At 35.3% G+C, this 115,343-nt stretch carries 77 protein-coding genes and 1 tRNA gene (2 of these 78 cut by a window edge); 34 read left to right on the forward strand and 44 right to left on the reverse strand.

Going from position 1 to position 115,343, the window contains the following annotated elements:
• From MY04_RS09575 to MY04_RS09615, 9 genes are all read right to left on the reverse strand, one after another.
• Window positions 1-1,152, reverse strand: the 5' portion of a protein-coding gene (locus tag MY04_RS09575) for a family 16 glycosylhydrolase (RefSeq protein WP_066209016.1). It extends 654 nt beyond the left edge of the window; the window shows 1,152 of its 1,806 coding nt (coding positions 1-1,152); its start codon is at window positions 1,150-1,152; the stop codon falls past the left edge of the window.
• A 66-nt stretch (window positions 1,153-1,218) separates the two neighbouring features.
• A complete protein-coding gene (locus tag MY04_RS09580) occupies window positions 1,219-3,591 on the reverse strand; it encodes a glycoside hydrolase family 3 N-terminal domain-containing protein (RefSeq protein ID WP_066209018.1) in 2,373 nt (790 codons plus the stop codon).
• 118 nt (window positions 3,592-3,709) lie between these two features.
• Window positions 3,710-5,170: a hypothetical protein gene (locus MY04_RS09585; protein ID WP_158297636.1), complete on the reverse strand. Its 1,461-nt coding sequence runs from the start codon at window positions 5,168-5,170 to the stop codon at window positions 3,710-3,712.
• 18 nt (window positions 5,171-5,188) lie between these two features.
• Window positions 5,189-6,832, reverse strand: a complete 1,644-nt coding sequence (locus MY04_RS09590; RefSeq protein ID WP_066209022.1) for a RagB/SusD family nutrient uptake outer membrane protein — start codon at window positions 6,830-6,832, stop codon at window positions 5,189-5,191.
• Between the two features lie 13 nt (window positions 6,833-6,845).
• The gene (locus MY04_RS09595) at window positions 6,846-9,956 is read right to left on the reverse strand and encodes a SusC/RagA family TonB-linked outer membrane protein (protein WP_084005821.1); all 3,111 of its coding nucleotides are present in this window, start codon (window positions 9,954-9,956) and stop codon (window positions 6,846-6,848) included.
• Window positions 9,957-10,260: 304 nt separating this feature from the next.
• A complete protein-coding gene (locus MY04_RS09600) occupies window positions 10,261-12,168 on the reverse strand; it encodes a 7TM diverse intracellular signaling domain-containing protein (protein ID WP_084005822.1) in 1,908 nt (635 codons plus the stop codon).
• Window positions 12,169-12,446: 278 nt separating this feature from the next.
• Window positions 12,447-12,773: a HesB/IscA family protein gene (locus tag MY04_RS09605; RefSeq protein ID WP_066209026.1), complete on the reverse strand. Its 327-nt coding sequence runs from the start codon at window positions 12,771-12,773 to the stop codon at window positions 12,447-12,449.
• A gap of 89 nt (window positions 12,774-12,862) precedes the next feature.
• The gene (locus MY04_RS09610; RefSeq protein WP_066209028.1) at window positions 12,863-14,902 is read right to left on the reverse strand and encodes a M3 family metallopeptidase; all 2,040 of its coding nucleotides are present in this window, start codon (window positions 14,900-14,902) and stop codon (window positions 12,863-12,865) included.
• Between the two features lie 90 nt (window positions 14,903-14,992).
• Complete coding sequence (locus MY04_RS09615; RefSeq protein WP_066209030.1) at window positions 14,993-15,565, reverse strand: YqgE/AlgH family protein; 573 nt, start codon at window positions 15,563-15,565, stop codon at window positions 14,993-14,995.
• 638 nt (window positions 15,566-16,203) lie between these two features.
• Between MY04_RS09615 and MY04_RS09620 the strand changes: the two genes are divergently transcribed.
• The 4 genes from MY04_RS09620 to MY04_RS09635 all read left to right on the forward strand — a co-directional run bounded on the left by MY04_RS09620 (window position 16,204) and on the right by MY04_RS09635 (window position 21,364).
• Window positions 16,204-18,447 (forward strand): ATP-dependent helicase, encoded by a 2,244-nt coding sequence (locus MY04_RS09620; RefSeq protein WP_066209032.1) that lies wholly within the window; start codon window positions 16,204-16,206, stop codon window positions 18,445-18,447.
• Window positions 18,448-18,562: 115 nt separating this feature from the next.
• The gene (locus tag MY04_RS09625; protein ID WP_066209034.1) at window positions 18,563-19,666 is read left to right on the forward strand and encodes a hypothetical protein; all 1,104 of its coding nucleotides are present in this window, start codon (window positions 18,563-18,565) and stop codon (window positions 19,664-19,666) included.
• A 1-nt stretch (window position 19,667) separates the two neighbouring features.
• Window positions 19,668-20,651 carry a YpdA family putative bacillithiol disulfide reductase gene (locus tag MY04_RS09630; protein ID WP_066209036.1) on the forward strand — a complete coding sequence of 328 codons (984 nt, stop codon included), beginning with the start codon at window positions 19,668-19,670 and terminating at the stop codon, window positions 20,649-20,651.
• A complete protein-coding gene (locus MY04_RS09635; RefSeq protein ID WP_066209037.1) occupies window positions 20,651-21,364 on the forward strand; it encodes an SDR family NAD(P)-dependent oxidoreductase in 714 nt (237 codons plus the stop codon). The genes MY04_RS09630 and MY04_RS09635 overlap by 1 nt, the downstream gene beginning before the upstream one ends.
• A 139-nt stretch (window positions 21,365-21,503) precedes the next feature.
• Here MY04_RS09635 and MY04_RS09640 read toward each other — a convergent pair.
• Window positions 21,504-21,579 (reverse strand) — tRNA-OTHER (locus MY04_RS09640).
• Between the two features lie 549 nt (window positions 21,580-22,128).
• Here MY04_RS09640 and MY04_RS09645 point away from each other — a divergent pair.
• From MY04_RS09645 to MY04_RS09675, 7 genes are all read left to right on the forward strand, one after another.
• The gene (locus tag MY04_RS09645) at window positions 22,129-23,772 is read left to right on the forward strand and encodes a sensor histidine kinase (RefSeq protein ID WP_084005823.1); all 1,644 of its coding nucleotides are present in this window, start codon (window positions 22,129-22,131) and stop codon (window positions 23,770-23,772) included.
• A complete protein-coding gene (locus tag MY04_RS09650; RefSeq protein WP_066209041.1) occupies window positions 23,765-24,472 on the forward strand; it encodes a response regulator transcription factor in 708 nt (235 codons plus the stop codon). The genes MY04_RS09645 and MY04_RS09650 overlap by 8 nt, the downstream gene beginning before the upstream one ends.
• A 243-nt stretch (window positions 24,473-24,715) precedes the next feature.
• Window positions 24,716-25,651, forward strand: a complete 936-nt coding sequence (locus tag MY04_RS09655; protein ID WP_084005824.1) for a bifunctional methionine sulfoxide reductase B/A protein — start codon at window positions 24,716-24,718, stop codon at window positions 25,649-25,651.
• A gap of 210 nt (window positions 25,652-25,861) precedes the next feature.
• Window positions 25,862-28,090, forward strand: coding sequence for a hypothetical protein (locus MY04_RS09660; RefSeq protein ID WP_066209042.1), 2,229 nt, complete (start codon window positions 25,862-25,864; stop codon window positions 28,088-28,090).
• Window positions 28,091-28,222: 132 nt separating this feature from the next.
• On the forward strand, window positions 28,223-28,792 hold the full coding sequence (locus MY04_RS09665) for a glutamine amidotransferase-related protein (RefSeq protein ID WP_066209044.1): 570 nt from the start codon (window positions 28,223-28,225) through the stop codon (window positions 28,790-28,792).
• An 87-nt stretch (window positions 28,793-28,879) separates the two neighbouring features.
• Entirely contained in the window at window positions 28,880-31,084 is a 2,205-nt protein-coding gene (locus tag MY04_RS09670) for a SpoIIE family protein phosphatase (RefSeq protein WP_066209046.1), read from the forward strand.
• A gap of 98 nt (window positions 31,085-31,182) precedes the next feature.
• Window positions 31,183-31,740: a hypothetical protein gene (locus MY04_RS09675; protein ID WP_066209048.1), complete on the forward strand. Its 558-nt coding sequence runs from the start codon at window positions 31,183-31,185 to the stop codon at window positions 31,738-31,740.
• A 53-nt stretch (window positions 31,741-31,793) separates the two neighbouring features.
• On the opposite strand, the gene trhA is transcribed toward MY04_RS09675, so the two are convergent.
• The 3 genes from trhA to nqrF form a co-directional block, all read right to left on the reverse strand.
• Window positions 31,794-32,411 (reverse strand): PAQR family membrane homeostasis protein TrhA, encoded by a 618-nt coding sequence (trhA, locus tag MY04_RS09680; protein WP_066209050.1) that lies wholly within the window; start codon window positions 32,409-32,411, stop codon window positions 31,794-31,796.
• A 112-nt stretch (window positions 32,412-32,523) separates the two neighbouring features.
• On the reverse strand, window positions 32,524-35,958 hold the full coding sequence (locus MY04_RS09685; protein ID WP_066209052.1) for a CHAT domain-containing protein: 3,435 nt from the start codon (window positions 35,956-35,958) through the stop codon (window positions 32,524-32,526).
• Window positions 35,959-36,161: 203 nt separating this feature from the next.
• Complete coding sequence (gene nqrF / locus MY04_RS09690) at window positions 36,162-37,472, reverse strand: NADH:ubiquinone reductase (Na(+)-transporting) subunit F (RefSeq protein ID WP_066209054.1); 1,311 nt, start codon at window positions 37,470-37,472, stop codon at window positions 36,162-36,164.
• Between the two features lie 609 nt (window positions 37,473-38,081).
• On the opposite strand from nqrF, the gene MY04_RS09695 reads away from it, so the two are divergent.
• Window positions 38,082-40,913 (forward strand): PKD domain-containing protein, encoded by a 2,832-nt coding sequence (locus MY04_RS09695; protein ID WP_084005825.1) that lies wholly within the window; start codon window positions 38,082-38,084, stop codon window positions 40,911-40,913.
• 77 nt (window positions 40,914-40,990) lie between these two features.
• On the opposite strand, the gene MY04_RS09700 is transcribed toward MY04_RS09695, so the two are convergent.
• Both MY04_RS09700 and MY04_RS09705 read right to left on the reverse strand, forming a co-directional pair.
• Window positions 40,991-42,223, reverse strand: a complete 1,233-nt coding sequence (locus MY04_RS09700; protein WP_158297637.1) for an ABC transporter permease — start codon at window positions 42,221-42,223, stop codon at window positions 40,991-40,993.
• 61 nt (window positions 42,224-42,284) lie between these two features.
• Window positions 42,285-43,217 (reverse strand): ABC transporter ATP-binding protein, encoded by a 933-nt coding sequence (locus MY04_RS09705; RefSeq protein WP_066209064.1) that lies wholly within the window; start codon window positions 43,215-43,217, stop codon window positions 42,285-42,287.
• A 237-nt stretch (window positions 43,218-43,454) separates the two neighbouring features.
• Between MY04_RS09705 and MY04_RS09710 the strand changes: the two genes are divergently transcribed.
• Together MY04_RS09710 and MY04_RS09715 are read left to right on the forward strand one after the other, a co-directional pair.
• Window positions 43,455-43,664 (forward strand): hypothetical protein, encoded by a 210-nt coding sequence (locus MY04_RS09710; protein WP_066209067.1) that lies wholly within the window; start codon window positions 43,455-43,457, stop codon window positions 43,662-43,664.
• A gap of 252 nt (window positions 43,665-43,916) precedes the next feature.
• Window positions 43,917-44,510, forward strand: coding sequence for a YtfJ family protein (locus MY04_RS09715; RefSeq protein WP_066209070.1), 594 nt, complete (start codon window positions 43,917-43,919; stop codon window positions 44,508-44,510).
• Window positions 44,511-44,610: 100 nt separating this feature from the next.
• On the opposite strand, the gene MY04_RS09720 is transcribed toward MY04_RS09715, so the two are convergent.
• The 3 genes from MY04_RS09720 to MY04_RS09730 all read right to left on the reverse strand — a co-directional run bounded on the left by MY04_RS09720 (window position 44,611) and on the right by MY04_RS09730 (window position 47,788).
• A complete protein-coding gene (locus tag MY04_RS09720) occupies window positions 44,611-45,789 on the reverse strand; it encodes an RluA family pseudouridine synthase (RefSeq protein WP_236941108.1) in 1,179 nt (392 codons plus the stop codon).
• A gap of 250 nt (window positions 45,790-46,039) precedes the next feature.
• Complete coding sequence (locus MY04_RS09725; protein ID WP_066209073.1) at window positions 46,040-46,798, reverse strand: tetratricopeptide repeat protein; 759 nt, start codon at window positions 46,796-46,798, stop codon at window positions 46,040-46,042.
• Between the two features lie 114 nt (window positions 46,799-46,912).
• On the reverse strand, window positions 46,913-47,788 hold the full coding sequence (locus MY04_RS09730) for a prephenate dehydrogenase/arogenate dehydrogenase family protein (RefSeq protein ID WP_066209076.1): 876 nt from the start codon (window positions 47,786-47,788) through the stop codon (window positions 46,913-46,915).
• Window positions 47,789-48,051: 263 nt separating this feature from the next.
• Between MY04_RS09730 and MY04_RS09735 the strand changes: the two genes are divergently transcribed.
• Both MY04_RS09735 and MY04_RS09740 read left to right on the forward strand, forming a co-directional pair.
• Window positions 48,052-49,350, forward strand: a complete 1,299-nt coding sequence (locus MY04_RS09735) for a hypothetical protein (protein ID WP_169055527.1) — start codon at window positions 48,052-48,054, stop codon at window positions 49,348-49,350.
• A gap of 28 nt (window positions 49,351-49,378) precedes the next feature.
• Complete coding sequence (locus MY04_RS09740) at window positions 49,379-51,388, forward strand: M13 family metallopeptidase (protein ID WP_066209083.1); 2,010 nt, start codon at window positions 49,379-49,381, stop codon at window positions 51,386-51,388.
• Here MY04_RS09740 and MY04_RS09745 read toward each other — a convergent pair whose 3' ends face one another.
• Window positions 51,389-51,877: a regulatory protein RecX gene (locus MY04_RS09745; RefSeq protein WP_066209088.1), complete on the reverse strand. Its 489-nt coding sequence runs from the start codon at window positions 51,875-51,877 to the stop codon at window positions 51,389-51,391.
• A gap of 181 nt (window positions 51,878-52,058) precedes the next feature.
• On the reverse strand, window positions 52,059-54,179 hold the full coding sequence (ppk1, locus tag MY04_RS09750) for a polyphosphate kinase 1 (protein WP_066209091.1): 2,121 nt from the start codon (window positions 54,177-54,179) through the stop codon (window positions 52,059-52,061).
• A 407-nt stretch (window positions 54,180-54,586) separates the two neighbouring features.
• Here ppk1 and MY04_RS09755 point away from each other — a divergent pair, with 407 nt between their 5' ends.
• Window positions 54,587-55,891 carry a pyridoxal phosphate-dependent aminotransferase gene (locus MY04_RS09755; protein WP_066209093.1) on the forward strand — a complete coding sequence of 435 codons (1,305 nt, stop codon included), beginning with the start codon at window positions 54,587-54,589 and terminating at the stop codon, window positions 55,889-55,891.
• A 429-nt stretch (window positions 55,892-56,320) separates the two neighbouring features.
• On the opposite strand, the gene MY04_RS09760 is transcribed toward MY04_RS09755, so the two are convergent.
• Together MY04_RS09760 and MY04_RS09765 are read right to left on the reverse strand one after the other, a co-directional pair.
• Window positions 56,321-57,718 (reverse strand): DUF5723 family protein, encoded by a 1,398-nt coding sequence (locus tag MY04_RS09760; protein WP_158297638.1) that lies wholly within the window; start codon window positions 57,716-57,718, stop codon window positions 56,321-56,323.
• A 35-nt stretch (window positions 57,719-57,753) separates the two neighbouring features.
• Entirely contained in the window at window positions 57,754-59,460 is a 1,707-nt protein-coding gene (locus tag MY04_RS09765) for a hypothetical protein (protein WP_066209099.1), read from the reverse strand.
• Between the two features lie 292 nt (window positions 59,461-59,752).
• Between MY04_RS09765 and MY04_RS09770 the strand changes: the two genes are divergently transcribed.
• The 3 genes from MY04_RS09770 to MY04_RS09780 are packed head-to-tail and all read left to right on the forward strand — an operon-like array spanning window position 59,753 to window position 64,088.
• Window positions 59,753-63,178, forward strand: coding sequence for an AAA domain-containing protein (locus MY04_RS09770; RefSeq protein WP_066209100.1), 3,426 nt, complete (start codon window positions 59,753-59,755; stop codon window positions 63,176-63,178).
• A 39-nt stretch (window positions 63,179-63,217) separates the two neighbouring features.
• On the forward strand, window positions 63,218-63,793 hold the full coding sequence (locus MY04_RS09775; protein WP_066209102.1) for a hypothetical protein: 576 nt from the start codon (window positions 63,218-63,220) through the stop codon (window positions 63,791-63,793).
• A gap of 43 nt (window positions 63,794-63,836) precedes the next feature.
• Window positions 63,837-64,088 (forward strand): hypothetical protein, encoded by a 252-nt coding sequence (locus tag MY04_RS09780; RefSeq protein WP_066209104.1) that lies wholly within the window; start codon window positions 63,837-63,839, stop codon window positions 64,086-64,088.
• 60 nt (window positions 64,089-64,148) lie between these two features.
• Here MY04_RS09780 and MY04_RS09785 read toward each other — a convergent pair whose 3' ends face one another.
• Window positions 64,149-64,931, reverse strand: a complete 783-nt coding sequence (locus tag MY04_RS09785) for a nuclear transport factor 2 family protein (protein ID WP_066209107.1) — start codon at window positions 64,929-64,931, stop codon at window positions 64,149-64,151.
• Window positions 64,932-65,218: 287 nt separating this feature from the next.
• Between MY04_RS09785 and MY04_RS09790 the strand changes: the two genes are divergently transcribed.
• The 3 genes from MY04_RS09790 to MY04_RS09800 all read left to right on the forward strand — a co-directional run bounded on the left by MY04_RS09790 (window position 65,219) and on the right by MY04_RS09800 (window position 72,801).
• Window positions 65,219-65,842, forward strand: coding sequence for a DUF4251 domain-containing protein (locus tag MY04_RS09790; protein ID WP_084005827.1), 624 nt, complete (start codon window positions 65,219-65,221; stop codon window positions 65,840-65,842).
• Window positions 65,843-66,018: 176 nt separating this feature from the next.
• Window positions 66,019-67,095 carry a PorP/SprF family type IX secretion system membrane protein gene (locus MY04_RS09795; protein ID WP_066209110.1) on the forward strand — a complete coding sequence of 359 codons (1,077 nt, stop codon included), beginning with the start codon at window positions 66,019-66,021 and terminating at the stop codon, window positions 67,093-67,095.
• An 18-nt stretch (window positions 67,096-67,113) separates the two neighbouring features.
• Window positions 67,114-72,801: a PKD domain-containing protein gene (locus tag MY04_RS09800; protein WP_066209113.1), complete on the forward strand. Its 5,688-nt coding sequence runs from the start codon at window positions 67,114-67,116 to the stop codon at window positions 72,799-72,801.
• A 72-nt stretch (window positions 72,802-72,873) separates the two neighbouring features.
• On the opposite strand, the gene hemF is transcribed toward MY04_RS09800, so the two are convergent.
• From hemF to MY04_RS09820, 4 genes are all read right to left on the reverse strand, one after another.
• A complete protein-coding gene (gene hemF / locus MY04_RS09805) occupies window positions 72,874-73,785 on the reverse strand; it encodes an oxygen-dependent coproporphyrinogen oxidase (RefSeq protein WP_066209116.1) in 912 nt (303 codons plus the stop codon).
• Window positions 73,766-78,334 carry a translocation/assembly module TamB domain-containing protein gene (locus tag MY04_RS09810; protein ID WP_066209119.1) on the reverse strand — a complete coding sequence of 1,523 codons (4,569 nt, stop codon included), beginning with the start codon at window positions 78,332-78,334 and terminating at the stop codon, window positions 73,766-73,768. The genes hemF and MY04_RS09810 overlap by 20 nt, the downstream gene beginning before the upstream one ends.
• A 273-nt stretch (window positions 78,335-78,607) precedes the next feature.
• The gene (locus MY04_RS09815; protein ID WP_066209122.1) at window positions 78,608-79,147 is read right to left on the reverse strand and encodes a 5-formyltetrahydrofolate cyclo-ligase; all 540 of its coding nucleotides are present in this window, start codon (window positions 79,145-79,147) and stop codon (window positions 78,608-78,610) included.
• The gene (locus MY04_RS09820; RefSeq protein ID WP_066209124.1) at window positions 79,140-80,513 is read right to left on the reverse strand and encodes an MATE family efflux transporter; all 1,374 of its coding nucleotides are present in this window, start codon (window positions 80,511-80,513) and stop codon (window positions 79,140-79,142) included. Before MY04_RS09820 ends, MY04_RS09815 begins: the two co-directional genes overlap by 8 nt.
• 198 nt (window positions 80,514-80,711) lie before the next feature.
• On the opposite strand from MY04_RS09820, the gene MY04_RS09825 reads away from it, so the two are divergent.
• The 3 genes from MY04_RS09825 (at window position 80,712) to MY04_RS09835 (ending at window position 83,858) form a co-directional block, all read left to right on the forward strand.
• Window positions 80,712-81,008 carry a type II toxin-antitoxin system RelE/ParE family toxin gene (locus MY04_RS09825; protein ID WP_066209130.1) on the forward strand — a complete coding sequence of 99 codons (297 nt, stop codon included), beginning with the start codon at window positions 80,712-80,714 and terminating at the stop codon, window positions 81,006-81,008.
• Between the two features lie 2 nt (window positions 81,009-81,010).
• Window positions 81,011-81,325: an addiction module antidote protein gene (locus MY04_RS09830; RefSeq protein ID WP_084005829.1), complete on the forward strand. Its 315-nt coding sequence runs from the start codon at window positions 81,011-81,013 to the stop codon at window positions 81,323-81,325.
• Window positions 81,326-81,419: 94 nt separating this feature from the next.
• Window positions 81,420-83,858, forward strand: a complete 2,439-nt coding sequence (locus tag MY04_RS09835) for a bifunctional UDP-N-acetylmuramoyl-tripeptide:D-alanyl-D-alanine ligase/alanine racemase (protein ID WP_066209134.1) — start codon at window positions 81,420-81,422, stop codon at window positions 83,856-83,858.
• Window positions 83,859-83,893: 35 nt separating this feature from the next.
• On the opposite strand, the gene MY04_RS09840 is transcribed toward MY04_RS09835, so the two are convergent.
• The 4 genes from MY04_RS09840 to ribD all read right to left on the reverse strand — a co-directional run bounded on the left by MY04_RS09840 (window position 83,894) and on the right by ribD (window position 87,783).
• On the reverse strand, window positions 83,894-84,352 hold the full coding sequence (locus MY04_RS09840; protein ID WP_066209138.1) for a hypothetical protein: 459 nt from the start codon (window positions 84,350-84,352) through the stop codon (window positions 83,894-83,896).
• A gap of 138 nt (window positions 84,353-84,490) precedes the next feature.
• Window positions 84,491-85,759: a bifunctional folylpolyglutamate synthase/dihydrofolate synthase gene (locus tag MY04_RS09845; RefSeq protein ID WP_066209141.1), complete on the reverse strand. Its 1,269-nt coding sequence runs from the start codon at window positions 85,757-85,759 to the stop codon at window positions 84,491-84,493.
• 274 nt (window positions 85,760-86,033) lie between these two features.
• Window positions 86,034-86,741: a DNA alkylation repair protein gene (locus MY04_RS09850; protein WP_066209144.1), complete on the reverse strand. Its 708-nt coding sequence runs from the start codon at window positions 86,739-86,741 to the stop codon at window positions 86,034-86,036.
• Window positions 86,728-87,783: a bifunctional diaminohydroxyphosphoribosylaminopyrimidine deaminase/5-amino-6-(5-phosphoribosylamino)uracil reductase RibD gene (gene ribD, locus MY04_RS09855; protein ID WP_066209147.1), complete on the reverse strand. Its 1,056-nt coding sequence runs from the start codon at window positions 87,781-87,783 to the stop codon at window positions 86,728-86,730. Before ribD ends, MY04_RS09850 begins: the two co-directional genes overlap by 14 nt.
• A gap of 139 nt (window positions 87,784-87,922) precedes the next feature.
• Between ribD and MY04_RS09860 the strand changes: the two genes are divergently transcribed.
• Window positions 87,923-88,816 (forward strand): RluA family pseudouridine synthase, encoded by an 894-nt coding sequence (locus tag MY04_RS09860; RefSeq protein WP_066209150.1) that lies wholly within the window; start codon window positions 87,923-87,925, stop codon window positions 88,814-88,816.
• Here MY04_RS09860 and MY04_RS09865 read toward each other — a convergent pair.
• From MY04_RS09865 to MY04_RS09875, 3 genes are all read right to left on the reverse strand, one after another.
• Window positions 88,813-89,475 (reverse strand): alpha/beta hydrolase, encoded by a 663-nt coding sequence (locus MY04_RS09865; protein WP_066209153.1) that lies wholly within the window; start codon window positions 89,473-89,475, stop codon window positions 88,813-88,815. The two genes, MY04_RS09860 and MY04_RS09865, sit on opposite strands and share 4 nt — an antisense overlap.
• Window positions 89,476-89,479: 4 nt before the next feature.
• Window positions 89,480-90,043, reverse strand: coding sequence for a hypothetical protein (locus tag MY04_RS09870; protein WP_066209155.1), 564 nt, complete (start codon window positions 90,041-90,043; stop codon window positions 89,480-89,482).
• 69 nt (window positions 90,044-90,112) lie between these two features.
• The gene (locus tag MY04_RS09875) at window positions 90,113-91,810 is read right to left on the reverse strand and encodes an AMP-binding protein (protein ID WP_066209158.1); all 1,698 of its coding nucleotides are present in this window, start codon (window positions 91,808-91,810) and stop codon (window positions 90,113-90,115) included.
• Between the two features lie 650 nt (window positions 91,811-92,460).
• Between MY04_RS09875 and MY04_RS09880 the strand changes: the two genes are divergently transcribed.
• The 3 genes from MY04_RS09880 (at window position 92,461) to MY04_RS09890 (ending at window position 94,407) form a co-directional block, all read left to right on the forward strand.
• A complete protein-coding gene (locus tag MY04_RS09880) occupies window positions 92,461-92,892 on the forward strand; it encodes a J domain-containing protein (protein WP_066209161.1) in 432 nt (143 codons plus the stop codon).
• A 6-nt stretch (window positions 92,893-92,898) separates the two neighbouring features.
• Window positions 92,899-93,639 carry a PspA/IM30 family protein gene (locus MY04_RS09885; protein WP_066209164.1) on the forward strand — a complete coding sequence of 247 codons (741 nt, stop codon included), beginning with the start codon at window positions 92,899-92,901 and terminating at the stop codon, window positions 93,637-93,639.
• Window positions 93,640-93,879: 240 nt separating this feature from the next.
• The gene (locus MY04_RS09890; RefSeq protein ID WP_066209167.1) at window positions 93,880-94,407 is read left to right on the forward strand and encodes a hypothetical protein; all 528 of its coding nucleotides are present in this window, start codon (window positions 93,880-93,882) and stop codon (window positions 94,405-94,407) included.
• 162 nt (window positions 94,408-94,569) lie between these two features.
• Here the strand turns inward: MY04_RS09890 and epsC are convergent, their stop codons facing one another.
• The 6 genes from epsC to MY04_RS09920 form a co-directional block, all read right to left on the reverse strand.
• A complete protein-coding gene (epsC, locus tag MY04_RS09895; protein WP_066209169.1) occupies window positions 94,570-95,385 on the reverse strand; it encodes a serine O-acetyltransferase EpsC in 816 nt (271 codons plus the stop codon).
• Window positions 95,386-95,473: 88 nt separating this feature from the next.
• Window positions 95,474-96,067, reverse strand: coding sequence for a 1-acyl-sn-glycerol-3-phosphate acyltransferase (locus MY04_RS09900; RefSeq protein WP_066209172.1), 594 nt, complete (start codon window positions 96,065-96,067; stop codon window positions 95,474-95,476).
• Window positions 96,068-96,217: 150 nt separating this feature from the next.
• Window positions 96,218-96,937 carry a tRNA threonylcarbamoyladenosine dehydratase gene (locus tag MY04_RS09905; RefSeq protein ID WP_066209175.1) on the reverse strand — a complete coding sequence of 240 codons (720 nt, stop codon included), beginning with the start codon at window positions 96,935-96,937 and terminating at the stop codon, window positions 96,218-96,220.
• Window positions 96,938-96,971: 34 nt separating this feature from the next.
• Window positions 96,972-97,637, reverse strand: a complete 666-nt coding sequence (locus MY04_RS09910; RefSeq protein WP_066209177.1) for a TatD family hydrolase — start codon at window positions 97,635-97,637, stop codon at window positions 96,972-96,974.
• A 53-nt stretch (window positions 97,638-97,690) separates the two neighbouring features.
• A complete protein-coding gene (locus MY04_RS09915) occupies window positions 97,691-98,599 on the reverse strand; it encodes a PfkB family carbohydrate kinase (RefSeq protein ID WP_066209179.1) in 909 nt (302 codons plus the stop codon).
• A 158-nt stretch (window positions 98,600-98,757) separates the two neighbouring features.
• Entirely contained in the window at window positions 98,758-99,123 is a 366-nt protein-coding gene (locus MY04_RS09920) for a hypothetical protein (protein ID WP_066209182.1), read from the reverse strand.
• Window positions 99,124-99,514: 391 nt separating this feature from the next.
• Here MY04_RS09920 and MY04_RS09925 point away from each other — a divergent pair, with 391 nt between their 5' ends.
• Together MY04_RS09925 and MY04_RS09930 are read left to right on the forward strand one after the other, a co-directional pair.
• A complete protein-coding gene (locus MY04_RS09925; RefSeq protein ID WP_158297639.1) occupies window positions 99,515-100,504 on the forward strand; it encodes an META domain-containing protein in 990 nt (329 codons plus the stop codon).
• Window positions 100,505-100,826: 322 nt separating this feature from the next.
• Entirely contained in the window at window positions 100,827-104,114 is a 3,288-nt protein-coding gene (locus MY04_RS09930; RefSeq protein ID WP_066209188.1) for a CHAT domain-containing protein, read from the forward strand.
• Here MY04_RS09930 and MY04_RS09935 read toward each other — a convergent pair whose 3' ends face one another.
• The 4 genes from MY04_RS09935 to MY04_RS09950 form a co-directional block, all read right to left on the reverse strand.
• Window positions 104,115-106,589, reverse strand: coding sequence for an OmpA family protein (locus MY04_RS09935; RefSeq protein ID WP_084005830.1), 2,475 nt, complete (start codon window positions 106,587-106,589; stop codon window positions 104,115-104,117).
• Between the two features lie 6 nt (window positions 106,590-106,595).
• Window positions 106,596-107,510, reverse strand: a complete 915-nt coding sequence (locus MY04_RS09940) for a PorP/SprF family type IX secretion system membrane protein (protein ID WP_158297640.1) — start codon at window positions 107,508-107,510, stop codon at window positions 106,596-106,598.
• A gap of 16 nt (window positions 107,511-107,526) precedes the next feature.
• A complete protein-coding gene (locus MY04_RS09945) occupies window positions 107,527-113,013 on the reverse strand; it encodes an Ig-like domain-containing protein (protein WP_066209196.1) in 5,487 nt (1,828 codons plus the stop codon).
• Between the two features lie 171 nt (window positions 113,014-113,184).
• Window positions 113,185-114,246 carry a lactonase family protein gene (locus MY04_RS09950; protein WP_066209204.1) on the reverse strand — a complete coding sequence of 354 codons (1,062 nt, stop codon included), beginning with the start codon at window positions 114,244-114,246 and terminating at the stop codon, window positions 113,185-113,187.
• A gap of 202 nt (window positions 114,247-114,448) precedes the next feature.
• On the opposite strand from MY04_RS09950, the gene MY04_RS09955 reads away from it, so the two are divergent.
• Both MY04_RS09955 and gldA read left to right on the forward strand, forming a co-directional pair.
• On the forward strand, window positions 114,449-114,721 hold the full coding sequence (locus tag MY04_RS09955; RefSeq protein WP_066213189.1) for a SelT/SelW/SelH family protein: 273 nt from the start codon (window positions 114,449-114,451) through the stop codon (window positions 114,719-114,721).
• A gap of 146 nt (window positions 114,722-114,867) precedes the next feature.
• On the forward strand, window positions 114,868-115,343 hold the 5' portion of the coding sequence (gldA, locus tag MY04_RS09960; RefSeq protein ID WP_066209207.1) for a gliding motility-associated ABC transporter ATP-binding subunit GldA. It continues 433 nt past the right edge of the window; only the first 476 of its 909 coding nucleotides appear in the window; its start codon is at window positions 114,868-114,870; its stop codon lies off the right edge, out of view.

Below are 115,343 nucleotides of genomic sequence, written 5' to 3' on the forward strand. Positions count from 1 at the left end.
CACCAATACATCTTCATTATCTTTTTCTAATGTAAACGTGGAAGCAAATGATTCAGAAACAGACCACTTAATGGTATTATCAATGGTTGCGGGGAAACTAATCTGTTCCCCTTGGGGCTTTCCCACAACTACCTTCACTTCATTCTTTACATTGTATGTCGAACAGTTACCTACGATTTCTGCATTTACATCACCTCCTTTCGCATCATCAGTAACTTCAACCTCAATTGTAGATGTGCCTTGACCACTTACAATATTCATCCCTTCCGGTACCGTCCAAGTCACATTACCTTCCATACCTTTTACAAAATAGGTATATGTATTGTTTTTCTCTAGAATAACATCTCCTTCAACAGTGATGTCTCCTACTGTTTTTTGATACACCCTTACATATTCAATTTCCATTTTAGCAGGCAAAGCCGAATCGTCTGTTGGTCCGCCAACACCGCCCCATGAACCACCCATGGCAATGTTTAATAGTAAATGGAATCGTTTATCAAAAGGCCATTCTTGATAAGTAGCTCCCTTTGTAAAATTGAAATAAAAAGTATCATCATAACCTACTTTTATTGAGTTTTCATCCCATTCCAAAACATAATCGTGATAAGCTGAAGTAGCGGTAGCAATTGTTACTTTCTCTCCTTTTTGGGTATTGTTCATGTGATTGTACGCTTCAGTATGTACTGTACCGTGAACTACATTTGGATCGTATCCCACATGTTCCATTATATCAATTTCACCACTTGCAGGCCATCCACCGTATTCCCAATCGGTAGAAAGCATCCAAATTGCTGGCCAAGTGCCTTGTCCCGTAGGTATTTTCGCTCTTACGACAACTTTACCATACAACCAGTCTCCTTTATCTTTAGAAACTAAACGAGCCGATGTATAGGCTTTTCCACCAAAATTTTCTTTTCGTGCAGTGATCACTAATTTTCCATCGATCACTTGAACGTTCGTAAGTTTGTCTGTGTAGTATTGGTCTTCGTTGTTACCCCAACCACTACCACCAATATCATATCCCCATTTGTTAGCATCTGGAGCCCCGTTTACTTCAAATTCGTCTGCCCAAACCAATTCATAACAATCATTTTGTGCAAATGATGTTTGATAGATTAAAAAGCTTAATAGCAAAAAGTAATATTTTTTCATCGCCTGTAATTTAAGAAAAGGGAACCCCAAAAATGGAGCCCCCTTATGATCTATTTGACTATAATGTTAGTTTGATGCTTGATCAAACTTTTTTGTTTTTGTTACATTCACTGATGTAGTTTTATCACCTACCATCAGTTTAAATTCGCCTTCTTCTACAGTCCATTTTAAGTCTGCATCTACAAAAGCAAGATCGCGAGCTGATAAAGTGAAAGAAACAGTTTTTGTTTCACCTGGCTTCAAGTTCACTTTTTCGAATCTTCTAAGACGTTTGTTATCAGGAGTGATAGAAGCATAGACATCTTTAGTGAAAAGTTGAACTACCTCTTTACCTTCTACTTTACCTGTGTTCTTCACATCTACAGAAATCTTGATAGAATCATCAGGACCAAAATCAGTATTTGATACTTTCAAGTTGGCATACTCAAATGTAGTGTAGCTTAATCCAAAACCGAATGCATATTGGAATGGTAATGAAGAGTTATAATCATACATACCTTCCATTTTTTCTGATGCTTCAGATGGTTTGTGATCATAAGTACCTAAAGCATTAGGGTACATTGGATAGCTATATGGAAGCTTACCACTAGGGTTCACATCACCTACTAAGATATCCGCTAAAGCATCTCCACCGAAGTTACCTGGTAAATACGTATGTACAACTGCTTGCATGTCCGATTCAAATTGTGAGATCAAACGAGGTCTACCTTCATTTAAAATCAATACTACTGGCTTACCTGTTGCTGCTAAAGCTTCCGCCAATTTTCTTTGATTTTGAGAAATGTATAAATCGTGAAGGTTACCTGGAGTTTCTGTATAAGTGTTCTCACCTAGGCAAAGTAGAACCACATCTGCATTACCTGCCGCTTTCACTGCTGCTTGAATATCGATGTTTTTCTCTTCGTAATACTGACCTTCGTGATTGTATTCAACACCTTGTACAAGGTTTACATTTTCTTTTCCAAAAGTATTTTGAACCGCTTCAAAAATCGTATTGTAATCTTGAGCAAATTCTTCTACTTTCTCTCCTTGCCAAGAGTACGTCCATCCACCGTTTAAGGTACGCATAGAGTTGGCATTTGGACCAGCTACTAAGATTTTTGTTCCTTTTTTAAGAGGAAGAATATCTTTATCGTTCTTTAAAAGAGTAATTGACTCTGATGCTGCATTGTAAGCGATTTGCTCATGCTCTTTGCTACCAAATTTAGGATAATCCTTCACCTTTGGCGCTGGAGTCTCGAACAAACCTAACTTTACTTTTACAGTAAGGATTCTTCTTACCGCATCGTCGATTCTTTCCATTGGCACCTCACCTTCGTTCACCAATTCGATAAGGTAACCACAGAAGTTGAAGTTGTAAGGCACCATCGACATATCGATACCCGCATTGATCGATTGCTTCACCGCTTCTTTGTGCGTCGCTGCCACCTTATCACGGTTATGCAAGTTTTCGATATCCGCCCAGTCAGTGACTACCAAACCTTCGAAACCTAATTCATTCTTCAGAAGATCTGTCAATAACTTGTAGCTCGCATGTACAGGTGTACCGTTAATGATACCCGAGTTGATCATGATGGTATGTGCACCTGCATCAATAGCTGCTTTGTATGAAGGCAAATAATGCTCTCTTAACTCAATTTCAGGAAGGTAAGAAGGTGTTCTATCTTTACCAGATCTTTCACTTCCGTAACCTAAGAAGTGCTTGATACAAGACGCTACTTTAGTGTTATCAGAAAGATCGTTGTTTTCTCCTTCGTAACCATTAATTGCTGCAATACCCATTTGAGAAGTAAGGTAAACATCCTCACCATATGTTTCCCAAATTCTTGGCCATGCTGGATTTCTACCCATATCCAATACCGGAGAGAAATCCCAAGGAATAGAACTTGCTCTAGTTTCGTAGGCAGTCACTTCGCAACCCTGACGGTTTAGTTCAGGATTCCAAGTGGCCGCCATACCAATTTGTTGGGGGAAGAATGTTGCACCTGCTGTATATGTTGTACCGTGGATTGCATCTACTCCATACAATACCGGCACACCAATTTCTTTCATTGCTACCTTTTGGATTTGAGTAATTACTTCATTCCATTTTTCGGTAGATCTAGCTCTGTTGTTTGCTGTATTTAATACAGAACCAATTTTATATTTTTTGATGGCCTCTTCCAGTAGTTTCTTATCTACAGTAAGGGGTTCATCGCTTACAAATACATTCTCACCTTTGGTAATGACATCCAAAGTAATTTGTGTCATCTGACCAACTTTCTCCTCTAATGTTAGTTGTTGTAAGATCTTTTCTACTTTATCTTCTACAGACAAGTTACTTTTGATGATAATTTCAATATTTTCTTGTTGAGTTGGGTCTACATTAGGCGTGTTGAACCCTAAAGTTACTGAGCATAATGCTGCTGCCAGAACTCCTCTAATCCAGTTCTTTTTCATCGTTGGTTCTTTGTAGTTTTACTGTATATCTCACCCTATCCGTGAAACATGTTCATTTAATTATTATCTCACAGGAGGTAGTAACATGACTACCTCCCATAAGATTTAGACACATTATTTATTGTAATTCAAAGTCTGAAAGGTAGAATGTACCTGGTCTTGTATGACCTTCGCCTCCAATCTGAATGATTACTTTATCAAAATCTGTTCTATCGCTTACTCCTGAGAAGTCGAATGTTAACTCTACCCAAGTACCCATTTGATCTTCAGTAATAGTATTTGATACTTCTGCTCTTGTTTGCCAAGCGTTACCGCCTTGTTTAGTATCTTCTAAACGAATTGCTACTGTCGGAGTCATTGCTACTTCAGGCAACCATGCAGGAGTTTCCTCTGCAGGAGTTGCAGTTGTGAAATCGTTAGAAGATAACAATAAAACTTTCATCGTAAACACATTTCTTGTAGATAAATCCAATCTAAAAGGAAGCTCTGCCTGATAGTTTTGCCACCATCCAGCATCTCCTGCTGCATCTGTTCTAACATATCTACCAATTTGTGCTGCAGGGTTACCCATTTGATCAAAATTATCAACCCCAACTGTGAATTCTAGCTCACCATCAGCTACGAAAGATAAAGTTGAGTTACCTGCAAAATCATCAGCAATATCGTTTGACTCAACTGGTTTTTCTACTGGAGGAACTACTGGTCTTTCAAAACCTTCTCTGATGAAACCATAGTACCAAGCATTACCATCCCCTCCAATTGTTTTCAAATACAATTCATCTTCATTTAGAGTCATAATCTCATACTCTTGGTTACCACCTGTATGCCATGACATGAATGCATCTCCTGATAATACTAAGAAACTTTTACCATCTCTTTCAGAAATAGACCAATTCCAGTTTGATTGATCATCAAATGTAATTGAATATGTATGATCGTCAGCATCTTGAACTAAAGTACCACCCCTAGAAGTAAACCAATCGGCCATATAATCCTTAGCATAAGAATCACCATTGTTTGTCAAATTAAATTTGAAACCATTCAAGTTAAAGTTCACAAGATCATCATATGCACCTAGACCGTCTTTTTGCAATGGTTCTGCTGCCCACCATTCTGGAGTGTCACCATCGCCAGGGCCAATACCCATGTGACCTCTAGTCATTTTATCAAATTTCCAGCTTTTACCGTCGATTGAATCAGCTCCACCTGTTAAGAAGTTGTAATCTTCTCTATCTAATAATGAGAAGTCTGTTTGATCGATAGTAATTGTTTTTGTAGCAGTCGCCTGACCACCTGAAGTGATCACTGTTAATTCAGCTTCATAATCACCTTGCACTGCAAATTCTGCGGTTACTTTCTCTCCTTTATCTGAAGCACCAGTACTAAACTTCCAGAATGCGATAGATTCAGGAGTAGTATTTGTAAACTCTACAATATTTGGATTTTCTGCAGTTGGAGTTACTGTAAAAGTCACATCATCTGCTGTTGGAGCTGGTCCAACTGATGGTTTATCTTCGGTACAGCTTGTCATGGCTAATACCATGACAAAGCTTAAGAATGAATAAATATATTTTTTCATGATCATTGATTCTTTTGATTAGTAACCTGCGTTTTGTTTTAATAAAGGATGCAAGTCGATTTCTACTTGTGGGATCGGTAAGAAACCTTTTTTCGACACATCAAATGAAATTTCGAAAATGGTAGGGTCTGCAGCGATATCGCCAGTTAAGTTCTCCCCTTGATCATTGATATATTGAGGATCTGTATGCGTTGGAGGTGTTAATGTATAATTAGTTACATCTAACTCTTGCTTTGCTTCATTTAAACCTCTTCTAAGAACATCGAAATAACGGTGTCCTTCGAACGCTAGCTCTACTCTTCTTTCTTGTTGAATATCAGCAAGTGTTACTAATGTTTTGTCAGCTAAACCTGCTCTGCTACGCACCACATTTACATATTGTGTTGCTTTTGCAGGATTACCCGATAAGTTTAATTCAGCTGCCATTAAATACACATCTGCTAAACGGATATAGTGGTAGTTTTGTGCCCAGTTCAATTCCACATTCACATCTGCTCTATTCCAAGCATGTGTTGTGTATTTGTTAGAGTGCATACCAGTATAGTTGTAGTGTGCTTCGTGGACACTTCCTACTTCATCAATTAGGTCTTTCGCATACATAATTGTTGCTGGAAGACGTGTATCACCTGCCTCAAAAGATTGTTCTAATTCTCTTGACGGAGCAATGAAACCCCATCCTTGAGCAAATGTAGGACCGTTATGTGCTCTTGGACCTGCCATCTGACACATGATGTTACCATAAGACCAATCACCCCAATCACCTGAACCTGTATTCGCAAAAGCGATTTCGAAAATCACCTCTGGGTTATAGTTACCGCTTTCGTTAAACAGGTCAGCATAATTAGCAGCTAATGTAAAACGACCACTGTTGATCACATCATCAGCCATTTGAATCATATCTGCTTGTGTAAGTGCTGCCCCACCTTCTACGGGTAATTCAGTAGTACCATACACACCAGTATAGAATAAATATACTTTTACCAACTCAGACATTGCCGCATATTTTGTCAAACGACCAGCTTCAGAAGCGTCTATTTCTTCTGCCATTAGATCAATAGCATCTGTCATATCCTTAGCGATCTGTGCATATACTTTAGCTGGCTCTTCTTGAGTTACTTCTGTCCAAGATTCCCCTTCTAAAATATTAGTGATTAGAGGAATATTTTCAAAGTATCTTACCAATTCAAAGTAGAAGTGTGCTCTTAAATAAGTTGCTTCGCCTTTGTAATTGTTTTTAAGATCTTCTTCATTCGACTTGAATGTAATTTTATCGTAGTTAGCTAACAAAGTATTGGCTCTTTGGATAGCTCCATAACATTTGTTCCAAGTCTGTAAAGCCGATTCTGAGTTTGTCAATGCTTGGAAACGCATCATTTGCTGTAACCATAACATATCTGTACCAGAGGCTGCTCCACCAACATAAGCGTCGTCTCCTAAAGTAACTTCTATTAAAGCGTTGTTATTAGGAATTGTTCCATTGTAATCAGAACGAAGCTTTTCGTAAACACCGTTTAAGGCTTGTCTTGCTTCTACAGATGTTCTGAAGAATGTGTCTGATGTCTGTGCATCAGTAGGGTTTATATCGAGGAAGTTTGAACAGGATGTTGCTCCTAAAGTGGAAACTGCAATGGCTCCTGCTACTAATATATTTTTAAGTTTCATTTTCGTCAGATTCTTAGAATGATACATTTAAACCAAGTAAGTATGATCTAGCTTGAGGATATGAACCAAAGTCAAATCCATAACCAAGAGCGCCACCGTGTCCTACTTCTGGATCCATTCCTGAGTAGTTTGTGAAAGTGAACAAGTTATTACCTGATACATACACTCTTAAGTTGCTCATACCTGCTTTCTTGGAAATGTGTTGAGGCAATGTGTAACCTACTTGTAAATTTCTCAAACGTAAGTAAGATGCATCCTCTACGTGAACCATATCGTTGATTCTTGTGAAGTTTTGATTTTGGTCATCGTAAGTAAATCTTGGGAAGTCATTAGTAGAACCTTCTCCTGTCCATCTGTTTAAATAACGTGCTGGATAGTTTTGATCTTGTTGTAAATCTGGACGAAGTGTACCGTTGATCAATTTACCACCTGCTTGACCTTGCCAGAACATTGTCATGTCGAAGCCTTTGTAAGCCAATCTCATATTCAAACCGTATGACCAAGAGTGAACTGGAGAACCAATGTCTGTTCTGTCATCATTGTCGATTACACCATCACCGTTGATATCTACATAACGAATATCACCTGGCTGAGCACTTTCTCCATATTTCTCATTATATGCAGTGGCTTCGTCCGCATTTTGAAGGATACCGTCTGTTTTCCAACCCCAGAAGTAAGGTAATGCATGTCCCACTTCCATCATTGTCTGACCTTGTGTTTGGAACATTCCGTTACCATAAATCCTACCATCTCCATTATCTACTGCTGTTACTTCGTTATCGTTATAACCTCCTATAGCTGTAATACCGATTTCTAAGTCTCTTACTTTTGTATTGTAAGTTAAAGACATCTCAATACCTTTATTACTTACTGTACCTAGGTTAGAAAGAGGACCACCTACACCTGTAAAACCTGGAACAGGACGTGTACCTAATAAATCTACACGTTGTCTGTCATAAACATCTACAGTAGCAGTCAACACATCATTAAAAAATCCTGCATCAATACCGATGTTTAATTCTTGTGCCGCTTCCCATTTCAAGTCTGGGTTAGCCATTCTTGTAATACCAAAACCTGGCTGCATTCCTTGAGCTGTACCGAATGGATAAGAAGGTGTTTGACCGAATAATTCTAAGTATCCGAAGTCACCAATGTTTTCGTTACCTACTTGACCCCAACCAGCTCTTAATTTCAAGAAGTTGAACGTTTCGTTACCTTTTAAGAATTCTTCATTAGAGATTACCCAACCTGCTTGTACTGAAGGGAAGAAACCAAATTGATTATTAGATCCAAATCTTGATGAACCATCATATCTAGCAATTACATTTAACATGTACTTATCTTCATAGTTGTAATTTACTGAACCGAAGAATGACATTAATCTATGTTGCCAATACCAACCGCTACCTTTTTGAGTTTCATCATCAGCACCGTTGTTTACATAAGCATATTCCCAACCTGGTAATTGTAAGTTGTTTCTAGAAGAACCTAAACCTCCACCGTAAGATTGTCTTAAAGTAGTACCCAATAAGAAATTCAATTTATGCTTACCAAATTGTTTTTGATAGTTAGCTGTGTTTTCCCACTGTAAAACAGTTGCATTTTCAGCTCCTTGATTCACTCCTGAAACAGGAACTTGATTTACAGAATTGTAATACGCTTCAGGATTGTAACCTCTATTCACTCTACCCCAAATATCTACACCAAAATCTGTTTTAAAAGTTAAACCTTCAACACCTGGAGTTAATTCTAAATAAGCATTACCTACAAACTTGTTATCAGCAAGCTCTCCATAAGTATTCTCAATTCTTGCCATTGGGTTGACAACCTCTCTCAACGTTTGATCTGAGATCGCATAGTAACGACCGTTTTGGTTTGCTGGTTTAACAGGATAAGCATCATATGCTTCAATAACGTCTTGTCTATCTTCCCAAACGGTTGTTAAAGGATCGTGCAATAAAGCGTTTTGCAAAACACCACCAAATTGGTTTTGTTCATTAATACCTTTTGATTCTTCTCTAGAGAAAGTAAAGTTAGTACCAGCTTTAAAGTATTTTGAAATCTTATGTGATGAATTCAATCTAATCGTGTAACGATCGAAGTTAGATTTTTCTGGAGCGACGATACCTTGTTGTCCAAAGTAAGAAACTGATGTCATGAAAGTTGATGTTTCAGTACCACCTGACATTTGAATCGTATGCGATTGAATCGGTGCTTGTGAGAACATCTCATCTTGCCAGTTGGTGTCCGTAGTGTTAGCAGCCATTTGATCTGGCGAAAACTTAATTGACTGACCAGCGTTTAGCGCGCCTTCATTATGGAACATCATGTACTCTTGAGCATTCATTAATGGAGTTTTTCTCCAAGCTTCCTGAACTCCATAGTAACCATCGTAAGTAACTACTGTTCTACCTGCTTTACCTTTCTTTGTGGATACTAATACTACACCGTTTGCACCACGTGAACCATAAATAGCGGCAGATGCAGCATCTTTAAGTACTTCAATCGACTCAATATCACCAGGGTTAAGGAAGTTAATGTTACTCATTTGGATTCCATCAACAACGTATAACGGAGTGTTGTCACCGTTAGAACCAGTACCACGAACACGGATATCAATACCTGAACCAGGCTGACCTGATACTGGTGTTACTAAAACACCTGCTGTTTTACCTTGTAATGCTTGAGCAGCGTTTTGTACTGGAACTTGAGTAATGTCTTCAGATTTTACTGAAGCAATAGCACCTGTTACCACACTTTTCTTTTGCACTTGGTAACCTACAACAACTACTTCTTCCAGTTGTTCGATATCTTGGTTTAATTGGATATCGATAACTGTTCTTTGTCCAATTTCTATAGTTTCTGGTAAGTAGCCGATATAAGAAAATAGAATTTCTTTGTGGCTGTCGTTGATACTTAATTTAAAAGCACCATTCAAATCTGTAATGGTACCAATGTTAGTATCTACTAACTTCACGTTTACACCCGGTAGAGGACTTCCATCTTGGGAGTCTGTAACTGTACCGCTGATCACTCTATCTTGTGCAAATGTACTCACGGACATTAGAGTCATCATTCCTAAGAATAGAGCGAGACATTTACTTGCTTGTAAAAATAATCTCATTTCAAGTTTAAATTCGATGAATAAATTTTTTTTAAAAAGAGTAGTTTATTAAACTCTCGTTAGTTGATAAAAAACAGGGACGTCTTCTGTTGTTTGCCATTACAAAGGTTGAAGGTTAATATTTCTTTACCAAATATGTTTTTTTCGGTGAAAAAAAATTTATCATTTAAAAAAAAGTTGCTTCATGTATTGATTATCAGCTATTTACGGAATAAGTGTATGTTTTACTACTTATTACATTATCATTTAAAAAAAATCAATTTTAACACATTTTTCTGTCTATGCAACTGATATCGGAACCGGTTTAAGTAATAATTAAAGCTTCCCAACCTTGTTTCCTTAATGCTTCTTCAGAACCTAATTCCTCTTTTTTACGTAGCATGCTTTCATTAATCTTCTTAGAAAACTTCCAACAGGTATTCTGTCTCATTTCTAAAACCTCTGCTAACTTCGTAGAAGAGATCTCTCCCTTCTTAGCATAAACAATAAAAACCATATAAAACGCTTTCTTAATTGGAAAGTGTAAACGGTGGAATAAAGTTCCTGAAGTCACAGATTCGTTATAGTTACATTTTTTACAACGTCGTGCATTGTGTCCTGTTCCTGTAGCGTAATCATCATGACCACACTTCTTACATTGGAAGCCTTCTTTCCATTTAATTTCTTCCAAATAATTATAGCAACTCTCGTCTGTTGGAAACATACCTTCAAATTCTTCAAAGGTAACTTCCTGCATTAAGACACGTGCAGTTTCTAAGTGTTCCACATCTTCATGTAATTTTTCGTTTTCAATTTTTAGCTGTTTATTTAATTCTTGAATTTTTAGTCTTTGCTGATTGAGTTCATCGTTCACCCATTCCAATTCTTTATTCTTATTTTCGATAATTAAATTCTGTGATTTAATTTTTTCTGTTCTTTCTTCAACCTTATCCTCAATTACCTTTTCTCTAATCTTTAAATCTTTAATGAGTTCTTGTTGTGCCTTGTCTTTTTCCTCTTTTAAGATTTTGTATCGTTCTGTTTGTGATAGTGTCATAAATAGACCTGTTAATAATAGACCTATGTTATAAGAATACACAATTAAGATATTGGCTGATACAAAAATACCGTAACTTCTAAGCACCTGAAATACCAATCCCGTAAGGATAATCAAATACCCCAATAGGAAGTATTTCACCTGTTGTTTCTTTTGATTTCTTTCAGTAAAAATGTATCCTAGAATAATCAAAAAGGGGATTAAGAAAGTCGGCAACTTCCAAATACTATCGTTTAATGTTTTAAAGGTGAGGAAATAAAATGCATTCAATAAACTGATACCAATAATAGCCGAATACACTTTAAGGTTTTCTTTTCTTATTTCTAGGAATTGAGTTGCCATCAAAACAATTGAAATCATACTAATTGTGGCAGAAAACTTTAATAGTATGTAATTGAAACCGGGGTAATTATTAAAAAGATATTCGGAAGCTAAATTATCTTCTGACAAGCCTATACATATACTACCCAATAAAAATAAGATTAAGAAGAGTAAAAATTTGTCCTTGATGGTAAGGAATAACAATATGCTTGTCACAATAAGACATATTAATATCCCATAGTTTAACCCCAACATTAAATATTCAGTATTTGAGTATCGAATAAATGCTTTGGCTTTTGATATTTTGTAAAAAAGCACATTTTGAAATGGTGTATCATACCTTAAATACACTTCTACTTTATCCCCTTTCCTTAAATTCACTTGATCCAAGGGAAAAATGATATTCTTGTGCTTATAATTTCTGGTATGAAAACGATGTTGATAACCCGCTTTTTCAACCTTTAATAAAGTATCGCCAACTATATGTATATAGGCTTGTACTTCACCTATGTGAGAATCTGGGATTTCAAAAATCCAACGATCATGTGTAAATACATTACCATTTAATTGAATTTTCACCCAAAACTCTTTAATCGATTGATCGGTAATAAATATACTCTCCGATTTTAAGGGTTGAAATTGTATAGTTGAATCTTTCAAAATTTCATGAATATCAACTTCGTTATTCCCTTTTTCAACGAATACTTTTACTTGAGAGGAACGAATAAAGAACACATCTTCGTTTTGGGGATTATCAATCACAATTTCATCTAATGTATTTGCTTGAAGCATACTACTCCAAAACAATTGAATTAGAATGAATATATATATTCTAAGAAGTAAAGATAATTTCATTTTAGTTTAACAGATTTAAGCCAGAATTTAAAGCAGGCAAAACAGGCGAAGTCCCTTATTTATCAATTTAGAAGTTGAATCGAAAATACTCTATTCTATCTGAGCTGTCCACGCTCAGCATTTTATTTACTCATCGACCTATGATAAAAAAATGTTCCTTGAAAAAAAAGTTTTTAAACTAAATTTATAAAAAAAAGAGCTGATCTCAGATATTATTAAGATCAGCTCTTTTTATATTTTTTCTTCTAGTCGTTGTAAATACGACTAAAATGGTTTAGTTAGATAGAGAAGCTTTCGCCACATCCACAAGTTCTACTTGCATTCGGGTTCACAAATTGGAAACCTTTACCATTTAAACCATCAGAAAAGTCTAACGTTGTTCCTACTAAATAAAGAAGGCTCTTCTTATCAACAAAGATCTTTACGCCTTTGTCTTCGAAAACGTCGTCTGTATCTTTAATTTCGGCATCAAAAGCCAAGTCGTACATAAGACCTGAGCAACCTCCACCTTTTACAGAAACACGAACGTTTTGATCTTCCGCTCTGTTCTCCTGTTCTCTAAGTTCGATTATTCGCTTTGCAGCGGCATCAGATACTTCAATCATATTTCTTTATAATTTAGATAAAAGCTATAATCACTTTTATTTGTTTAAACAATTTTTGTAATAAGTACAAAGGTAATACTTTTTTATTACTACTTCAAAAGACCTGCTCTTCTTAATAATGCATCTACCTTTGGTTCTTGTCCTCTGAAGCGTTTATACAACACCATAGGATCTTCTATTCCTCCTCTAGATAACACATTTTCTTTAAAACTGTTTGCCGTTTCTTTATCAAATATTCCTTTTTGTTTGAATAATTCGAAAGCATCTGCATCTAAAACCTCAGCCCATTTGTAAGAATAGTACCCTGCCGCATATCCTCCTTGGAAAATATGAGAGAAGGCCACTGACATATTTGTTCCTTCTACTTTTCCTAATTGATCAATTGAAGTTGGCTTCATTGCTTCCTTTTCAAAAGTAGCAACATCCACCACTTTCCCATCTGCCAATTGATGATATTTCATATCGAGCAATCCAAAACTCACCTGACGTAGTGTTTGATACCCTTCTAAGAAAGTGGATGAGGCTTTAATTTTATCGATAAATTCTTGAGGGATAGCCTCTCCTGTTTCATAATGCTTGGCAAAAAGATCTAATGTTTCTCTTTCGTAGCACCAGTTTTCCAACACTTGAGAGGGTAATTCTACAAAGTCCCAATACACTGATGTACCCGTAAGGCTTTCGTATTTACCTTCAGCCAACATACCGTGTAATGCATGTCCAAATTCGTGGAATAGCGTTGTCACCTCATTGAAAGTCAACAAAGAAGGTTTTGTTTCTGTAGGTTTAGTGAAGTTACAGACAATAGAAACATGAGGTCTTTTTTCAGAATCACCAGTTATGCTTTGACCTCTAAAAGAAGTCATCCATGCACCACCTCTTTTACCCACTCTTGGGAAGAAATCCGCATAGAAAATGGATATATGTCTTCCATTATAATCGGTAACCTCATACGTCATTACATCCTTATGGTATTTATCAATATCATTTCTAGGTGTAAAGTTTAGATCATATAATCTATTGGCGACTTCGAATACTCCATTTAGAACATTTTCTAGTTTGAAATAAGGTTTTAGCGCTTCATCATCGATCGCAAATTTTTCCTTCTTCAGTTTTTCTGACCAAAATGCCCAATCCCAACGGTTGACAGTAGTTGCTCCGTTCGCTTTAGCATAAGCAATTACATCTTCAACCTCTGCTTCCGCTGCCGGTCTAGCTTTTTCCTGAAGGTCGTTTAAGAATTCTACGACTGCATTAGGAGAAGTTGCCATTCTTTTCTCTAAGATGTAATCGGCATAATTATCAAAGCCTAATAATTTTGCTTTCTTATTTCTAAATGACACCAATTGCTTTACAATCTCTTGGTTGTCGTTATCGTGACCATCGAAACATCTGCTACCAAAGGCAAAGAACAATTCCTTTCTTAACTTTTCGTTCTCAGCGTATGTCATAAATGGAATATAGGAAGGATACTGAAGTGTAAATACCCACTTGCCTTCCATTCCTTTTTCTTTAGCTGACATCGCTGCGGCTTCTTTTACGGCATCAGGTAGTCCGGCTAATTCTTCTTCTTTTTCAACGATCATTGCATAAGCATTTGTCGCTGCCAATACATTCTCGCCGAATGTAAGCGATAACTTAGAAAGTTCAAGATCAACTTCTCTTAATTGACCTTTTAGTTCTTCGTTTAATTCTGCTCCATTGAGTGCAAAATCACTATAGGTCTTCTCTAACAGTTTTGCATCTTCAATATCAAGACCTAAGGTATCTTTTTGATTATAAATTGATTTTACTTTCTCAAAAATCCCTTGGTTTAGTAATATATCGTTTCTTAGTCCACTTAATTTAGGTGATACTTCCTGTGCTATTTTTTGAATTTCATCATTCGTTTCTGCTGAATTCAAATTAAAAAATATGCTGCTTATCTGACCCAATAAATCTGAACAATGCTCTAAATCTACTATAACATTTTTAAATGAAGGTTCTTCAGAAGACGTTTCAATCTTCTTGATATTTTCCTTGGCTAATGAGATTGCATGATCAAATGCAGGGATAAAATGTTCTTCTTTGATTAATGAAAACGGTGCTGTTCCATCAACAGTTTTAAAAGGTGCTAATAAAGGATTTTGCATCTTTGGTATATATATTATTTGCTTATAAACACGTATAGCCTTCCACACATGGCGAAAGGCTATACAATATCGTAATCTTAATCTTATTTTCTAATTCATTCGAATATTCTTTGCTGCATTTGCGAAAACTTTATATTTCCCTCCCATTTCTGTGAGTACATGTTTCCACAAATCGTCTACAGGGTAATCTAAAATCTCAGAAAGTCTCATGTTAGAAACCATCCAACTGTCCTCTTTCAATTCCGAACGCAGTTGAAACTCATCCCAACCTGCATATCCCATAAAGAATCTACAGTTATTGTTGTTCAATAGTCCTTTATTGTTAAGTACTTGAATCTCGTTGTAATTACCTCCCCAATACAGACCGTCTTTTAATGGAATGGCATTGGTGACATCTTTAAACTTGTGTATGTAATGTAATGTATCCTGTTCAACAGGTCCTCCTACATATATTGGTGTATCTATGGACAAACGGTTTTCTACTTCTTCGATAGTCACTAAAGATGGTTTATTTAAAATCAGGCCGAATGAACCCGTATTTTCATTATGTTCACACATGATGATTACCGATCGCGAAAAATTACGATCTTTCATAAAGGGCTCTGATATTAATAAGTCACCACTTTCTATAGGGCGGGTTCCAAAGTTGATAGTAAAATCCATAGCAGAAGGGAATTAAATACATTTTCAATGCATGTTCAAGTTATTTGAATTGATATGATGCTAATTACTTAATAGATCATGCTCAAAATTACTGGTTGTATATCACTATAAATTACCAATTGATACTTTTGTTTACAAAAATCTAAAAAGTCTTAAAATTTCATGATTTTAATTTCTAAAATTCATTCAGAAATGCAAAAAGAAACAGTAGTAATTTCTAAATTTTACAGACAATTCTTAGAATATTGCAATAATTATGCGTTTTCATTGGGTTGTGGGCTTTATTAAAAAAACACATCAAATTTGTTGAAGCAACTACTTACTATGCTCTTTATGCAAATTATTTTTTCCGATCTATTTACAGCATTTACTTCTTTCTTCCCGGAGAGGAATATCATTCCTCCCTTAAGAGGACGGATTGTTCACCCTTAAGAGGAATAGAGCTCCTCCCTTAAGAGGAAACATTGTCCTCCCTTATCTAATTGATAAACAACACTACAACTGAGTTTTTATCATCTATCCTTCTTTACTTCCGCTTGCATTATGCGTAAAAATTTATCGACAATAATTCAAAATGTATAAAAAAGTAACAAAATTGATTGTAAATTAGCAGATCAATTGCAGGATAGATTTATATAATGGATTATTTAGAAGGATTAAACCCACCTCAGCGTGAAGCTGTAGTGACTATGGATGGCCCTATGATGATCATTGCCGGTGCAGGATCAGGAAAAACTAGGGTATTAACCTATAAAATTGCTCACTTGATTGCCAACGGAGTAGAACCGTTCAATATTCTTTCTCTAACCTTTACCAATAAGGCATCAAGAGAAATGAAGGAACGTATTGTCGATGCTGTAGGCGATGATGCTAAGAATTTATGGATGGGTACTTTCCACTCCGTGTTTGCGAGAATTCTTCGTTTTGAAGCGGAGAAAATCGGTTATCAATCCAACTTTACTATTTATGATTCTGAAGATGCTAAATCAGTGATCAAAGGAGTAGTAAAAGATTTCCGTCTAGACGATAAATTATATAAACCAAGTGTTGTTTTATCTAGAATCTCCTCGGCAAAAAACAATTTGATATCTTGGAGGGCTTATGAACAAAATAACGACTTACGTTTAGAAGACGAAGCTTCTGGTAGAGCTAAAATTGCGGAGATTTATAAAGAATATGCTATTCGTTGTTTCAGAGCAAATGCGATGGATTTCGACGACCTCCTTTTTAATACATCCGTTTTATTCCAACAACATTTAGATGTCTTAAACAAGTATCAAAGTAAATTTAAATATGTACTTATTGATGAGTTTCAAGACACCAACGTCACCCAATATTTTATCACCAGAAAATTAGCGGCAAGAAACCGTAACATCTGTGTGGTAGGCGATGACGCACAATCTATCTATGCATTTAGAGGGGCAAACATCCAAAACATCCTCAACTTTAAGACCGATTACCCCGAATTAAAGGTGATCAAATTGGAGCAGAATTACCGTTCTACTCAAACCATTGTAGAAGCGGCCAACTCTGTGATTGCTCATAACAAGAATCAGTTAGAAAAAAATACATTTACTCAAAATGCTATTGGCGAACGTATCGAAGTATTCCGAACGCCGACAGATTTAGAGGAAGCCCGAGGCGTAGCACAAAGTATTCAGCAAGCAATGATCAAAGATCATATTCCTGCTTCTGATATTGCCATTCTTTATCGAACGAACTCTCAGTCAAGAGCTCTAGAGGAAGCTTTGGTAAAGTTATCTATTAAAGCTCAAATCTTTGGTGGACTTTCTTTCTATCAGAGAAAGGAAATTAAGGATATGATCGCTTACTTGAAGTTTGTGACCAACCCAAAAGACGAAGAAGCTTTTAAAAGGATAATCAACTACCCTAAAAGAGGAATTGGACCGACAACGGTAAACAACCTTTTTGTAAAAGCGGCAGAGAACAAAATGGGCATTTGGGATATCGTTGCCAATGTCAGAAAGTTCTTTGGAGGTCGTGTGGCGACACAAGTGGAGAACTTTGCCAATATGATTAAGGTCTTCCAAATGCAATCAGAACAAAAGAATGCTTTCGAGACCGCATCATTTATTGCCAAAAACTCTGGTATTCTTAGAGAGTTATACGACGACAAAACGCCTGAAGGTAAAAACCGATACGACAACTTACAGGAACTTCTAAACGGTATACAAGGATTTACTGATGATCCCGAAAAAGAAGATAAGAGTCTAACAACTTATTTAGAAGAAATCTCTTTGATCACCACTCAAGATAAAGAAGATGTTTCAGATGCCATCACTTTAATGACCATCCACATGTCGAAAGGTTTGGAGTTTGATTACGTCTACCTTGTTGGTATGGAAGAGAATCTTTTCCCTTCTCAAATGATGTTGGAAACAAGAGAAGACCTGGAAGAAGAAAGACGTTTATTCTATGTAGCAATTACTCGTGCCAAGCAGCGTCTGTACATGTCTTATGCCTTGCAACGTTACCGTTTTGGTAAAACCATTATGTGTGACCCAAGTAGATTTATAGACGAAATTGCTCCTCAATACATTAGTATGAGAAGAAGCAGTATTTCGGAAGACTTAGGTCCTGGTAGCACACCTGGCTTTTCTAACTTTAGATCTTTAAGACAACAACCTTCCAACTTTATCAGAAAGGCGGTGAAGCCAAAGGATGATCGTCCTTTCCACCCATCAAATACTGATAATCTTACTATTGGACAAACAGTAAGACATACAAAGTTTGGTGATGGTAAAGTAGAAAAAATCTCGGATGAAGGTTTAGACAGAAGAGCGATCATCAATTTCGAAGAGGTGGGTAAAAAGACCTTAATCCTTACTTTCGCTAAGTTGATGATCCTAGAAGATGAATAATCATTTATTTCATATAGTATATTACTTGATTTAAATAATTGTATATTTATGTCAAGACAAGGTCCCACACTTTGATGTGGGATTTTTGTACTATAAAACTACCGAACATAAATACATGAAAGCCTTTATATATATATTCCTCTTACAAGGAATCACTTTTTCCCTTTTTGGTCAAGACATCAAACCCCCTCCCTATTTTTTAGAATTTATAGAGGAAAACCCTACTAAGTTTCACCTTACTTATAACGATAATTCTGGTAAAGTAATAAAATGGCGTGATAACGAACTGTCTACTGTTGGAGGATTAGTCTATTGGCTTTATGTTCTTGAATATACAAGACAGGTAAGCAATGGTACTGTAAAACCAAATGAAAGAGTTCCTTTGTCTGAAATTCAAAAATTCGATGCTAGCTCGAATAAAATGAAATTCTTTCATGACTATCTGCATTACAAAAATAAATTACTTAGAGAAAAGGTTAGGCTAAGTGAAATAGCCAGTGGTTTAATTCATTTCACCACAGATGCCAATGGAGATTATTTGATGAGTCGCCTAGGTATGGATTCGGTGCAAAGAGCCGTTGGTACCTTCCATATGCACAATACCACTACTCTATTTCCTATATCAAGTGCTATGATTCATGTTCACAATCCTTTCCAAGAAGATGAAAAGGAATTTATCCATAGAATCAAGAACGAAAACTTGGGTGAATTTAGAGAGCAAGTATATCAACTCTATGATAGTTTAAATAATGATTCCCTAGGCGTCCTCAAAGACTCTTTTGTTTTTGATTCAGAAAAACACAAGACTTACGCTGCTTTATTAACCGGTCATATGCCTATGGGTATAGTATCCGATTTTAATATCTTGATACAAAATATCAATAACCGTTCGAACGAAGTTTTCTGGAAAGAGAAAATGAAAGAGGAATGGATTAAAGTTGTAGAGAAACCATTAATGGAAGACCCTACTATGGCAAAGCATTATAAACATTGCGGTAGATTGGTATACTCAACAGTAAACTCTGTATCCATTTCATTGTACGGTACTTTTAAAAATGGTAGAACAGCACAACTCACTGCTACATTCGAAGATTTAACTGAAACAGAACATATAGACTTGGCTTTATCAATAAACGACTTTGGTTTCTCTATGATTGAAAATAGAGAATATCTACAGAAAGTAATTGATAAAATCAGCCTTATTCGTCTAAAGAAATAATATGATCTACGACAACATTATTGTAGGTGGCGGTCCTATTGGATTAGCCTGTGGTATTGAAGCAGAAAAAAAAGGATTGTCCTACCTTATTTTAGAAAAGGGGTGTTTGGTCAACTCCTTGTATCACTACCCTGTGAATATGACTTTTTTCTCGACATCCGAAAAATTAGAAATTGGTAATGCTCCTTTCGTTTCCCATAATCACAGACCAGTAAGAAGAGAAGCCCTAGAGTACTACAGAAGAGTACAAACCACTTGGAATCTCAATATTCACCTTTTTGAAAAAGTATTGAATGTTGATAAGTCATTTAACGAAGAAGAGGTCTATAAAATAAAAACATCAAAAGGCGAATATCTAGCGAAAACGGTCACAATCGCTACCGGATTTTATGATATCCCCAACCTAATGCATGTTCCTGGCGAAGATCTACCTAAAGTAAAACATTATTACGACGATCCTCACCTCTACTCTTTTACAGATGTTGCGGTTATTGGTGGTGCGAATTCGGCCATTGATGCAGCCCTTGAAACGTATCGAAAGGGAGCAAATGTCACTTTAATTATAAGAGAAGAGGAAATTAACGATAGAGTAAAATATTGGGTAAAACCCGATATAGAAAACAGAATCAAAGAAGGGAGTATAAAAGTTTTCTTCCAACATGAGGTAAAAGAGGTTACTCCTACTGAGATTATCATAGAAGATATGAACTCAAAGGAATTGACTCGTCTATCGAATGATTTTGTTTTGGCCATGACAGGTTATCAGCCTGATTTTGACTTTTTACAGCGCATCGGGATTACCTTATCAGATGACCATATCAAAGCCCCAGAATACAATACCAATACACACGAGAGCAATCAAGAAGGCATTTACCTTGCAGGAGTAGTCTGCGGAGGAATGAAAACAAATTCTTGGTTTATCGAGAACTCGAGAGTTCACGCAGAAATGATTTACGAAAACATCCATCTTAAACTAAAGAAATAATGAGTAGTAATATTTTTATTACAGGTACTAGCAAAGGCCTCGGAAGTGGATTTGCAGAGTATTACTTAGAAAAAGGTGATCGAGTATTTGGGTTAAGTAGAAGTGCCGCCCCACAACTTGATGCCCAAGAAAACTATACACATTCTTTATCTGATGTTTCTGATTTTGATCAGATAAAAGAAAATATTCAAAGCCTTCTTAGTGGAGTAGATCACTTACAAGTTGTGATTTTAAACGCCGGAATACTTGGTGAAATTAAAGGCATTACTGAAGCTTCCATTTCAGAAATGAAAGAAGTAATGGATATTAACCTTTGGGCTAACAAAATAATACTGGATACTTTATATGAAATGAGTATTGAGGTAAACCAAGTGGTTGTCATCTCTTCTGGTGCTTCTATCAATGGAAATAAAGGATGGTCAGGTTATTCTATTTCTAAAGCAGCTGTAAATATGTTAGTCAAATTATATGCTGCTGAGTACCCTTCTACACATTATACAGCTTTAGCTCCAGGATTAATTGATACTGGAATGCAAGATTATTTGTGTGAAGTTGTAGATCACGACAAGTTCCCAAGTATGCAACGTCTTAAAGAAGCGAGAGGAACAGATGTGATGCCTAAACCTAAAGAGGCGGCCAAAAGAATTGGAGATATTATTCCAGCACTATTAATGACGCCTAATGGATCGTACGAAGACGTTAGAAAGTTATAAACAGTAGTACTTTTTGATATAATTATTAAAGGTTGTTTCATCCATAAATGAAGCAACCTTATTTTTTGGACATAAAAAAAAGGCTCGTAAAACAAGCCTTCTTTTTCGCTATTTCTCATTGCTACTTTCTACTATGAGAGCAAAATTGGGAATCGAACCCATGCCTTGAACTATTCTTGGAATAATCACGCTCTGCCACTGAGCTATTTTTGCTTATAAGGGAGGATTAATTGGTTCTCCGTTTTGTTTGTTACACAATAATACAAAGATGAAAACAGCTTTTAAAGTGTTTAATGGACTCTAATTCTTAACAAATTCTAATAAGTTGAACTTTAGCATTTAAATTGCTAAAAACCAACAATTTACAATCATTTAAATAACTTGTGAAAAATGTTTAACTAATACAATAAAATCTTAAAACAAGTTCTTTTAAGGATTGCCATTAATTTTAAATAAAATCAGTTTTGCAAAAGCATTTATTATTCACTTAATTTTATAACAAATTTAAGATACAAATGTTAGTGCTATGTGTTAGGAGTAATAAATAAGCACATTTAAAATAAGTTTTGTTAAATACTAAAGAAATTGTAAATCATTTTCTTTATTTGTGAATAGTCAATGTAGTGTGTACACCCTTTTGATGTAATACATAAATTATTGTATTTACTAATCAAAAAAATTGAATTCTTATCTTCAAAACATTACTTTGCTTTATTAATTAATAGTAACTTGATAAAACTGATCATTTCAGTTTCTGATATCATATGACAAAAAGACGACTCATTACCATCATTTCTTTGATGTGTATCGCCATGTTTGGCCTTGCTGCATTACAATATTATTGGATTAAATCAGCTATTTCCGAGAGAAAAAGTCACTTTGAACAAGAGATCGGAGAAACACTTACTAGTGTAGTAAAAAGGTTAGAACAACAAGAGATTCTTACGGTAACAAAACGTTATATGGACGATATCTCTGTATCAAACAGCGATATTGTCGTGAGGTATGATTCTACAAAACAGCAAGCTTACTGGACACATAAACAGAACATTAAGATATCCCAAACCATCAGTTCAGATAAATTAGCAGAAGACGGTATTGCCTATAAAGTTCAAGAAAAGGCCGAAATTAAAAAGACCGGTACTGCAACAAAAACCGTATTATCTGATTTTGAGGAAAATAAATATGGTATAAGTGGTGATTCATCCATTAAAAAACATAGTATTTTAAGTAATATCACCACAGACTCAACAGCTAAGAAGCGTTTAGACAAGGCCATGGACTTGATCATGAAAAAAACGGAGTTGGTGAATCAGGTAGTTTCAGAAATGATATTATCGGAAAATACCATGCTGCAAGATAGAGTGAATTTTGGTACACTAGATTCCCTATTAAAGCAGGAAATGGAATTAAGGGGAATTAAAACCAAATACGATTTTGCTGTTAAGCAAAAAGACGGTATTAAAGAAACGGTGATAATGAGTAGCAACGTAGAAAAAAATGCTACAATCATCGAAAGTAAATACAGCATATCATTATACCCTAAAGATATCTTCGACGACTCTAACGTTTTGTATTTACAATTCCCAGAAGAAAATAGATTTCTGATCAGCAAAATGCGTTTTGTTCTTTTTTCATCTTTAGGATTTATTTTGTTAACACTTCTTACTTTTGTGTTCGCAGCTAGAACTATTATAGAGCAAAAACGTATTTCAGAAATAACAAATGATTTTATATCTAATATGACACACGAGCTGAAAACACCGATTTCCACTGTTGCTCTTGCTACTGAAGCCTTAATGGATCCGGATGTACAAAAAATGCCTAGTATAACAGGTAGGTATTTAGGTGTTATAAAAGATGAAAATCAGCGACTTAGCCGTCAGGTTGAACGTGTCCTTCAGATTGCCCGTATTGAACGTGGTGATTTAAAATTAAGGAAAGTTCCTGTAGACATGCAGAAGATAATGAAAACTGCCTACGAGAACACTTTAATAAAAATTGAAGACAGAGGAGGTCAATTAAACCTCAACTGGGACGCAGAAAACGTAAAAGTTACTGGCGATGAGTTACATTTATCTAATATTATTTTTAACTTGTTAGATAATGCGAATAAGTATTCTCCGGAAGCTCCAAAAATTGATCTGATGGCCACTATAAAAGGTGAAAATCTAGAGATAAAAGTTTCGGATAACGGACAGGGAATACCAAAAGAACACATTTCGAAAATCTTCGATAAATTTTACAGAGTGCCGACTGGTAATGTTCACAATGTAAAAGGATTCGGTTTAGGTTTAAGTTATGTAAAAAACATAGTCCAAGCACACGACGGTACGATTAAGTGTAAGAGTGAACTTGGCCGAGGAAGTGAATTTATAATACAACTACCAATATCTGAAAATGGATAAAACGAGAATTTTACTTGCAGAGGATGATCCTAACTTAGGGATGTTATTAACGGAGTACTTAGAAGTTAAAAATTTTGAAGTTACACGTGCGCAAGACGGAGAAGAAGCTTTAAGAGCGTATCAAGACGGAGATCATGATTTATGTATCTTTGATGTGATGATGCCAAAGATGGACGGTTTCACATTAGCTGAACGTATCCGTAAATCTGATGTTGATATTCCAATTTTCTTCTTGACTGCAAAGTCGATGAAAGAAGATACATTAAGAGGTTTCGAAGTAGGTGCGGATGATTACATTACTAAGCCATTTAGTATGGAAGAGCTTTTAGCTCGTATTACTTCTATCCTTCGCAGAACTAAGAGCAAAACTGATTCGAAAGAAAAACAAACAATTTTCGAAATTGGTCAGTTTACATTCGATTTCAATGCACAAATGTTGAAACACAATGTTGACGGAGCTGAGCAACGTCTTACTTCTAAAGAATCTGCCTTATTACGTTTATTGGCTATTCATAAGAATGAAATTATGGACCGTTCTTTAGCTTTAAAGAAAATTTGGTTAGACGATAACTACTTCAACTCAAGAAGTATGGACGTGTATATCACAAAGCTTAGAAAGTTCTTGAAACCTGACGATAATTTAAGAATCGTGAACGTTCACGGTCAAGGTTTCAAATTAGTTGAATTGACAGCTGAATAAGCTTCAAAAATATATTTATTTTTAAAGCCACCTTATGGGTGGCTTTTTTTATACCCTAGTTTTTCGAATATCAAAAAGTCGTAGTTTATTGAGTATTTCAATTAAAATACTGTTAAAATCAATCTCAAATAAAACAAATGTGAAGTGTACCACATTTTGATTATATCAACTTTACTAAACTTGTAATATCAAATTATACACCTATGCGATAGCTTAACCGCTTATCAACAAAACATTATTACTATGAAAAAGATTATCAAATTAATTGCTCTATTATTTATATCCACCTTGATAAATGCTCAGAATATGAAAAAATCACCAACAGAATGGAATAAACTGAATGATTTTGAAACATATGTTATCGTAAATAAAGGAACAGAACGTCCGGGAACAGGAAAATTCGATGCTTTCTTTGAAGATGGAGTGTATACCTGTAAAAGATGTGATGCACCATTATATAAATCGGGAGATAAGTTTGATGCTCATTGTGGATGGCCTGCTTTTGATGATGAAATCGAAGGGGCAGTAAAAAGAAAAGTAGATGCGGACGGTAGACGTACTGAAATTCTTTGTGCGAACTGCGATGCCCACCTTGGACATGTTTTCGAAGGAGAAAGATTAACTGATAAAAACGTTAGACATTGTGTGAACTCTGTATCTTTAAATTTCTCTCCTGAGGAAAAAGAAATGCCTGCTACAACAGAAGAAGCTATTTTTGCTGGTGGTTGTTTTTGGGGTGTGGAGTACTTCTTTGCTGAATTAGATGGTGTTATTGATACTAGTGTTGGATATACTGGCGGAGCGAAAAATAACCCTACCTATAAAGAAGTTTGTTACACTGATACAGGACATGCAGAAGCATTAAAAGTGACTTATGATCCATCAAAAGTATCCTATGAGACATTGGCTCGTCTATTTTTTGAAATTCACGACCCAACACAAATAGATAGACAAGGTCCAGATGTAGGAAAACAATATAGATCTGAAATCTTCTATAAGAATGAAAATCAAAAAATTATAGCAAAGAAATTGATTAAAGAATTAAAAGATAATGGCTATAATGTCGTTACCCAAGTAACCATGGCAGATACATTCTGGGATGCTGAAGAGTATCATCAAATGTATTATTTCAAGAATAAGAAAAAGCCTTATTGCCATGTAAAGATTGAGCGCTTTTAGTTCAAATTAAAGAAATTGATTAAGACTGTTTCATATAATATTGATGCAGTCTTTTTTTTGTTTTCCCATCATAAATTTCAACATTTCAAGTTTTAATATCAGTATTGAATTATTTAACCCTTTAAGATTCTCATACAAATAGATATGTGAACTGAATTTAAACCACGTATGTTTAAAAGTTTACATCAGCTTTTTTTAAACACCCAAACTATGAGAATTACCCAAATGCTATTCATATGCTTACTATCATTAAGTATATCAAAAGCATCAACTATCACTTGGTTAGGCACTAAAAGTACCGATTGGAATGACGCCGATAATTGGAGCCCCTCCTCTATTCCAACTTCATCAGATGATGTTGTGATTGATAATTCGGCTACTGATACTTTAATAATAGATGAAACAGTGACCATCGCCGACTTTTATATCACCAACCAGAACGAATTGAAAATCATTTCTGGCGGCACGCTAAACTGTAGTAACTTTTATATGGATCACCGTTATGGTGAATTTATTATCGAAGATGGGAACCTTAATGTGACCAATCACTTTACGGGTACTGGAGAATATGAATCGGAAGGCTATTTTACAATGTCTTCAGGTAATGTAAATATTGGAGGCAATTTTTATTGGAGTATAAGACCCGGAAGACAGCACGTTACTATAACGGGTGGTACAATTACCATTGGCGGTAGTATAAAATGTAATTCGGGGTCATGGACAATTAGTGGAGGCGAATTTATTATGACTGCCTCTTATCAAGATCGAGTCTCCATTGGTATATCAAAACTGACAAGTTACTTAGACGTATGGTTTTACGATCTTACCATCAATACAGACTCAGCGACTGATTCTGTCATCATTCAATCCGATTCCTGTAGAGATCTAAGAGTACAACGCTATTTAAATATCAATCAAGGTATTTTTGCTCCGAATGTAAAAAGAGATATACAAATCGATAGTACGACTACACTTAACAGTGGTAATTTCATCCCTAATATAGGGACCACCAATGAAACTCTATTTATAGATGGTTTAATAATGAACGGAGGTACAGTTGATTTTTCCAACATCACAGGAACTTCAGACATTTATATTCAGGGGGCATTGAAGATGAATAGTGGAATCATTAACATGATGGAAGAAATTAATAGTAACTACTTTGAAATATACGATGATGCCGATTTTAGTGGTGGATCCGTTACAGGTAGTAATTTTTCTTTATATGTGGAAGGCTCCTCCAACTCTGAAATCAAATTGACCACAGGAGGAAATAAGTTTGATAATGTATATGTCTATAACAATGTCACCGTTACTCTTCAAGATGATTTGACTGTAACCGGTTCAATAGGCTTCCAATATGGTCACTTCGAAGCTGCTAACAGTTCCATAGGTATTATACTTGAAGATAATGCCACTATTATAGACAATGGCACATATTATCCAGAAGATATTGCACATGCCAATTGTAAAGTCACCAAGAAAGGGAACGATGCTTTTGTTTTTCCTGTAGGCGACGGAACGTATTACCGTCCAATTACAATGTCAGCCCCTGCTGTCACCACAGATCAATTTACTGCTTCTTATTATTACGCCTCACCGAATGCAGCAGGGTACGACTCTACTGCTCTTGCCGGATCGTTAAGCAAACATATTAATGCCAATGAATACTGGATCTTAGACAGAGATGCTGGTTCTTCTAATGTAACTGTCACCTTATCTTGGAATAGCAGAACATCGAATACTCCCGAGGCAGACAATTTAAAAGTGGTGAGATGGGATGGTATAAAGTGGGATGACCATGAAGGGACACCATCAGGAAGTGCAAGTTCTGGAGAGATTGTTTCTAATCTGATTACTAGTTTTAGTCCATTTACAATACATTATGAAGGAAGTATGGATCTCCCTGTAGAGCTCATTCATTTTAATGCAGAATTAGTAGAAGACGGTGTCTTTATTAAATGGGCAACTGCTACAGAAATTAATAATGATGAGTTTGTCATAGAAAAGAGTAATGACAAGACTACGTGGGATGAAGTGGGTAGAATACGAGGATCAGGTAATAGTAATGTTAGAAACGATTACCACATATTGGATGCTTGGAACCCTGCATTTGGAGAATTCTACTACAGACTTGTACAAATTGATTTTGATGGAACGAAGACCTACTATGATCCCGTTCTAGTGAAGAATAACGATAAGAACCATATAATATCAACATATCCTAACCCAATTAAAAATGGAGATTACTTAAACATTAATTTAAACAGTTATGACCACTATAAGGTTAGAGTTTTTAATTCACATGGTCAGCTTATTGATGAATTCGATGCTGAACACTCCCACCATTATTTAGTCGAGGGACACCATGGAATTATTTTCGTTGAAGTAATCTTACCTGACAAAAGATTTACAGAAAGAATTTTAATAAGAGATTGATTAACTTTTCTACATTTACAACCTCTAATTAATCGAGCACAGTCGTAATATATTTTATTACGACTGTTTTTTTTTAATTTAGTATTTGCATACCGGATAATACAGCTATTGTCATCAACTCTAGATAAACATATGAACGAAATAAAGCATCTAATCATCAACTCAGGATCAACTAAAACACCTCAAATCGCTGACCTATTAAGTAAAGAAGGACTTGATTATACACTAATTGATCTAGAAAAAGTTACTCTTGATATTTTCAATTCACATGATAAGATAATAATATCAGGAGCTCCCATATTATTACATAAAGAAGATCCTGCTCCTTATATCAAATTACTTTCTCCCTTACTTGAATTAGATAAACCTGTATTAGGAATTTGTTTTGGTCATCAAATGCTTGGTATATTAGAGGGAGGTAAAGTAACGCTCACTCAAGAAAAAAGAGATCAAGAAGCAATTCATCAATTAATTATTGATCCTTTATTTGAAGAAATACCACAAGATGCTGAATTTATTGAGGACCATTGTGAGAGTGTTTCTATTACTGATCATTTTTTATTGCTCGCAGACTCAGAGAGTTGTTTTAATGAAGCAATGAAACATAAAACAAAACCATGGTATGGTGTTCAATTCCACCCAGAGGTGAGTACGACAAATGGACATCAGTTAATAAAAAATTGGTTATACTTTTGCTCTTAGTTAGAACTAACTACTAATAATAAATAAAAATTGGCAACTATCAATTACTCTTTCATCGTTTTACTATTCATTTTCAACTTTGCTTTTATGCAATTTTCATTAGCAAATGAGATCAATGAAGATATTACTTTAAAACAAGTCGAAAAATTAGAAGACTCCCCTGCAAAAGTTTCACAACTTTCGCAATTGGCTTTGAGGCATCAAATAAATTCACCTCATCAACACAGTATGCCTATTAGTATTGTGAATAAAGCCATTAAGATTGCTAAAAAATTAAGGGATAAAGAGGCAATCATTGAAGCAACAAACACAAAGGCAATTATCTTCCGAAACTTTTCTACGTTTGAAGAGGCAATCGCTTTGCATCAAGAGGCTTTAGCTTTGGCAAAGAAAATTAAAAGTGATCCTTTAACGGTAGTGATACTTTTAGATTTGGGCACGACTTACAATACTCAAAATGAACATGATCTAGCAGATAAGACTTATAAGAACGCTCGATCGCTTTCGAAAATATCGAAGCAATATGAAATGGAATGTATTTCATTGCTTAATCTCGGTTTTTTGGAATTGGAGAAAGAAAATAAAAAAACTGCGGCTTCCTATTTTAGTGTCTCTAAAAAAATATCGACAAAATATAAATATAAAAAGGTCTACATCATGTCTGAATTAGGATTGGGAAAAGCGAATTATACTAATTCTAACAAACAGAGAAAAATATCTAAAAAGTATATGCTCGCAGCTGTTTCTGCATCAAAAAGCAGAAAGCAACCTTATCTTGAGGGCATAGGAAAGGTAACCCTAGGTAGAGTGTATATGAGAGAAAACAACTTATCAAAGGCTTATACTTATTTTTCTAGTGCTGTAGACATACTTCAAAAGTTTTTGAACACTCAATATCTAAGTAGCAAGTTTAGAAGTTTGGACGAACCGTTTAATTTCAAAACCAATTATGCGGAAGCGTTATCCTATAAAAACTCTATGCGCTACTATAGAGGAGAAATCTCTCAATCTCAATACAATAGAGCCGTTAAAGAAGAATTGGCATTGTTTGGCAATCCGGATCAAGAGGAACTGGATCACCTTAGAAACACTTTAAAAGAACTGAAGCAACATTATTCATTTCTCGACTCTATTAATCAATTAGATGAAGAACAAGCAGCCGTTTTATTAAAAACGTATTTGGATCAACAGAAATCAAAATTGAATAATCTTGAAGGAGATAAATTCTATCTAAAAAATCTATTGGAAGAAACGGAAAGGCAAGCAGAAGAGAAAATTCAATTACTAGAACAAAAGAATGAACTGCAAGGAGTATTTATTGAAAAACAAAAATGGGCATCATTGTCTTTGGCTTTACTTCTAATATTTATTGCTTCCGTTGGTTTCTTTCAGTTTAGAATAGCGACCAATAAAAAGAAGGCAAACCGTGAGTTGGAAAAACAAAACTTAAAAATATCGGAACAAAATATTGAAATCAGTACTTCAGCAGATAAACTTCAGAATGCGTTAACCACTTTACAATATCAAAATAAAAAGACCGAAGAAAGCATTCATGCGGGATCTAAGATTCAAAATGCAATGCTTCCCGACCATGATTACATCTCTAGTTTAGTGAAGCAACACTTTGTTTTTTATCAACCAAGAGATATTGTATCTGGAGATTTTTATTGGGTAGGTAAAAAGAAAAAGCATGTGGTTATTGCCGCTTTGGATTGTACAGGGCACGGTATACCTGGAGCATTTATGTCGATGATGGGAAATACACTTTTCAATCAAGTAGTAAATATCGAAGGAGAAATTTCTCCAGAGGCTATTTTAATGAAAATTGATAAATACATTGCCGAAGCTTTGCATCAAGGACAAAATACGACTTCTAGAGAAGGTATGGACGCTGCTGTAGTCGTTATTCCTCCTGATGCTGATACCATTGAATATGCCGGTGCTAAGAATCCATTGGTCGTAGTTTCAGAAGGTAAAGCTACATTACATAAAGGAGTAAATAGACATGTGGGTGGTAACTTAAACAAAGGAAAACAAGTAACGTTTGAGAAACACAGCATTCCTGTACAACCAAATGATACCTTATATATTTATTCGGATGGCTTCCAAGATCAGTTTGGGGGACCAGAAAATAAAAAGTTCATGAGAAAGAATTTATTAGTTGAATTCGAATCGATTAATACTTTCGGTATGGAACATCAAAGAGAACATTTAAGTAATGTATTTAATGAGTGGAAAGGGAATCACAAGCAACTTGATGATCTACTTATTTTTGGATTCAAATTGAATTAATCATTATATCAATAAATGCTTTCACTTGATTAAGAATATATTGAGTATATATCTGTGGTAGTCTTTCAATTTATTATTTTTCTAAAAATTGAAAGACTATGAAAAACCTATTACTCATTATACTTATTGCACTTTCCAGTATTGCTTATGCTCAAGTGGATAAAACTAAGGAAATCAAGCTCTACAAGGAACTTTACACTGGAATGACTGGTGAAGAAGTAGAAAACTATTTGAGAAATTCACTTAAATCAAATAGAGAGGTAAATGGCGATTTTAAAATCAAATTTCTTGATGAAGACGCTTATCTTTTACCTATCTACGAAAACCACAAATTAGTAAAGGTGCAGATCATTTTTAAGAATGGTGATATCGAAGGGATTCAAACTAGTCTTAGATACATCGAAAAAGCCTTTCTGAATGCAGACAATTGGAAAAGAGTCAAAAACGATAAGTTTAAATGGCTTTTCTACAAAGAATTGGACAAAGTGATTAATGGAAAAAATCAAATATCTGTGTATTCTCTAGGAATTTATCATGATGAAATTGGGCACCGTTGGCATGGTATAGTTTATATTGCTCCTAGAATGGAAGAGCCCGATCAACTCGATGAAGAGATGGTCAATAAAAAGAAAGGAATGATCAGTTCAGATCTTTAAGATAAACCAAAAAAGAAGTTGTCATTACAGTAAAGGTCAGACAACTTCTTTTTTTATGTAAATAGGTACACACTTAAGAACATAAATGCACTTCCCAAGAGCACAAATAAATGCCATATAGCATGTGAATACGGTAATTTTTTCATTGCATAGAATATCACTCCCACAGAATAAGCAACACCTCCTGCTATTAGAAACCAAAAACCTTCTTGTAATTCTGCATGCAAAGTAGATAGTTTAAAAACAGCAATCCACCCCATTGCTAAATACATTAAATTGGATAACCAAGCATATTTTATCTTGAAAAATAACTTGTATATCATTCCTGCCAAAGCAATTACCCAAACTAATATTCCAATATACAATCCACCGCTTTGTTCAAGTGATAGAAAGGCAAAGGGTGTATAGGTACCTGCAATCAAAAGGAATATTCCACTATGATCTAATTTTCTTAAAAACAGTTTTACTTTTTCTATGGCAATTAAATGATAAGCAGTTGAAGATGAGTAAAGGGAAATCATACTTACTCCAAAAATAGAATACACTACATATTGTGTTGTTGAATCTGCCTTTATTAGTAACAACACCATTGCCACAATGCTTAATACCACTCCCAACCCATGGGTAATTGTATTTACAATTTCTTCTTTATCTCGGGTAATAATGTGCATCTTAAAATAGGTTTATTTATAAATGATTATTCATTCACTATTAAGACCGCATTAAACATCCATTTGTATATTAAAATGTGTTAAAATGAATTTTATTTTGAAATTATGTAGATTAATGAACCATCACAAAGGCTCCCCAATAATAAGGATCTTTGTATTCTTTCATCATTTTGATTTGTGCAGCACGAAATGCTTTATCAATATCTTTGGTTTCAAACCATTGTTTGTAAAATTCATTCATCAACTTTTGGGTAGCCAAATCATCTACACTCCAAAGGCTCATAACAATCGATTCTACTCCAGCGATACTAAAAGCATATTGTAACCCTGAAATACCATCCCCGTCGGATATATCAGATACTCCGGATTGGCAGGCTGATAAAATTAATAAGGATGTATTCTTAAGATCCAAGTCTTTTACTTCATATGCGGTCAACAATCCATCATTCCCTGATTGATATATCTCTTCTAAAGACTTATTGTTATTGGATGTCACCTCTGTAAAAAACAAACCTGATTTTAATAATGAGTTTTGTAAAATAGGGTTGATCATCTTATCAATATAGATACCATGAGTTGCAATATGCATAATTGCCGGTGAGTTTTTCAGATTTTTGATATTCCCTTCTGTGGCATTGTTTCTATAATAGGTACTCACATTCCAACCCTTACTTTTAAATAGGTTTTCTGTGTTTTCCAACTCTGTTTTGGTTCCAGGTAAATCTGTAAGATAAAACGAATACTTCTCTTGTTCAGAAGATGATTCGTCTACTTCTCTTATAAAATTAGATTCTGAACTCTCCTCAAAAGCCGGGTTACCAAAAAGGCAGATCTCATTATTCTTAAAATCTGACATCTTAATATTTTTTTGGATATCTGATGTGCTAATGACTAATTCAATGTCTTCTTCTTCAATTAAATACTTCTTTGTTTCCTTATTATAAAGCACATTCAAATTCACTGCATTATATATACCATCTTTGCTGATGTATATTTTATCGATATTATCTTTAAAGGAATCTAATCCTTTCTGTATAGGTTTCCAGTAAAGATCGTATGCAGAAACTTTAGGCGCAGAATTACTCTTAAATACTAATGACCTTGTTTTAGGCTGTGTTTCCTTTGTATAAACAGTAAACAAGTCGTTTTCCATCAATGCTGCATTTCCGATGGGAATAAATTGTGGTGTTTTACAATCTGATGATACTGCAATTGCCACATAAAATGACTCTTTTGGATTAATACATTTCAACTTAATGATTTCAACAGCTACTTCATTATCGTCTAATTTATCTTGTACATCTTTCCATGTAACATACTCAGATAATTGAAGAGAATCTTCATCAGTTTCAGAAGCAAAACTTAACGACTTCTCTAAATTATTAATACGGTCTGTCAGCATATAAGAATTTATATGAAGATCATTTCGTTCTTTAACAGATAGGTAGTTTGCGGTCGCTAACTTAGATTTCTGTGCTTCTAAGTGGTTAACATAATCAGAAAAGTTCATCTTGTTTCGATACTTTCCAAGCTGATCTATTTTCGCTTTTCGGGCAATCGATTCTTTCAAAAAGTACTTACGATAATTGATTTGAAGGTCGTAACACTTTTCTACCATTTCTTGAGATTTAAACCCTTCCCTTTTGGTCATCAAACTAAAAAAGTAATTGAAGATACCTGAAGTGTGATGAATATAGTTGATTTTTTCATCTTCAGAAGTAAAATTGAGTTGCGTATCGTATTGTTTAAATCGCATATCTACTCCTTTAATCGCTAATTCTTTTGCTTCTTCCCATTCACCTAAAAGAGATTTCACATAGGCAATCCTTCCTAAATAACCTGGCCAATATACCGACTCTTCAGTGAATTTACCTTTGATGACTCTGTACTCATCCAAGGCTTTATCCAACTCCCCTTTCCTAATAAAAATACTTCCTGCTAAGTCAATAATTTTTATTCTTTGATATTGCATTTCATCAATTCCATGATAATTGGCGATCTCAATCGCTTTGTGGAAATAAGCGATGGCTTGATCAAATTCTTCTTTTTTAGTAGCTATCTCCCCTCTAATCGTATTTGATTTAATAAACAAAGGGTGTTTAGGGTTTACCAGTAACGTCAACTGATCTTCTACTGTTTTAATGTCTTCCAAAGTTTGAATGCTATCCAACATATCTTCATTAAACTGAGCATTCAGAAGGGTTAGTTTTAAGTTTTGATACACCACACTATTTTCCATACCTCTTCTCTTAAGAAAACGTACTTCTGTTTCGCAAATACCAATGGCACTTTGAGTTCTTCCGAGAGTGATAAAGAGGTCGGATAGAATCACAATGGCTTCGCTATAATATTCTGTAAAGAATACTTTTTCTTGACGAACGATAGAGACCAATTCCATCAAATTAAGTTCTGCATTTATGTAATCTCCTTGAAGGAAATAGTATTCACCTAATATCTTTAAGTAGTGGTAATACAGTTCTCTTTTCCCTAAATCATCTTTGCTAATTTTATCAAGATATTGTTTTGTACTTTCTGTGTCTCCTTTTTGTAAATGGATATCAGTAATACAAAGCATCAATTCCGTTCTTAGGTTACTATTATTTTTAAATTTTGATAGATTTTTTTCAACTACTGAATAATTATTCAAAGCTTCCTTTAAGTACCCTTTTTCAGCCATCAATTTACCTAAGTCTAAATAGGCCATAATAGTGGCTAATTGATTTTCACCAAAATGCTCTTTACGGTGGCTTATTAGGCTGTTATAAAACGTATAAGACATTTTATAATCATTGATATAGAAATAATGATTGGCTAGGGCTTCTAGAAGAATCGCATATACAGGGCTTTTCTTGCAATTGTCTTCGATTAATCCTGCTTGTGCTTTTTCTAATAAAACGATTGCCTTTTCTGGTTTATACCATTTAGTGTATAGTTTGGCGAAATAGATATATAACCATTCCTTACTAATTGTATTCTCCGATTTACTCTTTAATCCACTCTTGTTTAGGTTGGCTGCAAATTCAAATGATTTATTAAAATAGTCTTCACTTTTTTGAAACTCACCAAGGTGCATGTTCAAAATTGCTCTATTGATATTGCACAAATTAAAATCTGGGTGTTGTTGCGTTAATGTTTTATAGTAAATCATTTCGGCCTCATTAAGAATAGGAAAAGCAGCAAAAGCATCTCCCACATTAATCTTACAAAAGGCCAAATAATTTAGAGCTAAGGCATAATCAGGGTATAGCCACCCTGAAGACTTATCCATTATTTCAATGGATTTGTTCAACAACTCTATAGCTTCAAAATATTCGTAATGAAGGATTGATAATTCAGAAGTTACCAATAAAGGAATGACCACCTCTATGGCATGGTCTCCATATTCATTTTCTGTTTCACTTATCCAAGTATTTGCTAATTTTTTGGCTTCTTCAAATCTTCCTTGTTCTTGTAAAGATTTAATTACGTCTGGGTTAATTGTTTGATTAGCAAATAATGTATGTGAAAATAAATATAAAGAAAGTAGTAAAATAAAGTATTTCAACATCAATTAGGGGATAATAAATTGAATGCTAGACACTTCCAACATCAATGGGGTTAATTTAGATATAAGTACAGATTGTTATATGATATCATATAATTACGGTAAAGTTAATAAAACTTAACAACAAAATGATATAATCCCCTTTTTTAACAAAAAAAGACTGCTCTTTCGAACAGTCTTTCTTTATATCTATAAAAATGTGTTGATTAACCACCGAAGTCGTCAAACGATACATTTTCTTTTGGAATACCAAAGTCTTCCGTCATCTTAATTACCGCTGCGTTCATCATAGGAGGACCACAGAAGTAGAATTCGATTTCCTCTGGCTCATCGTGTTTCGATAAGTAGTTATCGATTAAAGCTTGGTGTACAAAACCAGTGTAACCATCGCCTTCGCTATCATCCAAGCTAGTCTTGTTTGTCCAGTTATCTTCAGGAAGAGGCTCAGACAATACTTTGTAGAACTTGAAGTTAGGGAATTCAGCTTCAATCTTAGCGAAATCTTCTTCGTAGAATAATTCACGACGTGAACGACCACCATACCAGAACTGAACCTTACGGTTAGTTTTTAGTGTGTGGAATAAGTGGAATAAGTGCGAACGCATTGGCGCCATACCTGCACCACCACCTACATAAATCATTTCAGCATCTGTGTCTTTGATGAAGAATTCACCATAAGGACCTGAAACAGTTACCTTGTCACCTGGCTTACGTGAGAATACGTAAGAAGAACAGATACCTGGATTCACATCCATCCAACCGTTTTTCGCTCTATCCCAAGGTGGAGTTGCGATACGGATGTTCAACATGACGATGTTACCTTCAGCTGGGTGGTTAGCCATTGAGTAAGCACGGAAGATCTCCTCATCGTTCACCATTTTAAGATCCCAAAGACCAAAGTTATCCCAATCTGGTTGGAACTCATCAGCTTTCTTACCCATACGAGGGTGAGCAGTGATGTCCATGTCTTTGAAGTCTACAGTTACCTCTGGTACGTCAATCTGAATATATCCACCTGCTTCGAAGTCCAATGTCTCACCTTCAGGAAGCTTCACAACGAATTCTTTAATGAAAGTTGCTACGTTGTAGTTAGATACAACTTCACATTCCCATTTCTTAATTCCGAAGATTTCTTCTGGTATTTGAACTTGCATGTCATTTTTTACTTTAACCTGACAAGCAAGGCGTACGTTTTCATGTTGTTCGGCACGAGATAAGTGACCTACTTCGGTTGGGAGTACATCTCCACCACCGTCTGTAACGCGACATTTACACATCGCACAAGTACCACCGCCACCACATGCAGAAGGCAAAAAGATTTTCTGCGCTGAAAGTGTAGTCAAAAGTGTTGAACCCGCAGCTACAACTACTGGGTTTGATTCGTCACCGTTAAGAACGATCTTAACGTCACCACTTTGTACTAACTTCATCTGGGCGAACAGGAGTACAAAAACCAATAACAGGATCAAGACCGTAAAGGCCACAATCGCTGCAGGTACTACTACTGATAGTTCCATGATAAAAATTTGTGAAAAAATAAGTGTAAAACTATTTTTATATGGCTACAAATATAAAAGGCATTCTTTCTGATTAAAAGAAAAAAGGCTTTAAAAAATATAAAAGTGCTGTATTTATAATCTATTTACACATTTACTTCTTTTTTACAGATTTGTCACCATACATATCAACAAATTATAGATTAATGGATTTGTTTTATGCCTACTGTATTCTATCTCTTCAATAGTTAAATCGTCATTTTATTTTTAATCCAACATCATTAAAAAAAGATTCCTTCAAACCTTAAAACACCCATCGAATAATAAAATATTACTACACTGATTACGACATTTTTGATGATGGAGTGATATCAGATAATCTACAAAATGAAGGTGGAAATTTTTAAATTGGTGGAAAAAATTAAATCAGTACTTAAATATAGAAGCTGTATTACTTCACTATTAGGACATCAATTGATTCTACATTTTATAACTCCTACATTCAAGTTAGTTATTTAGCATGCTAAAAATTTTCAACCATAGGACTTCACTGTAACACAACGAGCTCAAACATGGTGAGGTACTTATTTAAATAGTGTAATACTAACTAAATAGAAAATCAATCCAACTATGAAAACAATCATAATACTTAGCTTATTGTGCATGGCACTTTTTGCTCATGCTCAAGAAAACCGTTTAATCGTAGAAAAGTCTGACGGAACTAAAACAAAAATCTTCATGAATGGAGGCAACCTAGCTTGGGATCAATTTGCAAATGATTTTGGCCCTGGAGCGACAAATTTCGATTATTTTGATGAGGTGTTCACCAACTTTGAAAATGCTGGTGGAAACTCTATGCGTCTTTGGATCCATATTAATGGAGCGAACAATCCTAACTTGGATGGTAATGGCAAATGTATAGGACTTGAAGAAAGTCATATTGAAGACATGAGAGGTGTTCTCAATTTAGCTTATAATCACAACATCGTTTTAGTCATGAGTTTGTGGTCATTTGATATGCTTAATAATCGTGACTACCCTCTTGAGGTTTCAGAACAAGGGTATAAAATTCTGACAGAAGAAGCGAATGTTCAAGCGTATATAGACAATGCACTAATTCCAATGGTAGAAGCTTTTAAGGATCATCCGGCGGTAGGTGCTTGGGAGATTTTTAACGAACCTGAAGGTATGAGTGATGAATTCGGTTGGTCACATACAAGACATGTTCCTATGAGTGTTATTCAACGATTTGTCAACCGTTGTACAGGTGCAATTCATAGAGTTGATCCCGAAGCACAAGTAACAAATGGTACTTGGTCGATGTACGCTGGTACAGATATTTATAATTCACAAAATCCAATTTACAAGAATTATTACAGCGATGGGGAGTTAATTAATGCAGGTGGTGATAGCTTAGGTGTACTAGATTTTTATCAGATACATTATTATGACTGGATGAATAATGAAATCTCTGTAATGCATCATCCTGCTTCTTATTGGCAACTTGATAAACCTATCTTGGTAGGTGAGTTTTATCCATTGGATGCAAAAGGGATCGCTTGGCAGACATATCATGATTTACTTTATAACTCAGAATATGCTGGAGCGATGTCTTGGCAATGGTATGGCGAAAAAGGACAAATTGAACCTTACCGTACAAATATGGTTGCTTTAATGGAGAGCATCAGAGATTATCCAGATATTCAGATTGAATCAGGAAGAAACCGTTTCCCAACTATCAGTAAAATTGACAATGGATTATTTTATAGAAATGCAGATCCTGTCAGTAATTACGTTGATTTAGATTCTATCGCTAATGACCCAGATAATGATCCACTAACATTCAGTGTAAAAAGTAACTCCAATCCAAGTTTAGTTTCGGTTAGTATTAATAGCGAAAATCAGGTAGGATTAAGTTTCACTTCTGAAATGGTTGGTGAAGCTACAATTGTTATAGAAGTTACAGATGCAGGTGGATTAACTGCTATCTCTGAATTTAATATTGCAGTTAGAGAGGCTGGTACCGGTAATTTAGCCCTTTTTAGAACTACAGTTTATAGTTCTTCAAACGAACCAGGAACCTCTACGGCAGATCCTATTTTTGCCACAGATGGGGATTACAATACAAGATGGTCAAGTGCGTATGAAGATCCCACTTGGTATTATGTTGATTTAGGTGCTACTTATCAGGTTAGTCAGGTGAAACTATTTTGGGAAGCAGCTTATGGCCAACGCTACGAGATACAATTAAGTGATGATGCCACTAATTGGACTACCGTATACACTGAAAACAGTGGTGATGGTGGAGAAGATGATATTATTTTCCCTGCTTCAGCGGCTAGATATGTTAGAATGTATGGAGTTCAAAGAGGTACAAGTTGGGGGTATTCTTTATTTGAATTTGAAGTTTATGGTGAAGGGAGCGTTAATCAATCACCATCAGCTAATATCACTGCCACTCCAACTTCTGGAAATACTCCTCTAGATGTTTCTTTAGATGGCAGCTTATCTTCTGATCCTGATGGCAGCATTGTGAGTTACGAATGGAACTTTGGTGATAATACTGCAACTGGAGTTACATCTTCAGTAAGATATACCGAAAAAGGAACTTACACCATTCAACTTAAAGTAATTGATGATAAAGGAGCTACTGATTCTACTTCAGTAACGATTGTAGTAAACGATCCTAACCATCCAAATATCCCTCCTGTAGCCGTAATATCAGCAACACCTGTTTCAGGTACAGAACCACTAACTGTTAGTTTTAATGCATCAGGTTCATCGGATTCTGATGGTAGTATTGCAAGTTATGATTGGGATTTTGGAGATGGTACTACAGATACAGGTGTAGAAGTAAGTTATACTTTTAATACAACAGGAACATATCAAGTTGTATTACTTGTTACAGATAACGAAGGTGCATCTGCTCAAGATACAGTTACTATTACTGTAGATCCATGGGCACCTTGCGAGAATCCTACTCCTATCTCTGTGCCTTTCGTTAAAAATGGTGCTGGCGAATTCTGCTGGGTAACATCAGAACCTTTCCCAATTATTAATTCTTGGAATCTAGATTTATTAGAAATCAATGGAGTTGATTTAACGAATAAGTATAGTCAAGACATTCCTAAACCAATCAATGGTCAGTGGACAATCCATTACATAGGGTCATTCAATTGGTCACACTTTCATATTGAAGCTCCAACCACTCCTATGGCAGCTACTCAAGCACAATCTGTGTATCCTAATCCATTTACAAATACAGTAACAGTTGATTTAAAGGGAACGAATGCCTCAAAAGTTGAACTAATTGATGAAAACGGTCAAGTACTAAATTCATACAGTGGAGATCAATTAAATTCTGATGAATTAAACATAGAAATCAATTCATCAGGATCACAATTCTTTGTTCGTATTTATAGTGGAAATGAAATTATTGTTAGGAGAATCTACAAGCAATAACTTCTTCTGTATATAAAGAAAAACAAGCCTCGAATGTAGATTCGAGGCTTGTTTTTTAGTATAACCTTCAGTAAATATTAGTCGTTTCTCAACATCCACTTTAAAATCTCTCCATAGGTTGGCTTTTTACCATACGTAAGTAATCCGATTCGGTAAATACGTGATGCTATCCATACACTAAATACAAAACCGATTAGTAAGCTAAACATGGAAAGCAACACTTCTCCTCCAAAACCTATAAATGGCATTCGGATCATCATAATTACAGGAGAAGTTAAAGGGATGATAGAAAACCAATAGGCTAAACTGCCTTGAGGATCGGAAACAATTCCTCCTGAAAGTGCAATTGCTAAGATCAAGGGCATGGTCACAGGAAGCATAAATTGTTGGGTATCTGTTTCGTTATCCACACTTGCTCCAACTGCTGCAAATAATGATGCGTACATGAGGTATGCAAAGATGAAATAGAAGATAAATACTCCCAACATACCTATAAAGTTAAAATCATGGAGAATGTAAAAAATCTCTGATAGTTTATCGACTTCTAAATTATTGGCTTGATTCTGTAGATTGGCTTGTTGAATTTGTTCGTAAGGGATTTCTACAAAAGAAGAAATCACGGTAGTACTAATTGCACCTAAGACAATCCATAGTCCTAATTGAGTTAGTCCCACTAAACCTACTCCCAATATTTTTCCCAACATCAATTCGTAAGGTTTTACAGAAGAAACGATCACTTCTACTACTCTACTTGTCTTCTCTTCTAGTACCCCTTTCATCACCATGGTAGAATACATAAAGACAAAGAAATAGATCACTAATCCACCAACAATACCGATAACAGAGGAAACGGTCACATGACTATCCGATTCTTTTCCATCATTATTAAGGTTTACTGTTCTTATTTGAAGTGGCTTATTTAATGCTTCTACTTGTGACTTTGTCACACCTAAAAGAGGTAGTTTCAAAGTTTTAATTCTTTGAGTTAGCTTTCGTTCAATATCAGTTACTGTTTTCGCTCCCAAGCCTTTACTTTCGTAAAGCATTACACCATCCATCTTTTCAAGTGTAAATGACTTCGGAATATGAAGGAAACCATCAATTGTTCCATTCTTTAAATAGGTTTTCCCTGAATCTACCTCACTATTTAAATAATGAAAATTGAAATTATTGTCAGAAGATGTAAACACAGACTCAAACAATCCTGATTCATCGACAACGGCGATTTCTTTTTCTTCACCATCAGAAATACTTGCCCAAATGATGATGCCATAGAAGGCAACAATCATTAGCGGTCCTAGAATGGACATGATAATGAAAGATTTTTTCCTTACCCTCGTGATGTATTCTCTACTTACTATTAATAAAACCTTATGCATCTACTTCTTCAATTTGTTTGATATTACCGTTCTGAACTGTTTCTAAAAAGATATCGTGCATACTTGGTATCTTTTCTTTTATTCCCAATACTGTAGTAAGTTTCATCACTTCCATCAATAAATCATTAGGCGAAGCATCCAAAAGCTTTACTGTTTGTTTGTAGCCATATAGCTGTTCACTTGATTCCTCTATTAATTGATGAGGTGTTTCTGATATTATGACAGGGTCTGTTGTGGTTAACTCAAACTGATTATTTCTATATACTTTTTTGATCTCGTTTTTTGTTCCTTCGATCATTTTTTTTGATGAATTAATCAAAGCGATACGGTCGCATAGTTGTTCTACAGATTCCATCCTATGGGTAGATAAAATGATGGTGGCACCTTCATTCTTCAATCGAATGATTTCATCTCTGATTAATTGAGCATTGACTGGATCGAACCCTGAAAATGGCTCATCCAAGATTAATAAAGAAGGTTCGTGAATAACAGTACAGATAAACTGTACTTTCTGCTGCATACCTTTTGATAAATCCTCTACTTTATGTTTATGCCAAGGCATTAAAGAAAGCCTTTCCAACCAAGTTTTAGTTTTTGATTTTGCCTCTTTCTTAGAAATTCCTTTAAGTTGAGCAAAGTATAAAATCTGCTCTGCAACACCCATCTTTTTATATAAACCTCTCTCTTCCGGTAAATACCCCATCTTAAACACATCAGATGGCTTTAAAGTGTGACCTTCGAACAATATTTCTCCTTCCTCAGGCGAAATTATTTGAGTAATAGATCGAATAAGTGATGTTTTACCAGCTCCATTAGGTCCTAACAAACCAAAAATGCACTGCTTTGGCACCTGAATTGACACTTTATCTAATGCTATATGGTTTGCATATCGTTTAGTTAAACCTTTGACTTCGAGGATATTCAATTTGAGTAAATGTTATTTAAATAAGATAGAATTGTACGCAATTTAACCTTTTCTTCCGATATAGGCTTGTTTTTTTGTAAAGATCGCAAATAGTTTACATCAACTAGGTCATCAAAATATAATTTTTTAAATTGTGTTAAGTTAAATATTTAATTAACTACCATTACTGATAAACGCAAACATATTTCGCTCTTCTTTGAAGTACTTACTATTTATGTTAAACCTAAGATTACTACCATGTTTAAATCATTTAGAGCACGCTATAATTTTCAGCGTACAGCAGCAAAACCAAAAGTGAATAGAGAACTTGAAGGTTTTGAGATTAAAATAAATTCAGCGGGTGAAATAGAAAGCTCATACAGCATCGATCAGTTAAATGAGTTTCTAAACCGCAAAGTTTATGATAAGAAGTTGAAAAACGACGTTGAAAATCAAGAAATTTTATAATATAATTCTTTTACCCGACTATTTCTTGTTCTATTAGCTTATACTATCACTTTACACCTTTCACACACATCATAAAAATATACGCTAAACAATATCTATTTAGATGTTTACCGGAATTAAGAAATAATTAAGCCCTTCAGTTGAAGGGCTTTTTTATGTTTTTTAACTCCTGTATGATATCAAACAATTCTAAATAGAATCAACTTAACATGATAGAAAGCGTTATTTCAACTAAACATCAAATTCTATCAAATGATCAAAATCGTAAAACTTACTATACTTTCTGTAATTTGTCTTTTTACACAAAACACACTATTTGCTCAAACCACTCTTAAACGTGGTGATAAAATTGAGAAAGTTGATATCCGAGATTTAAATAATAAACCTGCCGTAACACCTGGTATTGGAGAAAAAGTAACATTAATCTTTTATCCAGATCCAGATAAACCATCAATGAATGAAAAATTTATTGAGGAAGTAAAAAAATGGAAATTCCCAGAGGATGAATATTTAGCTTATGGTATTGTTAACCTTGCTGATTCTCCTTATCCAAATAGTGTTATTCGTTTTATGACAAGAATGGTAAGAAAACGTTCAAAACAAGAAGCTGATGCTTTGATCTTAACCGATCCGAAACGCTTTGTGCAAGATGCTTGGAATACGGGCGATTGTAACAACAGTTTTGCTATTCTATTAGTTGATGCTGAAGGAAAAGTTCTTTTCTGGAAAGCAGCTGAAATGGATGATGATGAAATCGACTTTGTGATTAATGAGATTAAGGCAAATGTGTCGACTGCTCATAAATACACAGAAGAAGAAATGAAACAATTCGAGTTATCGAAATAACATAAACACAAGAGAATTTTTCCTGTGACCTAATATAATTGACCAAATAAAAAGCCTTATGATATTCGTATCAGAAGGCTCATTTTATTTATAAGGTATCCTAACTATATTTTAGATAGTCTTCCCATCTTTTTATCAATTTTTGCATATCCTGAGGAATTTCAGAATCAAATTGCATCCACTCATTGGTGGTAGGATGTACAAATCCTAATGATTTTGCATGAAGTGCCTGTCTTGGACAGATCTTAAAGTTATTATCCACAAATGTTTTGTACTTTCCAGTGCGTTCTCCCTTTAAAATCTTATCACCTCCATACATCTGATCAGAAAATAGTGGGTGACCTAAGTGTTTCATATGCACACGAATTTGGTGTGTTCTACCTGTTTCCAGTTTACACTCCACTAAGCTTACATAACGTAGGTCTTTTAATTGTTTGTAATGTGTTATTGCCTTCTTTCCTCTAGTAGATTCATCTGGAATAACAGTATACATTCTTCTATCGCTATCAGAACGACCAATCATTGTGGTTAGCGTACCTTCCTCTCCTTGGTCAGAAAACGTTCCCCAAACTAGTGCTTGATAGGTCCTTTCAATAGTGTGATCATAGAATTGTTTTGCCAAATGCGTTAAGGCATTTTCATTTTTAGCTATAACCAATAATCCTGAAGTATCTTTATCTATTCTATGTACCAAACCCGGTTTATCTTCTCCATTGAAAGAAGTAGGCAATCCTTTAAAGTGATATACCAAAGCATTCACTAAAGTACCACTTGTATTATTGAATCCAGGATGCACCACCATTCCTGGCTTTTTATTGACAATCAATAAATCGTTGTCCTCATAAACAATATCTAAAGGAATGTCTTGAGGTTCCAGCTCTGTAGATCTTGGTTTTGGCATAAATACCATTACTACATCTCCTGGAGTGACTTTATAATTAGGTTTTACAGGCAGACCATTGACTAAGAAATGTCCTTCTTTTAAACCCGATTGTATTCTATTTCTTGATAAATTTGGTATTCTATCTACTAAAAACCTATCAATCCTTAGGGGTTGCTGTTTAGGATCTACTTCAATTTTTAGTTCATCGAATTCCTGAACTGATTTTAAGTCATCTTCTGTTAGATTAAAATCTTCAGGTCTGAAGTAAGAATCATCGTCTTCATCATCACGACGTATATTTTTTGATTCTTCAATCATTTTTTGTTCATCTAGGTGAGTTAAATCGTTATTTGTTGCATCCTCGTTCGTAGTGCTTGTTCTATCTCTTCTAGTCATAATTGGTATATATCAAAAATTATTTAGATTGGATAAAATGACTTCAAGTCATAAGCATGTTCAATTAATACTTTCTTTTGTTTTAAAAGAACACTTTAGTTTCAAAGAATAAAAAATATCGATAAATATGGAGTAAAGATATTCTATTCTAATATAGAACAAAATACCTTCACCAAAAACACCGTGAACACATTGTTGAAGGTACACGATGTTTTTCTTAATACATTGATGTTTTATTATAGAAAAGTCCTTATTTCTCTTCGTTGGAAGGAAGCTTAAAACCGTTCTTTATAAAAGCGACAAATTCTTTAAACATTTCTTTGTTGGTAAACACGCTTTTAACGATTCCCCAAAGTCCTTGTTGTTGAATTTGATTTTGCTCAGCGATAAGTTTCTTTTTATTCTCTTCGATGATACGCTTTTGCTCAGCTTCTTGTTCTTCTTTCTCTTTTTTCCACTCCTTAAGAAGATCATCCACTTCAGATTTTTCAGGGTTTAGCCCTTCATACCCTACAAGTTCATTTGATTTTTTATAGGATTCTTGTGCCTTATCCCAAGCACCTGTTTGTTCTTGAATAAGACCTAAATTGTTATGAGCTATAGCGTCATCAGGATCCAATTCAATTGCTTTTTGATAATCGGCAATTGCACCATCTGTATCTTTAATATTCGCTTTAATAAAGGCTCTACTTGAATATCTATAAGCATTATTAGGCTCTAATTTCACGGCTTTATCAAAATCTAATAAAGCACTTTTAGAACGTTTCTGCATATGAAGAATGATCCCTCTATGTGCAAAAAAGTCTGCATTTAAAGGCTGTAAGTCAATTGCTTTGTTTATTGATGTGATCGCTCCATCCAAGGCCTTCATTTTATATCGAGCCACAGAAAGATGATAAAATGCTCCTGCATTGTTTTTATCTTGAGCAATTACTTTATTTAACTCCGCTACCGCTTCTTGGTAATTACCTTCTTTTATTAAGTTAACAGCGTGATTATATTGTTCCATAAATAACGTCTGAGACGATCCTCCTCTACTTTTGAGTGTCCTTTATATTTGTACTTTAAAATTAGGATTAACTGTCATTGTTTAATTAATCAACTAATTTTATTGAAAGATGTTCTACTTCTCTTCTAATTTTTGACTAAGCTTTTGCATGAGATGTGAAGAAACTTCTATATCTCCAGAATTTTGAGAGAAAAAGTCTTGCATATCGGTTATGTAGCTCATAAACTGATCTCTATCCCTTGTTTGAATGATATCGAAAAGCTTATTCATCTCGTCTCTAAAAATTCGAACTACTTCGTACACATATTCGTTACGCATCTGAATATCTGCATAAAGCATTGGGTTTTGCATCACATAGCGAGTGTAAAAAACGATAAAAATTCTGTAAGGTGGGGAAGCAACACTCTTAATATCTTCAAAGTCTTCGTTAAATCTTGCCATTGTCTTAGCAGAAACGAAAACATTAAAGTGATTTAGGCCTTGAACAAGCCCCATCAATTTATCATGCTTAATGTATTGAACATCCTTAACTACCCCTTTATCAGCTAGAAAAGTATCTTTAAGTTGTTGTTCTAAGTCCTCTGCTCCATCGTTGTAATTAAATAAAACAACGTTGCCATCGAAACTTTTTATCCTATGGCTAAACATTGGGTGCATAGAAATATATTTAGGCAAAACTTCGGTATATACCGAACGAAGTTGCTCATACTTCTCAATAACAAACTTTTTTACGGAACAGACATCAATTAAATATTTATCGTCTAATGCAGGAAATACTTCTTCCATTACATTCGACATGGCAGAAATCGGCACAGCAAGTACCACAATATCTGCCCAATAGGCCAATTCTAGATTGGAAGAAAATTCCGAATTTTCTCCTCTACAAGAGAACCTTGCATCGATTCCTTTAGAGCGAAAATAACTCACTACCCAACTACCTAAACCTTTATTACCACCTACAACACCTATTTTTTGCTTGTCTAGTTCCACGATTATCTCACTTAGTTTTTTTATATTCGTAAAATTACATCAAATTTGAATAATGAAAAATGTGTTTGAAATATAAGTTTACAGTTTTAAATTTATATTCCGAATTACATTATCTGCTGAATACTATTGATTTCTCCCTTTTTATAAGGTTATAAATCTTTAAACTCAGCGTTAATAGCAATAACTTTTTGCATTCAAGCGACAAAAGTACGTATTTCATTTATTATTTGGGAGCAGAAAGAACGTGAAGTGGCACAATGACGATGACTTTTGATTATTTTATGCCTGCAGACTGTACAGGTACTACATTAGACGACTATTTAAAAGAGGCTTGGTTTAGAGATGGACCAATGATGTCTCGTTACGAGATGATCTACTTTAGAGAGCATGTCTACTCTATTGTACCTATTCGTGTCGTCTTAGAAGATTTTCAATTTTCAAAGAGTCAGAGAAAACTTATCCGAAAAAATCAAGGATTTAAGGTTAAGATTCAACCACTTGAAATTACGCCAATTAAAGAGAAGATGTACGCCGAACACAAAGGGCGTTTTCAATCTCCCAATTCTCCATCTACTTTAAAAAATTATTTTCAAGAAGAAGGAAATGATGAATCACCTTTTGAAACTTGGGAATTGCAAATTCTAGATGGCAACCATCTTGCCGCTATTTCATTTATTGATATTGGAGAGGAGAGCATCTGTAGTATTCTCGCATTATTTGATCCTGCTTACAGTAAACAATCGCTAGGTATAACGTCCATGCTATTTGAGATCGAATACGCTCAAATGAGTAATAAAAAATATTACTATCCTGGATATGTACTTGACGAAGACTCTGTTTTTGATTACAAAAAGAGGCTCAACAACCTTCAATTCTTTTCTTGGAAAAACTTTAGCTGGCACAGTTGGAATCTTTTCGAAAAGGAAGAAACTTCAAACTTACTCATTAGAGAAAAGTTAGACGATGTGGTCGAATTGTTTGAAGAATCCAAAAAAATGGAAATTGATGTTGTACAAAATGAAGCTTTCTTCTACAACGTATGGCACAATACTTTTGATGTTTCTGGCATAGTTCCAAGTCCGCTATACTTAGAATGGGAATCCACTTGGTTTCAAATACTTACCATCGATTACACATTCGATGAGGAAGAAAAAGATTATTTCTATACGTTAAGACATACTCAGTCAAACCTTTACGTTTGTCAGTCTGCAGAAGAAATCTCTGATGCCCTTCGAAAATGGCAACTACGTATTCGAAATGCAGCAATCATACAACAACAAAGCTTATATGCTTTAGAAGAAATATTATTTCAAGAAGGCATTCAGATCGATCCAACAAAAATGTTCTCTAATGGAAATAAGTTGGATGGATTTATAGAAATGGCTATCGAAGGCAAACACCTTACGATGTACATTTCTTATTATTGTGATCAAAAAATATTTACATTACAGGCTTCCAACGACTTAAGAGATATTACTATCGATTCTTTTGCTACTGCTCGAGATTGTGCAAGAGCAATTTGTGAATGGATCAATAGAAAAACATTAAGTATTGTCTTGTAACCTCAAAACTTTATTCTAATTTGTTGATATGAAATGGCTTTTACTTTTTAGCATCAACATTCTTTTTTTAGTGGGTTGTGATCGTGGAGAAACTCAAAAAAACGATCAATACTTATTTTTTTCTGACCTCGACAGTACTGTCGCTCCCCAAGATAATTTTTATCTATATGCCAATGGAGGTTGGCTACATAGAGAGGATATTCCTAAAAATTTAAGCAGTTGGGGAAGTCATAAAGCCCTAAAAGTAAAGAACAATCAAATTTTAGAGAAGTTACTTACTCAAAAAAACAACTATCCTAAAAACTCCAATCAGGCTAAAGCAATTAAATTCTATAAGGTTGGAATGGATTCAACAGAGATAAACCATCAAAGTTACGCTCCTTTGGTCAATTATCTTAACGATATCAAGCACATTGATACGTATTTCGATTTGCAAGACATGATCGTACGCTTTCATAGAATGCAGATACATCCTTTTTTTAGACCTACCATATTTCAGGACAAAGAAAACAAGGAACAACAAGCCGTCTATCTAGAATTTGAGGGTATGAGTTTTCAGAATCCCAACTTCTATTTTATGTTGGATTCTATATCAAGTCATAATAGAGACAATTATATCACACATATCACCAACATGTTTCACCTGCTTGGATATGCAGATGAAGAGAGTCAAACAAAAGCAAAAAATGCTTTCACTATAGAACAAGGTATCGCAAAAGCTTACAAAAGCTCATTAGCAAAACAACCCAACTTAGATTATTATAATCCCAAGACATTAGAAAATTTAAACGGCATTTGTCAGACGTTTATATGGCCTCAGTATTTCAAATCTTTAGGAATAAAAACTGATAGAGTCATTTTAACCAACCCTGAATACTTTGCCAACATCGATGCCATCATTCTAAAAAATGGATTGGAAAAGGTAAAAGATTATTTGCTCTGGAGATTACTTCATTTTTCTGCCCCTCACCTTTCTTCCGAATTTGTGAATGAAGATTTCTCTTACTTTGGAAAAATTCGTGATGGACTTTTAGATCAGCCTCATCGTTGGGAAAAAGTCTTATTTGAAACAAATAAATCTGTAGGCATGGCCGTTGGTCAGATTTATATTGAACATCAATTTTCTGATATTGAAAAGAAACAAGCGGAAGAATTAATTCAAAATATACTCTCTACTGCACGAAAAAGAATTGATAAGGTATCTTGGCTATCGCCTTCAGCCTTAAAAACGGCCAAACGTAAATTAGAAGGCTTAGTAGTAAAAGTGGGTTACCCTGATGCCTTTCCTTCTTATGAAAGCTTAACGTTAACAGACACTTACCTTCATAATATATTTAGTGTGAACGAGTGGGAGTTTAAACAAAAAGTGACTTCATTAAACGAACCTGCGGATAAGGACAAATGGATTATCCCACCTCAATCGGTCAATGCCTATTATAATTCTTTGAATAATGAGTTTGTCATTGCGGCCGGAATACTTCAACCTCCTTTTTATTTTCCTGAAGCAGATGATGCCATTAATTACGGAGCAATTGGAGCTATTATAGCCCATGAAATCACTCATGGATTTGATGATATCGGAAGAAGATACAATGAGTATGGTGAGGAGAAAAACTGGTGGACATTAAAAGATTATAATACTTTTAAGCAAAGGACTAATTTATTGATCCAACAATACAATCAATACGAACCTTTATCAGGTTATTTTGTAAATGGTAATCTTACTTTGAACGAAAATATTGCCGATTTAAGTGGCTTGGCTTTAGCTTATAATTCCTTTAAAGAACATAACCAAACGCATCAAAAAATAAATGGTTATACGCCTGAACAGCGTTTCTTCTTTTCTTGGGCAAAGGTTTGGCGTTCGAAAACTAGAATTGCCGTACTCAGAGATAAATTAGTAACGGAACGACATGCTCCAGGTGAATATAGAGTCAACGGGCCTTTATCGAATTTCAGCCCATTTTATGAAGCATTTGATGTAAAGAAAGGACAAGGAATGTGGAGAGATGAAGAAAATAGAGTCACCATCTGGTAATTATTGTTTCTCGATAAGCTCATAAATAGCATCTTCTGCAGCATTATAGCACACATCAGGCTCGAAGCCTTTCCCTGCCAAATACTGTAATGTCTTCCCTTTTAAAATGTGTTTTTGATCCTCTTTTGATAACAATTGCTCTAGTTTTTTTAAGGCTAACTTGAGGGCCATTTCGTTGTATTCCTCCATTGGAATTTCAGTAGCCAAGGCATTTTTCCTAATTTCCTGATCAATACCTTTTTGATACAGGGCCATAGATATTTTTCTTTTACCCCATTTATTTCCCCTAAATTTTCCTCGAACAAAGGATGCTGCAAAGCGCTCTTCATCCCAGAATTTATTGCTTTTTAGCCACTCTAATAAAGTGTCCCAATGTTCTTCTGGGCACTCCCACTTTTCTAATCTTTTGATGATGTCTTGCCTACAACGATCTTGGTAGGAACAGTAAGCGGATATTTTAGGGAGGAATTGTTTGGCGATGGTGTCCATTTCTGTGTTAAGCAGTACTATATAACTTATTTGATGTTGTCCTGAAGATCTTACTCACGGTTTAACCCTGGCTATCATACTCAGGGGTGTAACCCTGGCTTCCTTCCCACGGTTGAAACCGTGGGTTGGTGATAAGCTGATTTTGACCACACTGAAGTGTAGTCAAAATTAGGTGAGGGTATTAGAATATTTTTGCTTTGTTGACGATCTTTTGTGTGACGTTGTAGAATTCTTTGAAAACATCAAATGGTTTTTCTCCATTTTCTCTAGTTAATTTAGAATAGGAACCGTCTTCATTCATCACAAAGCTATTGATGTTATCTTTTAAGTTGTAATCCAGAATATTGATGGCTTCTTTCTTACATAATGGATCAACAATCTCGAACTGTGATTCAATTCTTCTATCAAATGATCTTGTCATTGCATCAGCAGAACCGCCATATACAATTGGATCTCCATTATTATGGAAGTAGAATAATCGAGTATGTTCCAAGTAATCACCTACTATTGACTTCACTTCAATATTCTCACTTAGTCCTTTTCTACCTGGACGAATACAGCAAATACCTCTTACAATTAAACGAACAGGTACGCCAGCTTGTGCAGCTGCATATAAGCTATCCATCAATTTATCGTCTTGTAGTGAATTTACCTTTATAACTATACCAGACGTCAACCCATCTTTGGCATTTTTGGCTTCTTTATCGATTAAATCAATAAACCCTTTTCTCATCTGACGAGGGGCTGTTAGAAGTTTATTGTATCGTTTTGGTTGAGAGTGTCCTGTTATGGCATTAAAGAATTCGGATACATCTTCACCATAAGCATCGTTGGTGGATATTAACCCTATATCGGTATATAATTTAGCTGTAGATTCGTTGTAGTTACCAGAACCTAAGTGCACATATCGTCTTACTTTGTCCGACTCGTTTCTCACTACCAACATCAGTTTGGTATGTGTTTTTACAGCAGACACCCCATAAATCACAAAACATCCTGCTTCTTGAAGTTTTTTGGCTTCTTGTAAGTTATTTTCTTCATCAAAACGGGCTTTCACCTCGAATAATGCAGATACTTGTTTACCATTTTCCACTGCTCTCAATAAAGCTTTAGTCACCCTAGAATCTTTCGCTAAGCGGTAGATCGTCATTTTGATAGCCATCACTTTAGGATCATCAGCTGCTTGTTCTAATAACTCTAACATATGGTCAGGGCTATTGTAGGGGTGATGCAGTAGAATATCCTGCTTTTTAAGGCGGTCGAAAATATTATCGGTATCTCCTCTTTTAAAAGACTGAACGGCTACTGGTGTCGCAAAATTTGGTGATGGAGGCTGTAAATAAGCAAATGCTTTATGACCTACAATTTGCCATAAACGAGTAAAATCAAGTAAAGCTGGAGATTCGAAAATATTTAATTCTTCAATATCAAATTTCTCTATTAAAGTCTCTTTTAGCAGTGGATTTGGATTTTCTGACATCTCCATTCTCACTACTCGGCCAGTCTTTCTTGTTCTCAGTTTTGCTTTTAACTCGTTCAAGAAATCAGTATCCAAATCATCACTTTCGTCTAGAGTAAAATCACCATTTCTAGTAATTCTGAAAGTGTCTACTGATTCTATATCTACATTTCTGAACAAATGAGAAATGTACGACTCAATAATATTTTCAATAGGTAGGAATACCCAATAATCCTCCCTTTCTATTTGATAAAACTTAGGTAGATTCTTAGGAATTTGTACGAACGATATTTTTCTTCTATTTCCCGTTTCTTCTTTTTTGTTATTCGTTACTACACCAAGGATAGTTAACAAGTTATTTAGTACCGGAAAAGCGTGATAGGTATCATAGACCATTGGCGTAAGCATAGGGAAAACCATTTTTTCAAAGTAGTTTCTCACCTCTTCTTCTTCCTTATTCGAAAGGTCGCTTACGTTTAAAATTTTAAATCCATTATCCTCAAATTGAGGAGTCAATTCATTAAGAATTAAATCGAATTGTTTTTTTGTAAACTCATGTACATCTGCATAGAGTTTTTCCTTAAACTGGTCTTCTCTTAATCCCGAATAATCCAAGCGCCTTTTTCCAAAATCTAGATAATTGTACAAGGATCCAATTCTAATCATAAAGAATTCGTCGAAGTTAGACGCAGTGATGGCTAAGAACTTTAATCTTTCGAAAACCGTTCTTGAAGACATTTGTGCTTGTGCTAATACTCTATAATTAAATTGAAGCCAAGATAAATCTCTTGATATGTAATTGCTGCTGTTTATTAAAGCTTGGATTTTATCGTGAATGACCATATGAGTTTTTCGGTATCTGTGTTCTATTAAGGGATAATGTATATCTACGTAAAATTACATAATTAAATAGAAATAATAACGTCATATAAATTAAATTATAAACAACTTTGAATATTTTTTGACCTTAAATTGATAAGTATTAAACATTTAATGTCTTGCGATATTTTTAATATTTGTCAGCAAAATCGTTTGTTCATCAAACTTTACTTCTATTTTGTTGACATTCTCGATAACATCTCCCAATTTTGAAGACTACGTCTACACACCATCAATTCATTTAACACATAAAGCAACTAGAAAGCACTATCGTTTTCTTGTGTTTATTGTGTTTTTTATTTTTTGGCAATTAGATGATTTTACTTTAAATCAATGGACTTACTTTGGCGGGTAAGTCGACGACTTGAGCGATGAGAAAAAAATTATTAAGGGATGGAGCTAACGAATTAAGTTACGAAATCCGCGGAATTGTAAAAAAGGCAGAAATCCTTCAGAAAGAAGGTAAAAAGATTTACTGGGAAAACATTGGTGATCCTATCCAAAAGAATGCAGCCATGCCCGATTGGATGTTGGAAATTATCAGTGGTTTAATACAGGAAAATTCCACTTTTGGCTATTGTCACTCCAAAGGTGTTCTAGAAACTCGCGAGTTTTTAGCTGAACAAACCAACCTACTAAATGGTGTTCAGATTACTGCCAACGACATTTTATTCTTTAATGGTTTAGGTGATGCCATTTCGAAATTGTACCAATTCTTGGTGCCTACTTCCCGTATTATCGGACCATCACCAGCCTACTCTACTCACTCCTCAGCCGAAGCCGCCCACGCCAATACTACTCCATTGACTTATAAATTGGATCCAAAAAACCATTGGTATCCAGACATGGACGATCTTTATTTAAAGATCAAATACAACCCGAACATTGTAGGTATTCTGATTATCAATCCGGATAACCCTACAGGTATGGTGTACCCTAAAGAGATATTAGATCGATTTGTAGAAATCGCTAAAGAATTTAATTTATTCTTAGTCTCTGATGAAATCTATGCAAATGTAACCTATAATGGTGCTGAAGCCATTCGATTGGCAGAATACATTCAAGATGTTCCTGGTATTGCATTAAAAGGTATTTCTAAGGAATTTCCTTGGCCAGGATCACGTTGTGGTTGGATGGAATATTACAACAAAGAAAGCGATCCTCAGTTCAGTGCACTTTGCCAAACCTTGGACAACGCTAAAATGATTGAGGTATGTTCTACTAAATTACCTCAGATGGCTATTCCTAGAATTATGAAAGATCCTAGGTACTTACCTTACCGTAAGGTAGCCAATAAAGCTATTGGAAAACGTGCAGAAATTATTGCCTCATTATTGGGTGATTTACCTCAGTTGACGTTTAATAAGACATACGGAGCCTTTTATAACACCATCATTTTTAAAGATGGCGTTCTAAAACAAGGTCAGAGTTTAAAGATTAATGATCCTAAATTCAAAGTATTAAGAGATGAATGGGTAACGGAAGACATGCCACTTGATAAACAGTTTGTATATAATTTACTCGCTGCTAAAGGCGTTTGTGTAGTTCCAATATCTTCTTTCTGTTCTGAATTAGTCGGCTTTAGAGTAACACTTCTTGAAGAAAATGAAGAGTTGCTGAAGGAGACGTTTACGCATATTAGAGAAGCGGTGATTGAGTATTGTGAAAGCAAGTGAGGGAGGTAGCAGGTAGCAGGTAGCAGGTAGCAGGTAGCAGGTAGCAAAGTTAACGCTCGTTTTTAAGTAAGAAGTAAGAGGGAAGAAGTAAACTGGCGCAAATGTTTAGCGATAGCGGCATTTGTGTCTTAAGGCGTTAGAGGTCTCCTGACCTCGGTTTTTAACTAAGGAAGTAAGGAACTAAGGGAATCATCATTTTCAATTAGAGAGGTGGTGAAACCCCTCGATAAGAGGTTGTTGAGTTATCGTTTTCCCACATGTTTTTTCTTAGTATAACTCTTCGTTTTCTCTTCCTCCCCAAAGAGGCGGTGAAACCCCTCTTTACGTAAAGGTGAGTTAGAATTACAAAAATAAAAGAAATGCCGATCAAATCGATCGGCATTTTTTACATATTAGTAGTTGTTTATTGATGCTAAGCATCAACATTTCTTATTGATCATTTTGGTCTATTCTTTTTTGTAATGAAGGGGGAATATCATTATTCTTTACTTTTCCGAAAGGCAAATTGATACCGAATCTTAGATTACCGCCTTTAATCTTACTATAGTCCATTGCTGCAGTAATGATATTATCGGATAATACATAGAACTGGAATCCTGGGAATCCTATGGAAATCATCCCTCCTAAATTAAATGCTTGGTATTTATTACCTGTATAACTTAAACCTAATCCGAACCACTTCCCAAATTGCTTATCTACAGACATGGTAAAGCTTGGGTAGTACACGCCTTTATAAAAGGTTTGTGAGAATAATGCTCCTGCTGTAGCTCTATCCCAAAATTCGTAGGTGGCTGCTAAATTTATTGAAGCAGGAAGCACTGTATTATCTGGCTTTCTACTATCGATGTTATTGAAACTGATGGTATCTGTTAACGAAGGAAATACATCATCGGTATTACCTTCAATTAACTGTACAGGATCCATTCCTTCAAAAGATACATCTTGTAAAGGTGCTGTATAGTTATACTGATTATCATTCTTCCAATATATGGCTCCTAGGTTAATCGCCGACGCTTCGAACGTCAACTTATCACTAAATTGATAAGTGGCTCCTAAATCAACTGCAAAACCTACATTATTCAAGGTAGAAAACGATTTTGTCAATTCGTCTGATTGAAAATCAATATTTCCTTCCTCATCGACGATGTCTCCTAATCCATTGGCTGAGACTTCTAAATCTCCACCTACAATTAAGCCTAGATTGGCTTCATCTTCTTGGTAGATATCCCCATTAATTTTTGCTTCTACATTATGGGTACCAAATAATACTTTAACAGAGGCACCGACCACTAATTTATCATTAATTCTATAATTACCACCTAGACTGACATCTGCGAAAGCTACGGCATCTATAACAGATTCCAACTTTTGCTGTTGACCAAAAACACTTTCAGAAGCGGGACCTCTTAAAACTGTATTCATTAACCCTTTGGTATAGGTCATATGTTGAATGGTGGTATAATTTACTCTAAAGTTAAATCCCCACTTATGTTTTTGATAATACAACCCAAACAGTTGAGTAGATAAAGCCGCTAATTCATTATTCTCATTATCAAGCTCATCCAATATACCGTCAATGTCCAAAAAGGTAGAGTCATTTGCTCTATAAGTCACATCGTTCAAACTGATTCCAGTATAACTGTGTAGAGACATATTGGTTACGGGTATGGCTATTGCCCACTTGTTTTCTGATTGCTTACCAGGATTTAATCTTGCACTTTGCGGGACACTGTTCATAAAATACATGGTATTTATTTGTTGTCCCATCACCATCGTGGACAGAAATACTAAGGAGATGGTGATATATATAGATTTTAAATTTTTCATAAAGCTCATTTTTAATTTTCTATATCAACATCTAATTAATTACTACCAGTAAGATCCACAGTGGCATCCAATAGTAATCCCATCTGAATATTCATCCTCTGATTCTTTTTAATCAATACTGGATCGGGATACGCGGTGGTAGAATCCGCATCTCCTACTAAAGAGAAGGATATATCTAAATATCCAGCATTTAATAAGCTTCGTACTTGTTCAGTGGTTAAATGAGTTTCAAGATATTGTTCTGTATTCCCTGTCACCACACCATTATCATCGACTGCTGCAGATTTAATCACTTGGGTTCCATCTTGATTCCCATCAACGACAATTGAATCTTGAACCAAGCCTCTTTCTCTGTTTCTGATATAAAATTTCAAAGTACCATCTACTGGCAAACCATTATCAACTTTTGACCTTAAAACAGCTGTATTCACTTGATCTAACTCTGATGAAAAGTCTAAACTTAAGTCAGATCCACTTGTGTAATCCATACCAGTGAAACCAATATGTAAAGGTATTCTAGTGGTAAAGTATGCCTTTACACTATCCGTATTACTAAAGAATACTTCATCTCCTGCTTGAATGTCATAAGATGCACGCCCTGCAAATCGCATTTCTGTAGGTCGGTTACTCATTACACTTGCAGCATTACACATAAACCTATTTGTACGTGCTGGTGTATCGAAATCTGCAGCAGCCGCTACATCAATTTGTTGAGTACATTGACTCACTGTTCCAGTATCTGCTATACTACCCGCAAACGATAAAGGTTGAAGTTGAGGAGAAAATGAATTTCCTGACACTGCATTTACACCTCCATTTTGAGATAAATCCATAGATACTGAAGTCCCTAAAGGATTATCAAAATCAAAGTTGATAACGGGATCTTGAAAAGTAACATCTGCTCCTTCTGGAAAAATATCTCCTAAATAATCTGTCTCTATTGATTCTTGTGGTATATCAAATCCTGCTGAACCTAATCCCGAAGGGAAAATTAAGCGCAAACGATCTGCTGAGTTATCAGAAGACATGGCAATACTTGAAACGGTGCCATTCGCTGAGGCCTGTCCTCCGGAAGTAAGTACTCCCATATACAATGTTGGTGTACTTGTTAAAACAAATTCAACATCTGTCAAATCTATACTTGCTGATGATTCTGAAGATGTTCCTGTAGTTCTTACTGTTGTTGATCCGTCTGATGCAATTATATTTCTCAATTCTAAAACGAATTGCTCCCCCGCATTTACGCTATAATCAACATCAATTGAACCTTGCAGAAATCTAATGTAAGTGACTTGTGATACATCATTTTGTAATTCCACGCATGGAAGTGGAGTTGATGTACATGAACCGGCATCAGAAGTAAATTTTAATGTTAGACCATCAGTTGGTACGGGAACGGGAACTCCTGATACTGGATTTGGGAAACTCACACTAAAAAAATCGTCAGTCCCTCCACTACCAAAAGCACCAACAAGGTCTTCCGTAGTGGCTACGACAATCGATGTATCAAACTGAAAATACATAGAGCTATCATCAGCTACTCTAATATCCTCTGTTTCTTCATCAGGAATTAAGTCTGTAAAAGTAATGTCTCCATCTAAAATTGGTACGCCTATCTTGTAATTATCAATAGGTGGAACGACAATTTCGTCTAATGTTGGACCGCAGGAATTTAAAGATAGAAATGCGGTTATTAAAACTATAAACAACTTATAGTTCCATAATCGGTAGATTATTTTCATAGTTATAAATAGTGCACTTTAGTAGGGTCTAAAGTCAGGTTTGATTTAGTGCATGCCGAACATGCTAGGTTATTTTTGGGTTATAAATAAATGAGCTTGAAGAGGTTAAATATTGTAGCAAAAGGTAGATTTATATCAAGCTCATTTCTAATTTAAACTATTTTTTCAAAGAAGTATTGACCTTATTTGAATAATGCAAACATCTGATCTATTTTTACAAGATACAGAAGGGGTAGTCTATTTTTGTATAAAAAAAGTTCCCTGATCAAACACTTTAACATATCTATCTAAAATGCTTAAGGCAGAAGATTATTATCAGTATTTATCACAACAAATAGAAGACGATTCTTACTCCAACTTAGAGAAACACCACAAAATCAAAGATTTACTGGAATGGATTTGTAAAGAAGAGACCAAAGGAGAAAAAGTGTTATTATCCAGCCTTTTCTCACGAATTGCCTTTATCAGTCAGAAAAAAAAGCTGCCTGAATTGCTGAGTTGGCGGTTACAAAAAATCCGTATCAACGATAGGCAATCCAAAAGATCTACCAAATTTATTTCAGATCACGATGTACAATTTGCGGCAAGAGGTGTTGCCGAGTTAATCAAGGAAGTACATGGTGTTATCATACCAGAAAAATTAGACCATTCCTTACCGGAATTACCTTCCGAAGAATTGGTCAACAGACATAAGGAAAATACCATTGAAGTATTAAAAGTTGAAGTTTTAAGAATTGATACAGATCATAACCGCATCATATGTCTGGAAGATGATGAGGAGAACGAAACTACTGCCCCTTTAGAAGTTCGATTTAACGTTTCTGGTTATAACGATATTTATACCGCATTTATCCATAAACTTTGGGAAAATGCACAGTTACTGTTGATCAATGCACGCATGGAGGAAGATGATAGTGTTTCTCCACAACATTTTGTTTTAGAGCCCGATTACCTTATTGATGTAACGGCTGTAGCTGAATGTTTTAGTAGAAATACGACCATTCCTTTGATGCACCTTTTGAAGAAATTCTCGACTTCAACAAGTTCTTCTGCTATGTTATTGGGTAACGTAGCTAACTATTTTTTAGACGAGGCCATACATTCAGAGGATACTGATATACTCGATTTTAGAGATGTATTTACGAAAACGTTTAAAGCGAGTCCATTGGAATATATCACTTTAGACGAGCTTCAGACCAAAGACGGTTTTAATACGTTCATGAAGAAAGCTGAGGATCAGTTTAACAATATCAAAAGGACGATTAAAGAAGATTTTCTACAGCAGAATATTTATAAAGACGGGTGCATTATTGAACCTTCCTTCTATTCTCCTAAGTATGGATTGCAAGGTCGATTGGACTTGTTGCACATCAATCAACATCAAAAAGAATTTAGGATTGTTGAATTAAAATCGGGAACTCCTCCTCAAGTTGGTTTTGGCAACTCGGGTCTTTGGATCAATCATCAAGTACAAACTTTGATGTATCAGATGATATTAAGAGATGCTTATAATGTAGAAAGTAAGCAAGTCTTCCCCTATATTTTCTATTCGAAAACCATTCAATCCCCCCTACGATTTGATACCTTCACTTTAAAATTGGAACAAAGCATTTTGCTGACAAGGAATGAGATTGTTCTAAACGAATTGAAGCTATCCAAAGCTGAAACTTTACAAGAAGTGCATAAAGTGATTTGTCAGTTAAACGAATCTGCTTTTGCAGGGGCACCTCCATTTACCAAGACAGAAGTTAACGAATTCATTCGAAATCTTAAGGGATTGAATCGAATGGAAAAGGCGTATTTATATGCTTTTACGAGCTTTATTTCGAAAGAGCAACAATTGTCGAAAGTTGGGGATACGATCTTTAATCAGGGAGCAGCTGCCTTGTGGAAAGACGATTTCGAGGAAAAGAAAGATAGTTTCAAAATATTCTTTGATCTTGAGGTAACCGGCAATTATGCCAACGAACCTGTGCCTGAACTCATCTTTAAACGTACCAATGAGGAGAATGCATTTGTCAACTTTAGAGTGGGCGATATCGTAACGATTTATCCTAGACAAAGTGCAGATACCATTCCCACTCAAGGTCAGATTAACAGAGGAACCATCACGTTTATATCAAATAGTGAGGTGAGAGTACAGTTAAGACACCGACAAAGAAACTCAGAAATTTATGATGCTGATACCAAGTGGGCTTTGGAAGGCGACTTTATTGAAGCATCATTTAATTCGATGTATAGAGGAATTTTCAATTTTATCAGTTGGGAAAATAAGGAAAAGAAAGCACGTTTACTGGGCTTAAATCCTCCAAAATATCCTGATAAAATGTACACTCATGAGGAAGTGAAATCGCTTGCTCAGGATAAAAACTTAAACGAAACAGAGCTATCGACCTTATCAAAAGCATTGTCAACAGAAGATTATTGTTTGGTCGTTGGCCCTCCTGGTACAGGGAAAACTTCTCGTATGCTGAAGAACTTGGCTCATATTCTTCATAAAACGGATAAAACAAGAAATATACTTTTTGTGGCTTATACCAATCGTGCGGTAGATGAAATTTGTGAAGCATTGGATGAAGCGATTGAAACACCTTTGGAAGATGGACGAAAATTCCTGCGTATTGGATCTGAACATTCTTGTTCTCCACAATGGAAGGAAAATTTGATGCACAACTTGGCTCAAAATGCTAACAATAGAAAGATGTTGAGAAATGGTATCGAGCAACATCGCATATTTGTCTCGACTTTAGCTTCTATTGCAGGTAGATCGTCTCTTTTCAAAATCAAACAATTTGATATGGCGGTGATCGATGAGGCTTCGCAGATTCTGGAACCTCAGATTGTAAGTCTTTTAACTAAAGTCAATCGATTTGTATTGATTGGCGATCAAAAGCAATTACCGGCCATCACTCAGCAAGATCCTGTCCTTTCTGAAATTGACTTTGAAGAGTTGAAGGAAATTGGTCTAACCGATAGAAGAACCGCCTATTTTGAACGTATTTATGCTTTATGTCAGAAAAACAATTGGCACTGGGCATTTGATAGGTTGAAGAATCAAGGACGTATGCACGAAGTTCTAGGGAATTTTGCCAACCAACAGTTTTATCAAGGAAATCTTACGACTGTTCCCCTGCCCTGGCAAAGTGCTTCTTTTGAGTGGGATCAACTCCCTGAATATTCTGATTTAGAAAAGTTATTGGTCGAACGTCGCTTGCTATTCTTTCCTACAACAGGAAAAAACACCTCTACTTCCGACAAGATCAATATGGAAGAAGCAAGGAAAATTGCCAAAGTAGCCGTGGCGACTAGAAAGCGTTACCTTGAGCAAAAAGGAAGCTTTGATATTGATAAAACATTAGGAATTATCGCCCCCTACCGAAATCAGATAGCCGCTATCCGACAAGCATTGGAAGAGGAAGGATTTGAGGATGCACACTTATTGAGTATTGACACTGTAGAACGCTACCAAGGATCTCAAAGAGAGGTCATTCTGATTTCTTTCTGTGCCAACACCCCTTTTCAATTGGAAGGTATGATCAGTTTAACGTCTGATCATAAAGTTGATCGAAAATTGAATGTGGCGATTACCCGAGCAAAACAGCAAATGATCTTCTTTGGTAATCCATATATTTTGATGAGATCTTCTATTCATGAATCGTTAATGAACTGGGTTCGAGATCAAAAGGGTTGGATTGATAACGATAACCTATTATTTTAGTACAACCAATAACAACTACACACACTTTATAAATTAATTATGCCGACGCCTAACTTAACAATAGAAGAAGAAAATCTAGCTATTGATGACATGAAAAACTTTGAAGAGCAATGTGAATGTGCAAGGGATAATTTCTGCAACTTTGTTCAACACAATCAGAAATACAATCAAGAGCAAATCGATTACTTGATAGAACACAGCTTAGGAAAGGACATTTCGAAAGTGTTCCGAGTAGGTTATGTTTTAATTGTTTGGAGTTTTATAGCCGTTTGGATCGATAACTTTTTGATTCCTGCCGCTATTGGCTATTCTGTAGTACAAGGAGAGGCTAGTTGGGTGACCGCTATTCCGGTGATCTTTTTGGTGGTTAATGCCACTTTAAAGGCTATTTTTATCAAATATAGACTGAAGAAGCAAATCGGATGGTTAGGTGCTTATTGGTCGGCTGTACCTTATATTGGTTTTGCTTTCCTACTACAAACGCAGTTTAAAACCGACAAATTACTCTATAAAGCCGCTAAAGATTACTTCCTTTATCAGAAAGTCGTGATAAAAAGAGAAGTTCGTCGCTTTTTTGGTTTAAAAACAAAGTCAGAAGAAACTGAATTAGGATAATTTCCATACATTTGTTCATCAAAATTATCAACCTAATAGTACCATGGACGAAAATATGATCGCAATGCAGTTTGCGAATGCTATTAACACTGCAGAAGACGAAAATCAAATTGCACAAATGATGCAAAGTGCCTTTATGATGTTACAGGGTATGAACTTACCTGCTGAAAACGTTAAGGAAATTGCAGGCAAAGTGGCTGACTTCCTATCGACTGTTGAAGTAGAAGAAGGATCACAACCTGCTAAAAATAAAGCGAAAGCGGTAGAAACTTTACAGGAGTTGTTGAATAGCTAGAAGTAAGTTTTTATTAGACAAAAAGGCGATTTCAAATAAATGATATCGCCTTTTCTATTTTTAGAATTTCCCCCCATTCACATCATTCTCCGGAACAGGTTCAACATTATCCCAATGCTCTACGATCTTCCCATTTTCAATGCGGTAAATATCGACTTGGGCAAGATCTTGATCCATCTTTCCATCGTTATAATTTGCTTTACAAAGAGTGGCAACAAAGTTTCCTTGCCCTACTAACAAAGCAATTTCTTTAAAGTTAAGTGGACGGTTGGTATCACTAAGCACTTTGTATAAAGCATCGTAACCATCTTCTAATTGCTTGCTGTGTTGGGTAAGTTGATCTTTGGAGATATAATCACCTAATTTATCAGCATCGCCTCCATCCATTAATATATTCTCTATGTAGCTTTTTACAAGAGCTTTATTTTCGTCGGTTTTATCAAGGTCAGTTAGTCCTGTATGACCATTTGTAGCTGTATGCCCCGATGGGGTGTTATCATAATACTCTGCAATTACGTCCCAATGTTCAACGATTTTGTCGTTTTCATCTGTATCGAAGAAATCTGTCGTTACCCATTGGGCTGCACCATCATTTAGATTCTGATAAGCATGAACAAATACGTATTGTCCATCGACCATAGAACGAACAATTTGAATATCTCTTTTGGGTGTTCTTTTGATAAAAGGTTCGAAAAATTCTACAAAACCTTCAATTCCATCTCTTACTCCTGTACTGTGTTGTGTATAGCGGTCGCCTGTGTATTTGGTCACGGCTTCTCTTGCATTACCGTCTCTGATTCCCTCCATATAGAGGTTTCGGGCATTTTCTAGTTTTGGGTTCATTATCAATAGATATTTAAAAGTTATGAACCTGAAAGTAATAAAAAAAGAGTGTTGACTTTAGATAAAATCATAAATTAATTTCAACATAAACAAATAATTATTTAATTTCATTGAAAATTTATTGAATTATAATCAACTATAAATCAATACCTCATACACTATAAATTGAATAAAAATAATTGTTTAACATCAAATTAACTTTTATTTTTTAGAATTTATCATTTTTTAAAGAAGTATCTCCGTTATATGAAATGTAACACTGATTCAAAGACAAAATCTATTATACTATGAAAAAGAGTAACATATATAAATTCATCCTATCTATCTTCCTTATTATTGGAATTTCTTTTACGGCAAGTGCTTTGGATATTGTTCAAGACACAACATTAACTAAGAAGGAACAGAAGGCCCTTAAAAAAGAACAAAAAAGAAAAGCAAAAGAAGAAAAGAAGGCACAACGTGAAGCGTTAGAAAAGTTAGTAAATCAACAAGCTAATGCTGCTATTGATAGTCAATCTTTTGTTCTGGAAGCAACTCAATTATATGATAGAAGAGGTAGAACAGTAAACGTTCAATCGAACATCAACTTCTTAAAAGTAGAAGGAAATACAGGTGTTCTTCAGATTGGTTCTGCTCACCTTGTAGGTTGGAATGGTGTCGGCGGTATTACTGTTGACGGTCGTATTAGTGACTGGAAAGTCACCAAAGACGAAAAGACAGGACGTACAAGAGTAGAATTCAACATTATGGGATCTGTTCTTACAGCTCGTGTTGCTTATGACCTTGATGGAACTGGAAATTTCTGTAATGCTACTGTAAATGGTGTATTCAGTAATAGTCAGTTGAAAATGAGAGGACAATTAGTACCGAATAAAGTGAGTAGTACTTTCGAAGGTATGATAAGATATTAAAAGAGATATAACCATAAAACTATTGATAAACACAAGGAGCTAGTGATTGAACATCGCTAGCTCTTTTTATTACCTGAGAAAATTCACTTTATCTATTCACTAGCATTGCGTAAAATATGTGAAAATTGTGTAAGTTTGTTCTGTATCAACTATTACTTGTGCCTACAAACAAACTTATGTATTCAAAACCAATTAGCTTAATAGCTAAACTATTTTTTGGTATACTGTTCATCTTTTTCTTTGCAAACTATTCACAAGCTCAAGATGCTCAGTTATCACAATATTACGCTTCACCTCTTTATCTAAACCCTTCTCTTGCAGGAACAGGCGGAGACGGAAGAGCAAACATTAATTACCGTAATCAATGGATAGGTGTTCCATTAAATTACAATACATTTATGGCCTCCTTTGACACGCCCATTCCTAAGAAGAATATTGGACTAGGTGTATTAGCACATCAGGATATCTTAAATGTAACTTCTGGAACCGCTTTTCAGCGATTTTCATTTAATGTCACGGGGGCTTACCATTTAAAAATCAATAAAAAGTACAATCTAAGCTTTGGACTTCAAGGCGGATTTGAACAATCTACTCTGGGTTTTAATCACCTGATTTTTGATGACCAAATTGATAATAATGGAAATATCAATGGTTCAACAGCAGACAAGCTTTCTGATCAAAATAAAATATATCCTGATATTTCATCTGGAGTAATGTTCTATGCGAATCATTTTTGGGCTGGAGTTTCACTTTATCATATCAACCAACCGAATATTTCTAGATTAGAAAATGGGGTGGATATTTTGCCTATGCGATTTAGCTTAAACTTAGGTTATAAGATACCACTCACCCACCGCTGGAAAGGGGCTATAGCAAATTATGATGATAAGACAATTTCTTTGATGATGCATTACCAAAATCAAGGAACAAGTGATCAATTAAGTTTGGGAGCCAACATAAATTACAACCCTTTGATTTTTGGTGTTTGGTATAGAGGACTTCCTTTAAAACTAAATAGTCATCCGGATAAGTTAAACCACGATGCCATCGTACTATTAACTGGTGTGAAAGTACGAAAATTCACTATCGGTTATAGTTTTGATATTCCTATTGGAGGACTAACAGTGGGTGAAGGTAATTCCCATGAAATCTCTATTCGATACGATTTTAATTTTTTCCCGAATTACTTCAAAAAAAGGGATTTGCAGAAACAAATTCCTAATCATGCCAACTGTCCAATACCAACACTTTAGTAGTAAGCAAACAACAAAATGAAAAACAAACTAATATATACTATCACCTTAATTTCATTTCTATTCTTATTACCTCAAGTTTCAATTGCCCAAAAAATTATGGCAAAAGAAAGTGTAGGAATGTCAGGAGGTGAAGATATTACGAATAATACAATCGATCGTTGTAAAACATTTTACTCCTATTTCTACATTAATGATGAAGGCAAAGGGAGTATTTCTAATATCTCATGGAATTTTGGCGACGGAAATACTTCTACAGAAACCAACCCTTTCCATACTTTCCAAACAGATCAAGATAAAACATTTAGTTTTGTCGTTACCTTTATACAAGGAGGAACTTCGAAAACTTTAAGATCAACCATAAAAATTTCGACTTCACCTGAAGTAGATTTTACTGCGAGTGCTACGGCAGGTTGTGAAGGTGATCAAATCTCTTTTACAGTTAATTCAAGTATAGAATTAAGTAGTGTTCAATTTATATTGAATGGTCAGGTACTCGATGAAGGTGAACTTTCGAGACCTTTACCTGCTAGAGGGCAACCATATATTGCAACCATTCGAGGTACCACGCCTAATGGATGTGATATTGTTCAAAAACAAGAGTTCATTACGATATCAGAATTAATAGTTCCGAGCGTTACTCCTGCAGCTTTAATTACATGTCAGACTAATATTAATCAAACATTTAATGCATCTGCAATTTTTGATGCTACAGGCTCTCAAGTCAATAGCGGTATGACTTACGATTGGGATTTTGGAGATGGAAACACTTCTCAAGGTGCGTCTGTGAATCATTTCTATGATATATCAAATGGAGATCAGTACACTTTAACTTTGACTGCTACCTATGGTGGATGTTCACAAACGGTAATCGTTCCCGTAGCATTAGATGCAGGAAGCGATATGTTTACCTATGAACTTCCTGATACCTATTGTGCATTATACCCTGTGACTTTCACTCCAAGCTTACCCGATAATTTACAGGATCAAGAAATAAGATGGGATTTCGGATCTGGCCCTCAAGTCACTTCGGTATATCCTGATAAAATCACCCATAATTTTACAAATAGTAGCAATTTCAGCAAAAACGTAACGGTAACTGCTTATGTAGGAAGTAGCTGTAGTTATTCTCAAGTAATTACGATTCCTCCTATGGAGTTATCAGATATTTATATTTCTGCGAATAGAGAACTGTTTTGTACCGAATCGTTTTCTGTCGATTTATACATTGCTAATTTACATGATATCAACAACTACTTTTGGCGTATAAAAGGTTCTGATACTCGTTTATTCGAAAATGAAAGAAGACCTAGAATTTCCTTAAGTGGTTATGGTGAACATACCATAGAATTGATTTCGAATGATGCTGGTGAATGTATCATTACGGAAATTGACATCTCATCTTATCCTATCACAGCAGAAATTATCGATTTGCAAGATGCTTGTGCTCCTCATACATTAGAAATTGGGTATGAATTAGAACAAGATTCTAAAATTATAAGCGATAACTCATCATCAAGAACTTGGACGGCAAAAGGAAGAAATACTGGTACTACTGTCACTTCAAGAAACAAACGCTTTTTGATGAGTAATTTGGTTGCTGATACCTACGATATTTCAGTTTCTATAGATTTCCCTGCTGGCTGTACTGTCACAGCAACAGACGTATTGAAAGTAGGTAAAGCGATTACAGCCGATTTTGAAGTTTTGAATGGTCCTGACTTTTGTAACAATACGCTTATCAACTTTAATAATACCACAGATTTGGGCGGTGTTCCTGAGAGCGAGGTGACCTTCTTATGGGACTATTTTGGCAACAATAGATGGTCTGAATCTCCAGGAAGACATGGTGCTCAAACTTACGATCACTTAGATCCAGGAGAATACAATGTAGGTCTAAAAGTAGTTCAAGATGGTTGTGAGGGACCTGCGGTTTATAAAAAAATCACGATTCTAGAACCCCGAGCATATTTTTTATTAGGTGTATCACAATTGTGTGATCCTAGTAAAATTGTTATCAGAAATTTATCGAAAGGAGCAGAACCGAATAGCGATTATATTTGGAATATACAGGTCGGACAAGATTCCGCTCAAATTATCACTAAAGATATCAACGAAGATATTGTCAATCACCCTGACTTCTTGGCTTTAAATATAGATTATGGTGATTACATTGAGGTTTCTCTTACTATAGAGAATACTACATCGGTTCCATCAGTCACTCCACCTAATTATTGTGAGCATACTTACACCGATTATTTAACCATCGCCACAAAACCAGATCCAGTAGATATTCATTGGGATTTTACGCTTCATGATAATATCAATGCGTATGCAAACCCTACAGAAATTTGCCAAGGATCTACTTTATTTTTTGATCCTAAAAATACGGAAGGCGGAAATTACTCTTGGTCGTTTAGAAATGAAACCACTAATCAAAGAATATATCCTAGCTACTCGACAAGAAGACAAAGCATGACCTTTAACTATCCTGGTGATTGGGTGATTGAACTGAATGTAAACTATTACAATGGTTGTTCTGAAACCACTACCCAAGGTAAAATTAAAGTATATGCCATGGATTTTACTATTGATCAATCGAGTAGTGGGATATGCTTAGGTGACGAAATCACTTATTCTGTTCGATCGGGATCTAAAATCGAAGCTCCAAATCCAAGATGGTCTTGGTTTGTAAATGGAGATAAAATTCTAAGTGGAACAGGTAAAAACATCTCTGATTTAAAATATACTTTTGATGAACTAAGTGTTCCTCAAGGAAAAGAAAACGATGTACAATTAGTGGTTTACAGTAGTGTAACCAACTGTGAAGTGTACTCCAATACACGAAGTTCTATTGTCACAAAACCTATTATCAATATATCAAGTAATGTAGCTAATCATATTGATTTTAATTTTAAATGTGATTATGTACAAACGTTTATCGATCCAAATATTAACTCAAGTAATGTCTTTGCTCCCTATTATTCTAATTATAAGTGGACACATACTGACCCTTCAGGAACTACAAAAGTGATTAATGAGAATAATCGATCGAACTACGTATTTAGATTTGATAATTGGGAAGCAGGTACACATACTATGACATTGGAAATTACTGATTATAACGGATGTTCAACTTCCGATACTTTTTCTTTTGATGTCCCTAAATTACCTGTCGGTAAAGCTGATTTTACTCCTTCAGATGTTGAATTAAACTGTCCTGCAGTGGTCGATTTCTTTGATAATGCAGATGGAACATCAGGAAATTCTACGTTAAGAAAATACTACGGTGGTGGTGATGTACCCATTGGTAAAAGAACATGGTACATTTTACAGGATGGCCTATTAGTGAATGAAATCGAAGTTTACGGAGATCAATTCGAGTATTTCTTTACTGCAGGTGACTTTGAGGTATATATGGTCACCGAAGATTACCAAGGGTGTACTTATACTTCCGAAACCAAAGCAATTTCTGTAAAGGGTGTGAGTGGATCTTTCTACATCAATAAAAAAGCGGGTTATGCACCTTTAACTACAGATATGGTAGCCCTTCCTGCATTTGTATCTTCTGAGGTAAAAGAAATACGATACATATGGGCTTCTGGTGATGGTTACGAAGGCATGGATTCCTTACAAACTTTCACCTTCTATAACGACTCCAATTGGGTGTACACACCAAAATTAGTATTCTACTCTATTTTAGATTTAGGAAACAATCAAGAAGCCACTTGTGAATACGATGCCATTACAGATGAAACTGTCACAGTTTTCAAAAAGCCTGAACTAGAGATTGAAGATGTTGTGGTTTGTATGACCGATGTTTCTCATACTGTAAAAGGTTACGACGAAAACTTTGAAGTCGCCAATCTCGTCGTCCATGATAAATTTAGTTATAAAGGAACCACTAAATATCAATGGTCTGTAGATGGTGTAGATATTCCAGCAGTCAATGGTGGCACAGACTCAACAGCCACCTTTACGTACGGAACTTCTGGAGGATATTTTGAAGTGGACCCTTTTAATGCCGATGGAAGAGATTATACCTTAGAAATATGGGTGGATGCTGTTTACACTGATTTTCAAGATAGCAACAATAACCACATTGACACAAAAGTGGGTTATTCTACAAGAACATTCAACGTAAAATATGTCGCTCCTCCAATCCCAGTAATTGATATTTTACCTGAAGTATGTAAGTTAGATTCTGTTATTTTTGATGGCAGTCAATCGAATTTTGCTCCCTACCCTGCCGGAGTCATCACACAATACAAATGGGAAATCCTTTCAGGTGCTACCCTGATAGATAGTTATACATCAGAAGAGGCTATTTCTACCTATAAATTCTCACAACATGGTACTTTTGATGTTCAACTGACCGTCACAGCAGACAATGTTTGTGACCCTCAATCAACATCAAAAAGTATTATTGTTCACCCTCTTCCAATCATGAGCTTTGATGCTCCACCTGTTTGTATTGGAGACGAAACCATATTCACGAATACCTCGACGTTTAACGGACAAAATATTGGGGTTGACCCGAGTATTGTAAAGAATATCACTTGGTATTTTGATTGGGAAAATGATTCTACCACAGTGAGTTCAAAGGTATCCAATCCTACTTTCACCTATTCTGAATCAGGAACGTATAAAGTGAAACTCATCATTGAATCATTTAAAGGCTGTATTGATGAAATCATTCAAGATGTGAGAGTTACTGACTATCCTTACCTTGAACAAAAAGAAGATTTTTATTTATGCGAAGGAGAAGCGACCACTTTATCAGTCGTTGGAGGTAGTCGTTTTGAATGGAGTACTGAAGAAAGTTCTGAAAGTATTACGGTTACTCCTACTGAAGAATCTACAACATATACCGTTAAGGCTTGGAATGACATCGGTTGTTATGTAGAAGAGAGTGTAACCATACACAGTATCTTACTTCCTAAAGCAGAAAACACGATCTATTATGCTTGTGAGGGTGATAGTACCGTAATTGATGGAACTATCACAGGTTTCGATGGTGTACTTGGTGAATACAAATGGTCGAATGGTGCTACAGGACCTCAAGTAACAGTAAGCGAACCGGGTATCTATACTTTAACGAATTTAGTAACGCATACCTTATCTGGAGTTCAATGTTTAATTACTCACGAATATGAGTTTATTCATCGACCATTACCTCCTGATTTTGCAGTTTCAGATACCTTATTCTGTTTTGAAGAGTTATACCAAATTGAAATCCAAGCTCCTCAAGGTCAAGGATATGTTTATCATTGGGAAGATACGGACGAAACCGCTTCTTCTGTGATCAGATATGATGGTGGTGAATACACTGTTCGAATTATTGATACTTCAACGGAAGACAATTGTGAGAATACCACAACCATGAATGTGACTAGAGGTTGTCCACCGATTTTCTTCAATCCAACTGCCTTTACTCCAAATAAAGATGGCTTAAATGATGAATTCTTAATTCGTTCAAAATATGTCATCAACCTTGAGATTTCTATCTATAATAGTTGGGGAGAAATTATCTTCCACAATAAATATAGAGACTCTAGTAAAGCCCAGGAAAAGGGTTCAGGTTGGAACGGCATGTACCAAAACAAGGTAGTTCCTAGTGGAATTTATACCGTAATTCTAGAATATGATAGTGAGTTTTTTGGGACTCACCATAGAGATGCGACTCATCTAACAGTGGTACAATAAGGCTTTATTATTGTTACAAAAAGAGCTAGTGATATTCAATCGCTAGCTCTTTTTGTATATATGGAGTTTATATTATTGATTCAACCAATCCACTCCTTTTTTCAATAAAGATTGTGTTTCTTCTTCCTTAGAACCACTTTCTGGAACGACATCATAATCCCAATGTGCCTCAGGAGGTAAACTCATTAAGATAGACTCTGTTCTACCATTGGATTCCAAACCAAACTTGGTTCCCCTATCCCAAACTAAATTAAATTCAGCATATCTACCTCTACGTAGTTTTTGCCATTTTAATTCGTTTTCTCCGTAGGCTTTGTCTTTAAATCGAAGGGCTTGTTCTTTGTAGGCAGGAATGAATGCTTCTCCTACATCTTGAACAAAGTGCCACAGTTGATCTGGGTTTAAACCTTCTGCTTCGTGATGTAAGCGATCGAAGAAAATACCACCCACACCTCTGGTTTCATTTCTATGAGGAATAAAGAAGTAATTATCTGCCCATTCTTTAAAGCGATCGTAATATCCTGCTTTCGTATTTTCACAAGCATCAGAAAGATGTTCGTGGAATAACGCTGCTGCTTCTTTATCAATGTAATGAGGGGTTAAATCGATGCCTCCACCAAACCAGTAGGTTCCGTTAGAAAGTTCAAAATAACGAACATTCATATGGATAATCGGTACCATTGGACTTTTTGGATGAAGTACAATAGAAACACCTGTTGCTTTAAATTTTTCAGCTTTTTCTACCTTTAAGGCTTTGGCCATTGGTTCGGATAAATCTCCTTCTACTAAAGAGAAGTTTACCCCTCCTTTTTCCAATAAATTCCCTCCTTTAATCACTCGGGTTCTTCCCCCTCCGCCACCAGGACGTTCCCACAGATCTTCTTGGAATTTAGCTTTACCATCTAAGATTTCAAGATCTCTGCATATATCGTTTTGTAAGCCTTTAAACCAGGCAATAATTTCGCTACTCGGAATGTTTTTCATGGTGTTTATTTGCTTTCTTTTCTGCTCTTTTTTTCTTTCGGATGTATTTCTTATAACCTTTCGGTTTTTTTGTCAACTCTCTTTTTGTAGGACTTTGGGTGATGTCTTTGAAGTTATCAAAACTCTTGGTGTGCATCATACTTGCCCCTGTCAAAGACGTGTTATCTTGATTGGTTGTGGTATAATATACATCTTGTCGGTATTTCTGATAGAACTTCATTCTTAAAGCACCGTCCTGAGACACAACCACTTCCACCGTCCAATCGCCCAATACAGAAGCAGCGGTGGTTTGGTTCTGATTATCTGTAAATCCACCATCTCGGGTAACCCTCACTTTACCTTGGGCAAAAGTATAAGACAGTCGCATCTGAAGGTTCTGTAATGCTTCTCGGTCAAGACCACTCATATCTAAATCGACCTCAAAGTTTTCGTTTACTTGGGAGAGAATATAACTCAGTTGATTGGTTAACAATTCGGATACCGAACTGGACGCTGTTTGTCCAAACCCTGTATAAGAATCGTTGGATAATAACTGTCTCAATACAATTAATCCAAATACCTGACGGTTCAGTTCTTGTTCGTCTCTGTGAATTCTTTCTTCAAAACCTGCTACATAACTCTCTAAAGAAATGGGACCACCTTGGGTCACTACAGTGGCAGGATAATCGTGGATATCAATATCAAAATCTAAGACTGGAGTGGATAAATCGCCCTTGATTAACAAGTCCACATCAGCAGGGTAACGTTTTGTGATTTCTGGTGCATTTCTCACCGTAGAATCTTGTACATCAATTAATGGCAATAAACTTACTCTTTGATTGTACTTGGCCACAATATCCATTTGAGCGGCATAAGGGTCTCCATTCCAAGATAAAGTGGAACCTGGGTTGATTTCAAACTTTTTATCGACAAGGTTAAATTCGGCTACTTTCATGGTGAAGTTATAGGCTCCTTTTACGATTTCGACGTTACCGAACATTTCAAAGTTTCTGTATTTATCGATTTTCATCTGAAGCTTTCCTTCTCCATTACCTCGAATAATATCACCCGTTTTCTTATCAAAGATCATCTCACAATAAGCATCAGGAGTGATATCCAAATTCATATTTACTTGGAAGTTGGCTTGATCAGTAGTTGTTTCTTTTTCAACTACCACTTGTTCATCACTGTTTTCCTCGGTTAAAACTGTGTCTTTCTGAACATATACAATATATGGATCTCCCTCTGAGTAATCTATCGCATTCAGAGGTATGTAAATCTTTGTTCTTTGATCGGCACGAGCCGTCACATCAATATTGATATCGTCGAATGGACCGGTAACAGAGATATTTCCTGTACCGAATGCTGTACCGTAGAATAAATCATTACCGACTTCTTCTTTTTTCATAATAAAGAAATCGTCAAAGGACACCTCTAAGTTGGCAATCATGTTTTCGAATCCTTCTTCGAATTCTAGTCCACCATTTAAGAAGGCAAAATGACCGTATTCATCGACTACTTTTAGGTTTTTAGTCTTGACTTCTGTTGGCCTTATTTCAATTTTTGCATTATCCCCTTGTTCACCAAATTTATAATCTACGTTGAGGTAAACCATTTTGATGTTCCCATCTTTGGCCAATACATTCCCCCAAAGTTTAGGTTTTTCTTTTGTTCCAGAAATTTTAATCCAACCTGTAGCGACACCATCCAATCGATCGACGACCTCGTTGACATAGGGCTGAAAAATACCTAATGGCAATTCTTTTACCTCCAGTTTCATATCAAATTGATCTTTTTGAAGCTGAGGAAAATAAGTACCTGTTAGTTTAAATTTCTGAGAGGTAGAATCGCTGATATTGAAATTCACATTCAACTCTTCTTGAGACCAATCCGACCTTCCTGTTAATTGCCCCAAGTAATACCCATCTACTTCTAGGTCTTTAATGTCCATATGTCCATAGACCCTCATTTCCTCAAAGACATTTTCTATGTAGACGTCTAAGCTATCCACTTCTCCTTTAACATCTTGTTCGGTTAACTCTGGTAGATAATTTAAGTTGAGGTTATCTATTTTAATATGAAGTGGGAGATCAGTATCTTTTTTGGCAAAACCATCCAATAAGATTTGTTCAGTATCATTAAATAGATGGAAATTTTCAAAGTGTACACCATCTTGATAAACAATCACTTTTGATGCTTTTGTAGAAGCTGTCGTCCAATATTTGTCTCTGTATAAAATACCTGATTGTGGCAAACGGAACACCAATGAATCACTATGAATACTAACATCCCCTTTTAGATCGATGTTTGTTGAATATTTATAGAAGTTGGCCTGCGTATTAAACACCATTTTATTATCCAAAGAGAAGGCTTGAAAAGCAAAATCAGAAGATAAGATTCCACGTATATTTTGATGTTTTGATTCTACTCTAACAGAAGAATTAAAGTCGTCTTGTAATGCCTCTTTATTTGTGACATATTCCATTACATTGGAATCTAAAGTAACATCATAAAACGATAATTGATCGCTATACAGTTGGGCCGAAACATGTTGTCTCTCCCCAAAATCTGCAGCCAATATGGCATTGGTATTATCTGCAATTTTTATACTATCCGTAAAAATTGAGAGTAGGTTATTGACATTATAGACCTGTAAATCCATATCAACGGAGTAGCTATCTATCCCTTGTTCTTCTAATTTTTTAGACTTCTTCGAGTAGTATTTCTCTACTTTTTCCGATGATTTATCAAACAAGGATAATTCAGCCTCCTTGATAATTCTATTAACGTCCTTGGAGAGTTGAGAGATATTAAAGTACCCTGCCATATCAAACCCTAGGAAATCGGAGTCGAAATTTACCAAGCGTAATCCAGAGTTAGATATAGTAGTCACTAAGGTTACTTTCTCGATATCCAATATTCTTTGCTCATTGTATAGCCTAGTATTGTCCAGGTAAAGGCCGCCTGAAACACCATTATCTCCTACATTATCAAATTCTGCATCTATACTGGTTTGGAAACCAATTTTCTTCTCAGTTACATTCAATTTTTGAAGGTCTTCCGCAAAAATTCCTGATTCAAATTGGAAAGTACTATCTCTGAAATCCAAAATACCATCCACATACATTTTCAGGTTAGGGTCGTTTACTCTAAAACCTCCACTAAAGAACCCTTCTTTCATGTAGGTACTGTCCAAGTAGATATTATGATAGGTGTAATCGTTCAGTTCAAGACTACTCATTCGAGCATTTACGTTTAGACGAATACTTTTGGGGTTGAACCCTTTTCCTTTGATGTCTCCCTCAAAATCCATTCGCCCTAACATGTCGACATCAAATATTTGACCGACGTCTAGACTGTCTGTTTTCAGATAACCAATGTATGTTTCTTTAGGAATATTGATATCCATTTTGGGTTCCATGACCCCATATTCTGAATTCACTATTCCATTTAAATCAAATTCATCTAACGTCCCTTTAAACTCTCCAGACATAGCTACCGCTCCAAAAAGCTTTACATAATCTCTGTATTCTCCTGGAACATAAGGTAAAATATCATCGACAAAATAATAGCTATCTCCAAACTTGAGATCCATTATTGTTCGTTCTTTATCGATGATTTTATTGAATTTAAAATCGCCTCTTATGGTACTCCCCTGACCAAACCTTAGATTAGTGTCTTTAACATCTAAATCGTTTACTCTTCCAGATAGAATCACATCTCCACTGATGTAGTCATGAATACTATCAAAATAAGTAAAAAAGTTGGCCAAATCGTTGGTATGAATGCTACTATTTTTCAGCTTGGCATTCATATATACACAATAGTAAAAATCGTTATAGTCTGTATAATCGTCTGTTGTAAAGGATATTTCTCCACTCAAAAAGCTCGATCCCATTTTACCATAGAGGTTTTTAATGGACATTCCTGTAGTGGAAATCGCAAAATCACCATCCATTTCTTTTAACCTCAATCGACTCCTTCTCTCGTAAGCATGAAGGTCTTTGATGTTCATGGCAATGGTATCTCTATCAATTTTTAAGTTGGTGACTTTGGCATCAATATTCAAGAATTCCATATCAGCCACATCAAATTTTCCTCTTTCTCGAGGTGTAGCATAAGGATTATAAAGTGAATATCTACTGTTTACAAACTGTACATTTTCAAAGACAATATGGGTATCTTTCGGCTCCTTGATGTCGTATCGATGTTCCCCTTTTGGATCACCTACCAAGTGCCTAATCCACCTCGTCATGTTGTTCATAGAATCCAGACGAGCGTCCATCACCATTTCAACATCCGCACCAGTTAGAATGGCATCTTCTATGTGAATGTATCTATCTTGATTATAAAGCAAGTTGATAAAAGAGAAGTTTAATGAAACTTCTTCTACAGAAATTAGAGGCACACTATCCAAATCGACGATCTTTACATTTTGAAGACGCCAACGATCGAACCAATCGAGTTTTACAGATTCGATGGTCGTTTTATGATGAAACTGATCGGAAACTTTTTGTGTGACTTTATGGATGATGGCCGTTTGAACGAAAGGGAGTTGAGAAAAACTCATCAAACACATCCAAAGGAAAGTGAAAACAGCGAGAAACCTGAAAATCCACACACGTACAAAACGGAAAGATTTCTTGATTAAGAAAAGTTTCCTTTTAGTAGAAAATGAATTCCTTTGTATATGTAAACGGTCAAATATTTTCACTAAAAATGTGTACTGAGGCTGTTTGTCAGACTATTCTATGCGAATGCGAATTAGAGTATTCCACTAACCCTCATTCAGTCTACAAAAATAAGGCTTGTTGGAGTAAGTAAAAAGTTTGAAATCAAAAATCTACCCGATTAACAAAGTATCCATCAAAACATCGTGTTCTTCCAAGGGTAAATCTTCAATAATTTGAAATTTATAGGTAATTCCCCACTTTTTAGCCGATGGATGTTGAGGTAAAAATGTGTCGTAGTAACCTCCTCCATACCCCATTCTACCGTATTGTTTAGAAAATCCAACACCTGGTACTAAAACAATATCAATGGCTCCCTTGTATTCCTCTTTATTTTTGGGAATGAACGTACCAAAACACTCCTCCTCAAGGTCATCTAAATTACTTAAAACTAGATGACGCATTTGTCTATTTTTTAAGGTCTGAGGAACAACTATAGTCCAACCATAAGAAAGTGCCTTTTTGATAATCCCTAAAGTGGATGCTTCTTTATTGATTGGAATATAGGTATGAAGTACTTTGGGAGATGTTGATACTTTCTCCCAAAACTGTTCGTTAATACTTTCCTCTGCAACATCAATTTGATGTTGGGAAAGTAGATTTCTCTTTTGAATTAAGCTTTTTCGGAGCTGTTGTTTTTTATCTTCAGGCACTTTGTTTCTGCGGCTTTAACTTATCAATTTCTAGATTTGTTTTCCATGTAAATCTAGTAAATAGTAGCAAAGCAGACAATGTTAAACCTAAAGTCAAACCGATCCAAACTCCTAGGAAACTCCAATCAGTATAATTAGTTAACACGTAGCCTATAGGTAAGGAAACTACCCAATAAGACACGAAACATATTAATGTAGGCATTTTCACTTCAGAAATACCTCTTAAAGCACCAGTCATAATTACCTGTAAACCATCTGATAATTGGAACAAAGCAGCAAACACAAGCATTTGAGAAGCAAACATAATTACTTCTTGATCGCTCGTATATAATTCAGGTAAAAATGAATTAAATGTATAGAAAATGATGGCCGATGTAGACATTGCTATCATGGCGAATTGAACACCTGTCATTCCTGCTTTTCTTGCTTCTACCCAATTGTCTTGACCATAATAATTGGCTACCCTTACGGATACAGCAGAGGCAACACCACTCAACATCATAAAAGTAAGAGAGATCATACTCATTACAATTTGATGTGCAGCAATTGGGTTGGTTCCTACCGTTCCGATAATCATAGCACCTACGGCAAATGCACCTACTTCCATTAAGGCTTGTAAACCAATAGGCATACTCATTTTAAACTGTTGCCAAAGTCTATCTTTATTGATTTTAACTTTAGTAAAACCTTCTAAGAATGGGTGGAATGACGGGCTTTTCAATACATACCACATCATACCTACCGAAGCGATTAAACGTGCGATAAATGTACCTATACCTGCCCCTAATAATCCCATTTCTGGTGCTCCAAAGTTTCCGTAAATCAATATATAGTTGATAATCACGTTAACGATATTGGCCAATAATGTAAAGTACATTGCAACTTTAGTAAACTTCACACCCTCAGCGAATTGCTTAGCGGTAAAGAAGGCCATTAAAGGAATTAATGAAAATGCATTGATCAATAAATACGGTCTTGCCGCCACTACTACTTCTTCGGTCTGTCCCATATGTCCCATTAGGGTAGATAACATAAGGAGAATGATGGTAATAGAGATGACAAAAATGGTATTTAATGTAATACTATGACGGAACAAACTACCCATTTCTTTGTAGTTTTTCTGTCCAAAAGCTTTTCCTACTAAAGGAGTTACACCCACAGCGAAGCCAATACCAAATACTAAGAAAATGGCAAATAATGAATTGGCAAATCCTGCACCTGCAAGATCTACGGTATTATAATGCCCCACCATTACATTATCCAAAATGTTGGTAAGGTTTTGACCTGCTTGAGAAACCACTACTGGAGTGGCTAATCGAATTGTATCTATGTAATGTTCTTTATAGGATGAAAATAACTTTCGCATGGAAGAAATTGGTAGTACTTATTTATTTAGAAATCGTGGGTGATATTAAATCAGCATGCAAAGGTAGTTGTTTTATACCTTATTATCTGTTTTTGATGGGAAATGTTAAGAAGAACATCATTAATCCAATCACATAAGTAAATTTGATATTTTGTCGCTTATAAGCTACATTTGTAAAAACTAACGATTCATACATTAATGGAAATTAAAGAGACTGAAAGTTTTTCTAATTGGTTCACAAAACTAAAGAAGAAAAAACGTTTTGCTGCTTACGAAATTATGAAAAGGCTCAATAGAGTAAAAAATGGAAACCTCGGTGATTGTAAAACTATTGGAAAAGGAATACATGAACTTAGAATACATTTTGAAAAAGGATATAGAATATATTTCACCTATGTTGATGGTCAGATTATTTTACTATTGGCAGGTGGTGATAAAACAACTCAAAGAGAAGACATTATCAAATCGAAAAAAATATTAAACACAATCAAATAATTATGAAAAAGGAAAAAATCAAAGATTACAAAAATTCAAATTATTTTGATGATCTAAATGATGCTTACGACTACTTAAAATACATTGGCAGAACAGGTGATGCTAAAGATATTGTTTATGCATTAAATGATGTCGTTAAATTTATTGGAGTAACAAAATTATCTGAAGTCACCGGGTTAAATAGAAACAGTCTTTACAAAACCCTTTCAGGAGATACCAACCCAAAGTTTGATTCTATCATTAAAATCATAAGAGCAATAGAAGCTTTTATGGATGATATAAATAAAAAAGATTCAGGCAAGGTCGAATTTGTTTAATCATTAATTTAGTTTTTACTTCTTAACAACTTCCCAATTTTTCCAAGAAATAATTAATTTTACTATCAAGCCAACTTCTTATTAAATAGTATATATGTCTACAAACACAAGTATCGATTTTTCTTCTTCTTTTTGGAACGCAAAGTATCTACTTATTGATAGTAGAATGCTTACCGCTCCATCTCAAACCATCTTTTTTGCTTTAAATGGGCCTAAAAGAGAAGGAAGTGAATTTATACGTGAGTTGTATGATAAAGGAGTGAGAAAGTTTGTGGTCACGGTAGATTTCGACAAAGGTTACCTGTATAAAGAGGCAACGTTTGTCTATGTGGAAAATACCCTACAAACTTTACAAGAAGTTACTAAATACCATAGAGAACTATTTCCAGATCTTCCAGTAATTGGTATCACCGGATCGAATGCTAAAACGATCATTAAGGAATGGTTGTACACGTTATTGGAAGTGGATAAAAATGTGGTCAAAAGTCCTAAGAGTTATAACTCTCAAATCGGAGTACCTTTATCGGTTTGGCAAATTGATAAAAAGCACGAATTAGGCATTTTTGAGGCCGGGATTTCTAAGGTTGATGAAATGAAAAACCTTCAGCGAATTATTCTTCCTACGATAGGTTTATTTACCAATTTGGGTTCTGCTCACGATAAATTATTTGATAATAGAACGCAGAAACTTCATGAAAAAGGTTTTCTTTTTGATGAGTGCCAAACCATCATTTATTGTCGTGATCATGAAGATATTCACGAGGAACTTCGACAAAAAAAAGGGGAATTATTTCATTGGGGAGTGCATCAAGAAGCTGCCTTGAGGATTGAGGAAATTGAAAACCAATTGGTCTTCCTCAACTTCAAAGGGAATAAGCATCAAATAACTATTCCATTTAACGATGAGGCTTCATTCGAAAATGCCATGCACTGTGTGGCTGTGTTGACTTATCTTGGCTATTCATTTAAGGAAATCAACAGTCGTTTATCCTTCCTTAAAAGTCTTCCGATGAGATTGGAGAGAAAAGAAGGAATAAATGGCACTGTTCTCATCAACGATTTTTACAATAACGATTTAGGAGGTTTGCAGATTGCGTTAAGCTTTATGGGGCAAAATCAAGAAAACTTGCCTAAAACGCTTATTCTATCCGATCTTCTGCAAGGACATAATGATAAAACGATTTTGTATCAAAAAATTAATGAGTTGATACATGAGCATGAAATTGAACGTTTTATCGGGGTGGGAAATCACTTAAGTCAACATCAAAATGATATCACGATTGATAGTCAGTTTTTCGATAATACCTCTGAGTTAAAGAATGCAATAAGAAAGCAGGAAATCACTTTCAATAAAGAAATGATTCTTTTGAAAGGAGCACGTCAATATGAATTTGAAAAAATTGCGGCTCTGCTTCAAAGAAAGATACATAGTACTCGATTAGAGATCAACTTGGATGCTGTGGTGCATAATCTCATGTTCTATAAAGCACAACTTCAACCTTCAACTAAAGTGATGGTGATGGTGAAAGCTTTAGGTTATGGTAGTGGAAAGCACGAATTAGCCCATACGCTACAATATCATTTGGTGGATTATTTGGGAGTTGCTTTTGCTGATGAAGGGGTAGAATTAAGAGAAAATGGTATCCGTACACCAATTATGGTACTAACACCTTCGCCCGATTCTTTTGAAACCATGCGTCGTTTTCAACTAGAACCTGAGATCTATAACCTAGAAATGTTGGAAGCTTTAGAAGACTTTCTAGAGGAAGACGAAAATGATACTCCTTTTGCTATTCAAATCAATATAGATACAGGAATGCACCGACTTGGATTTACAGCCGCTGAATTGCCTATTTTATTAGAAAAATTAGGAAAAATAGCCTCAAAAGTAAAAGTGACTGGTGTATTTACACATTTGGCTGGTGCCGATGAGGAACAGCACAATAATTATACTTTAAATCAAGTAAAAGAATTTGATAAAGTGGCCGCTTCTATTGAAGATTTTCTTGGCTATAAAGTGATAAAACACTGCTTGAACTCTGCTGGAATTGTTCGCTTTCCTGAACATCAAATGGATATGGTACGACTTGGAATTGGCCTGCACGGTATTGAAGTGAATCATATCAAACAGGATGATCTTCAGACGGTGGCTACTCTAAAATCTGTAATTGCTCAGATCAAAACCATCAAAAAGGGAGAAACGATTGGCTATGGACGAAAAGGTGTCGCTTCAAAAGATATGAAGATTGCTACGATTGGTATTGGCTATGCCGATGGCTTTAACCGACACTTTAGCAATGGGGTGGGTAAAATGATCATCAATGGAAAGATTGCTCCCGTCATTGGTAATGTGTGCATGGACATGAGCATGGTAGATATTACCGATATCAATGCTGTAGTGGGTGATGATGTTGTTATTTTTGGAGAAGATCTAAGCATCACACAATTGGCAAAAGCGATTGATACGATCCCATACGAGATACTTACTTCTGTTAGTTCTAGAGTGAAGAGGGTCTATTATATGGAGGGATAAAAAAACTCCTCATTACTGAGGAGTTCATTATATAATTAAAATTTTCTTGGAATCTTAGCACCATATTCAACGTTTTCATCATTGGAAGAATACAAGTAAACACCGTCTTGTAATTTCATTTTCCCTCCAATTCTGAAGTGGGCAAAGTTTTTTCCTAACTTAATTACTTTCTCTTCTCGAATAAGGGATCCACCTTGTTCATAAGAACAAATTGCATTTATGACATTGTCATGAATTGTTCCTATAAGTTTTCCAGAAATCCTCTCGGTATTTGATGTATTCCAATCAAATTCTCCAGAAACTTTTTCTTCTTCGATATTCAGTTTTAAAACTGTAGAGTCTACAAACTGAATAATTTCCCCGTTTTCCACTAAAGTAGGCTCGCTAGTAATTATTTTTTCAAACACCATTTGATGTTCATCATCGCTACAAGTAGTAAAAAGTGAGATAGTAATTAATGATAATAAGGTGTAGAATAAAAATCTACAATTCATAAGTATCACTGTTGGTTAAACATATAATAGTCAGCCATTTACACGACTGACTATTAATTAACTGCGGGGCAAAAGTATAGTATTTGATCTTTCGTTTTACATTAACGCTGTTAAAAAATGTTGTATGAAAGGTTTTGTTTACAACTCATTAATCTCAGCAACCACGAAAGTACTGCCTCCAATAAAGATCAAATCTTGTTGATTTGCATTACTTTTTGCCTTAAAAATTGCTTCATTAACATCAGAAATACACTCTCCCTTTAACCCTAATTCTTTGGCGGCATCAAATAGTATTTGTGCCTCTAAGCCTCTTGGTACATTCGGTTTACAGAAGTAATAATGTGCATCAGCAGGTAGTTTACTTAACATATTTGGCAAATCCTTTTCCACTACCACACCCAAAACGATATGTAAATTGTTGTATTCTTCTCTTTGAAGTTGATTCAATACAAATCGCCATCCATCTTCATTGTGACCCACATCAGTAATTATTTTTGGTTGATGACCCAAAACTTGCCATCTTCCTTTTAATCCTGTGTTCTCCACTACAGACAACAATCCTTTTGTAATAGCTTCCAATTCAATATCAGCTATTTGATATTCATTTAGGTAGTAACTCAAAGCAATCACACCCAATGCATTGTGCTTTTGGTAATCGCCTTTTACCCCAATTTCTACATGCTCTAATAATACACTGTCTTTAAGCAGTACATTATTTCCTTTCCAAGAAAGATGATTCTCAGCAAATACTAAAGGTGCATTTTTTTCTAAAGCAGTTTCCATAAATACACCAGAAGTCTCTTCTTGTTTCTGACTCACCACTACAGGTGTTTCTGTTTTTATGATCCCCGCTTTCTCTCTTGCAATTTTTCGTAATGTATTCCCCAACATATCCATGTGATCGAAACCAATATTGGTAATCAAACATGCTTCCGGACGAATAACATTTGTCGAATCTAAACGACCACCCAAACCCACTTCAATCACCGCAAAATCGACTGACTGATTCGCAAAATGATCAAAAGCCATTGCCACGGTCAATTCAAAAAACGAAGGTTGAATCTTTTCTATAGCAGGTTTTACTCTCTCTACAAAATCGATCACCTCATTTTCAGACATTTCCACACCATTAATGCGTACTCTCTCCGTAAAGTTTTTTAAATGAGGCGAAGTATATAAACCCACCTTATATCCAGCCTCTTGCAATACAGAAGCCATCAAGTGAGAAGAACTTCCTTTCCCGTTCGTTCCTGCTATATGTATAGACTTAAACTTATTTTCAGGATTACCTAAGAACTTACACAGCTCTATCGTATTGGTTAAATCCTTCTTAAAAGCTGCCTTTCCTTCCCTCTGATACATAGGAAGTTGAGCATATAAAAAATCTAATGTTTCTTGATAATTCAATTTCTTAATATTTTAAATTAGGTAGTAGGTAGTAGGTAGCAGGTAGCAGGTAGCAGGTTATTTATTTAATTTACTAATTGTGTCAATCAACCATATGCTTATCATGTAATAAGCTTTTTAAGTTATTAGTACACCTACCTGAGGAGCGAACTATCAGTAACTCCTAATTCCTCACTCCTAGTTCCTAACTTAAAACCGTGATTTCGAATTATAAGTCACCCTTTACCTCATACTTCTTACCTATTACTTATTAGTTATTACTTATTACTTCCCCCTAGCACCTTGTACTCTTCTTCTTCTTCCCCACTCTATCCATCGATCTTACTTTAAAAATATAATCTTCAGCGATAGGCACCTTACAGCTTGTCTTACCCATGTTCACGGAAACTTTACCTATGTTTTTTCCGACTTCCATCGCTTTTTCTGATAAGCTTTCTATGTAGACACCCACAGCAATCACAAAGCCATTAAGGCTGTATCGAACACGGTTTTGTTGTTCGTGAATGTGATTTTCTGCAAAAGTAAGTAATTCTTCGATTTTTAAAAGATCAATTTCGTCATCATTACGAATTGATATATAACCGGCAAGAGTACACCACCCTGCACTGCTAATAAACTCTTGATCTGATTGAATCCACTCCAAACCAAGCGACCAAGCATCTTTACTCGATGCCGCTACTCCTGCAACAGCATAATCAGAAATCATGTACCAAGTCGCCCCTTTTGCCCAATCGTTAAGCTCTTCTTTAGTAGCTAGCTTAGGATCAGCAATCATGCCTGCTAGATATTGCGCATCCGAATTTCCGGTATCATATAATTCTAGGGCTAATTGATGATTGGTTTTTATCTTTTTCTGTAGTTTTTTTAGATCAACTACTTTTACTCCAAAAAAAGGTTCCGGAGCCCCGTGATTCATATATATACGCTTAGTACCTTCATTTCCAAATTGATACAAAGCATCCATTACCTCATTTAAGTCCATAGCAATTCCTATTTTTTTGATAATATATCGAATAATTATCACCTAAAATATTTCTTGATGATTCTTTCTGGTAATTCTTTAGTTGAGGTGCAGCAACTCCTTTTCCAAATTCAGCTGTAGATGAAGTAAATACATGTGCTTCATCCCAAAGATTTTGATCAATAAACTCTTGTAAAACGAAACCGCCACCCTCTACAATTACGGAGTGAAGTCCTCTTTTGAAAAGATCTTCTAGTAAAGATTTAAAGAAGTTTTCTTCAGGCAAAAGAACATAAGACAAATTATCTGATGTTTCATTTTGCTGAACATTATACACAATAGTAGGTACTGACTGATCGAATAGGTGGTAATCTTTTGGTAATTTTAAATACCTATCGATGACTATTCTTGTAGGATGATGGCCAGTCCAATCTCTTACGGTGAGTGATGGATTATCGTATTGAGCGGTATTTCTACCCACGAGGATAGCATCTTCTTCCGCACGCATTTTATGCACCAATTGTCTCGATTGAGCATTGCTTATCCATTTAGAATCGAAGTTTTCTCTTGCCACAAAGCCATCTTTGGTTTGGGCATATTTCAACATCACATAAGGTAGTTGCTTGGTCATGGCTTTGAAAAATCGTTTGTTGATTTCGAAACCTTCCTTTTCTAAAATCTTAGTTTCTACCTTAATTCCTGCATCTTCAATCCTTTTAATTCCCCTTCCGGCCACCAATGGGTTAGGATCTAGATTACAGACATATACCTTTTTTAATTTATTTCTTACGATAAGATCAGCACATGGAGGTGTTTTTCCATAATGACTACAAGGTTCTAATGTCACATACATCTCTGCCTCAGAAAGTAAGTACTTGTCTTCTTCTTTCACAGATGCAACGGCATTTACTTCAGCATGTGGTTCACCATATTTTTTATGGTACCCTTCGCCTATAATTATTCCATTATGAACAATCACAGCCCCAACCATTGGATTTGGGCTCACATTTCCTTTACCTAATTGTGCCAACTGAAGTGCACGATACATGTACTTTTCTTCCATCCTCAATGAATTTTGTACGAATTTACAATATCGAACTGTGTAGAAAAAAAAATGAGATCGATTTTGAAATAATTAGTAATTACTACGTGGATAACTTATCGAAAAGCAATAATTTGCCAAACTCAAATTAAAATATCCTATGTCCTTATTATTTGATCATAAAGTAGGAAATCTAAAAGAAGAACTACGATTGTTAGACTATTTGCTAAAAAGTGAATCTTCTCTTAACACCCGAAATGGTTTAAAAAAAGCATTTAAACAACAACGTATATTTTTAAATAATACAATTGCTAAAGGACATGAATGGGTAAAAGAAGCAGATCAAATTATCATTAAAGAAGAAGAAGCAACTCCTCCCAAAGTATTTGAGCTAAAGCTGGACGTTATTTATGAAGACGATGTTTTAGCCGTTGTTTTCAAACCTGCTGGATACCCTGTAAGTGGCAATCAATACAAAACGATTGAGAATGCTTTATTGTATAATCTTCAGCCTTCGACAGCATCAGATGCTTTGTTGTGGCCCAAACCTTGCCACCGTTTAGATGCTCCAACATCAGGAGTATTACTGATTGCCAAAACACGGAAAAGCCGTGTGGCTTTAGGCAATCAATTTGAGGACAAAACGATTCAAAAGAAATATCACGCTGTAGTGATGGGAAAAGTACAAGGTACTGCTGATATCAAAGAGGATATTGAGGGTAAAAAATCACACAGCACCTATCAATCAGTAAAAAGTATCCCTTCATTGAGATCAGAATTTTTGACTCTAGTACAACTCACTCCACATACCGGACGAACACATCAACTTAGAATTCACATGGCCGGTTTAGGTCATCCGATTGTTGGTGATGCTACCTATGGTGAAAAAGGAAATACCTTAGAGGGAAAAGGACTCTTTTTATGCTCTACCTCCATCGCTTTTCATCATCCTGATACAAATGAGTGGATGGAGTTTTCTGCCAATTACCCGGCTAAGTTTGATAAACTTTTGGAAAGAGAAACCAAAATGTGGGAGAAATATAAAGAGGCTTAAAATAACTGATGATTTTTAAGTACCGTCTTCAATGTTGGTCTATTTACGCTGTGCCCGCCTCTAAAAGTCACAATATCTGTCTCACACTTCAACTGTTTGATAAAGTCCTTTAACTTCTCGATTTCAATAAAACTTCTGAAAGGGTCGTTGTCTCCAATCACATAAATGACTTTACTATCAGGTGATAGGAAATCGAAGTCTTCTACGGTAAATTCTTTTGGAATATCTGCTGCCCATAAGATGAGAGCATTAACTTCGGGTTGTGCATCAACGAGCCATCTTAATAAAGTAGCTCCACCTTGGGAGAAGGCAAAGAAATTGCGTTTCACATCAAAAGATGGAATAGAAAGTAACCTGTTTTGGACGACCTCCTCAATGTATTTTTTCTGATGAATAATATCTTTTTCTCGATGCATTCTTGTCATCCATGAGGCGCCAATCTTCTCGTATTTATCATCTAAATAAAATCGAGACAATCCTTGTAAAGCCACTACATGATGATGCTCCTCGAGAATATCAAAACGACGGATAAAATGTTCTGCCAACTGTCCATATCCATGAAATAAAAACCACACATGTTCTGTCTCTTTTGTTGCTTCACGATTAAAAACAAAAGGGGCTTCTACCTGTAATTTCACCCATTCTTCTTGATATTCCATTTGATTAATTTAGTAATGATTTAATGTTTTTAGAGTAAAGTTTGAAGATAATCCATGCGTAGAAAAGTACCAATAAAAAAACCAAGAAAGCGACTCCGTATGACATCCAAGCAGTCAACTTCAATATCATATCTAGATGTTTTATCTGTCCTGTTTCCAATAAATGTTTAGCCGTTTCTACTTGAAGGGAATCGCTAAATATTAACATTATTGATCTTTGAAAAAGATGATATACAATGTTGTAACTATAGACACAAATTAATCCTATTCTTGCCCATTTTTTATAAAATAACAAACCAATTCCTGAAGCGACACATATTCCATAAAAAATCACATCCAAGTGTAAACTGTAAAATTGATAGTCCCATATAAAATTGAAATCACCAAGATTAAAAATATTCTTTAAGTCATAATCCGCTCTTTGATACCCACTCAAGATATATCTTATTCCTTTATAAGATGACTTCAATAGACCAAATAATCCAATGATGATGGAAAAGATAGCTATAGATTTAACTTGCTTGTTCTTTTTTTGTTCGGCTTGATACTCGAGTACTTCAGTTTGCATAATAGTAAGTTCAGTGAATAAAAAAATGCCACTTAGTAAAAACTAAGCGGCACAAATTACAATTTATTCTTAATGGATCGCTTGCTTAAATCTTTCCATTTCTTCTTCTTTTAGTGTTCTACGAAGAATTTTACCCACATTTGTCTTTGGTAACTCCGTTCTGAACTCATAATGCTTAGGAACTTTATATCCTGCAAGGTTTTGTTTACAGAATTCCTTTAAAGTATCTGATGTTAAGTGTTGATCTTTCTTCACCACAAAACATTTTACAGCTTCTGTCGATTTGTTATCAGGAACTCCAATTACAGCGCATTCTAAAACGCCTTCGTGCATTACCAATACATCCTCCACTTCGTTTGGATATACATTAAAACCTGATACCAAAATCATGTCTTTCTTACGATCGACAATCTTAAAGTAACCATGATGATCCATTGTAGCGATATCACCTGTTCTTAACCATCCATCAGCAAAGAAAGTTTCTTCAGTATCTTTTTCACGCTTCCAGTATCCTTTCATCACCTGAGGACCTTTCACGCAAAGTTCTCCTACTTCACCTATACCCACTTCTTCACCTTCCTCGCTCATGATTTTCACATCAGTAGACGGATAAGGTAAACCAATTGTTCCAATTTTAGGACTATCCAATCGGTGTACACAAACTACAGGAGAAGTTTCTGTAAGACCGTACCCTTCTGCAAGTGTACAACCCGTAACTTCTTCCCATCGTTTTGCCACAGCCATCTGAACAGCCATACCTCCACCGATAGTCACTTTTAAATTCGTGAAGTCCAAATCAGCGAATTTCTTATGGTTCAACATACCGTTAAATAGTGTGTTTACACCAGTAACGATTGAAAATTTATATTTCGAAATTTCTTTAATGAAGGCGTTCATATCACGCGGATTGGTAATCAAGATGTTTCTTGCTCCAATCTTCATCATCGTCATACAGTTTACCGTCAGGGCAAAAATATGGTATAACGGAAGTGCAGTGATGACTACTTCTTCACCTTCCGTCAATACGCCTTTTAACCAAGCATTCGATTGTTCTAAATTGGCAACAATATTTCTATGCGTTAAAATTGCTCCTTTAGCAACGCCTGTAGTACCACCTGTGTATTGTAAAAAGGCATGATCCTCTCCTTTTACATCTGGCTCCTTATATTCTTGTGCATCTCCCTTGCTTAAAGCATCTTTAAACTTCACCGCATCTGGAAGATTGTAAGAAGGAACCATCTTTTTGATGTGCTTTACAACCGCATTTACGATAAGGTTCTTAGGGAAAGTAAGCATATCCCCAAGCTCTGTTGTTACAATGTTTTCTAAGGTAGGCACCTTGTCCTTGATGTTCTCCAACTTATCAGCAAAGTTGGCTACAATTACTACAGTCTTCACCTCTGCATCTGTAAACTGATGCAACATTTCTCTTTCCGTATATAAAGGGTTGGTGTTTACCACTACCATACCTGCACGAATAGCACCAATCATAGCAATTGGATACTGCAAGCAGTTCGGCATCTGAATCGCAATACGATCCCCCTTTTGCATACCACATTCATTCTGTAAATAAGAGGCAAAACGTTTTGACTGTGTCTCAACTTCAGCGTAAGTTAATTTTCCTCCCATGTTCTCGTAAGCAATTTTGTTGGAAAACTTCCCAAATGCTTCGCTGAACAAAGATAAAAGTGATTGGTAGTTGTCAGGATTGATTTCCTGAGGAGTAAAATCTGCGTAATGTTTGTACCAAGGACGGTTTTTTTCCATTTTTTTGATGATATTTTGTGAGTATTGCTTCCTAATTAGGGATCTCAATACATTAAGCACTACTAAATTCTTATTTCAAGTTTCCACCCATTAAATGATATACAATTGATAATAAATCATTTAAAAAAGGGCATTCAATTCAAGACTTTTTTTCATATCTTATTTTGTAATAGGATGATCTTTCCTATCAGCACTTTGTTTACATATAATTTACTTAATGATTTTTATATTTCACGCATGTGCTAATCAAATTTAGTAGTAAAGTTTAAATAATAGCAATCTTTAAATTAAAGTTTGGTAGGATTAACAATACTTTAACCCCATTAATCGTCAAATATACATTTACAACTCAAAAAGTCCAAAAATAAATGAATATTCATTCTTTTATTTTTTTATTATCCAAAACACATCCTTTTTCTATTATTTTTCGTGAAATATAAAGTAGATAATTATATATAAATATTTACTTAGTTTTAGATCATGTCAAATTATAATCAAATACTATCTATGTAAAACAATTACTTTTATCTTCGGATTAATTTTTTATATTTATTACTGAGTGTAGATGATTATATTATCAAGTAACTCAGCATAAATGTGATCAAAATAAAATCAACATTTAGTGTCAAATGCAATTATCAAATTAAACTATGTTAGTAGACCGTTTTAAAGATATCCTTCGTTCAGCAATAAATGATCAAATTGCTAACAATCCCATGTTTCAAGATTTAATGGATAAAGATTTTGAAAAAGAATGGAAGAAGTATTACGAGGAGATTATCAACAATAACAAAACTCAGCAAAATTACTCCTATCAAGATTTTGATAGTCAACAAAGCTATCAGCAAGGTAATTACCAACAGCAAAAAAAGGCTGAACCTTCTTTAGAAGAGAAACATTACAATGCCTTAGAGGTGCCCAAAGGATCCGATTTTGCAACCATAAAAAAAGCGTATAGAAAGATGATAAAAGTGTATCATCCCGATTTATTTCAAGGAGACCCGAAAAAGCAGGAAATGGCACAGAAAGTGACACTTGAGATAAATGAAGCTTACAATTACTTTGAGAAAAAATTAAAATAGAAAGATATGTTTAAGTGGTTAAAAAGACTTTTTGGTATAGTAGAATCAGAAACCCATTCTGTATTAGATAAATTAGAAAACCCTATTAAACAAACAGAACAAGGGATTAGAGACCTTAAAGCTGACTTATCGAAGTCCATGCAAGGTCTTGCTGAAGTGAAGGCATTAAATATTCGTGAGAAAAAAGAATATCAATCAAATATTGGGAATGCTAAAGATTTTGAGAAGAAAGCAATGATGCTTCTTGAAAGAGCAAACCGTGGTCATATTGATCCTAACGAGGCGGATCGTTTAGCTACCCAAGCTTTAGAAAGAAAACAACAATACGAACAAAGAGCCACAGCCAATAAAACCAATTTAGATAATTACGGTGGTATGTTAACTAAAATGGAAAGTAATGTTCATCAATTAAAATCTCAGATTAGTAAGTGGGAAACAGAATTGAAAACATTAAAAGCTAGAGCGACTGTTAGCGATGCTTCAGCCAAATTAAATAAACAATTATCGAACGTTGATTCTTCTAATACCATTGCTCGTTTACAGAAAATGAAGGAAAAGGTAGAGGAAAAAGAAGCTTTGGCTGATTCTTATGCGGATATTGCTAGTCTCACAAACAAAACTGTTGAAGATGAAATTGATTCTGCTTTAGGTATTGGTGGAGGAAGCACACAAGCCTCACTTGGTGCTTCGGATGAGTTACTAAAATTAAAAGCCAGGTTGGCGGAAAAAAATAAACCTAACCAATAAATAATGGTTTTTTAAAGAATATATAGTAGTCACTTCAGAAATGAGGTGACTTTTTTATTATCAACACTTTTTATTATCAATTAATCATTTTATTTGATGTCACCCAGTAAAGAATAGTAGTACTAATTAAAGCATTCTATATCCTAAATTGAAATATTAAAACAAAGTAATTGCACTTTTCTAATTTATTGCACATTTCAAAGTCCAGCTTTGTTACCCACTTGTAAACCGAATAAACCTATGAAAACACTAATACTTATTATCTATTTAACAATTGCTCCAATGACTCTTATAACTGCCCAACATCATGTAATAGTCAACGATATCAACGAAGCCTACGATTATTATCAATCTTCACATGAGGGTGCTGAAACTGCATTGCACTATATAAGCGAGTGTTTTGATTGTACAACGATCGATTGTATCAAAGAAAATATGCAAATCGCTAAATCAGAGGCGGAAGCAGCAATGAAGAACGCTCATTATGCTAAAGATGAGACGCATGAAGCAAAAAGTCAGGCATACAACCATTGCACCGTGGCAGGTAGCGAAACACATGACGCACATGGCTCTTTCCATGATGCAAAAAAAGTATTTGATATGGCTTCAAATACCTTGGGCGTAGCTCATTTTTCTGATGATGTATCAGAAATTCATTCTCATTTAAACAATGCCATTGACCATATTCATATCGCTATATCACATTTAAATAATGGTGTAGATGGTTTGAACAATGCACTTGGAGAACTAGAAGTCTGTAAAAACTAATAACATAAATATATATCCATAAAGGCCGTCTCAATAGTGTTGAGATGGCCTTTTTTGACTTCTATCTAATTTTTATGATACTTTAGTGTCATAAAAATCAACAATAAAAAACCCACGATTTCAATCGTGGGCCTATCTATATCTATCTATTTAGCACATTAGCTAAACTTTCTTCTCCTTCTGTCTAACACTCACAGATGCCTTTGTATACACCGTAGAATGTGGTTCTATACTTTCAGTTAACCAAACATTACCACCAATAATAGAGTGTGCACCTATAACAGTATCTCCACCTAATATGGTTGTTCCAGAATAAATCACAACGTGATCTTCAATCGTTGGATGTCTCTTCACTGAAGCCAAATCTTTGCTTACACTCAAAGCACCTAATGTAACGCCCTGATACAATTTCACATGGTCGCCAATGTTACAAGTTTCTCCTACCACAATGCCCGTACCATGATCAATGCAAAAATGATCGCCAATACTTGCTCCAGGGTGAATATCTATACCTGTTTTAGAGTGTGCATATTCAGAGAACAATCTAGGAACGATAGGTACTTCGCATTTAAATAATTGATGACTCAAACGGTACACAAAAATAGCAAAGAACCCAGGATAGGTTAAAATAACTTCCTCGATATATTGTGCTGCAGGGTCACCATCAAAGCAAGCCTGTGCATCTTTTAATAGGCGTTGATGTATATCGGGTAATGCATCAAAAAATCGTTCTGTTACATCTACACAACCCACATCAAACTGATCTCGAATAGGTAAAAATAGTTCTTGAAGTTTCCCTTGTAAACGTATCAATGCCAATTCAGAGGCATAATACCCTTGTTCTACTCCAGAAACTACTGGAAATAAAAATCGAAACATATCGTCTACAAACTCTTCCGCTTTAGCTTTGGAAGGCATTTGTAACATACATTTCGATTTATTTATCTGATTTATGATTTCTTTTTGAATCTTTTCCATGTTACTTCATCATCCTCTAACCTACTATATAATAACATTACGAGAGAATAGTAGTTTGTGTTTACAATATTAATGAAGTAAACTGACTTTAAGAAATATACCTTTTATCTAAAGAATACATTTCTGGAAATTTTGGTTTGGGATCGAACTCTTGATACACTTTCGTTATGTATTTCATATCCGCGTCTATATCGCCAGTAGGCTCAAAAGCTTCAATAATTCCCCCTTCTTTTTTCTCATAATCTAAATAAGCTAAAAGAATAGGCACTTTTGCAGTTAATGCTACATAGTAAAAACCCGATTTCCATTCTTCTCTTAGAGACCTTGATCCCTCAGGAGGTATCACTAATGCCAACTCTTTGTTGGTTTCAAAAAGATTGGCCATGGCTTCTACCATACTCAACCTTTTTTCTCCTGCAACTTTAGGACTTCTATCTATTCCAACCGCCCCCATTGGACTTAATGCAATATTCAAAGGAAACTTGATCCAATCTTTCTTAATGGCAAACCTTAATTTAATACCAATCTTTCTCATACAAGCCACCATGTACACAGCGTCCCAGTTGGTTGTATGAGGGGCTGCTAAAAAGACACTTCTTTTCATGGTTTCAACAGGTATATGATGAATGTTTAACTTCCAGCCATTTAACCAATAAAAAAAATTGAATAATAATCTGATCATTACGTATAATGTGTAAAATAAGGTTTAGTTAAGTTTTAACACCACACAGTGGATATTTTATCCATGTGTATCATTTCTAACTTATAAAACCGATACCATTTTTATTATGTGACAAAAACGCCAAAAATTTATGATGACTTTAAGCACCTTTTAGTCCTCCAAAATTCCACGAATGGCTACAGAAGCACATGTTAAACCAAAAACGGCGGGCATATAGGAAATAGTTCCAATAGTAGATGCTTTATGCAATACACCTTCCACTGTTTTCACTTTCGATTTATCAATTAATTCGGGAGAGTACACCACCTTAAGCTTTCTTTTGATACTCTTCTCTTTGATTCTCTTTCTAATTTTTTGTGCTAGCTGACAGTTATATGTATCCTTCAAACGCGCCACTTTTGTTTGGGTTGGATCCATTCGTCCACCGGCTCCCATCGAACTAACAATTTTGATATCATTTTGGATCGCTGTTCTAATCACGTCCATTTTTGGAGCAAGTGTATCGATACATTCGATCACATAATCATATTTATGTGCAAGTAACAACTCTTTGATGTTCTCCCCATCCAAGTAGATTTTCTGAACATCCAAGTCGACATTCGGATTTACATCTTTAATTCTATTGCCAATCACTTCTGCTTTTGGCATTCCGTCTGTAGATATTAAGGCTGCAATCTGACGATTTCTATTACTTTGTTCGATCACATCACCATCAACCAAAGTAATTTTACCAACGCCTGCTCTACCAATTGCCTCAGCAGCAAAACCACCAACGCCACCTACACCAATAATTAATACGTGTGCTTTACCTAATGTATCTAATCCTTCTGTGCCCACTAAAAGCTCAGTTCTTTCTTGCCAATGTCCCATAATTCTGAATAGTGTTTAAAATTCGGGGGCAAATTTAAAGAAGTCCTTTAATTTTGGGAAAAATCTTCGAAGCAATTTCAAGTTTTTGGCTTATTAATTCATCTTCCTCTACTTTTAATAAAGCAGAAGCCTGTTTATATACCGTCTTAATTGATAATTCAGCATCATCATCTGTCTCGAAGAAAACATAATTAGGATCAACATCAAGTAATGCTTGTATTGTTTTTTTGTGCCCATTCATGAATTGTGTTCCAAAAGATAAGTAGCATCCATTTTTTATCAGCTGATCTGCGGTTTGTGTATTTCCCGTAAAACCATGTATCACCCAAGGTTGTACACACTTTTGTTGTTTCTTTATTTGAAGAACATCAGGATAACTCCTAACGGAATGAATGATTAAGGGTAAATGATGTTTTTCTGATAAGTCAATATGCCGGATGAAAATCTCTTTTTGATGCTCCCAATCTACATCAATAACTCTATCTAAACCACATTCTCCAACCGCATCTATTTGATGTATCACCTGAGTTAATTCGTCAAAGCAAGCCGCTATATCTACTTCTTGTATATGCCAAGGGTGTATTCCTGATGATTGGAGTTTTTCATCAGAAATTGAGTGGAAAGACTGTATAAAATTATTTCTTAATCCCAGCTCATTTTCTCTACTCGGATGATGTGTATGTGCGTTAAAATAGATCATAAAAAAAGGGACATCACTTTAGTAATGTCCCTAATATATCGTTAAGAATTCAATTAGAAAACTGTTAGTTCCTCGAATTCTTTTACTCTCGCTTCTAAATCAGCTTCTGTGATTTCTAACAAACGATCAGTACCAAATTTTTCTACACAGAAAGAGGCCATTGCTGATCCGTAGATCACTGCCTTTTTCATGTTGTCGAAAGAGATATCATCTGTTTTTGCTAAGTAACCAATAAAGCCACCTGCAAAAGTATCACCTGCTCCTGTTGGATCGAATACTTCTTCCAATGGTAAAGCTGGCGCTGAGAATACTTTGTCTTCGTGGAATAACAATGCACCGTGCTCACCTTTTTTGATGATCAAGTACTTTGGTCCCATTTCCATGATTTTCTTAGCTGCTTTTCTTAAAGAATATTCTTTAGAAAGTTGACGTGCTTCCTCATCGTTGATAGAAAGAACATCTACCATAGAAATTGTTTTCATTAGATCGTCCCAAGCGATGTCCATCCAGAAGTTCATTGTATCCATAACAACTAACTTTGGTCTGTTTTCCAAACGCTCGATAACCGTCGATTGTACTTGAGGAGAAAGGTTACCCAACATTACATATTGAGCATCTTGATAATTTGCAGGAACGATTGGATCGAAGTGCTCCAATACATTCAATTCAGTCACCAAAGTGTCTCTTGAGTTCATATCGTTATGATATTTCCCTGCCCAGAAGAACGTTTTTTCACCTTCTTTTACTTGAAGACCGTCTGTGTTAATACCTTGGCTTTCTAGCGTTTTGATGTATTCCTCAGGAAAGTCATCACCAACTACAGCAACAACATTTACAGGCTTTGTAAAGAATGATGAAGAGATAGAAATATATGTACCTGCTCCACCGATAATTTTATCTGTTTTTCCAAAAGGAGTCTCGATAGCATCAAAAGCTACAGAACCTACAGTTAACAAACTCATATGATATTTTTATTTATTTCAGTTTTTTAGATTGATACAGACTTCGATAAATCTGATCCTATTAGTCTGCAAAAGTAAACATAATTCTTTGAAAATAAGAAAGACCGATAAGGTTACTTTCCATTATCGGTCTTTTCTTTAAATCTATTGACTAGATTTTACCTTCTCACAGGCAAATTCTCTACTTCACAACTGTATTGAATCGTCTGTATTTGAGATTTCATGTCTTCTATAATCAAATTGGCTTCTTTTTCATCATTTACATTATTCCCTTCTTGAAGAACCATATAAATAACTAAACAATTCTGATTCGCATTTATAAACTCCAAAGCATCTTCTGATTGTTCATTTATCGCTTCACAATCGCTCTTTGCTAAAGCTTCTAAAAACACATCGGAATAATATTGGTATCGTTCCCCAATATTACTGTGATCACAAGATGTTAATTTCGATTCTTCAGAATCACATGAACCGAATAGAAGACAAACCATACTCAATAATAAAGTATAGATTGTTGTTTTCATATATTTGTCGCTTTACACTCTCATTCTATTGAAGGAATCCTTGTTGAGAAAATACCTTCCTTATCACAAAGTAAGACAATTGAATCCGAAGTTAGGACAACAATTCTATATTTTTTTTTAAAAGGCTATTTTTTGATATTCATTCACTTTTAACAACCTACACTTCATTTATATAAATAGAGCATTAAATGACTGTAATACAACCGCATAAATGGAAAGAATTTTCTTTTAACTTTGTTTAACCCCTTTTCCTTCCTTAATTTATAGACACATAAATAATTTTACTCGTTAAATAAGATTCAACGAACGAGAGAATGTAAATATTAACCTTTTATCCGTTCTAAAATCAAAAAGATTATTCATAACTACACAGTGAATTATGACAAATAATATGAAACTTAGTATTGCATTACTAATTACTCTAATAGTAACTGCTTGTGCTTCAACAAAATCACCAAAATCTGAAACCAAAACGATTACTGTAAGTGCTCAAACTACAGAATGTACAGGCGTTGGACCTCAAGAATGCTTATTAATTAAAGAAGATGGAGATACTGAATGGAAAAACTTTTACGGTAAAATCGAAGGGTTTGATCATAAAGTAGGTGTCGAATCTGTATTAGAGGTTTCTATAGTTAAAGTAGATAATCCTCCTGCAGATGCATCATCACTACGTTATAAATTAGTTAAAGTCGTGAACGAGAAACAAGATAAACTAATGTTATTAGAGGGTACTTGGGTAATCTCTAAATTAGGCGATTTAGATGCTGATCCTTTAAAAACATATATCTATTTTGATACGAAATCAAATAGAATAAATGGTTATGCTGGTTGTAACGGCCTAGGTGGTGCTTTAGAATATGATGCTGAAAAAGATGAACTAAAATCGGGTCCATTCATGTCGACAATGATGTTCTGTGAAGAAGTAGCAGAACAAGAAAGAGCTTTAGGTAAGATCTTAGAGAACTTCAATAAATTTGATATCGATGGTGATATGATTACACTAAAAAAGGACGATGAGGTTCTTGTTACTGCAAAACGTGGTGTAAACCATAGAGATCTTTATAAAAACTGGGAATTCACTTTCATCGAAGGTGTAGACGATTTCAATGGAAATGTCCCTAATATTATGATCAGCAAAGATGGAGACGCTAGCGGAAGCGGTAGCTGTAACAACTTTAATGGGAAAGTAAAATTAGATGCTTATTCATATGACATCAAAGTTGGACCATTAATGGCAACAAGAAAAATGTGTGCTAACAATGAAGTAGAGCACGTTTTCTTTGCTAAGATTGATCTTGTTGACAACTATCAAATTGTTGATGATGAGTTACAATTACTTTCTGGAAAGCAAGTGATTTTAAAGGCGAAAAAGAAATAATTAGAGATTAAAATAGATATGGGTGCTTCAAAATACCCATGTAAAAGGGGCTGTTACTTTTGGTGACAGTCCCTTTTTTTAATCAATCAATAACACACTCAAACTTACATAGTTACCTTTATATCAAGAAGTTTTTTTAAATTAAGGTAGATCTATAAATAACACTTTCTGCCCCTTGAAACCTAATTCTCTACTTATACTCTGTAGTTATTTTCTTTATTTTATAAATACTCCAATCTCATTAGCACAAAAAAATAAAGACTACTCCCCCCAACTCATCCACCAGCTCCAAGAAGAAGGTAAGATTTGGGAGGCTAAAGACATGTCCAAACAATGGATCAACCAATCCGTCCAAAAATATGGCAACGAAAGTATCGAAGTAGTTATCCCTTTGATCGTTTCTACCGAACAAGCCATTATCCGCCATGAATATTCCACTGCCATTAAGCAAATCGACAGAGCTTTAGAAATTATGAACAAAGCTTCTGGTTGGCTCTACCCTGACTATGCATTGGCCCTTAATTATAAAGCCTTCTGTTTACTAATGCTCGATCAGACATTCCAAGCTATTTCATTAGTCGATGAGGCTGAGATGATCTACATAAAAACTTTATCAAAAGAGCACCCCGATAATATTTATTGTTCTATCAATAGAGCCATCATACATCAAAATTTCAAGGAATATGAAGAGAGTGAAAAGCTGTTTATAAAAAGTAGAATTCAGAATTTCAATCATGAAAAAGAACGTATCGGTTTCGAAAATTCCATTGATGATGAATGGATTCAATTACATATGGCCAATATGTTTATTGCTTCTTACAACAAGAATTTTGATGTGATTAAAACACTCACCGAGTTAAAAGAAAATTATGAGTCTAAAGGTAGAGAAAGAAACCCCAGTTACCTTGATTTACTCTCTACTATAGGTGATGCATACTATATGCAAGGACAATTTAAATTGTCCGAAAAGTACTACAACAAGTGCCTAACCTTAAGAAAAGAGATATTTGGGCAAAATCATATTTCCACCCTAAAAGTGTATTTCAAACTTGCCGATGTCTATAAAGAGGAAAATAAATTTACTCGGTCCGAAGAGTACTTTAAACTTGTGGTCGATAAATTCGACCATGTCAATGGCGACCCTCTATTATTAAAAGAAGCCTACTTACATCTATCCGATATTTACTTAAAAAAAGGAAACACCAAAACAGCCTCTCATTACTTAGAAAAAGGAGAACACATTCAATCCTACGATCTAGAACTCCGCTTTTTCGAACTAAGACTTCGAGGAGAAATACATTTAATAAAAGGAGAATATGTGCAATCGGAATTAAGATTTACCGAGCTTCTTTCCATTGTTTTGCAAGAAAAAATATTCTTCACTCAGCACTATACAGAAGCACTTTGTTCCTTATCTGAGCTTTTTCTTATGGTCGGTAGATTTTCTGATGCAAGGACACTCTGTGAAAGAGAATTGGCTTTTCTTAAGCGACGAAAGCTTGATAATAGTGCTGTAGGTTATTTGGTACAGACTGTTTTGTATAAATGCGAATTGTATCAAAATCCAACAATAGATATTACTGATAAAGTGGTAACACTTGAGAGTGACATCAAAAAGTTATTAAACAACTCCCATTCTTTGTTGATTAAAACCCAACAACTATTGGGCGATTATCACTTTAACACCTCATCATTTGATAAAGCCTTCAGAAATTATCAATCAGCAGAAAAATTAGCTGATGCACTGGAGATTGATGTGAAGTATTACATCAGATTGCAAATCAAGTTTAAGAAAGTAGATATTCTAAATTCAAAAAAAGAATATGAATTGGCCTACAATGAACTCAAGACTTTAGAAAATACTTTCGATAATTTCTCCATCCACAAACCTACAATCATCAGTAAAATGGCCTATACCAACTCTATGCTTGGTAAATGGGATTTGGCCGAAAAAATGATTTTGGATGCGGTCGATTTAAAGTTCAAACAGTTGAACGAACAATTGATCTTTACCAGCGAGGACGAGAAAATTAATTTTATACATCATTCCAGTGCTGTATTTACTTATTTCTTTAGCTTAATGACGACAGATCAGGGTATGAGGTCTTCGCTTATGAGGGAGAAGTGTTACGACTTACAAGTCAATTACCGAAAATACTTTTTGAAGGAATCTATTCAACGAAAAGAGAACATTAAGATGCTGAGTAAATACCGACAAAAAGTAGAATTCACCAATTATACCAACAGTCTAAAAAAGCTCAAATCTCAGTTAGCTACAGCTAATTTTTTCTCTGTAGAGGAAAGGAAAAAAATTGATTTCGATTGCTATGGCATTTCTGACCGAATCAATAATTTAGAGAAATCGTTGGTGTACGCTACTTATGATAAAAACGACTCTTCCGTTTTAAACCAAGACCTTACTTGGCAAAGCACACAAGAGCGTTTAAAAAATGGAGAAATAGCCATTGAAATCTTAAAACTTAAAAACATTATTGATACTAAAGTTTCCTATGGAGCCGTCATTATTTCTAAAGAGTTGGAACGTCCAAAGTTCGTTCCTATTGGCAATGCAAAGATCTTAGAGGTTGATGTGTTAGATTATTATCATCAGATAGTGACCATGAAAACAAGATCGCTGATAGTGACTGATGAACCAAAAAGAAATATCAATGCGTATGATTTTTATTGGAAACCGATTCGAAAAGTAATCGATGATTTAGGCATCAAAAGTGATAAAATCTATTTGAGTAATGATGGGATTTATAACTCTATCAATCTAAATATCCTCACCAATCCTGAGACTAAAAAATACGTGATCGACGAGGAAAACATCCACTTTGTGATGAGCACTGCAGACATTCATCTTCAAAAAGAAAAGAAGGTGATCAATAAAGAAATCATATTGGTGGGCGACCCGGTTTTCCAAGTGGAGGAAGTGTCCTCGACTAGAGGAAATACAGATGAGAATACTCGTCAAGCTTATTATTTCAACCTCTATAATTTACCTGGAACAGCAAAAGAGATTCAAAACACAGCAGATTTATTTAAGGAACACGATTGGAATGTGGTGACTTTAAATAAATTGAATGCTACGGAAAAAAATGTAAAAAACATTCACACCTCTCCCTACATTATCCACTTAGCAACACATGGTTTTTATTTGGACCAACTAAAAAATCCGATCATTAGCAGTCCTTTATTAAAATCAGGATTGTTCTTTTCGGAGATCACTTTTAAAAATGAAAAGGATCTAAAAGAGATATATGATGAGGGAAATGATGGTATTCTTACGGCGTATGAGGTAAAAGGATTGAACCTAAAAGATACCGAATTATTGGTCTTGTCTGCTTGCCAAAGCGGATTATCTGATATTACTTCAGGCGATGGTATTTCAGGCTTGCAATATGCATTTAGTATTGCCGGAGTGAACACCATCATTATGAGTTTATGGAGTGTAGATGATTACGCTACCCAGCTTTTGATGAATGAATTTTATAGACAGTGGATCAAGACGAAAGACAAAACTGTTGCCTTTCGCCTTGCCCAAAAAGAAGTGATAAAAACATATCCAAACCCTTATTATTGGGGAGCTTTTGTGATGGTGGATTAGTTATTTATAAATGGTGACATCAAAGTTTGATTTCCCATCGAAGTCTTCCAACGTAATGTAGCGGTGTGTGATTTCAATTCCTTCTTTATCCAGCACTAATTTGTACTTGTATTGATTCGGAACCATCAAGTTGAACACCCCTTCTTCTGTTGTTTTATCTTGTGCTAATAGCTTCCCTTGATCGTCCAAGGCTTTTACATTATATCCTTCTACTCCTCCAATCAAACTTACAAATATCCCAGTGATACTATTGAAATTGGAACGCATGATTTCTTTATCGCTATCCTCCAAGACTTCTGATAATGAATCGGGATAAAACTTGTTATAATCACTTCCAAAGTACCCTTTTTCATTAAGATAACCCGTCACATAAAACTCTGTTCTACGATTTAGTTGATGCTCTGCTTCCGTACATCTCTTACCTTTACAATCGATGACCGGCATGGTTTCTCCATACCCTTTGTAGGTCATTCTTTCTGCGGCGATACCTTTACGGACAGCATAATCAAAGGCTTCTTTGGCTCTACGATCTGATAACGTTTGGTTGTAAGCATCTCGCCCTCTAATATCCGTATGAGAAGATAATTCGATCGTAATGGTCGGATTGTATTTCATCACATTGACTACAGTATCTAACGAGTGAGAGGCATCATCTCGGATGTTCGACATATCAAAATTATAGTAAATACGGATACGTTGCCCCACTATTGGATTCATGGCAATATCTCTCACCGTTTTGTAATGGTCTTGTGTATTGGTTGCTTGTCGCCTTGTAAAATATCGTGGACGTTCTGAAATAAAGTCATAATGTTCCTGTGCTTTGGCAGATATTCTATAATAACCTGTAGAATCTGAAAATACGACTCTCTCTGTTTCAGTGGATCGATCTTTTATCGTTAATCGAGCAATGATTGGTTCTTTAGTGAGTGAATCATACACATGACCTTCGATATAAGGTTGTGCTAATTCTAAGACAATTGGCTCCCCCATTTCAATTGTTTGGGCGGCTTCTTCCCCTTCCAAAGTATCTGATGCATAACTCTGCTTTCTACCAATAATAGGCATCAAATCGGGCCATTGATCGAAGCGCACCTTAAATAAACCCGACTCATCCGATTTAGTCACCACCTTTCCATCTATCTCTACTAATGCATCTGGGATGGGTGTTCTTTCGAACTTATCAATGACTATCCCTTTAAAGAAAACCTTCTCTACTTCTAGAATATTGTCGTTTCCTTTATCAGAGAATTCGGTCATCCTATTGGAAGATATGTAATAGCTCTTCAAATTAATTTTAGTACCTCCGAAATCGTCGTAACTCGAATTTATGGGAGCATGAAGGTGAACAGGCTTTTCGTATAAACTATCCAAGTTTTGCATCACAATATCCAACCCACCAAGTCCTCCCCAACCATCGGAAGAAAAATAGAGCTTGTTTCCATCTATTGCAGGAAATACTTCGTTCTTTTCTGTATTGATCTCTTTTCCCATTAGTGTAGGAGAAGAAAACTTTCCATTCTCTTTTATATCGGAATAATAAATATCAGACCCACCAATTCCATCAGGTCGATCAGATACAAAATACAATCGTTTTCCATCAGAAGAAAAGGCGGGATGACCTGTAGAATAATCCGTCATATTCCACAAAAAGTCTTGAGGTTTACTCCAATCTCCTTCTCCATTTTTAGTGGCGATCATCAATTGTAAGTTACTTTCTTTATCTTCAGTTTTTTCTTTAGCTGAACTACGTGTAAAGGCGATCATGTTTCCATCAGGACTAATCGATGCCGAAGCCTCATGGTATTTAGAGTTGATTTTTGAGGAGAAATTTTGAACATTCCCCAAAGAATCTACATAGAAAAGATCCAAGAAGGAACCTCCGTCCCAAGCATATTTTTTCCCACCTGTTTGTTTTGTTTTTCTATTGGATGAAAAGACATAGCCATTGTTGTATTTAAATGGACTGAAATCGTCTTGATTGGAGTTGAAGGAAGGGCTTCTCACCTCAAAGAGATCTTGATCTCTCATAAGTGGTTGAATAGCCGATAAATTTTTCAGCTTCTGATACACCTCGGCAGAATGCTCTGCCCCTTTCCTAGCAAACGCTTTTTTATACCACTGTTCTGCTTTTTTATATTCTCCTACATTGTATAAAGCATCTGCATAAGTGATTGTTGCCACTTCATTGGATGCAATTAATGAACTATCCATTTTATCGAATAGATCTACAGCTTTTTGTGGCTTGTTTAGTTTTTGGAAGCATCTTGCCATTTGTATCGCATATTCTTCCTTTTTTTCTGGATTACTTTCTTTTTGATATTTCTTTTGATAATGCTTTAACGCTTTCGCATAATCCATGTTCTGAAAACGTTCCTCGTTTCTTTCATCAAAATCTTGTACTCTTTGGTTCTTCATTGTTTGTGCAAAGAGTACAGGCGATATCAGCATCAAAAGTAGTAAAATGAAGTTCTTCATATGCTGCTAAAAGTATCTTGGTGTTTTTATTTTCTTTTTCTTATTCTCAAAGAATACATTAATCACAAACTCATGCGATCCGTTGGTAATATTGGAAGCGGAGTTGGTAATCATATCATAAGAATAGCCTATTCTAAAGACTTTGCTTAGTTGTATTTCGGTAAGGAGTGCAAAGGATTCTTGTGTTCTGTAAGAAACACCAAACCATATCCACTCCATAATTAATGCATTCAGGTTAATATCAGCTTGTAAGGGAGCCCCTTCTGTTAATCGGAAGAGAATATTCGGTTTCAACATCAAAAGGTGAGATAGCTCTATGGCGTAACCTGCATTTAAGAAATAATGTCGCTTTTCTTCCACCACTAAAGTCGAATTAGGATCACCTAAATCAGAGCTTATCAGCCTTGGTGCTGAGAAACCTAGGTAAAGATGATCGGTATTGTAGAACAACCCTGCCCCAAAATTGGGAGAGTTTCTTCTAACAGTTCCATCAGGCAATGCCGGATCGGGTAAAAATGAAGTGAGGTCTGCAAAATTGACCGCCACGCTATTAAATCCTCCTTGCAAACCAAAAGAGAGTGTTCCAGAAAATAAATTGATTCTATAGGAAGCCACCACATTCATATTCTGAGTGGTAGTAGCGCCAATTTTATCTTGTGAGAACAATCCACCAATACTCATTCTTTTATTTCCTAACGGGGAATCTATCGCTAAAGTGGTGGTATTTGGAGAGCCGCCTACGCCTGTCCAATGCTGTCGGTAAATCAGAGATGTATTTACACCTCCCTGACTACCTGCATAGGCAGGATTGATGGTCAATCCATTAAACATGTATTGAGAATATAATGTAGTTTGTTGGGCTTTGACTTGATGAAATAGAACAATCATCAACAGCCATACTATTGCAAAACACTTTTTCATGTTTTTCTTTTTTGGGTTATTTAGCAAGAACAACATATCCCGATCGAACAGGAGATCCGTCTTTTAAGTCAACTTTATAGAAATAGGTAGATGCGGGTAAGATATTACTTCCAACCCCACTTTGGTTATTGGTGCCTTCCCATCGGACACTTGTGTTATCGTATCCGCTGGCATTATAAATAGCATTTCCCCAACGGTTATAAATGGTTACTTCGTTGTTTGGATAGAATTCAATATCCTTAATGTGCCAATAATCATTTATGCCATCGTTGTTTGGAGTGAAAGAAGAATAAATCACTAACTCAGGCCCAATTTGAATAAGTACTGCAGCATCTTCATCGGCATAACGCATACCGTTGGTGGCGTTCCAATGCAGACTATCATTCCCTGCAAAACCATTATCAGGCGAATAAATCAATTGATCTAAACTATCTGCACTAATTATTTGATTGATCATCACCTCTTGATCGTCGAAGGTAATATCACCGTGTTCGGGTAACGATAGAATTCTGATGGCCATCATCGCTGAATCTCTTGGATCTGTGAAGGCATTTTCGAAATCTGAAAGAGTAATTGGGATGTCTTCATTTTCACTTCCTTTCTTAGTGATATCCACCACTACAGGAGTAATATTATCAAGTTCCTCCACAATGTGGAAAGTGATACTACTCGATGCCCTACCCCAGAATTCGCCATTATAAACGTTATACCTCACTTGATCATCACCTAAGTAATCGGTGTTTGGTCTGTAAACGATATCGTCTAGATCATTCCTTGATATACCTTGTAATACTGTTATTTGAGTATTATTTAAGAACAATGTTCCATCACTTGGATCATTCTCTAAACGAACAGAATCCAAGGCCATGTTATTTGGATCAGTATAATGATCTTCAAAATCTAACAAAGAAAGTGGGAGATCCTGATTTTTTTCTCCATATTTTTCGAAAGGCAATGGTAATGGTGCATCAGGAGAAGTTACTACAGTGATTCTTATGATGGCTTCGGAAGATCCGTCTCTATCATCTGTAATGAAATAACGAGCATAGGTCAATCCTGTAAAACCAATTGTTGGTGTAAATCTCACTTGATTATTTTCGATAACAACTGTACCGTCTGCGGTATGAATTTCTTCCATATCAACAATAGTTACATATATAGAATCTCCATCTTGATCGGAATCATTAGCAAGAACATCTATCAAAATAGAGGCATTTTCTACAGTTGTTGCTATATCATTTACAGCTGTAGGTGGATGCGTTTTTTGATATAGATGTATTCTCACATTACCATCGGCATCAGCAAACTGAGTTCCATCAGATCCATTCCAATTAAAGTTTTCGGTAATTTCCTGTTCTGGCAAATTATTGATGTAATACAACTGATCTATATCTGCTGTGTTTATTTCCTGATTCACTGCAATGGCCGTTTGAGGTTGGGTATATATTGTCCCCTGTGACGGTAATGAAGTGAATTTGATCTTTTGTAGCGTTTGACTATCCCTAAACCTAGATTCAAAATCATGTGCAGAGAAGTGAATGGTATCACCTACATACCCACCGTAGTAAAGATTTCCAACTTCTGGGGCATCATTAGTAATATTAATGTGTATAGTTGCAGTACTTGTTCCTTCTCTACCATCTGATATTACATAATCGATAGTAGCTGCATTGGCATCACTACCTACATAACCATATTCAGGTACAAAATAAACTCTTTGCTCTACTATGGAAGCTGTACCATGTTCCACATTTGTTATTCTAGTGATGAAAATTGAATCATTATCATCATCATAATCATTTGCCAAGGCATCAATAATTACTGATACATTTGCCACTGTTCCAGTAAAATCATCCACCGCAACAGGTTCATGTCTCACATCTCTGATAAATATATTGATGGTCGCATCCTGAGTACTCACATCTCCAGGCTGATCAATTACATTATAAAGGAATGAAGTTAAACCACTAAAATATTGATCTGGATCAAAAATAAAGTTTGGTGTTGTGGCATCATCATCATCAAATCCAGCTATATCAATTTCATCACCTATAGATAAGGTGTCCCCGTTGTAGGTTAGAACACCATTTCCTGGTAATGATTTAATGACAATCTTAGATAAAGGTTGATTGGTTTCACTATGATAATGGGTGAGGAAATCATTTGGTTCAAAGTATATATTTTGATTTTTCAAACCATATTTCCAAAAATCAAGTATCACAATGTCCTTCAATAAATTGATATAGACATGATAGGTAGAATCGGACTCTGTTGTATTTGAATCTATGACTTTAAAATCAAATTCTGAGTAATGAATAATATCATCAACCCCAGGAACAAATACATCAGAAGTGTATTGAACATTAAAACCTCCTGTAGCATCTAATTCCTGACCAACAGTTACTGGCACATAAGTTCCAGAACCATTATAGGTTAAAGTCCCTTTATCTGGTAAAGACACAATCTTCACTTTACTAAAAGTCGCTCCAACGTCTACTGTTGAAAACTCAAAATATTGTGTGATTAGGCCCGTCTCAGGTGTTACTTCTCTAACAACAACCGTAGTATCTCTAGAGATTGGAGGATCGGCAATTGGGTTAACATTTATCGTAAAGGTATGTCGTATCGAATGGTGATGAGTTAAATCAACACCCGTATTGTCTTTTACTCTGAAATTAAAAATACAGTATGGGTTATGATTATCGTTACTTTGATCTTCAATAGGATAGTACCTTAATAGTGCAGGATTAGGAATTTCATACCCAATAGTTAACTGATAGATAGTAATTGTATCACCGTCATATACCAAGTGTCCTCTAAAGTTTAAAGGATCAAGAGGGAAACTGACACGAATGCCATCAAATGTATCTCCGTCTTCATCATTAAATGTGAAATCTGCGGCAGAAAAATCGTAGAAGGTGTCCTCATCAATTGTTCTTGTTTCATCTTGTGAGGTCGGTCTCGATTTAATATCTATATAGGTATTGGCCACATTACTACTCACATTCGTTGTCGTAATGTTCAAGACAGTTGTGATTGACCTTTGATTAAAATTAGTCAAAGCGGCATTGGTAAAATGTACCATCTGCAAAGCCTCTTCGAATTCTGCTTTAGTCCCACCTCCGTCAAGGGTTATTTGATTTGTTCCCGAAGTGTAGGACCAAGTTAAACTTCCAGGTAATGATCCTCTAACAGTAAGAGAATCGGTGGATTCTATGGTGGTTAAATTGATGACTGCATTAGAAATAAAATTAGTTCCTAATAAAGTGATTTTGGTATCTTCATCACCTAATTCCCCTGATGTTTCAGAGCCTTTATAATACACCGTTTGATAATCAGCCCCTGCAATACCTGAACTGTTATTATTATCCAAATCTACTGTAGGAGGAATCACACATCCATTAATTTCTAATTTTAAGGATAGGTTATTAGAGTAATCACATTCCAATAAAGGAGTATAAACTGTATCTGCAGGAAGAGGTACGCTTACGAAACTTCCATCAAAAGCATATGGATTATGATTGGCTAAGATGTATAATTCGATGGTGTTTGTTCCATCTTGAGGTACCAATGCGTTTACAATAGTCGATTCTCCCGGTTGAATAGTTTGAGTTAAATGCACTGTATCGATAACTACTGCCGTTGAACTGCTATAAGGATCACCATTGTAAAGTGTTACAGGAGTTCCTAAAGCAGCAGACCAATCTCCTTGATTTTCGATAGTAATATTAATAGGTATATCCGATCCATCTGCACAATCAGATAAATCAGCTTCTATATCTGGAATGATTAAATCTGGAGTGGCAAAAGAGATATTTAGACTATCGGTAATGAAAGGGGTTTGACTTAAAAAAGAATTCAGTGTTCCTTCAAAGTAAGGGTTAAAGTTGTCTTGTGGGGATACCGGTATGGTCAAATCATCGTTGATATTCGTTACGTGATAACCGTGTTGATTCCATAAATTTCTACAAGAAACCCATGGAGAGTCATAAGAACCCCAAACTTGAATAAAACCTAGGGCATCGGCATCGGGACCGTTTACATCTTGGGCCGCCATAACAATTTCCGCTTGTCCATCGGCGTTTACATCAGCGACCAAGGGGTACTCTGTTCTTGTACCTGCTCTCGAAATCACTTTCGATACTTCGATAAAAGTTTGACTGTCTTCATCCCATCGCCATATAAATAAGTTTTCTTCTTCTGAATAAACTACTTCTATATTTCCATCACCATCAAAATCAAATAAAGTAGAACCGGTCATCTGAGAACCGTCGTCCAACTTTGTTCTTTTCCATTTCTCCACTAAGGAGTTCGAAGAAGCATTGTATTCTAAAACTACATATTGATTTTTCCCTGCCGTTCCGACTTCGATCATACCGTCGTTATCAAAATCTCCTAGATTACAACGACCAATCTTATCTGAATTTTCGAAGACATAGTTTCCTAGATACGTTTGAGTGTAAGGTGACCATAAATAAATAGAAATATCATTTTTATTGATTTTGGCAGCTACAATTACCTCTAATTTATTATTACCAGTAAAGTCGCCAATACTCACAAATCCATCACCGGGACGGAAATAATTACTATATCCAGAAGGCAGGGGGCAACTTACTAATTCAGTTAAAGTACCTCCAGTAAGATCCACCGCATATACTTTACCTCCGGCAATTAATTCCAAACCATCTACTTCATTTCCGAAAGTACCTCCATTTGGATTGGAATCTCCAGGCTGAAAAACATCATAGGCTAAAGTATAGGAATCTTCGATTTTGTTTCCTTGATCCGTGCTCATATTATACGAAAAGGAACCACTATTCTTAGCAGAATCGGGAGCAACCAATCGTTCTAAGGTGACTGCATTAAATATGGCATTACCTAGGTAGACTTCAGGGATGCCATCTCCATCGAAGTCTGCAATCTGTGGCGTTTGAAGATTGGAAACTACCTTTTGTGTGGCTTCAGCAATAAAACGGTCGGATAAATATTCATAACGTCTAATGGTTCTATTTTCATTCACGAAAATATCTCCGAGACCATTTTTATCCACATCCGCAATGGCTACTTGAGTATAAGCATGCGTATTTCCTTTTTCGGTAATTTGTTGGAGTAGTGTTCCGTCAGCCCCACTAAAGATATTAATGTAGCCGGGTTCCCCTTTGGGCATAGATTTACCGATTAGTTCTGGAATACTATCTAAATCCAAGTCGGCCACCATTACTCCAGAACGCTGTTCTATTTTTGCCACATTAGGATCTGTAGAGAACTTAGGTACAATATTAAAGTTGGGAACAATTGGAGGGATTACTTGGCAATTGGCAGAATCATTGCCAAAATAGAAGCCATCGCAACCGGGGAAATTGGTACAGTCGGGGTCGAAACAATCTACCAATCCATCATTATCGTCATCAATACCATTATCACAGATTTCCGTCTGTGCATAAGAGAACGTAGGTATGAAAATTAGTAAGACGACAAATAGTTCTTTTAAACGATTGATCATCAGTAATAGTAGAGAAAGATTTTTGAGTTATGTTTTTGGTTTTACATTTTAAATATAATAACATTTGCAATGTTACACGCAACTTACATTAAGATATTTTATGATATTTAAAATTAGGCAAAAAAAAATCCCCTAAATATAAATTCAGAGGATTGAAGTTGTATTATTTGATTAAAAGACAATATTGACCGGCATACTAATTTCTGCTTCGCCAACAAATTCTAATAAACCTGTCTCTTTATTTCTTTTAAATAATGTGATGTTATCAGATTCTTGATTCGCCACAATAATATAATTCTGTTTTGGTGAGAAAGAGAAGTCTCTTGGAGAATCACCTCTTACGCTTTCATGACCAATGACTTCTAATTGTCCATCTTGCAATACTTTAAATATCACTATGCTATTATCACCTCTATTGGTTGCATACAAAAATTTCTTATCCTTGCTCATTTTAATGGCTGCACCTGTATTAGCATCAGTAAATCCTTCTGGCAACATAGAAATTTCTTGCACTAGTTGAGGGTTGTTCCCCTCTTTCTTATAAACAGCTACTTTAGAAGTCAGTTCTTCCAATACATAAATATGTCCTCCGTTATCAACCAAATGTCTTGGTCCACCTCCAGGTGTAATTTGAAAAGAGAACTTTTCTTGTAAACCATCTTTAGCCATATGATACGCATGTACTTCATCTCCACCTAAATCTACCGTGTAAAGTGTTTTAGAGTGTTTTACAAAGTTAGAGAAGTGTGCATGAGAAGCTTCCTGACGTCCTGTATTTGGACCAGTCTTATCATATTTGATCGTTTGCTTTATTTCTGATAATTTTTTGTCTTCGATTTTAAAGACAGACACATTTCCTGAACCATAATTGGCAACATATACATTGTTGTTTCCATCAAATGATATATGACACGGGTAAGATCCTTTAGTATGTTGTCTATTGACTAGATGAAATTGTCCGTCGTTAATTTTGTATAAACTAACCGTTCCTTCTTCACTTTCATTCAGTACTCCTAAATATTTACGGTTTTTAGAATAAGCTACATAAGATGGATTTTGTGCTTTAATAATTACTCCATCTACAAATAAGTGCCCTGTTTCCTGTTCGAGTGTTACTTTATACACACCTTTTGAATCCTTTTGAGTGTAAGTTCCCACTAAAAAAGAAACTTGTTGAGACATTGCTCCCAATGAAAGCATCATTGAAGCAATCGTTAAAATCAGTTTTTTCATTTTTTGTCAGTTAGATAAGTCTATTCTTTTGAGATACCTATCAATATTATTTAAGGATGAAATTTAGACAATTATAAGCGACTAAAAAAACCTATCTTCTTTTAAAGATGAGTTTTGGTATAAGGATTGATAAATTATGATGTATTTAATCATCAGAGTTAGATAAAATAGATTTCCGTCGACTTTGATTCAAATGATGATCATGGAGAAGATAAAGATTTCAATAGAGTTTTGTACGCTTTGTCATTGGACCCCTCGAGCGGTGTGGATGACACAAGAATTACTATATACTTTTCAGAATGATGTTGCTGAAGTAAAATTGATTCCAACAGATGGAGGGGTATTTAGAATTTCTGTAGATGATGAGGTAGTTTGGGACCGAAAAGAGTCGGGATTCCCAGAACCCAAAGCGGTCAAACAAAAAATTAGAGATGTAATTGATCCAAAAAGATCTTTAGGGCACTCTGATAAATAGAAATAATTCATCCTTACTCCCTCATTATTAACGATGTACAACCTCCCACATTAAATTATTGCCTATATATGTTAATTTAGGATTTTTTGTACGGGAAACTATACATCTTTAGTTTAAGCATTCATCAAAAAATATAATTTTGCAAAATGAGTATTCAAGTAACCAATCTTACAAAGAAATACGACGAGCAGACAGCGGTAAATAATATTAGTTTCGAGGCAAAGCCAGGAGAAATCTTGGGCTTCTTAGGACCTAATGGTGCCGGAAAATCTACGACCATGAAAATTGCTACCTGCTATGTTCCCCCCACTCAAGGAACAATTAAAGTATGTGGTTTTGATGTAGTAGATCAGCCTATCGATGTACGTAAGAAAGTAGGATATTTACCTGAACATAATCCTTTGTATTTGGATATGTATGTTCGGGAGTATTTGGATTACTCAGCATCTCTATACAAAATTAAAGGACAGAAGAAGAGAGAGAAGATAGAAGAGATGATTGAACTTACGGGCTTAACAAGAGAACGTAAGAAGAAAATTGGTGCATTATCAAAGGGATATCGTCAAAGAGTAGGTTTAGCACAAGCGCTTATTCACGATCCAGAGGTTCTAATTTTAGACGA

The sequence above is a fragment of the Flammeovirga sp. MY04 genome, assembly GCF_001682195.2.
Lineage (GTDB): Bacteria > Bacteroidota > Bacteroidia > Cytophagales > Flammeovirgaceae > Flammeovirga > Flammeovirga yaeyamensis.

Excerpts from the sequence above, each read along its gene's own strand:
- MY04_RS09890 (WP_066209167.1), top strand. The coding sequence starts at position 93,880 with ATGAAAACACTAATACTTATTATCTATTTAACAATTGCTCCAATGACT.
- MY04_RS09800 (WP_066209113.1), top strand. The coding sequence starts at position 67,114 with ATGAAAAACAAACTAATATATACTATCACCTTAATTTCATTTCTATTC.
- MY04_RS09695 (WP_084005825.1), top strand. The coding sequence starts at position 38,082 with ATGAAAACAATCATAATACTTAGCTTATTGTGCATGGCACTTTTTGCT.
- MY04_RS09585 (WP_158297636.1), bottom strand. The coding sequence starts at position 5,170 with ATGAAAAAATATATTTATTCATTCTTAAGCTTTGTCATGGTATTAGCC.
- MY04_RS09630 (WP_066209036.1), top strand. The coding sequence starts at position 19,668 with ATGATCTACGACAACATTATTGTAGGTGGCGGTCCTATTGGATTAGCC.
- MY04_RS09870 (WP_066209155.1), bottom strand. The coding sequence starts at position 90,043 with ATGCAAACTGAAGTACTCGAGTATCAAGCCGAACAAAAAAAGAACAAG.
- nqrF (WP_066209054.1), bottom strand. The coding sequence starts at position 37,472 with ATGGAACTATCAGTAGTAGTACCTGCAGCGATTGTGGCCTTTACGGTC.
- MY04_RS09920 (WP_066209182.1), bottom strand. The coding sequence starts at position 99,123 with ATGAAAACAACAATCTATACTTTATTATTGAGTATGGTTTGTCTTCTA.
- MY04_RS09915 (WP_066209179.1), bottom strand. The coding sequence starts at position 98,599 with ATGAGTTTGTTAACTGTAGGTTCTGTAGCTTTTGATGCTATCGAGACT.
- MY04_RS09830 (WP_084005829.1), top strand. The coding sequence starts at position 81,011 with ATGAAAAAGGAAAAAATCAAAGATTACAAAAATTCAAATTATTTTGAT.
- MY04_RS09670 (WP_066209046.1), top strand. The coding sequence starts at position 28,880 with ATGCAATTTTCATTAGCAAATGAGATCAATGAAGATATTACTTTAAAA.
- MY04_RS09775 (WP_066209102.1), top strand. The coding sequence starts at position 63,218 with ATGCCGACGCCTAACTTAACAATAGAAGAAGAAAATCTAGCTATTGAT.
- epsC (WP_066209169.1), bottom strand. The coding sequence starts at position 95,385 with ATGGAAAAGATTCAAAAAGAAATCATAAATCAGATAAATAAATCGAAA.
- MY04_RS09835 (WP_066209134.1), top strand. The coding sequence starts at position 81,420 with ATGTCTACAAACACAAGTATCGATTTTTCTTCTTCTTTTTGGAACGCA.
- MY04_RS09785 (WP_066209107.1), bottom strand. The coding sequence starts at position 64,931 with ATGAACCCAAAACTAGAAAATGCCCGAAACCTCTATATGGAGGGAATC.
- MY04_RS09620 (WP_066209032.1), top strand. The coding sequence starts at position 16,204 with ATGGATTATTTAGAAGGATTAAACCCACCTCAGCGTGAAGCTGTAGTG.
- MY04_RS09725 (WP_066209073.1), bottom strand. The coding sequence starts at position 46,798 with ATGGAACAATATAATCACGCTGTTAACTTAATAAAAGAAGGTAATTAC.
- MY04_RS09645 (WP_084005823.1), top strand. The coding sequence starts at position 22,129 with ATGACAAAAAGACGACTCATTACCATCATTTCTTTGATGTGTATCGCC.
- MY04_RS09685 (WP_066209052.1), bottom strand. The coding sequence starts at position 35,958 with ATGTTGAAATACTTTATTTTACTACTTTCTTTATATTTATTTTCACAT.
- MY04_RS09780 (WP_066209104.1), top strand. The coding sequence starts at position 63,837 with ATGGACGAAAATATGATCGCAATGCAGTTTGCGAATGCTATTAACACT.
- MY04_RS09875 (WP_066209158.1), bottom strand. The coding sequence starts at position 91,810 with ATGGAAAAAAACCGTCCTTGGTACAAACATTACGCAGATTTTACTCCT.
- MY04_RS09940 (WP_158297640.1), bottom strand. The coding sequence starts at position 107,510 with ATGAAAAAGTGTTTTGCAATAGTATGGCTGTTGATGATTGTTCTATTT.
- hemF (WP_066209116.1), bottom strand. The coding sequence starts at position 73,785 with ATGAAAAACATTCCGAGTAGCGAAATTATTGCCTGGTTTAAAGGCTTA.
- MY04_RS09885 (WP_066209164.1), top strand. The coding sequence starts at position 92,899 with ATGTTTAAGTGGTTAAAAAGACTTTTTGGTATAGTAGAATCAGAAACC.
- MY04_RS09600 (WP_084005822.1), bottom strand. The coding sequence starts at position 12,168 with ATGAAATTATCTTTACTTCTTAGAATATATATATTCATTCTAATTCAA.
- MY04_RS09820 (WP_066209124.1), bottom strand. The coding sequence starts at position 80,513 with ATGCGAAAGTTATTTTCATCCTATAAAGAACATTACATAGATACAATT.
- MY04_RS09615 (WP_066209030.1), bottom strand. The coding sequence starts at position 15,565 with ATGGATTTTACTATCAACTTTGGAACCCGCCCTATAGAAAGTGGTGAC.
- MY04_RS09660 (WP_066209042.1), top strand. The coding sequence starts at position 25,862 with ATGAGAATTACCCAAATGCTATTCATATGCTTACTATCATTAAGTATA.
- MY04_RS09825 (WP_066209130.1), top strand. The coding sequence starts at position 80,712 with ATGGAAATTAAAGAGACTGAAAGTTTTTCTAATTGGTTCACAAAACTA.
- MY04_RS09760 (WP_158297638.1), bottom strand. The coding sequence starts at position 57,718 with ATGAAAAATTTAAAATCTATATATATCACCATCTCCTTAGTATTTCTG.
- MY04_RS09935 (WP_084005830.1), bottom strand. The coding sequence starts at position 106,589 with ATGAAGAACTTCATTTTACTACTTTTGATGCTGATATCGCCTGTACTC.
- MY04_RS09610 (WP_066209028.1), bottom strand. The coding sequence starts at position 14,902 with ATGCAAAATCCTTTATTAGCACCTTTTAAAACTGTTGATGGAACAGCA.
- MY04_RS09905 (WP_066209175.1), bottom strand. The coding sequence starts at position 96,937 with ATGGGACATTGGCAAGAAAGAACTGAGCTTTTAGTGGGCACAGAAGGA.
- MY04_RS09625 (WP_066209034.1), top strand. The coding sequence starts at position 18,563 with ATGAAAGCCTTTATATATATATTCCTCTTACAAGGAATCACTTTTTCC.
- MY04_RS09720 (WP_236941108.1), bottom strand. The coding sequence starts at position 45,789 with ATGACTAGAAGAGATAGAACAAGCACTACGAACGAGGATGCAACAAAT.
- MY04_RS09580 (WP_066209018.1), bottom strand. The coding sequence starts at position 3,591 with ATGAAAAAGAACTGGATTAGAGGAGTTCTGGCAGCAGCATTATGCTCA.
- MY04_RS09770 (WP_066209100.1), top strand. The coding sequence starts at position 59,753 with ATGCTTAAGGCAGAAGATTATTATCAGTATTTATCACAACAAATAGAA.
- MY04_RS09655 (WP_084005824.1), top strand. The coding sequence starts at position 24,716 with ATGAAAAAGATTATCAAATTAATTGCTCTATTATTTATATCCACCTTG.
- MY04_RS09900 (WP_066209172.1), bottom strand. The coding sequence starts at position 96,067 with ATGATCAGATTATTATTCAATTTTTTTTATTGGTTAAATGGCTGGAAG.
- MY04_RS09710 (WP_066209067.1), top strand. The coding sequence starts at position 43,455 with ATGTTTAAATCATTTAGAGCACGCTATAATTTTCAGCGTACAGCAGCA.
- MY04_RS09945 (WP_066209196.1), bottom strand. The coding sequence starts at position 113,013 with ATGATCAATCGTTTAAAAGAACTATTTGTCGTCTTACTAATTTTCATA.
- MY04_RS09595 (WP_084005821.1), bottom strand. The coding sequence starts at position 9,956 with ATGAGATTATTTTTACAAGCAAGTAAATGTCTCGCTCTATTCTTAGGA.
- MY04_RS09850 (WP_066209144.1), bottom strand. The coding sequence starts at position 86,741 with ATGGACTTAAATGAGGTAATGGATGCTTTGTATCAATTTGGAAATGAA.
- MY04_RS09865 (WP_066209153.1), bottom strand. The coding sequence starts at position 89,475 with ATGGAATATCAAGAAGAATGGGTGAAATTACAGGTAGAAGCCCCTTTT.
- MY04_RS09590 (WP_066209022.1), bottom strand. The coding sequence starts at position 6,832 with ATGAAACTTAAAAATATATTAGTAGCAGGAGCCATTGCAGTTTCCACT.
- MY04_RS09650 (WP_066209041.1), top strand. The coding sequence starts at position 23,765 with ATGGATAAAACGAGAATTTTACTTGCAGAGGATGATCCTAACTTAGGG.
- MY04_RS09635 (WP_066209037.1), top strand. The coding sequence starts at position 20,651 with ATGAGTAGTAATATTTTTATTACAGGTACTAGCAAAGGCCTCGGAAGT.
- MY04_RS09950 (WP_066209204.1), bottom strand. The coding sequence starts at position 114,246 with ATGAAAAAACTGATTTTAACGATTGCTTCAATGATGCTTTCATTGGGA.
- MY04_RS09860 (WP_066209150.1), top strand. The coding sequence starts at position 87,923 with ATGTCCTTATTATTTGATCATAAAGTAGGAAATCTAAAAGAAGAACTA.
- MY04_RS09840 (WP_066209138.1), bottom strand. The coding sequence starts at position 84,352 with ATGAATTGTAGATTTTTATTCTACACCTTATTATCATTAATTACTATC.
- MY04_RS09740 (WP_066209083.1), top strand. The coding sequence starts at position 49,379 with ATGAAATGGCTTTTACTTTTTAGCATCAACATTCTTTTTTTAGTGGGT.
- MY04_RS09925 (WP_158297639.1), top strand. The coding sequence starts at position 99,515 with ATGAAACTTAGTATTGCATTACTAATTACTCTAATAGTAACTGCTTGT.
- MY04_RS09955 (WP_066213189.1), top strand. The coding sequence starts at position 114,449 with ATGGAGAAGATAAAGATTTCAATAGAGTTTTGTACGCTTTGTCATTGG.
- MY04_RS09605 (WP_066209026.1), bottom strand. The coding sequence starts at position 12,773 with ATGATTGAAGTATCTGATGCCGCTGCAAAGCGAATAATCGAACTTAGA.
- MY04_RS09735 (WP_169055527.1), top strand. The coding sequence starts at position 48,052 with ATGACTTTTGATTATTTTATGCCTGCAGACTGTACAGGTACTACATTA.
- ribD (WP_066209147.1), bottom strand. The coding sequence starts at position 87,783 with ATGGAAGAAAAGTACATGTATCGTGCACTTCAGTTGGCACAATTAGGT.
- MY04_RS09795 (WP_066209110.1), top strand. The coding sequence starts at position 66,019 with ATGTATTCAAAACCAATTAGCTTAATAGCTAAACTATTTTTTGGTATA.
- MY04_RS09910 (WP_066209177.1), bottom strand. The coding sequence starts at position 97,637 with ATGATCTATTTTAACGCACATACACATCATCCGAGTAGAGAAAATGAG.
- MY04_RS09675 (WP_066209048.1), top strand. The coding sequence starts at position 31,183 with ATGAAAAACCTATTACTCATTATACTTATTGCACTTTCCAGTATTGCT.
- MY04_RS09930 (WP_066209188.1), top strand. The coding sequence starts at position 100,827 with ATGTCCAAACAATGGATCAACCAATCCGTCCAAAAATATGGCAACGAA.
- trhA (WP_066209050.1), bottom strand. The coding sequence starts at position 32,411 with ATGCACATTATTACCCGAGATAAAGAAGAAATTGTAAATACAATTACC.
- MY04_RS09790 (WP_084005827.1), top strand. The coding sequence starts at position 65,219 with ATGAAAAAGAGTAACATATATAAATTCATCCTATCTATCTTCCTTATT.
- MY04_RS09755 (WP_066209093.1), top strand. The coding sequence starts at position 54,587 with ATGAGAAAAAAATTATTAAGGGATGGAGCTAACGAATTAAGTTACGAA.
- MY04_RS09665 (WP_066209044.1), top strand. The coding sequence starts at position 28,223 with ATGAACGAAATAAAGCATCTAATCATCAACTCAGGATCAACTAAAACA.
- MY04_RS09715 (WP_066209070.1), top strand. The coding sequence starts at position 43,917 with ATGATCAAAATCGTAAAACTTACTATACTTTCTGTAATTTGTCTTTTT.
- MY04_RS09745 (WP_066209088.1), bottom strand. The coding sequence starts at position 51,877 with ATGGACACCATCGCCAAACAATTCCTCCCTAAAATATCCGCTTACTGT.
- ppk1 (WP_066209091.1), bottom strand. The coding sequence starts at position 54,179 with ATGGTCATTCACGATAAAATCCAAGCTTTAATAAACAGCAGCAATTAC.
- MY04_RS09765 (WP_066209099.1), bottom strand. The coding sequence starts at position 59,460 with ATGAAAATAATCTACCGATTATGGAACTATAAGTTGTTTATAGTTTTA.
- MY04_RS09810 (WP_066209119.1), bottom strand. The coding sequence starts at position 78,334 with ATGAGTTTTTCTCAACTCCCTTTCGTTCAAACGGCCATCATCCATAAA.
- MY04_RS09880 (WP_066209161.1), top strand. The coding sequence starts at position 92,461 with ATGTTAGTAGACCGTTTTAAAGATATCCTTCGTTCAGCAATAAATGAT.
- MY04_RS09700 (WP_158297637.1), bottom strand. The coding sequence starts at position 42,223 with ATGTCCATTCTAGGACCGCTAATGATTGTTGCCTTCTATGGCATCATC.